Origin of the sequence: Paenibacillus sp. RS8, assembly GCF_041956825.1 — a bacterium.
Classification (GTDB): Bacteria; Bacillota; Bacilli; order Paenibacillales; family Paenibacillaceae; genus Paenibacillus_AQ.
The window spans coordinates 2,758,836-2,874,178 of sequence record NZ_CP168131.1 but is presented as its reverse complement, the minus strand read 5'-3'; the positions used below and the strand labels follow the sequence as shown (position 1 = coordinate 2,874,178).

General features: G+C 43.2%; 106 protein-coding genes and 1 pseudogene (1 of these 107 only partly in view). 35 read left to right on the top strand and 72 right to left on the bottom strand.

What is annotated here, in order from left to right; translation table 11 throughout:
* The first annotated feature begins 408 nt into the window (after positions 1 to 408).
* From ACDZ28_RS14235 to ACDZ28_RS14225, 3 genes are read left to right on the top strand one after another with little or no spacing between them, the layout of a single operon-like run.
* Positions 409 to 900 carry a sigma-70 family RNA polymerase sigma factor gene (locus ACDZ28_RS14235; RefSeq protein ID WP_081389764.1) on the top strand — a complete coding sequence of 164 codons (492 nt, stop codon included), beginning with the start codon at positions 409 to 411 and terminating at the stop codon, positions 898 to 900.
* The gene (locus ACDZ28_RS14230; RefSeq protein WP_076117912.1) at positions 900 to 1,256 is read left to right on the top strand and encodes a hypothetical protein; all 357 of its coding nucleotides are present in this window, start codon (positions 900 to 902) and stop codon (positions 1,254 to 1,256) included. Before ACDZ28_RS14235 ends, ACDZ28_RS14230 begins: the two co-directional genes overlap by 1 nt.
* On the top strand, positions 1,246 to 3,504 hold the full coding sequence (locus ACDZ28_RS14225; RefSeq protein ID WP_375105011.1) for a hypothetical protein: 2,259 nt from the start codon (positions 1,246 to 1,248) through the stop codon (positions 3,502 to 3,504). The genes ACDZ28_RS14230 and ACDZ28_RS14225 overlap by 11 nt, the downstream gene beginning before the upstream one ends.
* Positions 3,505 to 3,580: 76 nt before the next feature.
* On the opposite strand, the gene ACDZ28_RS14220 is transcribed toward ACDZ28_RS14225, so the two are convergent.
* From ACDZ28_RS14220 to ACDZ28_RS14165, 12 genes are all read right to left on the bottom strand, one after another.
* Positions 3,581 to 4,390, bottom strand: coding sequence for an SDR family NAD(P)-dependent oxidoreductase (locus tag ACDZ28_RS14220; RefSeq protein ID WP_339289490.1), 810 nt, complete (start codon positions 4,388 to 4,390; stop codon positions 3,581 to 3,583).
* 46 nt (positions 4,391 to 4,436) lie between these two features.
* Complete coding sequence (locus ACDZ28_RS14215; RefSeq protein WP_339289489.1) at positions 4,437 to 4,871, bottom strand: MarR family transcriptional regulator; 435 nt, start codon at positions 4,869 to 4,871, stop codon at positions 4,437 to 4,439.
* 129 nt (positions 4,872 to 5,000) lie between these two features.
* A complete protein-coding gene (locus tag ACDZ28_RS14210; RefSeq protein ID WP_375105010.1) occupies positions 5,001 to 5,576 on the bottom strand; it encodes an RDD family protein in 576 nt (191 codons plus the stop codon).
* A gap of 60 nt (positions 5,577 to 5,636) precedes the next feature.
* Positions 5,637 to 6,002 carry a hypothetical protein gene (locus tag ACDZ28_RS14205; RefSeq protein ID WP_375105009.1) on the bottom strand — a complete coding sequence of 122 codons (366 nt, stop codon included), beginning with the start codon at positions 6,000 to 6,002 and terminating at the stop codon, positions 5,637 to 5,639.
* A gap of 97 nt (positions 6,003 to 6,099) precedes the next feature.
* Positions 6,100 to 7,950: a ribosomal protection-like ABC-F family protein gene (gene abc-f, locus ACDZ28_RS14200; RefSeq protein WP_375105008.1), complete on the bottom strand. Its 1,851-nt coding sequence runs from the start codon at positions 7,948 to 7,950 to the stop codon at positions 6,100 to 6,102.
* A 380-nt stretch (positions 7,951 to 8,330) separates the two neighbouring features.
* Positions 8,331 to 9,245, bottom strand: coding sequence for a L,D-transpeptidase family protein (locus ACDZ28_RS14195; RefSeq protein ID WP_339289485.1), 915 nt, complete (start codon positions 9,243 to 9,245; stop codon positions 8,331 to 8,333).
* 205 nt (positions 9,246 to 9,450) lie between these two features.
* Positions 9,451 to 9,843, bottom strand: coding sequence for a VOC family protein (locus ACDZ28_RS14190; RefSeq protein ID WP_375105007.1), 393 nt, complete (start codon positions 9,841 to 9,843; stop codon positions 9,451 to 9,453).
* Between the two features lie 149 nt (positions 9,844 to 9,992).
* Positions 9,993 to 10,712 (bottom strand): copper homeostasis protein CutC, encoded by a 720-nt coding sequence (locus ACDZ28_RS14185; protein WP_375105006.1) that lies wholly within the window; start codon positions 10,710 to 10,712, stop codon positions 9,993 to 9,995.
* 141 nt (positions 10,713 to 10,853) lie between these two features.
* Positions 10,854 to 11,822, bottom strand: a complete 969-nt coding sequence (locus ACDZ28_RS14180; RefSeq protein WP_375105005.1) for a sugar phosphate isomerase/epimerase family protein — start codon at positions 11,820 to 11,822, stop codon at positions 10,854 to 10,856.
* Positions 11,823 to 12,554: a ThuA domain-containing protein gene (locus tag ACDZ28_RS14175; RefSeq protein ID WP_042124690.1), complete on the bottom strand. Its 732-nt coding sequence runs from the start codon at positions 12,552 to 12,554 to the stop codon at positions 11,823 to 11,825.
* A 59-nt stretch (positions 12,555 to 12,613) separates the two neighbouring features.
* Positions 12,614 to 13,690 carry a Gfo/Idh/MocA family protein gene (locus tag ACDZ28_RS14170; protein WP_042124688.1) on the bottom strand — a complete coding sequence of 359 codons (1,077 nt, stop codon included), beginning with the start codon at positions 13,688 to 13,690 and terminating at the stop codon, positions 12,614 to 12,616.
* Between the two features lie 7 nt (positions 13,691 to 13,697).
* Positions 13,698 to 14,651 (bottom strand): AraC family transcriptional regulator, encoded by a 954-nt coding sequence (locus ACDZ28_RS14165; RefSeq protein ID WP_339289481.1) that lies wholly within the window; start codon positions 14,649 to 14,651, stop codon positions 13,698 to 13,700.
* Between the two features lie 396 nt (positions 14,652 to 15,047).
* Here ACDZ28_RS14165 and ACDZ28_RS14160 point away from each other — a divergent pair, with 396 nt between their 5' ends.
* From ACDZ28_RS14160 to ACDZ28_RS14140, 5 genes are all read left to right on the top strand, one after another.
* Complete coding sequence (locus tag ACDZ28_RS14160) at positions 15,048 to 16,052, top strand: LacI family DNA-binding transcriptional regulator (RefSeq protein ID WP_042124684.1); 1,005 nt, start codon at positions 15,048 to 15,050, stop codon at positions 16,050 to 16,052.
* A 153-nt stretch (positions 16,053 to 16,205) separates the two neighbouring features.
* The gene (locus ACDZ28_RS14155; protein ID WP_375105004.1) at positions 16,206 to 17,477 is read left to right on the top strand and encodes an ABC transporter substrate-binding protein; all 1,272 of its coding nucleotides are present in this window, start codon (positions 16,206 to 16,208) and stop codon (positions 17,475 to 17,477) included.
* An 82-nt stretch (positions 17,478 to 17,559) separates the two neighbouring features.
* Complete coding sequence (locus ACDZ28_RS14150; RefSeq protein WP_036680400.1) at positions 17,560 to 18,426, top strand: carbohydrate ABC transporter permease; 867 nt, start codon at positions 17,560 to 17,562, stop codon at positions 18,424 to 18,426.
* Positions 18,423 to 19,244, top strand: a complete 822-nt coding sequence (locus tag ACDZ28_RS14145; RefSeq protein ID WP_170880249.1) for a carbohydrate ABC transporter permease — start codon at positions 18,423 to 18,425, stop codon at positions 19,242 to 19,244. Before ACDZ28_RS14150 ends, ACDZ28_RS14145 begins: the two co-directional genes overlap by 4 nt.
* Positions 19,245 to 19,281: 37 nt before the next feature.
* A complete protein-coding gene (locus ACDZ28_RS14140) occupies positions 19,282 to 20,970 on the top strand; it encodes an alpha-glucosidase (RefSeq protein ID WP_375105003.1) in 1,689 nt (562 codons plus the stop codon).
* 118 nt (positions 20,971 to 21,088) lie between these two features.
* Here ACDZ28_RS14140 and ACDZ28_RS14135 read toward each other — a convergent pair whose 3' ends face one another.
* The 4 genes from ACDZ28_RS14135 to ACDZ28_RS14120 all read right to left on the bottom strand — a co-directional run bounded on the left by ACDZ28_RS14135 (position 21,089) and on the right by ACDZ28_RS14120 (position 24,063).
* Positions 21,089 to 21,634, bottom strand: coding sequence for a GNAT family N-acetyltransferase (locus tag ACDZ28_RS14135; RefSeq protein WP_375105002.1), 546 nt, complete (start codon positions 21,632 to 21,634; stop codon positions 21,089 to 21,091).
* Between the two features lie 25 nt (positions 21,635 to 21,659).
* Complete coding sequence (locus ACDZ28_RS14130) at positions 21,660 to 22,010, bottom strand: cupin domain-containing protein (RefSeq protein ID WP_375105001.1); 351 nt, start codon at positions 22,008 to 22,010, stop codon at positions 21,660 to 21,662.
* A 1-nt stretch (position 22,011) separates the two neighbouring features.
* Complete coding sequence (locus ACDZ28_RS14125; RefSeq protein WP_375105000.1) at positions 22,012 to 22,515, bottom strand: NAD(+) diphosphatase; 504 nt, start codon at positions 22,513 to 22,515, stop codon at positions 22,012 to 22,014.
* Between the two features lie 72 nt (positions 22,516 to 22,587).
* Positions 22,588 to 24,063: an amidase family protein gene (locus ACDZ28_RS14120; protein ID WP_375104999.1), complete on the bottom strand. Its 1,476-nt coding sequence runs from the start codon at positions 24,061 to 24,063 to the stop codon at positions 22,588 to 22,590.
* Positions 24,064 to 24,331: 268 nt separating this feature from the next.
* Between ACDZ28_RS14120 and ACDZ28_RS14115 the strand changes: the two genes are divergently transcribed.
* The 7 genes from ACDZ28_RS14115 to ACDZ28_RS14085 all read left to right on the top strand — a co-directional run bounded on the left by ACDZ28_RS14115 (position 24,332) and on the right by ACDZ28_RS14085 (position 31,718).
* A complete protein-coding gene (locus tag ACDZ28_RS14115; protein ID WP_375104998.1) occupies positions 24,332 to 25,177 on the top strand; it encodes an STM4015 family protein in 846 nt (281 codons plus the stop codon).
* A gap of 7 nt (positions 25,178 to 25,184) precedes the next feature.
* Complete coding sequence (locus tag ACDZ28_RS14110; RefSeq protein WP_375104997.1) at positions 25,185 to 26,474, top strand: STM4014 family protein; 1,290 nt, start codon at positions 25,185 to 25,187, stop codon at positions 26,472 to 26,474.
* Positions 26,474 to 27,256, top strand: a complete 783-nt coding sequence (locus ACDZ28_RS14105; RefSeq protein WP_375104996.1) for an STM4013/SEN3800 family hydrolase — start codon at positions 26,474 to 26,476, stop codon at positions 27,254 to 27,256. Before ACDZ28_RS14110 ends, ACDZ28_RS14105 begins: the two co-directional genes overlap by 1 nt.
* A gap of 128 nt (positions 27,257 to 27,384) precedes the next feature.
* A complete protein-coding gene (locus ACDZ28_RS14100) occupies positions 27,385 to 28,734 on the top strand; it encodes an STM4012 family radical SAM protein (protein ID WP_375104995.1) in 1,350 nt (449 codons plus the stop codon).
* On the top strand, positions 28,731 to 29,597 hold the full coding sequence (locus ACDZ28_RS14095; RefSeq protein ID WP_375105350.1) for an STM4011 family radical SAM protein: 867 nt from the start codon (positions 28,731 to 28,733) through the stop codon (positions 29,595 to 29,597). Before ACDZ28_RS14100 ends, ACDZ28_RS14095 begins: the two co-directional genes overlap by 4 nt.
* A 157-nt stretch (positions 29,598 to 29,754) precedes the next feature.
* On the top strand, positions 29,755 to 30,483 hold the full coding sequence (locus tag ACDZ28_RS14090) for a glycerophosphodiester phosphodiesterase (protein ID WP_042124663.1): 729 nt from the start codon (positions 29,755 to 29,757) through the stop codon (positions 30,481 to 30,483).
* A 17-nt stretch (positions 30,484 to 30,500) separates the two neighbouring features.
* Positions 30,501 to 31,718: an SLC45 family MFS transporter gene (locus ACDZ28_RS14085; RefSeq protein WP_375104994.1), complete on the top strand. Its 1,218-nt coding sequence runs from the start codon at positions 30,501 to 30,503 to the stop codon at positions 31,716 to 31,718.
* 98 nt (positions 31,719 to 31,816) lie between these two features.
* Here the strand turns inward: ACDZ28_RS14085 and ACDZ28_RS14080 are convergent, their stop codons facing one another.
* Entirely contained in the window at positions 31,817 to 32,635 is an 819-nt protein-coding gene (locus tag ACDZ28_RS14080; RefSeq protein ID WP_375104993.1) for a diguanylate cyclase domain-containing protein, read from the bottom strand.
* A 76-nt stretch (positions 32,636 to 32,711) separates the two neighbouring features.
* On the bottom strand, positions 32,712 to 33,290 hold the full coding sequence (locus tag ACDZ28_RS14075) for a histidine phosphatase family protein (RefSeq protein WP_375104992.1): 579 nt from the start codon (positions 33,288 to 33,290) through the stop codon (positions 32,712 to 32,714).
* 176 nt (positions 33,291 to 33,466) lie between these two features.
* Between ACDZ28_RS14075 and ACDZ28_RS14070 the strand changes: the two genes are divergently transcribed.
* Entirely contained in the window at positions 33,467 to 34,624 is a 1,158-nt protein-coding gene (locus tag ACDZ28_RS14070) for a phosphodiester glycosidase family protein (RefSeq protein ID WP_375104991.1), read from the top strand.
* Between the two features lie 477 nt (positions 34,625 to 35,101).
* On the opposite strand, the gene ACDZ28_RS14065 is transcribed toward ACDZ28_RS14070, so the two are convergent.
* Positions 35,102 to 36,052, bottom strand: coding sequence for a GNAT family N-acetyltransferase (locus ACDZ28_RS14065; RefSeq protein WP_052414471.1), 951 nt, complete (start codon positions 36,050 to 36,052; stop codon positions 35,102 to 35,104).
* A gap of 435 nt (positions 36,053 to 36,487) precedes the next feature.
* Here ACDZ28_RS14065 and ACDZ28_RS14060 point away from each other — a divergent pair, with 435 nt between their 5' ends.
* The 5 genes from ACDZ28_RS14060 to ACDZ28_RS14040 all read left to right on the top strand — a co-directional run bounded on the left by ACDZ28_RS14060 (position 36,488) and on the right by ACDZ28_RS14040 (position 40,648).
* Positions 36,488 to 37,444: a helix-turn-helix transcriptional regulator gene (locus ACDZ28_RS14060; RefSeq protein WP_375104990.1), complete on the top strand. Its 957-nt coding sequence runs from the start codon at positions 36,488 to 36,490 to the stop codon at positions 37,442 to 37,444.
* A gap of 102 nt (positions 37,445 to 37,546) precedes the next feature.
* A complete protein-coding gene (locus tag ACDZ28_RS14055; protein WP_375104989.1) occupies positions 37,547 to 38,005 on the top strand; it encodes an SRPBCC domain-containing protein in 459 nt (152 codons plus the stop codon).
* A 273-nt stretch (positions 38,006 to 38,278) separates the two neighbouring features.
* Positions 38,279 to 38,533 carry a FeoA family protein gene (locus ACDZ28_RS14050; protein WP_042124651.1) on the top strand — a complete coding sequence of 85 codons (255 nt, stop codon included), beginning with the start codon at positions 38,279 to 38,281 and terminating at the stop codon, positions 38,531 to 38,533.
* A complete protein-coding gene (locus ACDZ28_RS14045; protein ID WP_375104988.1) occupies positions 38,530 to 39,261 on the top strand; it encodes a FeoB small GTPase domain-containing protein in 732 nt (243 codons plus the stop codon). Before ACDZ28_RS14050 ends, ACDZ28_RS14045 begins: the two co-directional genes overlap by 4 nt.
* Entirely contained in the window at positions 39,239 to 40,648 is a 1,410-nt protein-coding gene (locus ACDZ28_RS14040; protein WP_375104987.1) for a nucleoside recognition domain-containing protein, read from the top strand. Before ACDZ28_RS14045 ends, ACDZ28_RS14040 begins: the two co-directional genes overlap by 23 nt.
* 451 nt (positions 40,649 to 41,099) lie before the next feature.
* On the opposite strand, the gene ACDZ28_RS14035 is transcribed toward ACDZ28_RS14040, so the two are convergent.
* Positions 41,100 to 41,780 carry a hypothetical protein gene (locus ACDZ28_RS14035; RefSeq protein ID WP_375104986.1) on the bottom strand — a complete coding sequence of 227 codons (681 nt, stop codon included), beginning with the start codon at positions 41,778 to 41,780 and terminating at the stop codon, positions 41,100 to 41,102.
* A 136-nt stretch (positions 41,781 to 41,916) separates the two neighbouring features.
* On the bottom strand, positions 41,917 to 43,326 hold the full coding sequence (locus ACDZ28_RS14030; RefSeq protein ID WP_375104985.1) for a PLP-dependent aminotransferase family protein: 1,410 nt from the start codon (positions 43,324 to 43,326) through the stop codon (positions 41,917 to 41,919).
* Positions 43,327 to 43,476: 150 nt separating this feature from the next.
* On the opposite strand from ACDZ28_RS14030, the gene ACDZ28_RS14025 reads away from it, so the two are divergent.
* The 4 genes from ACDZ28_RS14025 (at position 43,477) to glpX (ending at position 47,093) form a co-directional block, all read left to right on the top strand.
* Positions 43,477 to 44,436, top strand: a complete 960-nt coding sequence (locus ACDZ28_RS14025) for a DMT family transporter (RefSeq protein ID WP_375104984.1) — start codon at positions 43,477 to 43,479, stop codon at positions 44,434 to 44,436.
* Positions 44,437 to 44,578: 142 nt separating this feature from the next.
* On the top strand, positions 44,579 to 45,235 hold the full coding sequence (locus ACDZ28_RS14020; protein WP_341110825.1) for a CBS domain-containing protein: 657 nt from the start codon (positions 44,579 to 44,581) through the stop codon (positions 45,233 to 45,235).
* 12 nt (positions 45,236 to 45,247) lie between these two features.
* Positions 45,248 to 46,054 (top strand): pyruvate, water dikinase regulatory protein, encoded by an 807-nt coding sequence (locus ACDZ28_RS14015; RefSeq protein WP_076117955.1) that lies wholly within the window; start codon positions 45,248 to 45,250, stop codon positions 46,052 to 46,054.
* Between the two features lie 43 nt (positions 46,055 to 46,097).
* The gene (glpX, locus tag ACDZ28_RS14010) at positions 46,098 to 47,093 is read left to right on the top strand and encodes a class II fructose-bisphosphatase (RefSeq protein ID WP_375104983.1); all 996 of its coding nucleotides are present in this window, start codon (positions 46,098 to 46,100) and stop codon (positions 47,091 to 47,093) included.
* A gap of 86 nt (positions 47,094 to 47,179) precedes the next feature.
* On the opposite strand, the gene ACDZ28_RS14005 is transcribed toward glpX, so the two are convergent.
* A complete protein-coding gene (locus tag ACDZ28_RS14005; protein ID WP_375104982.1) occupies positions 47,180 to 47,848 on the bottom strand; it encodes a general stress protein in 669 nt (222 codons plus the stop codon).
* Between the two features lie 202 nt (positions 47,849 to 48,050).
* Between ACDZ28_RS14005 and ACDZ28_RS14000 the strand changes: the two genes are divergently transcribed.
* Positions 48,051 to 48,899 (top strand): AraC family ligand binding domain-containing protein, encoded by an 849-nt coding sequence (locus ACDZ28_RS14000; RefSeq protein ID WP_341110821.1) that lies wholly within the window; start codon positions 48,051 to 48,053, stop codon positions 48,897 to 48,899.
* A 91-nt stretch (positions 48,900 to 48,990) separates the two neighbouring features.
* Positions 48,991 to 49,983 (top strand): aldo/keto reductase, encoded by a 993-nt coding sequence (locus tag ACDZ28_RS13995; protein ID WP_375104981.1) that lies wholly within the window; start codon positions 48,991 to 48,993, stop codon positions 49,981 to 49,983.
* A gap of 82 nt (positions 49,984 to 50,065) precedes the next feature.
* Here the strand turns inward: ACDZ28_RS13995 and ACDZ28_RS13990 are convergent, their stop codons facing one another.
* The 6 genes from ACDZ28_RS13990 to ACDZ28_RS13965 form a co-directional block, all read right to left on the bottom strand.
* Positions 50,066 to 50,797, bottom strand: a complete 732-nt coding sequence (locus ACDZ28_RS13990; RefSeq protein ID WP_042124635.1) for a ZIP family metal transporter — start codon at positions 50,795 to 50,797, stop codon at positions 50,066 to 50,068.
* A gap of 171 nt (positions 50,798 to 50,968) precedes the next feature.
* A protein-coding gene (locus tag ACDZ28_RS13985) for an IS3 family transposase (protein ID WP_339287325.1) occupies positions 50,969 to 52,113 on the bottom strand; the annotation gives its coding sequence in 2 pieces (ribosomal slippage) (positions 50,969 to 51,825 and positions 51,825 to 52,113; 1,146 coding nt in all).
* Between the two features lie 144 nt (positions 52,114 to 52,257).
* Positions 52,258 to 53,061 carry a phosphonate ABC transporter, permease protein PhnE gene (phnE, locus tag ACDZ28_RS13980; RefSeq protein WP_375104980.1) on the bottom strand — a complete coding sequence of 268 codons (804 nt, stop codon included), beginning with the start codon at positions 53,059 to 53,061 and terminating at the stop codon, positions 52,258 to 52,260.
* Complete coding sequence (gene phnE / locus ACDZ28_RS13975) at positions 53,058 to 53,849, bottom strand: phosphonate ABC transporter, permease protein PhnE (protein ID WP_375104979.1); 792 nt, start codon at positions 53,847 to 53,849, stop codon at positions 53,058 to 53,060. The genes phnE (ACDZ28_RS13980) and phnE (ACDZ28_RS13975) overlap by 4 nt, the downstream gene beginning before the upstream one ends.
* Before the next feature lies 1 nt (position 53,850).
* Positions 53,851 to 54,633 (bottom strand): phosphonate ABC transporter ATP-binding protein, encoded by a 783-nt coding sequence (gene phnC / locus ACDZ28_RS13970; RefSeq protein ID WP_375104978.1) that lies wholly within the window; start codon positions 54,631 to 54,633, stop codon positions 53,851 to 53,853.
* Between the two features lie 137 nt (positions 54,634 to 54,770).
* On the bottom strand, positions 54,771 to 55,748 hold the full coding sequence (locus tag ACDZ28_RS13965; RefSeq protein WP_375104977.1) for a phosphate/phosphite/phosphonate ABC transporter substrate-binding protein: 978 nt from the start codon (positions 55,746 to 55,748) through the stop codon (positions 54,771 to 54,773).
* Positions 55,749 to 55,922: 174 nt separating this feature from the next.
* Here ACDZ28_RS13965 and ACDZ28_RS13960 point away from each other — a divergent pair, with 174 nt between their 5' ends.
* On the top strand, positions 55,923 to 57,503 hold the full coding sequence (locus tag ACDZ28_RS13960; protein WP_375104976.1) for a bifunctional metallophosphatase/5'-nucleotidase: 1,581 nt from the start codon (positions 55,923 to 55,925) through the stop codon (positions 57,501 to 57,503).
* Here the strand turns inward: ACDZ28_RS13960 and ACDZ28_RS13955 are convergent.
* From ACDZ28_RS13955 to ACDZ28_RS13945, 3 genes are all read right to left on the bottom strand, one after another.
* Entirely contained in the window at positions 57,500 to 59,269 is a 1,770-nt protein-coding gene (locus ACDZ28_RS13955; RefSeq protein ID WP_375104975.1) for a M3 family oligoendopeptidase, read from the bottom strand. The two genes, ACDZ28_RS13960 and ACDZ28_RS13955, sit on opposite strands and share 4 nt — an antisense overlap.
* A gap of 384 nt (positions 59,270 to 59,653) precedes the next feature.
* The gene (locus ACDZ28_RS13950) at positions 59,654 to 60,865 is read right to left on the bottom strand and encodes an MFS transporter (RefSeq protein ID WP_076117974.1); all 1,212 of its coding nucleotides are present in this window, start codon (positions 60,863 to 60,865) and stop codon (positions 59,654 to 59,656) included.
* An 11-nt stretch (positions 60,866 to 60,876) separates the two neighbouring features.
* Positions 60,877 to 61,329, bottom strand: coding sequence for a MarR family winged helix-turn-helix transcriptional regulator (locus tag ACDZ28_RS13945; RefSeq protein WP_042124619.1), 453 nt, complete (start codon positions 61,327 to 61,329; stop codon positions 60,877 to 60,879).
* Positions 61,330 to 61,609: 280 nt separating this feature from the next.
* Between ACDZ28_RS13945 and ACDZ28_RS13940 the strand changes: the two genes are divergently transcribed.
* Positions 61,610 to 62,149: an NADPH-dependent FMN reductase gene (locus ACDZ28_RS13940; protein WP_375104974.1), complete on the top strand. Its 540-nt coding sequence runs from the start codon at positions 61,610 to 61,612 to the stop codon at positions 62,147 to 62,149.
* Between the two features lie 157 nt (positions 62,150 to 62,306).
* Here ACDZ28_RS13940 and ACDZ28_RS13935 read toward each other — a convergent pair whose 3' ends face one another.
* The 7 genes and pseudogenes from ACDZ28_RS13935 to ACDZ28_RS13905 all read right to left on the bottom strand — a co-directional run bounded on the left by ACDZ28_RS13935 (position 62,307) and on the right by ACDZ28_RS13905 (position 69,274).
* On the bottom strand, positions 62,307 to 63,275 hold the full coding sequence (locus ACDZ28_RS13935; protein WP_042124615.1) for an alpha/beta hydrolase: 969 nt from the start codon (positions 63,273 to 63,275) through the stop codon (positions 62,307 to 62,309).
* 39 nt (positions 63,276 to 63,314) lie between these two features.
* Positions 63,315 to 64,367 carry an LLM class flavin-dependent oxidoreductase gene (locus ACDZ28_RS13930; protein WP_042124613.1) on the bottom strand — a complete coding sequence of 351 codons (1,053 nt, stop codon included), beginning with the start codon at positions 64,365 to 64,367 and terminating at the stop codon, positions 63,315 to 63,317.
* Positions 64,368 to 64,436: 69 nt separating this feature from the next.
* A pseudogene (locus ACDZ28_RS13925) lies at positions 64,437 to 65,306 on the bottom strand (NAD(P)-dependent oxidoreductase).
* A gap of 69 nt (positions 65,307 to 65,375) precedes the next feature.
* Positions 65,376 to 65,951 (bottom strand): TetR/AcrR family transcriptional regulator, encoded by a 576-nt coding sequence (locus ACDZ28_RS13920; protein WP_339289445.1) that lies wholly within the window; start codon positions 65,949 to 65,951, stop codon positions 65,376 to 65,378.
* A 164-nt stretch (positions 65,952 to 66,115) separates the two neighbouring features.
* Positions 66,116 to 66,721 (bottom strand): flavin reductase family protein, encoded by a 606-nt coding sequence (locus ACDZ28_RS13915; RefSeq protein WP_042124607.1) that lies wholly within the window; start codon positions 66,719 to 66,721, stop codon positions 66,116 to 66,118.
* A 17-nt stretch (positions 66,722 to 66,738) separates the two neighbouring features.
* The gene (locus tag ACDZ28_RS13910; RefSeq protein ID WP_375104973.1) at positions 66,739 to 67,716 is read right to left on the bottom strand and encodes a ring-cleaving dioxygenase; all 978 of its coding nucleotides are present in this window, start codon (positions 67,714 to 67,716) and stop codon (positions 66,739 to 66,741) included.
* A 316-nt stretch (positions 67,717 to 68,032) separates the two neighbouring features.
* On the bottom strand, positions 68,033 to 69,274 hold the full coding sequence (locus ACDZ28_RS13905) for a M20 family metallo-hydrolase (RefSeq protein ID WP_375104972.1): 1,242 nt from the start codon (positions 69,272 to 69,274) through the stop codon (positions 68,033 to 68,035).
* Between the two features lie 121 nt (positions 69,275 to 69,395).
* Between ACDZ28_RS13905 and ACDZ28_RS13900 the strand changes: the two genes are divergently transcribed.
* Positions 69,396 to 70,268: an alpha/beta hydrolase gene (locus ACDZ28_RS13900; protein ID WP_042131873.1), complete on the top strand. Its 873-nt coding sequence runs from the start codon at positions 69,396 to 69,398 to the stop codon at positions 70,266 to 70,268.
* A gap of 65 nt (positions 70,269 to 70,333) precedes the next feature.
* On the opposite strand, the gene ACDZ28_RS13895 is transcribed toward ACDZ28_RS13900, so the two are convergent.
* The 7 genes from ACDZ28_RS13895 to ACDZ28_RS13865 form a co-directional block, all read right to left on the bottom strand.
* Positions 70,334 to 70,786 (bottom strand): nucleoside deaminase, encoded by a 453-nt coding sequence (locus ACDZ28_RS13895; protein ID WP_042124600.1) that lies wholly within the window; start codon positions 70,784 to 70,786, stop codon positions 70,334 to 70,336.
* A 15-nt stretch (positions 70,787 to 70,801) separates the two neighbouring features.
* Positions 70,802 to 72,256 carry a cytosine permease gene (locus tag ACDZ28_RS13890; protein ID WP_375104971.1) on the bottom strand — a complete coding sequence of 485 codons (1,455 nt, stop codon included), beginning with the start codon at positions 72,254 to 72,256 and terminating at the stop codon, positions 70,802 to 70,804.
* Between the two features lie 71 nt (positions 72,257 to 72,327).
* Positions 72,328 to 73,278, bottom strand: coding sequence for a carbamate kinase (gene arcC, locus ACDZ28_RS13885; protein WP_375104970.1), 951 nt, complete (start codon positions 73,276 to 73,278; stop codon positions 72,328 to 72,330).
* 31 nt (positions 73,279 to 73,309) lie between these two features.
* Complete coding sequence (locus tag ACDZ28_RS13880; protein WP_375104969.1) at positions 73,310 to 74,470, bottom strand: ankyrin repeat domain-containing protein; 1,161 nt, start codon at positions 74,468 to 74,470, stop codon at positions 73,310 to 73,312.
* An 84-nt stretch (positions 74,471 to 74,554) separates the two neighbouring features.
* Complete coding sequence (locus ACDZ28_RS13875) at positions 74,555 to 75,982, bottom strand: DUF1116 domain-containing protein (RefSeq protein WP_042124592.1); 1,428 nt, start codon at positions 75,980 to 75,982, stop codon at positions 74,555 to 74,557.
* Between the two features lie 2 nt (positions 75,983 to 75,984).
* Positions 75,985 to 77,532, bottom strand: a complete 1,548-nt coding sequence (gene fdrA, locus ACDZ28_RS13870; protein ID WP_339289435.1) for an acyl-CoA synthetase FdrA — start codon at positions 77,530 to 77,532, stop codon at positions 75,985 to 75,987.
* A 15-nt stretch (positions 77,533 to 77,547) separates the two neighbouring features.
* Positions 77,548 to 78,414 (bottom strand): DUF2877 domain-containing protein, encoded by an 867-nt coding sequence (locus ACDZ28_RS13865; protein ID WP_375104968.1) that lies wholly within the window; start codon positions 78,412 to 78,414, stop codon positions 77,548 to 77,550.
* Between the two features lie 262 nt (positions 78,415 to 78,676).
* Here ACDZ28_RS13865 and ACDZ28_RS13860 point away from each other — a divergent pair, with 262 nt between their 5' ends.
* Positions 78,677 to 80,371 carry a PucR family transcriptional regulator gene (locus ACDZ28_RS13860; RefSeq protein WP_076117993.1) on the top strand — a complete coding sequence of 565 codons (1,695 nt, stop codon included), beginning with the start codon at positions 78,677 to 78,679 and terminating at the stop codon, positions 80,369 to 80,371.
* 64 nt (positions 80,372 to 80,435) lie between these two features.
* On the opposite strand, the gene ACDZ28_RS13855 is transcribed toward ACDZ28_RS13860, so the two are convergent.
* The 6 genes from ACDZ28_RS13855 to ACDZ28_RS13830 all read right to left on the bottom strand — a co-directional run bounded on the left by ACDZ28_RS13855 (position 80,436) and on the right by ACDZ28_RS13830 (position 87,505).
* Positions 80,436 to 81,635, bottom strand: a complete 1,200-nt coding sequence (locus ACDZ28_RS13855) for an MFS transporter (protein WP_341110786.1) — start codon at positions 81,633 to 81,635, stop codon at positions 80,436 to 80,438.
* 244 nt (positions 81,636 to 81,879) lie between these two features.
* On the bottom strand, positions 81,880 to 84,048 hold the full coding sequence (gene gnpA / locus ACDZ28_RS13850) for a 1,3-beta-galactosyl-N-acetylhexosamine phosphorylase (RefSeq protein WP_076117996.1): 2,169 nt from the start codon (positions 84,046 to 84,048) through the stop codon (positions 81,880 to 81,882).
* A gap of 17 nt (positions 84,049 to 84,065) precedes the next feature.
* Positions 84,066 to 84,233: a DUF6903 family protein gene (locus ACDZ28_RS13845; RefSeq protein ID WP_170880250.1), complete on the bottom strand. Its 168-nt coding sequence runs from the start codon at positions 84,231 to 84,233 to the stop codon at positions 84,066 to 84,068.
* 9 nt (positions 84,234 to 84,242) lie between these two features.
* Positions 84,243 to 85,136, bottom strand: a complete 894-nt coding sequence (locus ACDZ28_RS13840) for a carbohydrate ABC transporter permease (protein ID WP_042124581.1) — start codon at positions 85,134 to 85,136, stop codon at positions 84,243 to 84,245.
* 12 nt (positions 85,137 to 85,148) lie between these two features.
* Positions 85,149 to 86,042 carry a carbohydrate ABC transporter permease gene (locus ACDZ28_RS13835; RefSeq protein WP_375104967.1) on the bottom strand — a complete coding sequence of 298 codons (894 nt, stop codon included), beginning with the start codon at positions 86,040 to 86,042 and terminating at the stop codon, positions 85,149 to 85,151.
* 95 nt (positions 86,043 to 86,137) lie between these two features.
* A complete protein-coding gene (locus ACDZ28_RS13830; RefSeq protein WP_076117999.1) occupies positions 86,138 to 87,505 on the bottom strand; it encodes a carbohydrate ABC transporter substrate-binding protein in 1,368 nt (455 codons plus the stop codon).
* Positions 87,506 to 87,742: 237 nt separating this feature from the next.
* Here ACDZ28_RS13830 and ACDZ28_RS13825 point away from each other — a divergent pair, with 237 nt between their 5' ends.
* Positions 87,743 to 88,585 (top strand): AraC family transcriptional regulator, encoded by an 843-nt coding sequence (locus tag ACDZ28_RS13825; protein ID WP_042124575.1) that lies wholly within the window; start codon positions 87,743 to 87,745, stop codon positions 88,583 to 88,585.
* Positions 88,586 to 88,732: 147 nt separating this feature from the next.
* Here ACDZ28_RS13825 and ACDZ28_RS13820 read toward each other — a convergent pair whose 3' ends face one another.
* The 5 genes from ACDZ28_RS13820 to ACDZ28_RS13800 all read right to left on the bottom strand — a co-directional run bounded on the left by ACDZ28_RS13820 (position 88,733) and on the right by ACDZ28_RS13800 (position 95,726).
* Entirely contained in the window at positions 88,733 to 89,935 is a 1,203-nt protein-coding gene (locus ACDZ28_RS13820; RefSeq protein ID WP_375104966.1) for an MFS transporter, read from the bottom strand.
* Positions 89,936 to 90,104: 169 nt separating this feature from the next.
* Positions 90,105 to 91,655, bottom strand: a complete 1,551-nt coding sequence (locus tag ACDZ28_RS13815) for a hydantoinase/oxoprolinase N-terminal domain-containing protein (protein ID WP_042124573.1) — start codon at positions 91,653 to 91,655, stop codon at positions 90,105 to 90,107.
* Positions 91,648 to 92,751: a DUF917 domain-containing protein gene (locus ACDZ28_RS13810; protein WP_042124571.1), complete on the bottom strand. Its 1,104-nt coding sequence runs from the start codon at positions 92,749 to 92,751 to the stop codon at positions 91,648 to 91,650. The genes ACDZ28_RS13815 and ACDZ28_RS13810 overlap by 8 nt, the downstream gene beginning before the upstream one ends.
* Positions 92,748 to 94,016, bottom strand: coding sequence for a cytosine permease (locus tag ACDZ28_RS13805; RefSeq protein WP_375104965.1), 1,269 nt, complete (start codon positions 94,014 to 94,016; stop codon positions 92,748 to 92,750). The genes ACDZ28_RS13810 and ACDZ28_RS13805 overlap by 4 nt, the downstream gene beginning before the upstream one ends.
* A 123-nt stretch (positions 94,017 to 94,139) precedes the next feature.
* Positions 94,140 to 95,726 (bottom strand): PucR family transcriptional regulator, encoded by a 1,587-nt coding sequence (locus ACDZ28_RS13800; protein WP_375104964.1) that lies wholly within the window; start codon positions 95,724 to 95,726, stop codon positions 94,140 to 94,142.
* 231 nt (positions 95,727 to 95,957) lie between these two features.
* Between ACDZ28_RS13800 and ACDZ28_RS13795 the strand changes: the two genes are divergently transcribed.
* Positions 95,958 to 96,935 (top strand): tRNA-dihydrouridine synthase, encoded by a 978-nt coding sequence (locus tag ACDZ28_RS13795; protein ID WP_042124565.1) that lies wholly within the window; start codon positions 95,958 to 95,960, stop codon positions 96,933 to 96,935.
* Between the two features lie 152 nt (positions 96,936 to 97,087).
* On the opposite strand, the gene ACDZ28_RS13790 is transcribed toward ACDZ28_RS13795, so the two are convergent.
* The 5 genes from ACDZ28_RS13790 to ACDZ28_RS13770 all read right to left on the bottom strand — a co-directional run bounded on the left by ACDZ28_RS13790 (position 97,088) and on the right by ACDZ28_RS13770 (position 102,375).
* Positions 97,088 to 97,951: a DMT family transporter gene (locus ACDZ28_RS13790; RefSeq protein WP_375104963.1), complete on the bottom strand. Its 864-nt coding sequence runs from the start codon at positions 97,949 to 97,951 to the stop codon at positions 97,088 to 97,090.
* Between the two features lie 31 nt (positions 97,952 to 97,982).
* On the bottom strand, positions 97,983 to 98,795 hold the full coding sequence (locus tag ACDZ28_RS13785; RefSeq protein ID WP_375104962.1) for an MBL fold metallo-hydrolase: 813 nt from the start codon (positions 98,793 to 98,795) through the stop codon (positions 97,983 to 97,985).
* Positions 98,796 to 98,869: 74 nt separating this feature from the next.
* Complete coding sequence (locus tag ACDZ28_RS13780; RefSeq protein ID WP_375104961.1) at positions 98,870 to 100,468, bottom strand: extracellular solute-binding protein; 1,599 nt, start codon at positions 100,466 to 100,468, stop codon at positions 98,870 to 98,872.
* Positions 100,469 to 100,540: 72 nt separating this feature from the next.
* Positions 100,541 to 101,395: a carbohydrate ABC transporter permease gene (locus ACDZ28_RS13775; protein WP_375105349.1), complete on the bottom strand. Its 855-nt coding sequence runs from the start codon at positions 101,393 to 101,395 to the stop codon at positions 100,541 to 100,543.
* Positions 101,396 to 101,451: 56 nt separating this feature from the next.
* Positions 101,452 to 102,375 (bottom strand): ABC transporter permease, encoded by a 924-nt coding sequence (locus tag ACDZ28_RS13770; RefSeq protein ID WP_375104960.1) that lies wholly within the window; start codon positions 102,373 to 102,375, stop codon positions 101,452 to 101,454.
* Positions 102,376 to 102,623: 248 nt separating this feature from the next.
* Here ACDZ28_RS13770 and ACDZ28_RS13765 point away from each other — a divergent pair, with 248 nt between their 5' ends.
* Complete coding sequence (locus ACDZ28_RS13765) at positions 102,624 to 104,876, top strand: AraC family transcriptional regulator (protein WP_375104959.1); 2,253 nt, start codon at positions 102,624 to 102,626, stop codon at positions 104,874 to 104,876.
* A 70-nt stretch (positions 104,877 to 104,946) separates the two neighbouring features.
* Complete coding sequence (locus ACDZ28_RS13760; RefSeq protein ID WP_375104958.1) at positions 104,947 to 105,930, top strand: tRNA dihydrouridine synthase; 984 nt, start codon at positions 104,947 to 104,949, stop codon at positions 105,928 to 105,930.
* A gap of 70 nt (positions 105,931 to 106,000) precedes the next feature.
* Here the strand turns inward: ACDZ28_RS13760 and ACDZ28_RS13755 are convergent, their stop codons facing one another.
* The 11 genes from ACDZ28_RS13755 to ACDZ28_RS13705 form a co-directional block, all read right to left on the bottom strand.
* Positions 106,001 to 107,386: an alpha-galactosidase gene (locus tag ACDZ28_RS13755; protein WP_375104957.1), complete on the bottom strand. Its 1,386-nt coding sequence runs from the start codon at positions 107,384 to 107,386 to the stop codon at positions 106,001 to 106,003.
* A 5-nt stretch (positions 107,387 to 107,391) separates the two neighbouring features.
* Complete coding sequence (locus ACDZ28_RS13750; RefSeq protein ID WP_375104956.1) at positions 107,392 to 108,303, bottom strand: ROK family protein; 912 nt, start codon at positions 108,301 to 108,303, stop codon at positions 107,392 to 107,394.
* Between the two features lie 14 nt (positions 108,304 to 108,317).
* Positions 108,318 to 109,040: a 6-phosphogluconolactonase gene (locus ACDZ28_RS13745; RefSeq protein ID WP_375104955.1), complete on the bottom strand. Its 723-nt coding sequence runs from the start codon at positions 109,038 to 109,040 to the stop codon at positions 108,318 to 108,320.
* A 20-nt stretch (positions 109,041 to 109,060) separates the two neighbouring features.
* Positions 109,061 to 110,191 carry an ROK family protein gene (locus ACDZ28_RS13740; RefSeq protein ID WP_042124556.1) on the bottom strand — a complete coding sequence of 377 codons (1,131 nt, stop codon included), beginning with the start codon at positions 110,189 to 110,191 and terminating at the stop codon, positions 109,061 to 109,063.
* Positions 110,192 to 111,083: 892 nt separating this feature from the next.
* Positions 111,084 to 111,785 (bottom strand): M15 family metallopeptidase, encoded by a 702-nt coding sequence (locus ACDZ28_RS13735; RefSeq protein WP_375104954.1) that lies wholly within the window; start codon positions 111,783 to 111,785, stop codon positions 111,084 to 111,086.
* Complete coding sequence (locus tag ACDZ28_RS13730) at positions 111,785 to 112,051, bottom strand: phage holin family protein (RefSeq protein ID WP_375104953.1); 267 nt, start codon at positions 112,049 to 112,051, stop codon at positions 111,785 to 111,787. The genes ACDZ28_RS13735 and ACDZ28_RS13730 overlap by 1 nt, the downstream gene beginning before the upstream one ends.
* Before the next feature lie 3 nt (positions 112,052 to 112,054).
* The gene (locus tag ACDZ28_RS13725) at positions 112,055 to 112,339 is read right to left on the bottom strand and encodes a hemolysin XhlA family protein (RefSeq protein ID WP_375104952.1); all 285 of its coding nucleotides are present in this window, start codon (positions 112,337 to 112,339) and stop codon (positions 112,055 to 112,057) included.
* A 77-nt stretch (positions 112,340 to 112,416) separates the two neighbouring features.
* Positions 112,417 to 112,650 (bottom strand): hypothetical protein, encoded by a 234-nt coding sequence (locus ACDZ28_RS13720; RefSeq protein WP_375104951.1) that lies wholly within the window; start codon positions 112,648 to 112,650, stop codon positions 112,417 to 112,419.
* A 68-nt stretch (positions 112,651 to 112,718) separates the two neighbouring features.
* Positions 112,719 to 113,237 (bottom strand): hypothetical protein, encoded by a 519-nt coding sequence (locus ACDZ28_RS13715; protein ID WP_375104950.1) that lies wholly within the window; start codon positions 113,235 to 113,237, stop codon positions 112,719 to 112,721.
* A gap of 62 nt (positions 113,238 to 113,299) precedes the next feature.
* Positions 113,300 to 114,955 carry a hypothetical protein gene (locus ACDZ28_RS13710; protein ID WP_375104949.1) on the bottom strand — a complete coding sequence of 552 codons (1,656 nt, stop codon included), beginning with the start codon at positions 114,953 to 114,955 and terminating at the stop codon, positions 113,300 to 113,302.
* Between the two features lie 90 nt (positions 114,956 to 115,045).
* Positions 115,046 to 115,343 carry the 3' portion of a hypothetical protein gene (locus ACDZ28_RS13705; RefSeq protein WP_375104042.1) on the bottom strand. 89 nt of this gene lie beyond the right edge of the window, so only the last 298 of its 387 coding nucleotides appear in the window; the start codon falls outside the window, past its right edge; it ends in the stop codon at positions 115,046 to 115,048.

The window sequence follows — 115,343 nt, the reverse complement described above, 5'->3', positions numbered from 1 at the left end:
CACTATCAGGGCATTTCATTGCAGAACGTGCAATAGATTGGGGATGTTTGCTTCGAAAAAAGCAATGCATTGCACTTCGTGCAATAGAATTCATAAAAACCCCCTAACTAGGCGTTTCTTAACTATTTTGAATGTACAAAGTACAACAGAATTGATTTCCGCTCACTTCAGGATAGATTCTATTGCACAAACTGCAATGAGGGAACATCTCGGGAAGCTCATAGGACGTCGTCTCGGGAACGTCGTCTCGGATCATCATCTCAGGAAATACTCCCCCTAAGTAAAAATATTCCACACAAACGCAACCTTAATCCTCCAAGCCGCATCTTATTAGTAAAGGGAGGGGAGCTTCATCTGAATATTATAGAGAGAATCAAAGCAAAGGATGAGTCAGCTCTCCGCCTGTTAATGGACGATTACGGCGATATGCTGCTACGAACCGCTTGCTTGCTGCTCAAAGATCGACACAGTGCCGAAGAGGCGGTGCAAGATACTTTTATTCAAGCCTATGCCAAAATGAGTCAGCTGCAGGACCCGGAACGGTTAAAGGCTTGGCTCATTCGCATCGTAGTTAACCGCTGCCGTATGAAGCAACGGACTTGGAGCTGGCGTAATATTTTCCCTTCGGGCGGGTCAGAGCTTCAAGGAAGCGATGATGCAGGCTTCACTGCTGGAGCGGAAGAGCTTTTTATGGTGGAATGGCACAATATCAGACTCGCTGAGTCCATGAGGACTCTCGATTATGTATACCGAGAATGTCTGACATTATATTACTTTCATGAGATGAGCATCCGAGAAATTTCCGAGCAATTAAATACCCCTGAGAATACGATTAAATCCCGGCTCGCTAGAGGACGGACGCTCTTAAAAAAGATTTTGGAGAAGGAGGGACATTTCTAATGAACACGGAGAATACGGAGAATACGGAACGCGAAGCTATCAAGCAATTACTAGACGAAGAACTACAATCCATACACTTTGAAGGACACGAACGCGTCCTCAAAATGACCCACCCTCCAACCTTTGGAGCCCGCCTCTTAGCATTCTGGAATAAGGAAATTGAGATCCCTGTCAAACCTATAGGCGCGATCGGCGCCATTATTCTAGTCGTTACACTGACCCTGCATCAACCAGAGGTTAAACACCATCCACAACAAGGCGTCCAGCAGCAAAAAAACCGGGAACTCATTGAGGCCGGAGGCAATACGTACTGGAAAGATATCTATGAGCAGGCGGTGAAGAAACATGCGAATTAAAATCAAGGTCAAACATCTGGTGTCATTCGTGCTACTCCCGGCCTCCCTGCTCATTCTTCTATTTAACTTTCTGCCCTCCTCAAAGGCGCAAATGGAGGAAAGCCCAGCTATCCAATCTAACCTGGCCCGTACAGAACTTCTGCAAAAGCTAGAGTCTACAACTGGCAGTAAACGTATGGAGCTTATTCAAACCAATATCATCGATAAGGAGCACGGCTACGATCCCTTTAGATATGACGTAAATATTGGTCCCTCTATGAGTCAGTGGAATCAGGATGAACCGAGTATTTCCAATTTGCTGCCGGAGGATAAAATCGCTTTGTTAGAGGAATATATCCTAGATGGACCAGCGAATAATACACGGATATTTGCGGCTAAGCTGCTTGTCTATGAATATGATGCTCTTGGTCGTAGAGACGACGGAGATCAAGCGCTATACACCGCTGCAAAACAGTTAGACAGCAATTCTAGCGTGGCAAAAAAGCTAGCTCTCCTTCGTGCAGAACGTGCCCTGAATCGTGGGGATATAATAACCGCTGAAGCTATTCTTGAACAAACCACATTTCCATCCGAGAATCAGGAAGATTTAAATGCACAAAAAGCATGGCTTACTGGACGCGTGCTCTTCACGAAAGGAGAAGCGCTGGAAGCTCTTGCCGAAGTAGACAATGGCTTAACAAGCTACAAAAAATTCTGGCAGGATATTCATACAGCAGGTCCATCATCAAGTTCAGCGCCAGAGATAGGTACTTCAGAAACCGAAATGCAGCTTGAAGCGCTAAAATCCGCTATTCAGTCAGCTGTAGATATGGGAAGTACCTCTACAGCTGTCGTATCCGGAACACTGACTCGTAGCGATGGTTCGCCGGTCTCACGTGCAGGTATTTTTCTCCGTGCTGAAAGCGAGGTTCATCATAGCATTACTGAGGCTGAACCGTACCGAGTCGTTACCGACGATAAAGGGCGTTTCGAATTCCACGGTGTGATTCCGGGCTTCTATCAATTCCAGCTTGGACTTAGCTATGATCAGATCGACGGCTGGACTTGGCCTGTACAGTATGACGATTGGATTGAAGTTAAACCGGATGATAGGTTGAATGAGAGCATTGTTCTACAACCTCTGCTAGAGCTTCAGTCTCCTATTAATCAAGAGACGATAATAGGTCAGTCTGTAGATTTTCGCTGGAAGGCTGTTAAAGGTGCGGCTTACTATCGCTTAAGCGGAGGGGTATCGACGGTGGGAAGCTCCTTCAGTTCGCAGATTCGGGACTATATTACAGATAATCAAGTCTCCATTCCAGTAGATGAACTCTATTACAACAGTGGTTTCTCCTACGGCAGCGGCGGAGAGGGCTTTGAATCGATTGATCCTCTTTCTTTTCTCGTGTTCATGAATCCGGAAGCACGCTTTTCTTGGAATATCGAGGCATTTGATGGGGATGGACGCCTGATTACCCGCAGTAATGGCTACAGGTTAAACGAAGACACCGTCGGAAATCTTCCTTTCTTCTATCTCAAGGAACGAGAACTGACCACGGCTGATAGACTATTGCTGAATAAGAACCCAGAGCAAGCCCTTGAAATGTACCAACAAAATGTCTTGGATGATCCACAGGATGCTCATGCCCTGCATATGCTTGTAAAGCTGTTGCTCGCCAAATCATCCATCACCAAGGATGACTCATTAGAAGATCGGGCGATTCCTTCACTCCAAAAGCTCATACAGTTACATCCTTATTCTAATTATGCCTTCACATTGACGCAGTATTATTTTGATCATAAGGACTGGAAATCATATAACGAATTTCATTCCCTCTCCAACGAGTTAAACTCCATCGAATTAAACAGTTATGTACGCTCTATTAACGCGACAGCACTCTTGCATCAAGGCAAGCTTAAAGAAGCTCGGGAACAATTTGCTATCGCCTTAGAGCATGATAACAGCCATCGTTTTATTGGCAGCTATTTGGCAGCAGAATTATACGCAGGCGAGTCACTCTCTTCTGTCTTAACACTTGCTGAACGTTACCCAGAACACAGCTTTGGTCTTAATGGGTATCGTTGGCCACAAATGGTTAAACAGCTAATGACCGAACGAACAAAACAGCCTAGTAACTTTGAACAAGAGTTGAAGGAAAAACTCGGATGGTACATGAATGGTCAGACGGATGTTTTGAAGAAATGGATTGAAGGAGCAAAGTCCTCCGCCCTAAAGACCTTTATGAAAGCCGTACTAGAGGTAAGCTAACTCATTTATGCATACAAAAATCCGGTCCCTCTCGATAAATACGAGCATGGACCGGATTTTTTATTTACGCATGATTTTATTTAGATTTAGCTTCCATCATGTAATTCTGGAAGTCTGTGATACTTGGGTTGGACATATAGTGCCCACCCTCAACTTCAATGGTTTGGCCTGTGATGAATTTAGATTCATCCGATGCCAGGAACAAAACAGTGTTCCCGATATCATCTGCTTCGCCGTGATAAGGCAGAGCGTTGAACTTCTGGAAAATATCCAGAACGGCTGGCGGCATATTTCTTGCAGCCGCAGGTGTTAGGATCAGGCCTGGAGCCACTCCGTTACAACGAATCTTATCCTTGCCATATTGTGTGGCGATGTAACGAGTAAGGTTTACCACAGCTGCCTTGGAGGAGCCATAAGCGGTACGCAATGAATCTCCTGCAAATGCTGACATGGAAGCTGTGTTAATGATGGAGCCCCCGCCCGCTTTAATCATATGTGGAATGGCAAACCGGCTGCCTAACAGAACACTTTTGGTGTTCACGTTCATCAGGCGATCCCATTCTTCCAAATCTATGTTGACGACATCTAGGTCTTTTTGCAGATTAGTTAGACCTACGTTGTTGAATAAAACTGTAATTGTGCCATACTGAGCAACTGTGAAATCAACGGCTTCCTTAATCGAATCCGCTTGGGATGCATCCAAGAAAAGACCTTCCGCCACTCCACCCTCACTTTTAATCTTAGCCGCTGCTTCTTTAGCAGCCTCTACATTAAAATCGGCGATGACAACTTTAGCTCCTTCTCTAGCCAATAAAGTAGCGGCTGATAAGCCAATACCCGAAGCGCCTCCAGTTACTAGTGCAACCTTACCTTGAACTCTTCCCATATTCATACCCCTTTATAATGTGATTAAGATTCTTAGATGACTTCATTTATGTTTCAGAGCTATCAAAGCTCGTTAACAACTTCTCATAGATTTTCAAGAATTGATGCAGTTCTTCCTCATCGAGCTTCTGAAACATTTCAACTCGGAGCTCCTGCCCTTTTAGCTGTGCTTCCTTCAGTACATCTTTACCTTTGTCCGTGATAGAGAGCAGTACATTTCGGCGATCATCCTCGTTATATTTGCGCTCGGCCATTTCCTGCTTAATTAAGCGATTGGCAATGTTCGTCATCGCTCCCGGCGTATAACCTAGCTTCTTAGCCAAAGTAGTTTGCTTCTGGGGACCCTTTTTATTCAATTCTCCCAAGACGAGAACGGGTGATATCCCAATATTGTGGTCAAAAGCATTCATCCATCGAACAATAATTTCATTCGTGAATAATTCAACGGCATGTATAAGTCTAAAAATATCTGGGTTTTCCAAGACATCCTCCTTAGATATTCATAATCATTGGCTACTTCTACATGTATTTTAACACTAAAATATTTAATAGTAAATTATTTAACGGTAAAACACTTAATATTTAAAAAAGAATGCTTTTGAAAGCATCCTTTAAATTGCAGATTTATCAACAACATAAGTACCAGCCATCATATCGTGAAGCGCCCGTTTACGGGGAGTAAATGCAACGAATAGATAATCTACAAGCATGATGGGGCCAAGTATTTTACTAAGGTCAGTAGCCAAAGGTGCCCATAAATTAAGCGTGGTGGAAATCACAGTAAGATCGTAGAGGCTTACGCCAACAATCATTGAAAAAATCGTACTAATGATTCGGAAAATATTTCGAATTAAAGCTTCCTTCAACGTGGGAATATTCCCTTGCTGATTGACAATTTTTATCTTTAAAACCAGCTTTCCAGGCGATCCGCCAAATCTAACAATCATAAAAATATCAAACACGACGAAGAAAATATATTCAAGGATGATGGGAATTTCCGAATGCAAGGATACAGCTAATGAATTGAATATCCAGTATACAATAACCGCAGGTATCAGAATGATAAGGAGATCAAGAATAGTAGCGAGAACTCTTTTCCAAAAGCCTATGAAATCCTCCTGTTCCAAACGCTCAACTGCATTGTTATCCATATCAGGGCCCCACTCTCTATGCTTTACTTTATTCATTCAATTATTCTACGTATCGCATCCTGCTCATATCCCCGATTCCATTCAAATTTCTAATCCTCATAGGCTCAGGCTGAGCCCAATCGGCAGGATGATAAGCCCTAGGGAAATAACAGTAATGATTCTCGTGGTGAGGATCGGTAGTTTTACATTTTTTTCTGATTTATACCATCCTTTAAACTGAAAATGATTCCGATACAGCATAAAAAATATCAATAGATTTCCAAGCCCCATACTCCAGTTATACAAGGGCTGACCAAAAATAGATTGATAAACCAATCTTTCTACTCCGCCTAAAATAAATAAGGTCAACACAAGCAATACGCACAATCGAAACAATTCCACAATAAAAGAACCCAGTTTTATCATTACATAACCGTCCTTTCTAGATCTCCTCGTCGCAACAAAAAATCCATATTCATCCAATTATACACCCTGCCTGCAATGACTCCTATCGAAATATTCGAAAAACAAACCAGCCCAAGATACATTCTATCCTGAGCTAGGTTCTGTCGCTTCTTCCCTATGATGATGTAACTTCTCCCTTAATCCCTATTTCCTGGATCTGCGTCCTCAGATTAACAATTTCCACCATTAACGCCTCATTCTCCGCCTCCGTATCCCTACTTCCGCTCTGAATCAATTGATTCAGACGCAGCTCCAGAAGAGCAAGATCATCCTCCTGAGCTTGTTCTTTACGGGTAAGCACACGGCTTCTATCTTTGGAGATGTATTCCTCATAGGAGCCTTGAAAAAACTTCGGTGCCTGAGTCGGTGCTAGGATTACCAAACGATTAGCTACTTTAGCGTGAAGATATCGGTCATGCGAGACCATCACAAGTCCCCCCGGATATCCCCTTAGCGCTTCTTCTACACGCTCTCTAGTGTCAATGTCCAGATAATTAGTGGGTTCATCCAGAACCAATAGATTAGCTTTTCCAAAGTACAATTTAAGGAAGGCTACACGACATTTCTCTCCCAGACTTAAATCACCGATTCGTTTAAAGACATCCTCCCGTGAAAATAAAAAACAACCCAGAATAGTTCTTGCCTCCGTCTGTGTCATACCGGGTAGTTCAAGCAAACTATCCAGGATGGTGGATGACACCGCTAAATTGTCCAGCTCTTGCGCAAAGTAGCCAATCTTCGTACGCGGATGCAGTTGCACTTCGCCTTTGGTAGGTTTATGAATCCCAGCAATCAGCTTCAACAAAGAAGACTTACCAACCCCATTAGGACCCAGAATAGCGAGACGGTCTCCTCGATGCAATGACAAACTACAATCTGTTAATACAGGCGCACTACCTTTATATGCAAAATCGATCTCACGGAGTGACAGCAAAGTGTCAGCCATAAACGCTTCACTTTCCAGCTTCATCTTCAGCTTGCTTGTCTCCCGCGGCAATTCCACACGGTTCTTATTTAAGCGTTCGAGTGCCGCTTCTTTCGCATGAAGACGAGACACATTTTTCTTAGATTTCGCACGCAGGAAATCATGCTGGCCGGCAGCACGGTGTGCCTGCTGGAACCATTCGGCATATCTCCGGATACTCTCAAGCAGCTTCTCCTTTTCCTGTTCTTGCTTCTTATATTGTCCCTCTAGCGTTCGCGCCTCTACCGCCTTCTGCTCCCGATACTGCGTATATCCACCCGAATACCGACGACATCCCTCTGGACTAAGCTCCAACAAGGCCGTCGCCGTTCGATCGATGAACGTACGATCATGCGAAACATAAAGCACGGTTCCGGGGTAAGTGTACACCCAATGTTCCAACCATTCCATCGTTTCTCCATCTAAGTGATTCGTCGGCTCATCCAGAATCAACAGCTTCGGCTGCTGGACTAGTAATGCTGCTAGTTGGACACGTGTCTTTTGCCCTCCGCTTAGCGATGGGTATGGCAAATCCCAAACCGAACGATCAAGCTTGAGCTGCTTCAGACATTTTTCCGCTTTAACCTCCCAGTCATACCCATCAAGCTGCAAGTATTGATCGTATACTTCGGCGTATTCTGCCAATCCCGCTTCGCTCTCGTCGTTCTGCTCCTGTAACCTCTGACTGAGGGATTCAAGCCGGCGCTTCAATTGGGGGAGCTCAGCCGACCCGGAGAGAACATAATCCAATGCGGTTACTTCTTCTGATATCTCTAGCTGCTGATCCAGCACTCCCCATTCCTCGCGTGGCAAGCCATGATAGATACTTCCCTCCTCAAAAGTGAGGCGACCGATCAATCCCTTAAGCAGTGTGGTTTTGCCGATTCCATTACGACCGAACAAGAGCACACGCTCTCCTTCTGCAATCTCAAAGGACACCTTCTCAAATAACAGGTTCCCGTTCCATTCTTTACGTAAGTTCTTCGCTTTTATTAGGGTCATATTCCATTCCTCCGATTGTATTACAAAATAAAAAACCGCAGCCAGCGGTCTGCGGTCTAATAGCGTATGTTGGGGGGAATATGCCATAACATGAATAGACCACGGCCGTGATCACCTGCACATGCAGGTAAACCAAACCATAGATCGTTCTATTCATATAAAAGCAACGTAAGGTTCCCGACCGACACACGTATCCCTGACCGTTATCACCCTGCATGGGTGCTCCGTGACTTGTGCATATGCACTTCACAAGCTTAAGTGGTCTACTTCTAGGAAACGTGTTAGTTATTCATCAGTCGGTGGCCCTCCGTCATTGTCCGAATTTGTTTAATGAGTACAGTATATAACAACACAACTTAGAAATAAAAGTTCAAGAACAGTTATAAATTAATCTTTACCGACTGAGACTCCGAGCTCCACTGCACCTGAATACCAAATAATTCAGGCAAGGTGCTCAGTGGAATCATCAATCGACCATTTTCATTGCGGGATGCTGGCATCGTAAGTGTTTTTCCATTCACAACAGCCTGACCGGATAACGGCTTATGTGACACCGTACGATTGCCTATCGTAATTAGCAATGCACCCGTTCCAGCTTCACTCTGTAAACTTCCACCTAACAGGGCTACAGATTCTCTCAGCGGAACAAATACACGCGAGTTATCCATTAAAAAAGGATCTTTCAGCTTTGTCGTGACTCCATCCATCTCAAAAGCTCCAGCAAACGTCTTACTTCCTACGGAATATCCATTTTTAGTCGCAATGTTCTCCATCGCCAGTGTGCTTGTTGTGATGATAACCCTTGTATTCTTAGCTATTTTTGGGTAAAGCCAGTGGATGTCATCATTATGCATTCGAATACATCCGGCGCTAACATACTTTCCTATGGAGGACTCATTATTGTTGCCGTGAATCGCATACGTGGTACCATACGTTCCGTTCACTTCTAGTCCTAGCCAGCGGTCGCCAAGTGGATTGGCCGGATCACCCCCGGGTATTTTCTCTTTGTAATAGGGTCTGTTCTTTACTTTAACTACCATTTTGAAACTGCCTTCGGGTGTCAGTTCCTTCGACTTCCCTGTCGCGACTGGAAAGATCTTTACCAGCTTACCCTCACTGAAATACGCGAGTTTGTTTGTTTTTTTGTTCACGATAATCAGATCGGATCCAGCAGCAGCTTCCGCCTTTCCCACACCTGTAAAACATGCAGCGAACAGAAGCCCAAACACAAGCATCAGCTTTATGTTCCGCTGTAATGAAGATTGAAACCAGCTACTCGAAACAAAAAATCCCAATTTTCTCCACCTCCATATATAAAGACGAAATCATTTCAAATTAGTTGCATACCAGCCTGTACCTATTCTTTTCAACTCGTCCCCCTGCATTTGACGCAGAGATTGCAATACTGTAACCACGTGAACGCACATTAAAAAAGCCGACCTTTGGATAACCAAAGATCGGCCCTGTATTTTATATGCTCAGTATTTCATGTTTAGACAACTAATGTTTCTTACCTGAACCAAATGCAATCACATATCCATCCGGATCTTTAATCGCAAAATCCTTCCAGCTTCCCCAGTCTGCTTCCTGAAGATCAGGCTCTTGAACAAATTCTGCTCCTTTACCCTTTAGCTCTTCATATAGCTCGTCAAGCTCAGGATGAGTCTCCACATAAGCATAGGTGTCCCACGGAATGATCTGACCCTGTCCTGCTGCATTGGGTTGTACATTTTCAGTACAGGTTGCCTGTATTAGCTTGAATCCCAGTGCAAATTCATCACGTACCGCCCACCAATCCGTCACTTCACAGCCTAGCACTGTAGCGTAAAATTCCTTAGATTTCTCTAGATCAGTTACCAGCCTTACCTGAACCGAAAACTGTACTTTACTCACTGTTGATCATCCTCCGACTGTCATAATTGGCTAGATCAGCATTCACAATTTTAATATTCCGATTTCTTAATACCATCCAATTAACGCAAATTAAACCGAAATCTGCTGTCAAGTCTATCGAGGGATGGAATCAATAATGATCGGTATGGCTAGTCACCTTTTTTTTGATCCAGAAGGTTTCGAACTGCCTGCAAACGAAGAGGATCTATCGGCTTCAGCGCATCACCATCTTCTCTAATTGCTGAACCAAAATGCACCCGATGCACACCTGTTCGTTGTATAAAATTACTTATCCCGTCCGCCGTTAACCCACTCCCCGCCAAAATGGAGATAGATCGCCCCACACTAAACTGCTCCAGCGCAGCAATACGTTCCGCACCTCTAGGCGCTGTAGTCTGAGCACCCGATGTTAGAATGTCAGTAATTTGAGGATAACGCGTCAATATTTCTAGCGCCTCAAATTGATCCCTCACTTCATCAAAGGCACGATGGAACGTCACCTCTAGATCTTTTGCAACATGAAGCAGCCTCTGAAGGGACTCCTCATCAATGGACCCCTCCTGGCCCAGCATGCCCATTACGATAGCTAATCCACCGATAGATGCAATATGCTGAATATCCCGCGCCATGGTTTCTATATCATCCTTATCATAATAGAAAGACCTGGCGTGAGGTCTAACCATTACTCTAACCGGGATCGAAACGCTGTCGCGTACTTTTTCTATTAGCCCCAGACTGGGCGTCAATCCTCCTTCACTGATCCCAGTGATCAATTCAATCCGGTCAGCACCGTATTGCTCGGCCAGCACTGCATCACTTAATGTTGTAGCAATAACCTCTAGTAGCATTGTTGTCTCTCCTTCATTCATCTCAGAACCTTCTCCTTGCTATTCTTTCCTATGGAACGTAGAAAATTACTCTTATCCATATCCACATAAACACGCAAAAAAAAAAGGCCTTGATCCTCTACAGAAACTAGAGAATCAAGACCTTTCGTTCTTAAACTATCCTTACGCCCACCACATACCTTGTGGTTGATCGCGAATAAGAATGGATTGCAAATTGGTTACTGCACGATGGAAGCCTTCGTCTACTGTCATCAGTGGGTCTTCATGCTCGATGCTGACCACATAATCATAGCCATAAGTACGCAGCGCACTCATGATATCTGACCATTCAGATATACTGTGTCCACAGCCAACGGAACGGAAGGTCCATGCGCGGGTCTGCACATCGCCGTAAGGCTGCATATCCGTCAGACCATACATATTAATATTGTCCTGATCCAGGTACGTATCCTTAGCATGGAAATGATGGATCGCGCCAGCTTTACCAAGAATCTTGATCGCGCCGACAGGATCGATGCCTTGCCACCACAGATGGCTCGGGTCTAGATTCGCGCCGATCGCATCACAAGTTGCTTCTCTAAGCTTCAGAATCGTGTAAGGAGTATGGCAGAGGAATCCACCATGAAGCTCGATACCGATCTTAACACCATGCTCCTCTGCCAGCTTACCGATTTCCTTCCAGTAAGGGATCAGTTTATGCTCCCACTGCCAGGTTTTGATGTCGCTGTACACGGTAGGCCAAGGGGTAACTGGCCAGTTCGGTGCTTTTGCCTCGTCGCTGTCTCCCGCGGTTCCCGAGAAAGTGTTCACTACCTTAACGCCCATTAGTGAAGCTAGCTTGATCGACTTACGCAAAATTTCGTCGCCTTCACGAGCTTCTTCTTTATCCGGCGAAATCGGGTTATTATGGCAACTGAAAGCACTGATCATAATGCCACGTTTCGTGAACTTCTCCAGATATTCCTTACGTGCTAATTCGCTGGCAAGCAGCTCATCTGTTGGACAGTGGGCATTTCCGGGATTGCCTCCTGAACCGATCTCTACCGCATTCAAACCAGCAGCAGCGATTTTATCAAGCATCTCATCGAGAGTTAGACTTCCAAATACAGGATCAAATACGCCTAATTTCATTTATAATACCACCTTTTCTTTGATTGGCTCCAAAGCTTCAGAATGTCCGTAAACTGGATAATCACGCTTCGTTGGTGCACACCAGTTCACACCATTGATGATGACTCTTTGTATTTCTTTGTTGTAATAGGTTGGGTAAGATTCATGACCGGGTTGGAAATAAAAGATCTTCCCGTTCCCACGACGATAGGTCGATCCGCTTGGGAACACATTGCCGCCTTCAAACCAGCCGACAAAAATAAGACTCTCTGGTGCTGGCACATCAAAATGTGCTCCGTACATTTCCTCTTGCTCCAAATCGATATATTCGCCAATGCCCTCAGCAATCGGGTGACTAGGGTCCATAACCCAAAGACGCTCTTTCTCCCCTGCTTCACGCCACTTTAGATCGCAGCTGGTGCCCATCAACTTCATGAATATTTTGGACATATGACCCGAATGAAGCACCACTAGCCCCATACCTTGCAGCACTCTTTGGTGAACACGGTTTACGATCTCATCACTAACTTCTTGATGGGCGACATGCCCCCACCAAATCAGTACATCCGTGTTATCCAGCACTTCTTGTGTCAGTCCGTGCTCCGGTTCATCCAGCGTAGCTGTCTGAGCGTCCAATCCGGCTTCCTGAAGGAAGCTTGCCAATTGTCCGTGAATCCCTTGCGGATAGACCTTGAGAATTCTCTCTTCCTGCCGTTCATGGCGGAATTCATTCCATACCGTTACTCTGGTCACTTTGGACACACTCCTAGTTCATAGTTATCTATGTCGTTAATCTTTATTGATTATTCAAATTAGTCAAAAAATACAGGCATGCCAGTCTCAGAGGATTTATAAATAGCCTCTAAGATGCGGGTAACAACGAGCGCCTGCTCTGGCTTCACTACAGGCTCGGTGTCATTGACGATGCTGTCGATCCACTGAGTAGCCTCCGTCACCGCAGGATCATCTCCTGCGCCATCATAAAAGTCAACGCCACCCGCTTCTAGGCTAATATGCTTCTCGAATGTCTTGCCGTATTCTTCTCCGTTAATACGCAGACCGTTCTCCATATCCGCTCCACCTTCAGTACCGCAAAGCACCGTCTTGGCTTCACCAACATCGAGGGTATTCAGCGCCCAGCTTGCTTCGAGAACAATACTAGCGCCATTCTCCATCGTAATGAATCCAATCGCGGAATCCTCAACTGTAAATTTCTCAGGATCCCACGGCCCCCAAGCATTCGCAGCGTTTTTACGACCGGACAGCTTATGATAAGCGTTACCCACAACATATTTAGGTTTGTAGTTATCCATCATCCAAAGGGTCAAATCGAGGGCATGCGTACCGATATCAATCAATGGACCTCCGCCTTGTGCTTCCTCATCTAAAAACACGCCCCATGTTGGAACAGCGCGACGACGGATCGCCTTAGCTTTAGCATAATAAATCTCTCCAAGACCATTATTCTCGCATACCGTATGCAGATAAGCTGAATCTGGTCTGAACCGGTTCTGATAACCGATAGTTAGCTTTTTCCCAGTTCGCTCTGAGGCATCGATCATGGCTTGCGCTTCTGCTGTAGTCTTAGCCATCGGCTTCTCGCACATTACATGCTTACCTGCCTCCATAGCCGCAATGGAAATCTCAGCATGAGAAATATTCGGTGTACATACATGAATCACATCTATACTTGCATCTTTAAGCAGTTCTTTATAATCTGTGTAAACCGCAGAATTCTCATCCCCAAACTCCGCTTTTGCCTTCTCCGCACGCTCAGGAACGATATCGCAAAAAGCAACCATTCGCGCACCTTCTACTTTTTTTAACGCTGGCATATGTTTGCCGTTCGCAATGCCTCCGCAGCCGATAATTCCTACTGTTAATGTCATTTATATTCTAACCTCCACTTGTTCCTGTTTTGATATCTCTATCATACAAAGCCCGGGACCTGCTTTCTTCCTGCATTCTTGCTCTTTTATTCCCGAATATTGTCTTATGGTATTTAAGTGGGGATATCCCCGTTGCTTCTTTAAAAAAATGATGGAAGGTCTTTACGCTTCCAAACCCGGCGGCTTCCGCCACTGCAGACATCGGTAAATCATCATTGATCAATATCCATTTGGCTTTGTTAAGCCGATATTCATTTAAGAAGGCTATAAAGGTCATGCCCGTATTCTTCTTAAATAGCTTGGTAAAATAATAAGGACTAAAGCCCATATAATTAGCTACCTCGTTCAGTGTAATGGCCTCCTGATAATGCTGCTCCACATAAATAAATATCCGCTCTAATCGCTCTAGCGTCTCTCTGGACTGATTCAGTGTATCTTCCGAGAACTTAGGCTGTTTATTGATTGTACTCTTCGGAACCTCCCGCAAAATAACGGTCAGTAGTTCAAACAATCTAGCTTTGATTAAGTAGGCGTACCCCTCTCTCCGCTGTACGTCTTCCTCGTATATACTCTCAATGAGCTCTTTGATCTTCTCGGCGGTTCCCTCAGGCCATTTTGAACTAGAATGCTCCATAAGCGTAAAAACCTCACGAAGCGAATAGTCATTTCCGCTCAAAGCTGCGACTTCCTGAAACAAATTAAGATCAAATTGGATCACAACCCGTTCGCTCTCAGGTGAGGCAAGAAAATAATGCACATCCCCACCATTGATGAACTGAACCTCACCCTGCTCCATGTGAATAGGGGTATCGTTAATTCCCAGATTTAGACTTCCTTTAGTTACATAGATAATTTCAATTTCTTTATGCCAATGCGGATAGCACAGTGTATCCCCTCCACAAAGTAAACTTCTAAAGGGAAAGTGCTTATCCACATCCGGAATTTCGAGATAAATATTCATGTGTGCAGCTCCTTATCCGATCGAACATTTAAACACAAGTTGAACATGCAAATTCGATTTTTACGTAAGCGTTTACTCTCTAAATGGTAGCCCTCTAATATTCTTTTGTCAATTCTAGATGTACACGGTCCTTAATATCATGCTTTTACTGCATTTCAGTTCTCTATCTTCGTTTTAAAAGAAATTACTGGTAATTAAATCGGTTTCATTCTATTAAAAATCAATTCTCTTTCATAGTTCTTAGGGTCCACTATTTTTTTAAGTGGAGTTGACAAGTATACCTGCCAGGATTTATATTCAGGGTAAGCGTTTACGTAATTCACTTTACCTTCTTTCATTTTTCAAAGCGTAAACGTTTAATCTAAGGCTAACCGTAATTTAAGGAGCACGTATGAAATGAACCCAACAATTAAAGATGTTGCACAAAAAGCGAACGTTTCCATTGCGACAGTCTCTCGCGTGCTAAACAACTTAAGTGGGTACTCCGACAAGACGAAACAAAAGGTAAATGAGGCTATCAAAGAACTTGGCTATCAACCTAACGCAATTGCTCGTGGCCTTATCAATAAGCGTACGCAGACCATAGGTGTAATGTTTCCGAGTGTATCTGGAGCTTTCTCCTCCGATCTGCTTAAAGGCATTGAGGAATTGGCCAATGACCGCAATTACAGTGTAATGGTCTGTAATACCGACCAGGATGGTAAACGAACGTTAAAGTACTTACAACTCCTAAGGGAGAAGCAAGTCGATGGCATTATTTACGCTAGTGAGGTCTTGAAGAAAGAGTATTATGATGTGCTAGAAACGATGAAGATCCCAGTAGTGTTGGTTTCTTCCCAAACGGAGTTTGCCAGTGTGCCATACGTGAAAGTAGACGATTTTCAAGCTGCTTATGATGCTACTCTCTACTTAATATCCAAAGGTCATAGCAAAATCGCCATGATCAGCGGAAATCCAAGCGATGCTATCGCTGGTGCACCCAGAGCCGAGGGATATCGTAAAGCGCTTGAAGCGAATGGAATTCCTTTCGACAATCGGTATCTCACCTTTGGAGACTTTCTGTATGAAAGCGGGAGCATTGCAATGGAAACGCTCTTGGAGCAAGCCCCTGATGTCACCGCCGTCTTTGCCGCTAGTGATGAAATGGCGATAGGTGCCCTCTCCACTGTCATCAAATATGGTTTAAGTGTTCCCGAGGATATATCCATTATGGGTTATGACGATCTTGGAATGGCGAAAATGATCATTCCTCCGTTAACTACAGTTCGTCAACCGCTGTACGATATTGGTAAGATCGCCGTAGAGAAACTTATTCATATGATTGAAACAGGTGAGACTGTAGAAAGCAAAATTGTCGATCACTCCATCGTGGAAAGACAAACGGTAAGGTCACTTACCTGAGTCTTTTTACCCCTTTTACGTAAACGTTTACTCTTTATCGGTTCATGCATATCCGCAGCCTTAAAGTAGCAGAATATCAATTAGTTTTCATTTACGTACATGTTTAATCTCTTACATGTTCATAATACCAACAAATTATTAGGAGGATTTATCATGAAAAAAACAATCAAACCCGTAGTGGTTAGCTTAGTGGCCATGTCCGTGCTTAGTGCATGCGGCACGAATAATAGCAACAATGCGACTGGCAACAGTACAAATAGTGGTGGAAATGCCTCCTCCGGTGAAAAGGTGAAAATCGAGTTTTTCCAAAATAAAACCGAAGCCAAAGCCACTTTCGACAAACTGGTTGCGAAATTCAATGAAGCCAATCCAAACATTGTCGTTACACAGGTTAACCCGCCAGATGCTGAAACGGTATTGAAAACTCGTGCAGCTAAGAAAGATATCCCTGACGTGGTAGGGATCGGAGCAACTGACACCTACAAGACGTTATCTGGCAGCGGTCTTTTTGAAGATTTCACAGGTGATCCACTCGCTGAGAATATCCAGCCAGCATATCTCCAAATGCTAAAAGACCTGACGGGTTCGGAGGAACTGAATGGTCTTCCATTCTCTTCAAACGCAAGTGGTGTCATTTACAATAAAGCGATGTTCGCTGAAGCGGGTGTGACTGTTCCAACTACTTGGGATGAGTTCATGGCTGTCGCTCAAAAATTCAAAGATAACGGTCAGAATGCTTTCTACCTGACACTGAAGGATTCATGGACAACACTTACACCGTTCAACTCCCTTGCGACGATCATTAAAGGAAATGATTTCTTCAAGGAGCGTACGGCTGGTACTGTAACCTTCGCAGACAGCTATACCGAGGTTGCTGAAAAGCTGCTGAAGCTGACCGAATTCGGACAAAAAGATATTTTTGGTAAAGGTTACAATGACGGAAACACAGCATTCGCTAAAGGTGAATCCGCAATGTACCTGCAAGGGGTATGGGCGATCCCGGAAATCGTGAAAGCCAATCCATCCATTGAACTTGGCGTATTCCCATTCCCAGCAACAAATGATGCTGCCGCTAACAAGGTCATTTCTGGCGTAGATACGTTGCTGACGATTTCCAAGAACACTAAACATAAAGAAGAAGCAAAGAAATTCGTAGACTTCCTGCTTCAACCTGAGAATGTTAGCCTATACATCAATGAGCAAAAAGCATTCCCAGCTGTACAAGGTGTAACACAAGATGATCCAACGATGGACGGCTTCAAAGAAGCGTTTACCGCAGGTAACTTGGCTGACTTTGCTGACCACTACATCCCAAGTGCAATGAAAGTGGATACCATCAACCAATCCTTCTTACAAAAGAAAGATATTAAAGCTTACCTAGATCAGCTTGATAAGGAATGGGATAAAGTAGCTAACCGGAAATAACTAGATCAGACAAACATGAACCGCGAAAGAGAACGGGGCTTCCCCACTTCTCTTTCGCTTTTACAATGAGGAGGATTACATGATGGCCAAACGCCGAGTCGCCTTTTATCTGATGACTATACCGGCATTACTTCTTTTCTTTGCCTTCCATACCTTTCCTGCAATTCAGGGTATATATTATTCGTTCACAAACTGGGACGGCTTTAGTGATAGCTTTGATTACGTAGGGTTTAAGAACTTCATTAACATTTTTCAAGACGAAAATGTGTTGAATTCATATGTGTTCACTTTTAAATATGCCATTTTAACCACAATTCTCATCAATATCATCAGCTTGTTGATTGCGCTTGGACTTAACGCCAAAATTAAAGCCAAAAACTTTTTCCGTGGCGTATATTTCTTGCCGAATATCCTCAGCGTATTGATTGTCGGCTTTATTTTTAACTACTTATTCGCTAATGTATTCCCTATTTGGGGTGCGAAACTCGGCAGCGAATTCTTATCACAGAACATTCTCGGTAACTCGGATTGGGCTTGGATCGGTATCGTCATTGTAGCCGTTTGGCAAGGGATTGCTTATAACACAATTCTATATTTGGCGGGTCTTCAAACCATTCCTCACGATCTTTACGAAGCTTCCAATCTGGATGGTGCTAGCCGCTGGAGAGAATTCTGGAGCATTACGTTCCCAATGCTTGCTTCCTTCTTCACCATCAATATGGTGCTCGCGATGAAGGGCGGTCTGATGGTATTTGACCAAATCGTCGCTTTGACAGGCGGGGGTCCAGGTCGTTCAACACAATCTATTGCCCACTTAATCTACACAGGCGGCTTCCAAGGCGGAGAATTTGCCTATCAATCGGCGAACGCCGTAATTTATTTTATCGTGATTGTCGTTATCTCCGCCCTTCAGCTTAAATTTCTGCAGAAACGGGAGATGGACTTATGATCAAAAAATCAACCAATTGGCCAGTAACGATTCTTATCGCCCTAGGCTCACTACTGATCCTGTTTCCGCTTTACATGACCATTGCCATCGCACTCAAGAATCCCGAGGAAATGGCTCAATCTATATTCTCGCTGCCAACCGGCCTGCATTTTGAGAACTTCTCCAATGCCATTAAGGCAACGAATTTCTTCAATGCATTAGGAAATAGTACCGTAATTACCATTACAACAGTTGTGTTCATATTGCTTACCAACTCCATGGTAGCCTATGCTATTGCACGTAATATGAAACGAAGATTTTTCAAAGTACTTTACTTCTATTTTATTAGCGCTATGTTTATCCCTTTCCAGATTATTATGCTGCCTGTGGTCAAAGTGACTACGGACCTGCACATGAACAACATTGTAGGGATTATTATTCTATACGTTGTTTATGGTCTGGCCTTTAACGTATTTGTATACACCGGTTATATCCGTTCCATTCCGTACGAACTGGAAGAAGCGGCAACAGTAGACGGTGCATCGACATTCGGAACATTCTGGAAGATTATTTTCCCACTCCTTGCTCCTGTCAGTGCAACGATCGGTATCCTGTCTTGTCTGTCCACTTGGAATGACTTTATGTTACCGCTGGTTCTACTCGGCGATCAGGATTCCTACACACTTCCGCTTGTACAATATGTGTTCCAAGGGCAGTTCAGCACAGATTTCAACTTAGCGTTTGCTTCATATCTGCTCGCATTAACCCCGATGCTCATCGTCTACTTGTTCGCGCAAAAATGGATTATCAGCGGACTAACATCAGGGTCTATTAAATAAAACAGCTAGATCTATACAGAGATAGGAGATTATAACCTTGGAAAAGAAATGGTGGAAAGAAAGCGTAGTGTATCAAATCTACCCCCGCAGCTTCAAAGACAGCAACGGGGATGGCATTGGTGATCTGCAAGGGATTATTTCGAAACTCGATTATTTAAATCATCTTGGCGTCGACGTGGTCTGGCTATGCCCAGTGTACCAGTCGCCAAATGATGATAACGGTTATGATATCAGTAATTATCAAAGTATTATGGATGATTTCGGAACACTCTCCGATTGGGAGGAACTGTTAGCTGGACTTCACAGCCGCGGTATGAAGCTGATTATGGATCTCGTAGTTAACCATTCCTCAGATGAGCATGCCTGGTTCGTGGAATCCCGGAAATCGCAGGATAACCCTTATCGCGATTATTATATCTGGCGTCCTGGTAAAGATGGACAACCGCCTAACGACTGGGGCTCCTTTTTCAGTGGGTCGGCTTGGGAATACGATGAGAAGTCAGAAGAATATTACCTCCATCTCTTCTCACGAAAACAACCGGACCTAAATTGGGAAAATCCAAAGCTGCGCAAGGAAATCTACGATATGATGACTTGGTGGCTGGATAAAGGAATCGACGGATTCCGTATGGACGTAATCAACTTGATTTCCAAAGTACCGGAATTACCTAGCGTTTCTGAAGAAAGTAACGGAGATCAGCCTACGTACCACTTCGGAGGAGACTATTTTGTTAATGGTCCGCGCGTACATGAGTATATGCAGGAAATGAACCGTGAGGTCCTATCCAAGTACGATATCATGACCGTGGGTGAAGCCGTTAATGTCACTCCAGAAGAAGCTTCACTGTATGTTTCCGAGGATCGTAATGAGCTGAACATGGTATTCCACTTTGAGCTTATGGACGTCGATTCTGGACCTGGAGGCAAATGGAATGTACAACCTTGGAAGCTGGCGGACATTAAGTCCATTATTTCCAAGTGGCAAGTCGCACTGGACGGTAAGGGTTGGAACAGCTTGTATATGAACAACCACGATCAGCCGCGTATGTTATCCCGCTTTGGAGATGATAAGCTGTTCCCGAAAGAGTCTGGAAAAATGCTGGCAACGCTGCTTCACACTCTCCAAGGTACACCTTACATCTACCAAGGTGAAGAAATCGGTATGACAAATGTACAATTTGCTTCCATCGACGACTATAAAGATATTGAAATTCTAAATATGTATAAGGAATACTTGGCCGCCGGACACTCGGAAGAAAAAATCATGAATTCCATCTACATCAAAGGTCGGGATAATGGCCGTACGCCGATGCAGTGGAACTCGGAGCCTCAGGCAGGCTTCACTACCGGCACTCCGTGGCTGGCTGTGAACCCTAACTACAAAGATATTAATGTGGAGAAGGCTCTGGCTGATCCTGATTCTATTTTCCACTACTATAAGAAGCTTATTGAACTTCGTAAACAGCATGAGATTATCGTATACGGAAATTATACAATCTTGGCTGAAGAGCATGAGCAGGTATATGCTTATCTGCGAACTCTTGGAGAAGAACAACTGCTTGTTGTATTGAATTTCTTCGGAGAGCCTGCGACTTTCGAGCTTCCTTCTACTGTGAAATACCAAGCGAAGGAACTGCTCATTGCCAACTACGAAGTAAATCCAGAAGAAGAACTAAACACGATTCAGCTTCGTCCTTATGAAGCTCGTGTATATAAGCTTAGCTAATCGAACCCACTGGATCTGTTTATCTAAGTTCAATAGCAGAACTACAAAAAGGAGCCGCTCGGCTCCTTTTTGCTTGTCTATTTACTTGTAGGAACATTAATAATTCACTTTTTGTAGCTTAACCTTCCGTGTTTATAATTCCATAATGAATAAGATCATCATATTTATTTTCTTTGTAGATATGCTGTAATAAAATGCCTTCCTTTACCATTCCACATTTTTGCATCACCCGCCCAGAGGCTGGATTTGAAGCAAAGTGTCTTGCAAATACTTTATGATAATGCTTTTCTGAAAAAGCAAACGCAAGGATCGCTTTTGTTGCTTCAGTTGCATATCCTTTACCCCAATATTCCTCACCGATCCAATAGCCAACTTCACCATTTCGGTGTGCTTGCTTATTTGTCAGTCCTATAGCTCCACAGAGCTCGTTTGAATTTTTATCAGTAATCGCAAACTCATAATGTATATTATTGATAAAATTCTCTTCATGAGCTTCAATCCATGCTATTGCACATTCGACAGGGTATGGATAAGGTAGGGTCAGCGTACTTTTGTAGACATTATAATTATTGCAGAGATCAGAGACACGTTTTGCATCAGCTAATTCAAAGGGTCTCAACATCAATCTTTCGGTCGTAATTGTTCTCTTCTCTTGATTAAACATTGGTTTACCTCCGCTCAACAATCTCTCACACCATCGGCATCGCCAAACTCATATTCTCCGCTTCGATCACTATCGCTGTTAGTCCTGTCTCCGTGCGTGTCTCATGCCATTCGCCTTTGTCCCAAAACACGGCAGAACCCGCGCTAACTGAAATATCTGCTTCTTCCCCTGCTCTGACCCAGCCTTCTCCACTAACGACCAGAAAAAGCTGTGGTATCGGAGCCTGATGCCAGCCCACAAGTCCATTCTCACCCAAGTGCATACAACCTACATGCGGAGAATCTGCCGCTGTCAGTATTCTCGACATCAAAAGCTGTTGACTGCCGAATGCATCTATCGATTTACCAGCTTCTTTGGCAAAGTTATATACACGCATCTTACATTGTTCCTCCTACAGTTACTGGATTCGAATTCACCTGTACCTGTCCCGCATTTAATTTCTCAATAATCGCCAATAAGAAGGTTTCCGCAAGACTGTTCTTTTTAATAGCTCTGGCAGCCTCTTCCAAAGTAAACCATTGTGCATGATCGACCTCAGCACTCACCTGACTTAAGTCCTCCGAATCTGCAACACCTATAAAATTCAGCATCAGCGTATTAGAAGGTGCGAAATACAAGCTGCGCATATATTCATAAGCTACAATATCAATTCCAACCTCTTCTTTTACCTCACGAATAAGTGTTGTTTCCGCATCTTCACCTTTATTCACGTACCCTGCAAGTAATATGTAATCTGGACGGTTATACTGCTGGATTAATAGAATCTTATTCATGTCCCGATTTAATACCGCCGTACTGATAGCTGTGCTGAAAATAGGGAATCTGAACATTTCACATGCATTACAATAAGGCACTTGCCCTTCCCCATCGCTTTCTTTCATTACTAACGCAGTTCCACATTCGAGACAATATTTCAAGCTGATCTCTTCTTTCTATAATAAAGTAATCAATACCTATTCCAGTTGCGGTGGAACACGATGCTGCGTAGCTTGTTCAAACCCATAGGCTATGGCTAGGAGCGTAGGCTCACTATAGGCTTTTCCGGAAAAAACTACACCAAAGGGCCCCCTGGTAGGATCACCGTCAGCATCAATAATGCCTTGAGCTACAAATCCTGCTGGAACGGTAATTAACGGATACCCCAAGCGCGCTGCAATATACATACCATCTACATCACCAGGCAATAATAATGCATCCAAGCTATATTGTTCCAACACGTAATCTATTCCTTGCTCGAGTGCTACTGCTCTGTATTCTTGTTTCTTTTGCTGATATTCTTCTTCGGTTAAAGTTACTTCCTCTGACCTTGTTAATGTGTCTTGCCCATATTGTAATGCGATTTCGGCATGATGTTCATTATACGCTATCAATTCTTGCAAAGAGTGAACCGGAACGGAATCATCTACCCCAGATAAGTACGCATTGAGCCCCTTTTTAAATTCATAGCAGATCACATCATTATTCCAGTTTTGCTGTTCAACGTAAAGTTTAACTGGATCTATAATCGTAGCCCCTTCGTTCTTCAAGGTCTGAATAGCTGCTTCCATAATTGAAAGCCGCTCTGCATCTAAATGGTTATAATAATGCCGTGGGATGCCTATTCTTGCTTGCCGTATAAAGCTTTTATCTAAAAATGGAGTATAGTCTGTTAAAGCATGCTTCTCGCTCGAAAATGTTGCTTCATCCTTGTCATCCACTCCTGTTAATGCTCCCAAAATAATCGCCGCATCCGTAACCGTTTTAGCTATAGGTCCAGGGGTGTCTTGGCTAACTGAAATAGGAATTACTCCAGTACGACTGACTAATCCGACCGTGGGTTTGATCCCGACGAGAGCATGCTGACTGGCTGGACCAACAATTGATCCTGCGGTTTCCGTTCCAATCGATACTGCTGCCAAATTCGCCGCAATAGCTGCCGCAGGGCCAGAACTAGATCCGCTGACAAATACACTCCCAGGTCCATAAGGATTCAGCACTAGCCCTCCCCGTGAGCTATACCCAGCCGGCATTGAACTGGACATAAAGTTAGACCACTCCGACATATTCGCCTTCCCAAGCAAAACAGCCCCTGCCGACCGAAGCTTAGCAGCTACGAAGGAATCTTTTGCCGCAAATGATCCTGCTAAAGCTATTGAGCCAGCACTCGTATGCATTTTATCCGCGGTATCAATATTATCCTTCAATAATATAGGAATACCGTGTAGAATTCCCCGGCTTCCTTGTTCCTTACGTTCAATATCCAGTGCTCTCGCGATGTCCTTAGCGTCTGGATTAATTTCTAAGATTGCGTTTATATCTATATCGTACTTATGAATCCGTTCCAAATATGCAGCGACCAAATCTTCTGAGTTAACTACTCCTGCTTCCATAGCCGCTTGCAGTTTTTCAATATCCGCTTCTATTATCCATTCCTGAAGTTTGATCTTCATTAGAGCAGCTCCTTCAAATATAATCGCCTACGGCATCCTTATAAGGAAGGTAAGCGTTTAGCGAGAAATATAAGGATAAAGTATAGTGTGAAACGTCACTTTCTTGTATTTCAAAATAATGTAATTCTCCCTAGCATAAACCTACCATAAATTCTTAGCACAATGACATGACGAATTTGACTATAATTATTTTCACCTGTGATTTGACTCCCTCGCCTACAGATGATAGGGTATTTCCGAAGTTAAATTTTTCCGGGAGGGAATGCCCATGACGGAAGTAAAGCTTAGCATCGGATACGACGAATTTGAGGAAGGCCAAAGAATCGGCACAGAAATTGAGAAGCTTAGCAGCAGCTCTGAAAGTTCTTCGCTGACCAGCCTAATTATCGGCGATTGGGGCCAAGCTTACGAGAATGGTTCCGAAGAGGTTGTAGAGGCACTCGTTACGCATAGTGCTAGCTTCCCTGCTTTACGCAAGCTTTTCATAGGCGAGATGAGCTCTGAGGAATGTGAGATTTCTTGGATTACCCAAAGCGATCTATCACCGCTGCTCCCCGCTTTTCCAGAGCTGCAATCACTCACGATTCAAGGTGGGAATGAGCTGAGTCTCTCAGAACTAAAACACGACAAGCTAGAAGAACTGATTATTATAAGTGGAGGCTTAAGCACAACTGTTCTTGAACATATTGCAACTAGCCAATTGCCGAATTTGCGCAAGCTGGAGCTATATCTAGGCGTAGAAGATTACGGATTTGACGGCAGTCTCGCAGATCTTCTCCCTCTTATAGAAGTAGGAAAGTTCCCTAAACTTACTTATCTTGGTTTAAAAAACAGCCAGATTCAAGATGAGATCGCAGGTGCATTAGCAGACGCTCCTATTCTGGATCAACTGGATACGCTCGATCTGTCACTTGGTACCCTTAGCGACGAAGGTGCTGAATTACTTCTCGCCAGCGATCGAATCAAAGGACTGAAAGCACTAAACCTTAGCCATCATTATATGTCTGACGAAATGATTAACCGCTGGCAGAAGAGTGGATTACCTGTTGATGTAAGCGACAAGCAGGAAAGCGATGATGAGGAAGACTGGCGTTATCCTTCCATCACAGAGTGAGCCCCTCATGAGGCCGATGATTGTTATCGGTATTCCTGGTGATAAACGGACTAGCGGCATCCAGCAAGCGCGTACCGATCTCGGAATGCCTCCTGCCATCATTTTATCGTACGCTGAGTTTCTGCAAGGTAGATCGTTAAGTGATCTTATGGAGGAGCAGCAGAAGCCGTTATCCAGTCAGCCCTCCGTTTATAACGGAATAGATCTCAATGCAGCTCCTCCCTTACTGAGACTGGAATCACCTGGCAGCAGCTTCGAGATAGAACGAGCCTTAATCGCTTTGGGTGCGCCGGATTCGGATGATATGGACGATTCGCTTCACCCCTACGCCGATAGACCTGATCCGCGGCCACTCCGCGTGAAGGTAGCCCGTCAATTGAAGGACATGCAAGGTGTCCTGCATCATCCATCCCAATGGTTCCGCGGCTACTGCCGAATGCTGGCTAGACTACAGCGCGAAGCCAAAACCGCATGTCCGGGTTCGTTATGGTTAAATGACCCTGCCGAGATAGCGGCTATGACCGATAAACGCCAGACTCAACAGATTCTGAGTAAGGCGGGGATTCCAATCCCTCGCCCATTAGGCGAAGATCAGCAGCCTACGGATTATGACTCTCTCCGGGAGATGATGTTATCCCGGCGCATGCACCGGGTATTCATTAAGCTGGCCTTCGGCTCTGCCGCTTCCGGAGTGGTCGCTTATCAGATCCATCCCGTGACGGGTGCCGAAATTGCCTTAACAACAGTGGGGGTCGAGAATTACATCACTCGACCACCCATTTACTATAATTCCGGTACACTGCGACGGTACACGGATACCGCCACAATCTCGGGAATTATGAACTGGATCTACCAGCACGGTGCTTATGCTGAGCAATGGATCCCTAAAGCGGGGCTTAAGGGAAAAGCATTCGATATTCGCCAGCTAGTCGTTCTCCGCGAGGCCTGCCACGCGGTTGCTCGGGTCAGCCCTACACCAATTACGAATCTGCATTTACGCAACCAGCGGATGTCTCTTTCGGAAGCCGGGCTGTCTGAATCCGTACAGGAGCAGGTGCAGAATACCGCTGTGCAAGCACTGGCTGCTTTTCCCCGTTCCGGGGTAGCCGGAATCGATGTACTGGTATCTGGGGGTTCACAGCAATGTTTTGTCGCGGATGTCAATCCATTTGGCGACTTGCTTTACGATGTGAAATACCGCGGCTGCAGCACCTACGAATGGGAGATGAAGGTATTGTCGGCTAGAGACTATATCACGCCTCCCTCCACACCGCTTATAAAGGAAGGATTATCTTAATGGATATGAACACCATCGTCGGCACTCATGACATTCTTATGATCACACTCGATACGCTTCGTTATGATGCTGCTGTTATGGAAGAAGCGAACTGCCCGAACTTGTGCGGAACCGGATCATGGGAGAAAAGACATACCCCAGGCAGCTTTACCTATGCCGCTCATCATGCCTTCTTCGGCGGCTTCTTGCCTACTCCAGCCACAACGAATAAGAAAGAACATATCCGCATGTTCCATTCCCGAAACACCGGAATGAAGACGCATCCCCATACCTGGCTGTTCGATACACCCGATATCGTATCCGGGCTTGCTGCCGAGGGCTACCGTACGGTTTGTATTGGGGGGGTTATTTTTTTCACCAAAAAAAATCCACTCGCCCGTGTGCTACCAAGCTATTTCCAGCACAGCTACTGGCGGATGACGTTCGGGGTCACCAATCCGCGTTCCACAGAGCATCAGGTGAACCATGCCTTAAAGCTGCTAAAGGATACTCCAAGCAAGCAAAGACTGTTCATGTTCCTCAACGTCTCTGCCATTCACGGACCGAACCATTATTTTATACCCGGTGCTAAAAAGGACTCCGTAGACAGCCAGCGCGCCGCACTCCGATATGTGGATGGTGAACTGGGCCGATTATTCGATGCCTTCCGGGAACGTGGCAATCCTACCTTCTGTCTGGCGTTTTCTGATCATGGAACCGCCTATGGTGAAGATGGCTATCAGGGGCATCGCTTGGCTCACGAGACCGTATGGAACGTCCCTTACCGGGAATTTATTTTATAAAGCATAAACGCCTTCGACGTCCTTATAAGGACGGTAAGCGTTTATGCGAGAAATATAAGACAATAAAGTATAGTGTGAAACTTATACTTTATTATATCTCAAGGAAAAGGAAAGGATGGAGAACTGTTATGACGTTATCGTCCTTCTCTTTAGAAGAGCTTCACCAATGGAAAGAAAACATTACTGCTCACCCTTACCGATCTTATCTGTATTCCTATCCACACAAAACAGCTTACAGGGATCTACAGCCGCCGATTCCACTAGAATCCTTATGGCAAGATGAGCCTGCAGAATCCTTTTTTCTATATATGCATATCCCGTTTTGCGGTGCTCGTTGTGGATTCTGCAACCTGTTCACCTTGCCTGATAAACGCGCGAATGTTCACGCTACATACGTAGACGCGCTAGAACGTCAGGCCAAGCAGTGGGCTGCATTCACCAGACATAAACCGTATGCCCGTTTTGCGATTGGTGGTGGAACACCTACATTACTGGCGGCAGATCAACTGCGCCGTTTATTCCACATTGCCGTAGATACGATGGGACTGGATACGAATACAGCCTCCATCTCAGTGGAAACTTCACCGGAGACCATTACCGAAGAGAAGCTGAATATTCTAAAAGAATATACGGTGGATCGGGTAAGCATGGGCATCCAAAGCTTTGTCGCTGCTGAATCAGCGGCCATTTATCGCCCGCAGAATCCGGATGTGGTATATCGGGCGCTGGAGCTACTGGGGAAATATGATTTTCCCATTCTAAATTTGGATCTGATTTACGGGCTTCCGGGGCAGACCGTCGACTCTTGGCTGTATTCGCTAAATCAGGCGCTTAGCCATGATCCAGAGGAAATCTTTATTTATCCGCTCTACACGCGTGAGCATACGATTGTGAAGCCAGGTGATATCCAGCGTCAGGAGGATATTCGCCTAGACTGCTACAAAGCCGCTGGGCAACTGCTTAATGCCAGAGGTTACCATCAATATTCCATGCGGCGTTTCGCCAAGGAAACCGCAGGAACGGATAAACCCATTCTTGACTATAGCTGTCAGGAAGAAGGAATGGTCGGGCTGGGCTGCGGGGCTAGATCCTATACTCGCAATGTGCATTACGCTTCCCGTTATGGGGTGAGCCGTAAAGCAACCGAGAGCATTATTGCCGATTACGTCAATACAGATCGTTACGATACGGCAGATTACGGAATTGTGCTAAGTCTGGAAGAACAGAAGCGCCGCTTTATTCTGAAGGCGATTTTACATAGCGAAGGTCTGAGGATTGAAGATTACAACCTGCGCTTCGGAAATTCACTCTGGGATGATTATCCTGAACTGTCGCGCCTGCTTCATACCGGCTTAGGGAAGGAAGCAGACGGCGTACTGCACCTTACTACCGAAGGTATGGGCTACTCCGATTCCATCGGTGATTGGTTTATTTCAGGAGAGATTCGAGCGCAGATGGAAAGGTTCATATTGCCATGAATGCGGTCCTCTACTACCGCGGCTCTCTCACCTCCTGCAACTATGACTGCCCGTACTGCCCTTTCGGCAAAACAAGAGACAGCGCAGCTACTCTCGCGAAGGATCGGCAAGGTCTGGAGACCTTTGTCGAGTGGGCCTCTTTGCAAGGTGCAGCGGGTCATCGGCTGTCTATCTTTTTCAATCCTTACGGCGAAGGACTGATTCACCGCTGGTACAAAGAAGCGATGATCACGCTCTCCAATATGGAGCATGTGGAGAAGGTAGCGATTCAAACGAACCTTTCGGCAAATCTTGATTTCGTCCAAAAGCTGAATCGAAGCAAGGTTGCCTTTTGGGCTACTTACCACCCCGGGCAAGTGAGCGAGGATAAGTTTCTAACGCAATGCATGACCTTGTACGAGAAAGAAGTGCCCTTCAGTGTAGGGAGCGTTGGGATTCGCAGCGCCTTTCCAGCGATAGCTTCGCTTCGCGCAGCATTACCGGAGCGTGTATATCTGTGGGTCAATGCTTATAAAGATAAACCGGATTACTATACAGCCGAGGATTTTTCCTTTCTGAGCAAGATTGATCCGCATTTTGCTGTGAATGCTATGGATTACGAAAGTCTTGGTCAAACCTGCAATGCTGGTAATGAAGTCTTTTATGTACAAGGTGCTGGACTGGTGAAACGCTGTTATAAGGACAGAGGTGTTATTGGCAATCTCTACCGCGATGGCTTGGAGGGTCTATCCGCTATAAGAAGCTGCCGAATGAAGGTGTGCGACTGTTATATCGGTTATATTCATATGCCAGAGCTGAAGCTGCAAAACATCTATGGATCAGGTCTGCTGGAACGAATCCCTTATGGCGCTATGAACCATTGAACCGAAAACAACAGTACGGTTAACTGTGTGTTAAATTTCAAGAAAAAGAACCCTGTCAGCATTTCTTAACAGGGTTTCTTTACTCTGTGTGGAATATGAACAGTAGCCCTCGTCTACAGGGCGACAGCAAACACTTAGTTGGAGGGATGAATAGCTGATGAAAAACATTATTAATTTTGCGCATCGCGGCGCATCGGCAGTGTGTCCGGAAAATACTATGGCAGCGTTCCGCAAAGGTCTTGAGTTAGGTGCAACCGGTATTGAAACCGATGTACAAATGACCAAAGATGGCGGACTTGTTCTTATTCATGATGAAACTCTAAACCGTACGACAAGCGGAAGCGGCTATGTGAAGGATAAGACCCTTGCAGAAATTTTGGAAGTGGACGCGGGCTCTTGGTTCAGTCCCGAATTTAAAGCTGAGCGCATTCCGATGCTGGAGGATTTGTTAGATCTGCTGCAAGGACGAGATACAGTACTAAATATCGAGTTTAAAAATGGTACTTTCTTTTACCCGGGTATGGAGGAAAAGGTTATCGCGGCTGTACGGGATTTCAAGATGAGCGATCGCGTGATTTTTTCGAGCTTCAACCATTATTCACTAGCTCACAGTAAAACGATCGCACCTGAGATCAAGACAGGAATTCTATACGGGGAAGGTCTGTATCGTCCTTGGGATTATGCAGCTACGCTTGGCGCAAACGCACTACATGCTTATCATCAAGCGGTACTTCCTGAATTTGTCGAAGAAGCAGCTAAACATGGCATCGCTTATCATCCTTGGACTGTTAATGATCCAGAGCGGATGAAGGCTTTAATCGAAGCTGGAGTATCAGGTATTATTACAGATCATCCAGATGTGCTGGCTGGGCTTCTAGCTAAATAATAAGGGAGTGTGACTGTGTGAAAAAAGTCTGGTTGCTCGGATTCGGCTTTTTCAGCATCAGCATTACGTGGAGTCTGTATAACGCATTTGTACCCTTTTTTCTAGAAAAATACGTACATAGTGTGGCACTTATCAGCTTCTTGATGACGATTGATAATTACTTTGCCTTATTCCTGCAGCCTTGGATCGGCAACCGCAGTGACCGCACTACCTCACGTTTTGGACGCAGAATGCCTTATCTTATGATCGGTATGCCTTTCGCTGCCGTGCTAACCATGCTGATTCCGTTCCATACCGGACTATTTACACTTCTGTTGTTTATGATGCTGATGAATCTGACCATGAGCTTATACCGTTCACCAACCGTCGCCCTTATGCCGGATATTACACCTGAAGAACAGCGTACGAAGGCAAACGGGCTGATTAATTTCATGGGTGGGTTCGGTTCTATACTCGCTTTCGGCGTAGGTTCGATCCTGTATAAATCAAATCCAGCGCTTCCGTTTATCGTTGCTGGACTGATTACCTTGTTATGTCTGTTTATCGTATCACGCTTCATAAAAGAAAATCGGGATGGCGTAAACGTACAAATGAAGCTTCCTTCAGAAGCTGTTACTGCCACCAAGCCCTCACGTATTTCCTTTCGAAGTCAGCTTGACCGTACAACAGTATTTTTGCTAGCGGCGATTTTCTTCTGGTTCGTAGCTTATCAAGGCGTTGAGACACTGTTTACCTTATATGGCAAACATCATCTCGGTCTTAGTGAACAAGCGGCTTCTTTCTCGCTCACCTTCTTCTCTTTAGCTTTTGTGCTGTTCGCCATACCGAGCGGCTGGCTGGGCGGAAGATTCGGAAAGAAAAAGATGATCATCATCGGCGTATGCGGACTAATGACCATCTTTGCTCTTGTCGGTTTTGCAAAGGACCTTTTGCTCCTTCGTGGATTACTGTTGCTGGGTGGAGTCTTCTGGGCTTGCATTAATATCAATTCCTATCCTTATGTTGTGGCAACAGGAACAGAAGAAAGTATTGGCACACGAACAGGGATGTATTATCTGGTCTCTTCTCTGGCTGCCATCAGTTCGCCTCCACTACTGGGACTTATGATTGATATCTTTGATTACTCGATCCTGTTCTACGTGGCGGCGATTAGTATGGCAGTTGCTCTTGTCTGCTTGTTCCTCATGAAGGGCAGCAAACAAGTGACTAATAGTATTCATTCGCCTGGCGCATAATTTCATCCCAAGAGTATAGTTAGTCCAATAAAAATAGCGGCAGTCCAGGACTTATGATGAGGTCCATGGCTGCCGCTTGTATTTTACACAAACACATTCTAATTCTTATAGACGGAGTAACGCCCCGTACCGAGTTGTTTGGCGGCGTACATCGCTGTATCTGCTTCGTTAAGCAGCCTAAAATGATCCACCTTACCATGACTTATGCTGATCCCTATACTCATGGAGACGAACAAGTTATGCTCACCTAGCTGGTAACTCTTAGTCGTCTTCTCCAGAATCCGCACAGCAAGCTGCTCCGCTTCCTTCTGGGAGCAACCTTTAGCGACAATTACAAATTCATCCCCGCCCACGCGGAAGATACGACGTTTTCTTTTGCTGGAGAATTGAATTAACTTTTTACCCACCTCTTGCAGCAGTAAGTCCCCCACATGATGCCCCAAGCTGTCATTGATCGATTTGAAACGATTCAGATCCAGAAACAACACAGCAAGCTGTTCATTTACCTTGCACCGATCCCAAAAATGATCCATTCCATTCTTATTCAGTAACCCTGTCAAAGCATCCTTATATGCCAGCTCTTTCAATTGCTCTCTTTCAGCCCATACTAGATTCATTCGTGTAATCAAAAACATGATTAGGGCTATCGTAAGTCCATAGACCAATAGCGGTATAATAATCCCATCATCGGCCACTTCATTTCCCAGTAAAGTTTTTACGCCTAGCTGGTGCATGCTCCATAGGGAGGCGACGATAATGATAACGGAAAGGCCGGTATGAATCGCTCTTTTTTGAGGCGTTTTAGAAGAAATATCCCGGTAAAGCCTTAGTACTAAATAACCGGCCGCTGCTGCGATGAGAATGGATAATAACGTTTGTAAGTAAATCTGGACCTCTGCCACCTTAGATTCGCACATCCTTCTGACTACAAAAATGATTAGCTTTCTGAGCAATTACTATATTAAAATGCTCTGAACATTTTCTGAACACTAATTACATCGTCAAATGCTGCGCACAATTGTACAGCTCGCAGTTCCAGGTTGCATCGGATTTAGTAATCTGAGTGATAGACGTATTGCTCAGCAAAACGGTTACGTTCAGATCTGGAATAAGTCGTCTAAGCGTACTACGCAAAATCGCACCATGGCTAACCACCAGTATACGACTGCCCGGATGTTTCTCCGCAATTTCTTCGATCGCCTGACTACCTCTGATCTCGCTGGCTTCTGGATTTTCCAGTCCCAAATCTAATGTCTTCCACCCGCTTCCCCAGCGTTCAACACGATCTTGTTCCGTAGTCCCCTCAATTAGCCCTGCGTTCATCTCACGGATACCCGGTGCTAAACCGGCGATCTCAATGCCGAGCCTTGTAGCAATTACCTCTGCTGTTTGTCTTGCTCTTAGTAAATCACTTGAATATAAATAGTCCCAATGTTCTGTGCTTAGCCGTTCGGCAAGAAGAGCCGCCTGCTCCAAGCCTTCAGTATCCAATGGATTATCCGTATGTCCTTGTGCTCTGCCTTCCTTATTCCACGCTGTGCTTCCATGGCGAATTAAGCCTATTGTAGTCATAAAGATCTCCCTTTAGTTGTTGAGTTCTAGTACTATTCTTTTAATGGTATCTATATTCTATCAGAATCCTTCCATGAGTATTTGAAAAATGAGAGTTATCCATGTTTTAGAACTTGAGGTATAATAAACCTTACCGCTTTTTACATCAGCTACAGGATAAGGAGATTTTGGTTAATATGAAAAAGTTATTGTTCCCGTTCTTTCTTGCATTCCTTCTATGTTTCATTCCGGTTTACACATTTTGTTCCTCCACTGTTGGTGCCGCTCCGGTTCCGAAAAACACCGTGTATGTGACCAAAAATAACCATTCGTACATCCCACTGCGCCTCTTAAATAATTTCACGGGCATACATGCTGAAATGAATGCGAGTGACAAACGTATAACCATTACGAACGCAGACACTAAGATTACACTTACTTTAGGACAAGCAGCTGCACTCGTCAATGACAAGTCCGTTACACTAACCGACTCCGCTTTTAGTGATAACGGTACGGTATATATCCCTTTGTCCTTTGTCAGCAAAACGCTGGGCATTCAATTAAATTGGAATCAGGAAGCCTCTTCTGTAACCCTGACTAATAGCGATATTTCATCGACTGTTCCTGTACAGACTGGCGCACTTATCAAAACAGATTCCTCCCCCGTTGTCAGTGCTAGTAAAACTTTCAAGGTGGGCGGCAAATCTTACAAAGCCCAGACGGTTACGGTATCCCTACTGCATCCTAAGGTGAAGCTTGATGTTGTATTAGCAGGAAATACAATTGGAAAGGTAGAGGACCTGAGCAGTCTAGCTAAGCGCAATAATGCTGTAGTTGCAATTAATGGTACCTTCTTTGATGCTTACACCAAGGGGGCTTACAAGGCTCCTTACGGCTACATGGTCAGTGGCGGAAAAATGCTCAAAAATAGCTCCGGGGATCGCCGAACAATCTTCACCTATGACAGTAACCATCTTGCCTCGCTTATTCCAGGGCTGGATTTCACAAGCCGCTTCGCTTCCGGTTCCATGGAAGGAGCACTTCAAGCTGGTCCGCGACTTCTTGTGAACGGCAAGGTATCTCTTAATGTAGCGGCAGAAGGCTTCAAAGATCCTAAAATCTTAACCGGCGGCGGCGCCCGCAGCGCACTTGGTCTCACTCGGGACCACAAGCTGATTCTGCTGACCACTGGTGGAGCTACTATCCCGCAGCTGGCCGAAATGATGAAGCAGGCTGGTGCGTATCAAGCCATGAATCTGGATGGCGGCGCGTCGAGCGGACTGTACTACAATGGCAAATATCTCACGACCCCTGGGCGTCAGATTAGCAATGCGATTGTAGTTAAATATCAATAGAACGATCTAGGCGGCGGATCGTAAGCGCGTTGTGCTACGCTCCGTGCTTTGGTTTCGGTTTCGGTTTCGGCTTCGGCTTCGGCTTCGGCTTCGGCTTCGGCTTCGGCTTCGGCTTCGGCTTCGGCTTCGGCTTCGGCTTCTAAGAATACTTCTTTTGATGCTTCTATTGCAGTTTGTGCAATAGAAGCATTCTTTTTTATAGGAAAATGGGATTCTGTTGTATTTTGTACATTAGAATACGACGCATTTGTAATAGTCAGCCGTTCTCACAACAATTGATTGCAGAATGTGCAATAGAAGCAGATTCCAGCTGCTTTTTGATAGAATCTATTGTACAAAGTGCAATCAACAACAGAAGTTTCAACTCCTATGCGAGCATATCTTAACGTATCATTGTATTGTTCAGCCAAAATAAAAAAACAATAATCCCCTCGATGTCTTACGCATCAAGGGGATTATTTATGACGTGCTGCCAACCTACTTACTACTCACGTTTCCAGTGTTGAGATCATCACGAACAGCTTCATATATGTGACCAGAGTACTCCCATACTTGCAGCCAAACTTCGGTATTAAACCCCAATTTTTCGTAGAACGGCTGCATCGAACCTACATAGACTTTGATAGCACCAAGCTCTCTTAAACGGTTAAATCCTTCATGCAAAACCGCCCGACCAAGTCCCAGTGATCTATATCTAATGGATGTGCCTACAGGCTCCAGTATGCCAATTCCATTAACACTGTCCCAAAAAATATTACAGAAGGAGACGACTTCACCAGCTTCGTTCACGATACTGAGATCTAAATGTGAGTTGTAGCTCGGCGCTTTTCTGATATTTCCATAATGCTGCAGCGTTAGCTCAGCCTCCGGTGTGTCTGCATAGTCGAAGGCCATAATATGTCCGAGTGCTTTTGAAGTCACATCGATCTCATCACCACTACAGATTCTGAAGCCAGAGGGTAGCGCAACAGGAAATTCTTTATCCAACTGCAGAGAGTTTACACTCTCCCGTTTCTTAGTTAGACTATAACCTCTCTTATTAGCAACCGCTGCAGCAGAGGACATGAACTCCGGTATTGGAACATACAGCTGTACGAAACCCTCATTCTCATCCCCAACTCTCTGTTCAGCAAAGGAAAACATGTCATCAAGCAAGCTTTCTGGAGGGTTCTTCTCTGCACATTGAAAGTAAAATCCATCGTCCATGCATACTACGGCAGCCAGCTCTCCATCATCATACTCCCATAAGCCTACGTTTCGTTCCCACTGATCCAGCGTCCCACCTTGCGTCTCTTGAAAATAAATAACGAATTCCCAGCGGTCTATAAGCCAAGTATTTGGACCTTTTAGCTTACTATAACTATGTATAAGAAAATCACGGACCTTAAGCAGATCTTCAGAACGGTAAGGTCTAAAATTAAATTTCATTTTCCACACCCCTTTCCTTTAATTTCATATTACAGGGGATTAAAAATCAATAACATGTCAAATTTAGTTATTATTATTTAATACGCCAAAAAATGAATAGTGCGTTCACAAAATACCAATTTCCGAGTAAAAATCAATACCTCTACCGAACTGTTAAATGTACAAAGTACAACTAAACGGATTCTGGTGGTGATTTAAGCAGAAATAGATGTACAAAGCACCTTAAATTAAGCTTACCCTCTGAAGCAAGTTAGCGTTTCTCCTAAGCGATACTGAGAATAAAGTTGAATGAATCTCTACCTGCCTCTATTAAAAGGGTTAGTCAAGTAAATAGTGGTTTAATGAATCCGGTTCCGGTTCAAGTTGGCGAAACAGTGACTTAACGTTACACTTGCTGTAGTTATTCAATACCACTGGCAAGGAGGCTCCTGATTCATGTCTAAGGCCGATCATATGTTATCTATTCTCTGGATGCTCAAGCAGCGGGGAAGAACCGCCGGAGAACTAGCTGAAGCGTTAGAGATCAGTGTCCGCTCCGTATACCGTTACATCGATGCGCTTTGCATCAGCGGTGTACCCGTTATCGCAGATAGCGGACCTGGCGGCGGTTATAGCTTACCCGAACATTTTATCGAAGCTCCATTATTCTTTGATTCCGAAGAACAACGTGCCCTTCTACAAGCCTCATCCTTTGCTAAGGGAACCGGTTATCCTTATGTAGATGCTCTAGACCGAGCCCTTTCTAAGCTCAAAAGGTATAGCAATGCGCAGCAATTAGAACAGATGGAGCGGCATGAGAATGGTATTGAGACGATCCACTCTCCTTCCCCGCCGCTTAGCCACCTGATCCAAGAATTAGAGCTGGGGACAGCCAACGGGTACACCCTGCAAATGGAGTATCGTAAGGGGAATGGAGAAAACATATCCTCCCGAGCTATTGATCCTTACGGACTTGTATTGTGGAAGGGCCAATGGTACACCGTAGCTTACTGCCACGAGCGGCAAGAAATTCGCAGTTTCCGGGTCGATAGAATGGTTGAACTCCACCGTACAGAAGCTGTGTTTGCTCGTCCTGCTGACTTCTCTGCACGTGATTTTTTGTTAAAAAACTTACTGCCTGCACGCAATACGGATGAGGAACTAGTTACAGTAATTATCGCATCAGACGAAGGAATCTTGAATGATCTATGCAGCCATTGGTTATTCGGGCATACGCTGGTACAGCGCATGGAAGGACAAGCCCGCTTTCTAGTAGACGAAGCTTCTTTACTCACCTATGTGCCCTATTTCTTGTTGCCTTATGGAACCACGTTACGCATCATAGAACCTTCTTCACTGAAAGAAAGACTAGCTGACATTGCCTCCAACTTAGCAGCTCATTATAAAACTTAAATTATTCTTTAGGATCACTGACCGTAGTTGTCAGTGATCCTTTTGTATAGTGTAAAAGAGTAAGAGGAGTAAATGAAAGTAGAAACCAAGGAGGAATAACCAATGAAAGAACTTCACTATGAGTTTTATATTGACGGAACACCTGAGCAGGTATGGGAAACCTTAATCTCTCCGGAAGGTACGAAGCAGATTTATTACGGCAGCGTTATTCGTTCGACCTTCAAAGAAGGAGAATTACTGGAATACATCGGGCCCAGTGCAGATGGAGATGAAACACTGCATGTCTATGGGACTCTGCTCGAGTTCACCCCACAAAAAGCACTACGTTTCACTCATCAGGTCGGCCCCTCCTATCATAAAGGACATGAAAGATATGAATCGCGTATTTCTTGGCTGCTTGAACCGGTGGGTGGAACTACAAAGCTCACGCTTATCCACGATGAATGGCATCCTGAAGATCCTTCGTATGCTGGCAGCACCAGCGCTTGGTGGCAAATTCTAAGTAATACCAAAACCTTAGTAGAGACTGGTCGCACGCTTGATTTTGGAAGCTGGACGTAACATCACGGCTGATACAACTTGGATTAGACTGTTCCAATTAAAGACAAGCCTATGAGTAGACTCAACCTTAGCCCCCTAGGCTGGAGAGCGCAAGCCTTCTTCCGTTAGGGGCTTTTTGCTGCCAAAATTAATTTTGCCTTAGGGAAACATTCTTGTTGCAGGGACAAAGTTGTTCGCATATACTAATATTGTGTCAGACCGCAAGAAAAATTCCAATGCACAAAATAATAACCATAAAAATACAAATAACAATAAATGAAAGAAGGAGATCTTATGTCTGGAACTAGTATTCCATTATCAGAAGCGGCTAAAGGCAGCACGCTACGTATCAGCGGCATTGAAGTTCAGGGCGTACTTAGAAGAAGATTACTGGATCTCGGGTTTGTAGTGGGGAATGCCGTAGAGGTATTGCGACGCAGTCCATTAGGAGATCCTATAGCTTTTCGGGTAAGCAACACGACCATTGCATTGCGTAGAGAAGAAAGTTCTTTAATATTCGGAGAAGTAATCGGAGGTGTTGAGGCATGAGTCAGTTCACAGTCGCTTTTGCAGGCAATCCTAACACTGGCAAAAGCACGCTTTTCAATCTGCTGACCGGCATGCGCCAGCATACTGGAAACTGGGCAGGTAAAACCGTCATTACTGCTGAAGGCGAGTTTAAGCATAAAGACCATACGTACCTAGCAGTAGATCTTCCTGGTACGTATTCCTTGTACTCAAATTCCGCTGATGAAGAAGCGGCTAGAGATTATATTATTTTTGAACAACCCGATGTGACACTAGTCGTACTTGATGCTACTTCGCTAGAACGAAACCTCAACCTTGCCTTGCAAGTGCTAGAGATTACCGGGCGGACTGTCGTCTGCATCAACCTCATTGATGAAGCCCGAAAACTGGGTATCGACATCAATCTGAAGCGCATTTCCAAACGTCTCGGCGTGCCTGTTGTAGCGATATCAGCTCGTAATAAAATCGGCATTGAGGCGTTATTGGACCAGGTGGAGAGAGTCGCTACAGGTGCATTCACCGCACAACCACTGCGAATTACGTACAACGAGGAGATTGAACGAGGAATTGCAGAGCTTACCCCACTGGTAGAACAAACCATCGGCAGCAAATACCCAGCCCGCTGGATTGCACTCCGCCTGCTGGACGGTGATGACAGCCTACTAACTTCTCTTAAAGAGAATATGACGGATAAAGATTTACCTGAAGCAAAGGAGGTCATCGGTCATGGAGTCACCGCATATCACTAAGGGATTAGATCCTTTAGATTCCCTGCTGTCTACAGCGAAGAAGCTCGCTGACGGCGGATCGATTCGAGATGAGATTGTCAGCGGCATTTACGGCGTATCCGCAGGCATTTGCGGGGATGCAGTCACTTATCAAGATAAGAAAAAGCTGAACAGCACTTATAAGCTAGATAATATCGTTACCTCAAAAATATGGGGATTCCCTATTATGCTCGCCATCCTCGGTATCGTGTTCTGGATTACAATTGCCGGCGCCAACTATCCTTCAAGCTGGCTAGCTTCCTTCTTCGGCTTCATTGAAGGTTATCTGACGGCCGGATTCGAGGCGATCCATGCTCCCGCTTGGCTGCACGGTGTGCTTGTTCTCGGATTATATCGAGGAACCTCATGGGTAATCAGCGTCATGCTGCCGCCAATGATGATATTTTTCCCAGTGTTCGCGCTGCTTGAGAATTTCGGGTATCTGCCAAGAGTTGCTTTTAACATGGACCGGTTGTTCAAAAAATCAGGAGGCCACGGCAAGCAAGCGTTGACCATGTCTATGGGTTTCGGCTGTAATGCCGCCGCTATCCTCTCCACACGAATCATCGAATCGCCGCGTGAACGGATGCTCGCGATTTTGACCAACAATTTCGTTCCATGTAACGGCCGCTGGCCGACATTGATTTTACTGTCTTCCTTATTCATGGCAGGTGCCGCTACGACAGGCGCACTCCGTTCGCTCACAACCGCCTCCGTACTTATGGGGATGGTGCTAATCGGCATCGTTGTTACACTGACGGTTTCCTGGGTCATGTCCAAAACTGCGCTGCGCGGTGTTCCAACACATTACACACTGGAACTCCCACCCTATCGCCGGCCGCAAATTTGGAAGACCATACTTATTTCCTCCAAAGATAAGTCCTTAAACGTACTTACTCGGGCAATCGTGGTAGCTGCGCCTGCTGGGATTATCACTTGGATTTTAGGTAATCTGTTTATTGGCGGGGATTCTGTCCTGAATCATATGGCTGCATTCTTTGATCCCTTTGCACACATGCTCGGCATGGATGGCTTTATCATCATGGCCTTTATTCTTGGTCTTCCTGCAAATGAAATCGTCCTGCCTATCCTGCTTATGGGCTATATGTCCTCAGGAGCTATGGTCGATATCGACAGCTTGGGCAGCATCAAAGATGTCTTTTTATCACATGGCTGGACTTGGCTGACCGCACTTAACATGATGCTGTTCTCCCTGCTCCACTATCCTTGCGGTACGACACTCGTGAACATCTATAAGGAAACGAAAAGCATGAAGTGGGCTGTTCTCTCAGCTGTCATTCCACTCGGTATCGCCATTGGAGTAACCTTCGTTGTTGCACAACTCGCTCGGTTGTTCGGGTGGGTGTGACGTAAGCTTGCGGCATAAAATTGCCCCAATTCAACGTACATCACTGTTCATCATCTGCATCACTGCACATCACATGCATCAGCGTAAAGAACTGTACACTACCTGCAGCGGCTGTAACACTTGCAACACCTATAGCACCTCACTTTCAGCTGGCTTCACAGAATCAGCCCTCCTTGAAACTAAGTTTAGGGAAAACCTCCCTATAAATCGAACTTTATAAGCGTATTTTGTACCTTTTGCGGAAAACCTCCCTATAAATGAACGGAATATTTGCCAAATTGGACAATTTCCGCTGAATTTTAGGGAGGTTTTCCCTGATTATCGATAATATCGAGTAAAACACGTTAATTTAGGGGAGGATTTCCGTAATTATTGTTTACAGTAGTTAAGGTCAGCTCAAACAAATAAGCGGTCGCACGAATAACTCCCGGGCGACCGCTTCATCACAGCGTCATTTTTTTCGCGTTCCACCATCTCTACGACGGTAGATCACAGCGCCAACTATCGCTATCAAAACGATAATGACTCCACTGATCCCAACATTCACAAGTGGAAAAGAGTCACTGTCCGCAGCTGGTTTCCCCTCAACATCAGTCGCACCATTATTCCCAGCTCCTGATTTAGGCGAATGATTTGATGTTACCTCCGGAGTAGCAGTAGGAGTCCCTGCCGATATACTAGGTCCAAGCTCCTTCAGATCCTCTGATGCCGAGGCAAGCAGCTTCGTTCGACTGCATAAACTGGCCACTATTTCACCTGAATCTCCTTCCCTATTATCATTTGCATAGACGATATAACTTTCCCCTTCCACGAATTCAAACCCGCAGCTGGCAGACGATAAAGCAGTGGTCAAGGTAACCTTATTCCCCTCGACCCCTTTCCAGCTGGAACCAACCTCAAAGGTTACTTTTACTGGATCCGCGGATGAGATTATAGTTCCCCTTGGCTCCTTTATCTTTACTACCTTCCCCACAAAGACGGCCGAGCTTGACTCCAGAGCCTCAAGCGGCTCCGCGGGTACAACACAGGAACAAGCATAAGTAACGGAGGGACGCACCGTCAGCAAAGCCATAAATATTAATGTAATACATAGAATTATCATCACTGGACTTCGAAAATTGAACTTTCGCACCTTAATGACCTCCTTCTTTATCTTACAGACGGAGCAGATGTGGAAAGTGTTACAGGAATTGTAAAACAAGTTATACAAGTCTAGTCAATTCTGCCCGGATTGTTCTTCATTGGTCTCTCATATCTAATGTACCTACTCATAACCCCCGCGCTATAGCAATCAATCGCTGAAGTCCTTCACGCAATACCCCTTCACTGGCGAAGGAATAGCTAATTCGAATTCTCGACTTCATTTCCCCCAGCGGATCAAACAGCTCTCCTGGCACAAATGCAATGGACTGCGCCATACTTGAAGCAAACAGTCGATCCACCGAAAGATGCTCCGGCAGCTTCACCCATAGATTTAAACCACCTTGCGGAGGTGTCCACTCCCACCCGGTTGCAGCCAGTTCTTCTTCCACGATTTCTTTATGCACCTGAAGCGCAATACGCAGCTTACCGAGATGATTCTGCAAGCGTGCTGAAGTATAGTAATGTAGAAATATCTTTTGATTAAGCAGCGGAGTCCCATTGTCTGCCAGTGATTTAGCGGTGATCAGGCGCTCCATAAATGGATATCGACAAGCCACCGCGCAGATCCGTAAGCCTGGAGCTACATATTTACTGAAGCTGCTGATATAAATCACCCAGCCCTCCGTATCATAAGCAAAAAAAGGCGGCGGGGGCTCCTCTTCAAAATACATATCGCGGAATGGATCATCCTCTACCAGTAGACAGCGATAACGCTCGGCTAGCTCTACTAACAGTTTGCGTTGCTGCACCGGCACCGTATATCCGGTTGGATTGTGATGGGTCGGATTAATATAGAACATACGCGGCTTATGCTTTTTCATCAAAGCCTCAACTCTCTCCAAGTCATACCCCGTCGGGGTGATCTCCACCGGAATCAGCCGCGCCCCCTCCCGGCGAAAAATATCCATGGCCACACTGTAGGTTGGTCGCTCCACAAGCACCGTGTCTAAAGGCCCGAGTACAATTCGTGCGATCAGGTTGATTGCCTGCTGTGCACCCGAAGTAATAAGCAGCTCTTCCGAGGATAGCTGTAGCCGATGTTTCTTCCGAAAATGACGGCTTAGCGTCTCCCGTAGCTCTTCATCCCCCTGAACCGAAGAGTATGTCCCCATTACCTTGGGATATAAATCGAACACTTTTTTAACATAGTCCGATAGAAAAAGGTTTGGCAAAAGTCCCGGATCAATCAGCGCCTGCGAGAACTGATACTTGGTCGGCACTCTTTGTATATCTGAAAGTGGATTAGTGAGCGCATAAGATGATACTGCGGCACCCTCTTCTATAGAAGAAAGCCGGCTTACTGGCGATACATAATAACCCGATTTATCTTTTACATATACCTTTCCATCCTCCGTCAGCATTCTGTACGCTTTGAATACCGTCAGTCGATGTACCTTTAAATCCTCCGCCAGCAGCCGTATAGAAGGAAGCTTATCATTCGCCCCCCACTCCCCTCGTTCCATCCGATTCACTAGAAATTCATATACCTGCCGAAACAAGGGATGATTATGCTCACTGCTTGCTGACTTTTTCACCTCACTGCAACTCCTCTCCGAACAACTTATTCCCATTTACAGTATTGTACACGATTTCCGAAGTCATCTGTTCTACTCAACGTCATCTGTTCTGTATACTCCCCTATATGATTAACAAAATGATTTAACACATTAAAGGGGACTTTCAAAATGATCTTATTCGCTTATGCACTTGTATGTCTGATCTTCGGCACGACCTTTCTAGCTATCAAAATTGGTGTGGATGCTGGTGCGCCGCCCTTCTTTTCAGCTGGCTTACGTTTTTTCGTTGCAGGTGCTGTACTATTTCTATGGATGGTCTGGAAACGAAAGGCTAGCTTCTCCCTGCTCCTGCGTAAAGAAATGCTCTTCACCGGGTCTGCATTAACCTTTGGCACCTTCGCGGGTCTTTACTGGGCTGAACAATATGTATCTTCTGGGCTTGCAGCCGTACTCTCTGCGACCGGACCGATCATGATTCTATTACTCCAAACCTCTATTCTTCGTCAAAAAGCACCCGCCATCTCCCTATATGGCTGCATTATCGGATTAACTGGTGTATTGCTGCTCGTTCTACCTAATCTTGTCGTTGATATTTCACCGCTATGGCTCATCGGCTGCGCAGCTGTCCTCATTGGGGAATGCTGTTACGCAGTAGGTGCGATTTATTCTAAAAAAGTAATCAACAGTATGCCCGAGGTCTCTCCAATCGCACTTAATGCAGCCCAAATGATGTATGGTGGTGTGTTATTATTCATTCTTTCTTTAGCCACCGAAAATGTACATCCTGAGTTTCTGCTCTCTTACGAGACCGCAGGTTCACTGCTCTATCTAATCGTAATCGGCTCGATGGTCGGTCATTCGTTGTTCTACTGGCTCGTCGCTAAGACAACTCCTGTGTTTCCTTCTACCTGGCTCTATATTTCTCCACCGATTGCCGTAGGGGTTGGCTTTTTCTTTTATAATGAGGCCGTGAATTGGGTTACGATCCTCGGTGTATTCACCATTATTGCTGGAACCATCCTGGTCAATGCTGACGCCTTGAAGCAATTAATGCTAAAGCGTAGGGTCCGTACATCTGCGTCAAGCAATAGCGTAAAACTTATAGTTATTAAAAAAAAGAATATATGACGTACTATATATTGCATTTATGACCTCTATTGCGTATTATATAACCAAGTTAAACTAAAAAAATCTATATATGACTCATATATGAAAGGAGGATTCGCTTAACGGCGCTTCTTTTCTAAAGAGGAATGCCTTTTTATCTGAAGTGGAGGGAATTACGATCGAACTGACACCACGTCAACTAGAAATCATTGATATTGTGAACAAAAGAGCTCCGATTACCGGCGAACAGATAGCCGAATGTCTGAATTTAACACGGCCAACGATTCGCTCCGATCTCTCTGTTCTGGTTATGCTCAAATATATCGATGCTAAACCTAAAGTCGGTTACTTCCCGGGACTCAAATCATCTAATCGTCTGGGAAGCAATTATTTGTTGCAGGAGACAATGGTAAAAGAGATTCAGAGTGTACCTATTATTATCCGTGAGACTACTACGATTCAAGATGCCGTAGTTACGCTATTTCTACAGGATGTTGGTACCCTTATTATTTGTGACGAAGAGGGCAAGCTCACCGGAGTTGCTTCACGTAAAGATTTCCTGAAGGTAACTCTTGGCAATCCGGGTGCAGTTTCCATGCCCGTAAGCATGGTCATGACTCGCCAGCCCAAAGTGGTCACAACTTCACCAGATGAGACGGTGCTTGATGCCGCACATAAAATGATTTTTCACGAGGTAGATAGTTTACCGGTAGTTGTTCCCAGCGCCGCAGAAGACAGTGGTACGAAACTGGATGTCATAGGACGCTTAACGAAAACTGCTATCGTAAAACTTCTCCTCGAACTTGAAACCAAAGGATAACAGGAGGAATTCATGAGCATCGAGCAATCTTCCAACCTAATAACGATCTGCTCAGATTCTATAGGAGATACGGCGGAAGCTGTCGTGCAGGCCGTCATTCACCAATTCCAGAATCAGCAAATCACCATCAAAAGATACGGGAACATTAGACATGAAGATGAGCTCCGGAAGCTTATGGAAGAAGCCGCGCAGCATAAAGGTTTTGTCGTCTATACGCTGGTGCAGCCGGAGCTAAGAGAAATGATTAAAGAAGAGGCTGTACGGCTTGACCTTCGGATCGTAGATATCATGGGTCCAATGATGCAAGCTTTCATTGATACGTTTGACGATGCTCCTCAGCAGCGACCAGGTTTATTGCACCAGCTTGATGAGAACTACTTCCGCCGTATGGAGGCTATTGAATTCACAGTGGCCTGTGATGATGGCCGCGATCTCGGCGCCATGCTGAAGGCTGATATCGTTCTGCTAGGAATGTCCCGTACCTCGAAAACGCCACTTAGTATCTTTTTGGCCCATCGGGGAAAAAAAGTCGTTAACTATCCGATTATTCCGGAAATTGCTCCTCCGCAAGAGCTGCTAAGCTTGCCGTCGAACCGATTGATCGGACTTACCATGAAGCCGGAGTATATGCTGAAAATTCGCTCCGAGCGGCTGAAGGTGCTTGGGTTACCGACTGGCTCCCAATATGCAAGTCTGGAGCGGATTACAGAGGAGATGGAATATGCCTCTTCTCTGTTCAATAAGCTAGGCTGTCCTGTAATCGATATTACCGACAAAGCTATAGAAGAAACTGCCGGCATTATTATGGGTTATATCTAACATTCGGAATAAAAATATATGGAATGCACTGGAGGGAATTAGAATGGATCGCGAACTGGCTCTTGAGATTGTACGGGTAACTGAACTAGGTGCATTATCCTCAGCTCGCTGGATCGGGCGGGGAGATAAAAATGCGGCAGATGATGCAGCCACGACTGCCATCCGCTCCATGTTTGATTCCGTCTCCATCGACGGAACGGTCGTCATTGGTGAAGGAGAGATGGATGATGCTCCAATGCTCTATATTGGCGAGAAAGTCGGGAATCAAAAGGGTCCTTCTGTCGATGTAGCCGTCGATCCTCTGGAAGGTACTGAAGTGGTCGCCTGTGGTCTACACAATGCCCAATCCGTGATTGCCATAGCAGATCAAGGCAGCCTACTGCATGCTCCAGACATTTATATGGAGAAACTCGCTTGCGGTCCTGAGCTTGCCGGGAAGCTTAGTCTTGAAGACCCTGTGGAAGTCACTCTCCAGAAAGCATGCCTCTTCAGTCGCAAGTCCCTCTCCGAGCTAACCGTAATGGTTCTTGACCGCAAACGGCATGAACAACTCATTCATAGCCTGCGTGAAGCGGGTGTACGGATTAAGCTGCTCGGTCATGGCGATGTGGCTGGCGCTATTGCGGCAGCCCTGCCGGATAGTGATGTCGATTTGTATATGGGCTCGGGCGGAGCACCTGAAGGCGTCCTTGCTGCCGCCGCACTGAAATGTCTTGGTGGAGAAATGCAAGGTCGTTTGCTTCCCGATGGGCCTCTTGAACAGCAGCGCTGTGTGCGCATGGGGATTGCCAATCCTACACGAGTGCTATACATGGAGGATATGGTAGGTACAGGCGACGTACTCTTTGCCGCCACTGGCGTAACTTCAGGTGAGTTCCTAAACGGTGTTCGTTTTATTGGCAAAGAACGAGCCGAGACGCATTCGGTCATCATGCGGGCGCAGAGCCGAACGATCCGCTACATCCGCAGCATTCATTTCCTTCCCGGCAAAGAAATACCGGATGCATTAACTGTTAGACAGAACGTTGCCTCTCTATAGCATTACACAAAAAAACAGGCTATCTCACCAGCTCACCCTTGGCTAGTGAAATAGTCTGTTTTTATTACTAAATAGCTAATCATCTCTTATTTATTTCTAATGCGCTCACTCGCTAAGGTATCCATGGCATCCATGGTTCCGGTAGCTTGAGCCAAATTTCTCGCCTCTTGTTGATCAGCGGCTCTAAGCGCATCGCTTTCCTTTACACTGCCATCATAATTTCGATTTTCAGCTGTATTTTTATTCGCAATTTCCTCAAAACGGTCTGCGTTCAGACTATTATGCTGTACGAAGATCCGCTTCACTTCTTCTTCCTTCTCCGCACCCTCTACATCCACCATTACAAGGATATGACCTTCACCTACGTAGTTATCGTAACGCTTGGCTTCCTCTTCAGGAATGCCAAGACCAATAAGACCACCAACCAGTCCACCGCTACCAGCACCTATTGCCGCTCCAGCCAGCGTTGCCGCAAGCGGTCCGGCTGCGATAATCGGGCCAATACCAGGAATAGCCAAAGCGCCTATCCCCATCAAGAGCCCTGTCAAACCACCCAGCAGGCCACCAGTAGCTGCACCAGTAGCTATGCCTTCCGGCGCTTGAGTTCCTGACTCATCTCTAAGTGAATCCACGCTATCATTATTTCTCGCGATAATCGAAATGTCCTCCGTCCTGCAGCCTTGACGTTTCAATTCTTCAATAGCCCTCGAAGCTTCGTATTCGGCAGCAAAGACACCCACTATTCTCTTATTCATCTCCATTACCTCCTAGTGATCGAAGTTAGCTCATACGTTCAGCTTCATAGCTTACTTAACCAAACTGGGCAGGGATAAACTTCTATCTCAGAATTCATAAAGTATTCCAAGTAATGTACCTGCTAAAATATACTGTATAATAAAAGAAGACGGGCAAATTTGCCCTTGGTTAACTCTATAAAAGAAAGAGACGGAAGCAATCATGGCGATATTTAATTATAATTCTGAGCGTCCCTTCAGAGGTAATCCCGATCTGCATCTCCATTACTGGGGTCGGGAGCAGTGTCTCCCTGGACATTTTTTCGGACCTGGGGTTCGTGACGTATACAAAATACATTTCATTCATGAGGGAACGGGCAAGGTATCTGTGGGAGAACAAACCCATATCTTGCAAGCGGGTCAAGCTTTTCTTACCTACCCTCATATCGTTACTTCTTATGCAGCGGACCTGACCAATCCTTGGATCTATTCATGGGTAGCCTTTACCGGAGAACAAGTATCCTATATTTTATCCAAAACCTCCTTGACCCCTGAGCAGCCGATCTTCCCGATGGATGAACAGCTTATGCCTAATCTCTACGAACGCCTGACAGAAGCAGCCGATACTTCAGATTGTCTTGACCTGCCGCTAAAAGCAATCATGTATGATTTTTTCTCCCTTTTGCTACAAGCGGTGCCAGCTGTTCCGGATGTACTTCCTTTACCGCGTCAAAAGAGTATTTATGTCGAGCAAAGTCTCCACTTTTTGCATACCCATTATTGTGAGAACATTTCGGTAGAAATGCTGTCTTCTTCTCTCAAGCTGGATCGCAAATATTTATCTTCCTTGTTCAAACGGACCATCGGTATGCCGCCACAGCAGTATTTATTGAATTACCGAGTCGCTAAAGCCTGCGAGCTTCTGACAGAAACCCTCTGTACTATCGGTGAGATTTCGCGTTCCGTCGGCTATCAGGACCCCTTACTCTTTTCGCGGATGTTCAAGAAGGTGAAAGGTTGTTCTCCAAAAGAATACCGTGTCCGTCATCTCGAAAATGACATTGTGCTATAAACTTCTTCCTTGCTGACATACGTTTGTCCGGGATCTTTCGCTACAATAAGGACGTAACGTAATCAGAAATAAGTCTTTTTAGGAGGAAATAATGATGTATAACGCAAGCGCTACCAGATATGACAATATGAAATATAACCGCACTGGAAAAAGCGGTCTACTCCTTCCGGCGATCTCGCTTGGACTATGGCATAACTTTGGCGGCAACGACTTATTTGAGAATGGTCGCGCCATGGCAAGAAGAGCTTTCGATCTTGGAATCACTCATTTTGATCTCGCTAATAACTACGGTCCTCCAGCAGGCTCCGCTGAAGAAAGCTTTGGTCAAATCCTTAAGAAGGATCTTGCTCCTTATCGTGATGAAATGATCATCTCTACTAAGGCTGGATATTATATGTGGGCCGGCCCTTATGGCGAATGGGGCTCCAAGAAATATCTCGTCTCCAGTTTAGATCAAAGCTTGAAACGTATGGGACTCGATTATGTAGATATTTTCTACCACCACCGTCCAGATCCGAATACACCACTGGAAGAAACTATGGCTGCACTGGATCTCATTGTACGCCAAGGTAAAGCGTTGTATGTTGGGATTTCGAATTATAACCCTGAACAGACACGTGAAGCGGCACAAATTCTGCGTCGCCTTGGAACGCCATGCCTGATTCATCAACCAAACTACTCCATGATGTCCCGCTGGATTGAAGACGGCTTGCAAGATGTATTAGCTGAGGAAGGTATCGGTTCGATTGTGTTCTCCCCACTACAAGGAGGCATTTTGACCGACCGTTATCTGAACGGAATCGCTCCTGATTCTCGCGCTGCTGGACCTAGTGTATTCCTGTCCGAGAATGCTATTACTGAAGAGGCGATCGGCAAAGTTCGCAAACTGAACGAGATTGCTGCTGCACGTGGACAAAAAATGTCTCAGCTAGCGTTGTCTTGGGTACTCCGCGGAGGTAAAGTCACTTCTGCTCTGATCGGCGCAAGTAAGGTGAGCCAGATTGAAGATGCTGTCGCTTCCTTGAATGCACCGGAGCTAAGCGCAGAAGAGCTGGAGCAAACCGAGAAGATTTTGCGAGGATAATTATAGATTAAATCATAAAGACGGCCAATGAGGTCAGGCAGCTTAAGCTGCTCTGGCACTTCATTGGCCGTTTTTTTCCTACTCACCCAAATATCTGCGTAATATACACCATAATTAATAATCCAAAGATAAATGAATACGTTGAAGGCCGTTCGTAACCATGACCATGACTCTCTGGAATAAGCTCCTTGTAGACGATGAATAGCATAGCCCCGGCTGCAAAAGCAAGACCATAGCCCACTACATTTTGCAGATAACTGGCTGTAAAATAGCCGATCACCGCAGATACCATTTCCATAAGTCCGGTAAGCGTAACAATTCCCAGAGCTTTTAACTTGCTTGTTCTAGAATTCATCAAAAAGACTGCAAGAATCAATCCTTCGGGCATATTTTGCGCACCAATTGCTATGGCCACGGTCGGACCCAGGCTTGCCTGTTCACTGGCATAACTGAATCCCGTACTAAGACCTTCTGGTATGTTGTGAATGAATAGCGCGATCAAAACGAGCAACGCCTTCGAATCCATATTGGTGTATCCAGGTTTATTCTCCACGTCGATATGCGGAATGTTTTTTTCAATTAAATCGAGAAGCAGTACACCTGTAATCAAGCCTAGAGTTAAAGCGATAATCCCCGATTCTTTAATCGCTTGCGGCATGAGTCCAAATGTAGAAGCCGATACCATAATACCTGCTGTAAAAGCAACGAGAACGTCCTTCCACTTCTCAGATAACCTCTTCACAAACAGGATCGGAAACGCTCCAAGCACCGTAGCCATTGCTGATACAAAGCTGCCAATAAGCGCAGTTTCCAAGTTTTCAACTCCTTTGGTACAAGTTCGGATAGACCAACATATGTTAACACAAAAAGTATTATTACTTCTATATAGCTTTTCCGAATAGTGCGCTAATCATAAAAAGACCCCCATGGGCTCTATTGGGACTGACCCCCGTTTGTGAGACAGGGATCAAAACACCTTACAAGTTTAAGTAGCCAGTCGCCGGAAATCCATCGGTGACTGGTTATTTAGTTTCGCTTGAATTCGAAATGAGTTATAGTAAATGATGTAGTCTCGAATGGTCTCTACAACGATTGCAGTCGTTGTAGATGTGAGATCTTCGAGGTAGAACGTTTCAGACTTTAGGGTGGAATGAAACGATTCAATGGGGGCATTATCAGCGGGCGTTCCTTTACGGGACATGCTCATGGTAATGCCTTTTCCTTTTACAGCTTCCTGGTACGCAAAGGACGTATACACGCTGCCCTGGTCGCTATGCAGCAACATCTTTTCCTGCTTTGGAAGTTGATTTAACGTATCCAACACCAAAGAGGTATCTTGTTTATCTGCTATACTGTAAGCCACAATCTCACCATTGTACAAGTCTAGAATGCTGGAGAAGTACAACATCTTCCCGCCAAATGGCAAATAGGTAATGTCCGTGACGAGTTTTTGCAGAGGTGCTTCTGCATGAAACTGTCGCTTGAGCAGATTTTCAAAGGAGTGTACAGATTGCCCAGTCACCTTTCGTTTTTTCATCCTCACGCGGCACTGAAGCCCCTCACACTGCATGATCCGCTGGACTCGCTTGTGATTTATACTCTGCTCTATCCGAAGGAGCGCCGTGATTTTCCGGTACCCGTAGCGGAATTTATGACGGATGCAAAGCTCCCGGATTTTCTCCACCACTTTGTCTGTATGCTTTGTCCCCACAGCTGCTTTCCAGCGGTAGTAAGTCGTTCTTGCGATTCCGAGCCATCTACAAGCCTCAGACACCGTCACTTCGTTTCGAATGGATTCGATCCAGGCAATAACGGCCTCTGGTTCCACCTCCTCTCCAACTCCTCGTACTTTTTTAGCAGTTCTAATTGTTGTTTTAAGAATCGGTTCTCTGCCTTTACTCTTTCGAGCTCCGAAGAGTCCTCCGGACCTTTTCCATAGCTGTACTGTTTACCCACCGGCTGCTGCAAACGATGCCGTTCACCATTTCGATTCCATCTCATCCATGTCTTTAGCTGTGTCTTATTCCGTATTCCGAGCTGCTCCATAACCTCTTTCACAGGTACGCCTGCTAATCTCATTTCTATAGCTTTCATCTTTATTTCCACGGGATAACTTACTCTGGTTGCCAATGCAAAAACACCTCCAAGATGATCTCCTTATCTTACGACAAGGTTCCATTCTTTTGAAGGTGTTTTGATTTGTCTCACGTTATGGGGTCAGTCCCATTCATACCCTAAGGAGGTCTTTGTCTAACATGTAATTACGCGATTCAGTTACACTAGCTTCTTCCGAATCATGCCGGAAATCAAATCAATAATCGTAATCATCACAATAATGCCTAGTAGTATAATTCCGACACGGTCCCAATTCCGTGAACTGAGGGCGAAGATTAACGGCGTACCAATCCCCCCAGCTCCAATCACACCCAGAATCGTAGCTGAGCGAACGTTAATTTCGAACCTGTATATAGTGTAGGATAGAAAGCCTGGCAATACCTGCGGCACAACAGCAAACCATAACACCTGCATGCGGCTGGCGCCAGAAGAAATTAAGGCTTCAAGTGGACCGTTATCAATATTTTCAATCTCATCCGCGAACAATTTGCCGAGCATGCCCACGGAATGCAGTCCCAGAGCCAGTACACCCGCAAATGAACCCGGCCCAACAGCCTTGATAAACAGCAAAGCCATAATGATCTCCGGGAATGTCCGTATAAAGCTTAACACCAGCTTACCGGAACCCGAAATCACCTTTCCCTTGCTCATGTTGACCGCAGCCCAAAAAGCAAAAGGGATACATATGAAGGTCGAGATAAAAGTTCCTAAAATTGAAATAGCAAGCGTTTCAAGCAATCCACGAAGCAGATCCTCCCCATCTGGTAAATAAACGAAGGCCCAGTCAGGTGAGAATATCCCAGCAAAGATCGCCTTAGTAATGACCCCGGCGGTTTCTTTAAATCCATTAAACGGCACTCCGGAAAAAGCCCAAATGTACACTACCACTAATGCCACATAAATCAGTAGGCGGAAGCGATTTTTACGAGGTTTAGGGACAAGGGTATTCCATGATTTACTCATATTAATTTCTCCCGCAGCTTAGTGCTTACATAATCAATAATCAATACTACTGCTAATGTGAACAAGATAATGGTGCAAGTCTTATCGTATTCTAAAAAGCCTAATGTCACTTCATAGTAATGGCCGATTCCACCCGCGCCTACCAAACCTAAAACTGCTGCAGCACGGACATTGATCTCAAAGGCATACAGCACATAGGACATGAAATGAGCCTGTACCTGTGGAATGACTCCGAATATAATTCGTTGCGTCTTATTCGCTCCGACTGAAGTCATTGCTTCCAAAGGTCCCTTTTCAATCGTCTCCAACGATTCATACGTAAGCTTGGCGATCAGCCCCAGCGAAAATACCGTCAAAGCAAATATTCCCGGAAGCGCACCGAGACCGAAAATGGCGACAAAAATAGAAGCCAGCAATAGATCAGGAATTGTGCGGATCAAATTCAGCAGCATACGCACTGGATAATGAAGCCATCGACTTTGCGTAATATTGCTTGCACACAGTAGTGCAACGGGAACTGCAAGAATGGCACCAAACGTTGTACCGACCAATGCCATCCGGATCGTCTCCAGCATCGCATCTATAATATTGTCAAAATACCCCCAGTTTGGAGGGAACATTTCCTTAAGCAGATCCAGCATATTCGGCAGACCGGAGATCAGCTCACCGATAGATGAATCGGTCAAAACTGCACTTCTCCACAGTAATACTACTAATATGATGACTGTGAAATAATGCTTTATTTTCCTTGGCGGTTTGGGGTGTAGTTTCTCTGCATTCAAATTCATATCACATGCCCCCGATTACAGGCTCACCTAACAACTCATCCTGATGAATCGGTCTTCCGTAAATCTCAGCGAACTTCTCATCGGTTGCCTCCGATACAGGGCCATCGAAGACCACTTCTCCTGCTCGGAGTCCGATAATCCGGGTAGCATATTCTCTAGCAAGATCGATAAAGTGCAAGTTCACGATGGTGGTGATCCCAAGCTCCACATTAATTTTTTTCAAATCATCCATAACCTGCTTGGTCGTGAGCGGATCTAGTGAAGCGACAGGTTCATCTGCAAGGATAATTTGCGCCTCCTGCGCAAGAACACGGGCAATAGCCACGCGCTGCTGCTGACCTCCAGATAGTTGATCTGCACGTGTGTAGGCCTTCTCAGCAATATTGACCCGATCGAGAGACTCGAAGGCTAAATCAATATCCTTCTGTGGGAATTTGCCAATGATCGTCCGTATTGTGGAATGATAGCCGACCCGCCCTGCCAATACATTACGAAGCACCGTCGTACGTTTGACTAAGTTAAAGCTTTGGAAGATCATTCCGATATTTCTACGGATCATTCGGAGCTTGCTTCCCTTTGCCTTCGTGATGGATTGCCCATTGATAAAAATATCGCCTTCTGAAATATCATGAAGCCGGTTAATGGAACGCAGCAAGGTTGACTTCCCCGCTCCAGAAAGACCAACAATAGCTACAAATTCCCCAGCTGGAATAGTCAGATTAATGTTGTTCAAGCCTTTAGTTCCATTTTGATACGTCTTGGATACATTCTGAATCTTTATCATGAAATCATTCCTTTGTGTGTGTTTTCGTATAATCGTATAAAAGAGAAAGAGATAGCCAGATCCGGGGGGGAATCCGGAGCTGGCTATCCTTAATGACTGTTATACACCAACATCGTTGTATCCTTGAACGGCTTGGACTACTCTGTTTTTACTTTATTGTTGTATTCACGAACAATGTCAAAGTTGCTATCTTGTGACTTCACATATCCTTCATGAGAATAAATTTCTTTAACAATCTCATGTCCTTCTTTGTCAGCTGCGATATCAATGAATGCTTGCTGAATCTTCTCCATCCATTCCTTGTTCATATCTGAACGAACCGAAATCGTATCGTTAGGGATTTTATCAGTGAAGGCAAGAACTTGGGTATCTTCAAATACTTTCGGATAATCCTTAAGGACTACATTACGAGCATCTTGGAAAATAGCTGCTGCATCTACGTCACCGTTCAGCACAGCAAGTACGCCTTGATCATGTCCTTTAACCGTGATGGCTTGTACATCTTTCAACGGATCAAGTCCTGCATCCATCAGCGTTGCAGCCGGCCATACAAAACCTGCTGAGGATGTAACGTTTTGATAGGCAATTTTTTTGCCTTTCAAATCGGCAACGGATTTGATCGCAGAATCTTTCTTAACAATAATCATAGATTTGTAGAAATCAGCTAATTCATCTGTCGGAGCACCCGTTTCATCATTTACTCCAAAACGTTGAGCTTGAAGAATAACTTCAGCAGCTCCTTTTTCTTTTGCTAATACGTAAGCTGTTGGAGGAAGGAAGCCCACATCCACTTTTTTGGAAGCCATAGCTTCGATAACTGTGTTGTAATCAGTCGAGACACTTACTTCTACAGGAATACCGAGTTTATCACCCAGTAATTTTTCAAGAGGTTTCGCCTTAGCTTCGAGCGTATCTGCATTTTGGGAAGGGACAAATTGTACTGTAAGCTTCTCTGGAACATAACCCTCTGCTACAGGAGCTGCCGTTTCCTTCGGTGCATTTGTTCCATCTATCGATCCTTGGTTTGCAGTATTAGTAGTGTTATTAGCACCACAACCACTAAGCAGTGTAATAGACATCATTAGCGGCAATACGAATTTACTTATTTTTCTCAAACGAAAGACCTCCACTGTTTTCTTTTTTTTTAGTACTTCTAGACTATAAATATTTTGTATTAAATCTAGGGCATCTAACTATTAAATATATGTAAAATTTATTTTAATCTCTTAAAATTTCCAAATTATCTGATAGAATGGGGGTCTGAACTTATAATTTGCAGGAGGCTTCCCATGAATAAAGACAACACTTTAACCTGTGAAATCCTCATAACAAGTGATCTACATGGGCACTTAGGACCCATTGATTACCGTACAGGTGAGAAACGACAAAAGGGCTTAGCAACCATTTCCAGCCTTATTAAACAAGAAAGATCCCATTGTCCGGAACTGATTCTTCTGGATAACGGTGATCTTATTCAAGGGACACCGCTAGCTTATTATGCAGCCACGCAGTACAGTGACGAATTAAATCCAGGCATAGCTGCACTGAACGAATTAAAATATGACGCTGCAATTATCGGCAACCATGAGTTTAATTTTGGTAAGCCACTGCTCAATAAAGCCATTCAGGATTCCAAATTCCCTTGGTTATCTGCTGGGATTATAGATCGCACGACATGTGAGCCCGCATTTGGTAAACCTTATATCATCAAGTGGGTAGACCAAAAAATCAAGATAGCCATTCTAGGGGTAACCACACATTACATTCCCCACTGGGAGAATCCTGTCCATATAGAAGGACTTCAATTTAAGGATTCGTTAGAGACTGTAAAACTTTGGTGTGCCACGATACGAGAAGAAGAACAGCCCGATTTACTCGTTGTAGCTTATCATGGCGGATTTGAGCGCGACCTCATTAGTGGTGAACCTGTAGAGAGACAAACTGGGGAGAATCAAGCCTACGCAATGTGCACAGAGGTTGAAGGCTTAGATGTGTTAATTACCGGACATCAGCATCGCTTCATAGCTAGTGAGCTAAATGGTGTGACGATCATACAGCCTGGTTGTAATGGGCATTCCCTAGGTAAGATTTCAGTAATCTTTCAAAAAGAAAACGAGCATTGGAAGATGAAGAGTAAACAAGCCGAACTCCTTGCTGTGGACGACAAGACCGCTGTAGATGATACACTTCTAGAGCTTAGCAGTACTCTTGAATCAGAAACAGAAACCTGGCTGGATGAGAGAATAGGTACAGTTATCGGTGATTTATCTATTTCTAGTGCAGATGAATGCCGAATGGCTGACCATCCCTTTATAGAATTCATGAATAAAGTACAAATGGAGGCTACCGGTGTAGAAATCTCAACATCAGCTTTGCTCAGTAACGATTGCAAGGGTTTCAGTAACACCATTACACGGAGAGACATTCTTTCTAACTTCATTTACCCTAACACGCTAACTGTACTAAGACTGACCGGGCGAGATATAAAAGAGGCACTGGAACAAACCGCCAACTATTTCCAAAAGGATATAGAGGGAAATGTAATGGTTAACCCTGCTTATGTAGAACCTAAATCGCAACATTACAATTATGATATGTGGGAAGGCATCCACTACGAGCTTCATATCCATAAACCTGTAGGCAAAAGAGTCCTCCATCTGCTGTATCATGGGCAGCCTGTAGAGGACTCTAAGGAATATGATGTTGTTATGAACAACTATAGAGCAAGCGGCGGTGGAGATTATGAGATGTATAAGGGCAAGCCGATTGTCAAAGAAGTACTGATCGACATGTCTGAAATTGTCACGAATTACATTGAAAAACGCGGTCAAATTGAAGCTACCTGTGATCACAACTGGAGAGTGGTTTAAGTTGTGCTGATGAATGCCTTAATATCGGTTTCTATCAGCTTTAAAGCCCCTCTCCAAAAATCAATGGAATGTACATCAATATCCATAAACTTTGCTACATCTGCAATATTATGCTTGCTGGTAGCACTAAGGAACTGACGATACCGGGCGACGAATCCCTCGCCCTTTTTTAAATATTCTGCGTAGAGTCCTTTAGCGAATAATAGTCCGAAAGAATACGGGAAGTTCATAAATTCATAACCAGCCATAAAATAGCCGGCCTTGTTCATCCACATGTAAGGATGGATCGTGTCAGGATCAATGCTCTCACCGTAAGCTTCCACCATACAAGTAATCATCAATTCGTTCAGCTCTTGAACAGGAAGCGGACCTAAGGCTCTTCTCTCATATAATTTAAGCTCAAATAAATAACGAGCATAAAAGTCTACAAGATAATACCCAGCATCGGAAATACTTCTCTCCAATAGAAGCAGCGCTTCCTTCTTGGTCGAACTAGTGAGTAGTGCCTGATTTACAATTGTTTCGCAAAAGATCGAAGCCGTTTCGGCAATCGGTATCGGGTAATCTGTATTCAGCATCGTTTCATTCCCCAGACAGGAGCTATGATACGCATGGCCGAGCTCATGGGCAAGGATACTAATATCTATAGCATTTCCGGTGAACTGGGTCATGATTCTGCTCTCGCCTATCGGAAAAATATCAATGCAGAGCCCATATCCACCCTTACCCGCTCTAGGTTCTGCATCAATCCATTGCTGATCAAAAGCCTTTTGCGCTAAACTGGCCAATTCCTCGCTAAAGGTTCCGAAGCTAGAGACAATTGTTTTTTGAGCATCTTCGTAAGAGATTTTTACACTTTCTTCGCCAATCGGTGCAAAAATATCGTAAAAAGGCAGCTTGGTGGAATGTCCCAGCAATTCGGCTTTCTTTTGATAATAGGTATGAAAAGCTGGCAGACTCTCCTGAAGAGCGGCGAGCATTGCCGATAAAGTTTCACTGTCCATTCGCGATGCCACTAACACCTTTTCCAGAGAAGATTGATATCCACGCATGCCATAAACCGTTAGCGCCTCACCACTTATTCCATTCATGCAAGCTGCACAAACCCCAGCAATACGGCTGCAAGCTTCAGCCTCGGCTTCATAAGCCGCTTTTCTTAATGTAGCGTTATTCTCATAGGCCATACTCCTTAGTTCCGCAAGCGTTACTTTCTTAGTTTCCCCTTGTACTACCACATCTGCTAGTGTACTCGATACGCTCTCCATGTAGAGCCTTCCCCACGCTTTAGAACCCGTGCTCTGCATTCTGGCAATTGCAACTTCCACTTCCTCATTTAATACATAACGGGATTGCAGAAGAAGCTCCTTTAAATAAAATCGATGCTTCAAAAGATAAGTTGAGCTAACGATAAGCTCATCTATGTGATCACAAGTACTAATCCAACGGTTAAAACCCGCAACTACTCCAGCAATCTCTGAGCTCAAATGTTCAATATCATCCGCAAGATCCATGGCTTCCTCAGAACTGCTGTCTGCGCTAAGCGTTAACTCTGCATAAGCTAATAAACATACATATACGCTTTTATAATCGTTGTAGAGTCTTAGAAAGTTCTCGATCGCTGCGACGGAAACACCTTCAAGTTTTAGTTTGCCCTCAGCCCAGGCTTTTAAATCTATAATAAGTTGACCCAGTAACTCGCGATCCCCTTTCAACTTCTCCGATTCAAACGAGGGGTATATGCTATCCAAATTCCATGTCATATTCATTCGCAAACCTCTTCCCCATCGATTACTTTCTTCTAAGCATAATCCATAACGACAAAAAAGTGCATCGACATAATGTACTTCCTCTCTTCACACAAAAAAAAGGACCCCGCCAACGTCTGGCAGGGTCAAGGTCTATATTATAAGGGGGTTATGTGATTACTATAACCCTCTTAGCTTAAAAGAATATGAATAGTAGATAAAGATTGGCTTAATCTAAAGATCTCTACCCTCTTCATGAACAAAAAAAAGGACCCTGCCAACGTCCGGCAGGGTCAAGGTCTATATTTAAGGGGGTTATGTGATTACTATAACCCTTACTATAACCCTTTTAGCTTAAAACGATATGAATAGTACCTAAAGATTAGCTTAATCTGAAATCATCCCTTATTGACTTAAAGCTGAAGGGTTATTTCTAGCCTTAGTAATCTGAATCCCAATATAAATCACTAGGAATAGCACCATGAATCCAGCAGAATAACGATACATCATCCCATAATTGGATGCTGCCGAGATCGCCCCAAGAATAATGGCCCCACTGGCTACCCCTAAATCTGTAGAGTTATAAAACATACTGTTCGCCATGCCATACTGTGCAGGTGTAGACGTCCGAAGCATCCAAGCCTGTATAGTTGGCTGAATGGCTCCAAAGCCGAGTCCATACAGCAGTGCGGAGACAATGAGCATTGGCATGGATGCCGTATACGAGAGCACCGTTAAGCTCGCGACAACACAAACCGCTGCGGGAATCAGAACAGCAGCGGGTCCTTTTTTATCAAATAGTCTGCCGGAAATAGGTCTAATAATGATGATTGTAATCGCGTTAAATAAGAAGAACAAACCCACTTGCTCTAAATGTACCGCTTCACCGAATAAAGCGATGAAGCTAAGCAATCCCCCATAAGTGATCGCGAGCAAGACATTCAATATTGCGGGCAATACTAACTTTGTATTAAAAGGAACCTTAATTGGTTGGGATGGTGCAATGGATCGCTCAATAGGCTGTTTTTTCGATACAGCAGGAAGCGAACGTGAGAAGAACAGGACTGGAAAGGCAAGAAGCAAAGTAAATGTTCCGATCATCGCCAGTGTTCCAAACCCCGATTGCTTCATTACGTTCAAGCCAATCATAGGACCAATGGACATTGCAAGACTGGTTGATAAGCCAAAATAGCCGATCCCTTCGCCCATTCTTTTGCTAGGGATAATCTGTGAAACAATCGTGGGAATAATCGTGCTGGCAATCCCGAACCCAATCCCATAGCCTACCCGCATCAGCAATAGTGACCCGATGGAGTCTGCTGCCACATAAAGACCGGTTATGGCAGCCGCGATGGCTAAACCAATATATAGTAGTACATTGCGGCTAACCCTCCGCATCAGAAAAGCAGTCATAAAACGTGAAGCAATCGCAGTTAGCGCAAATACACTTGTAACCAAGCTGACCATAATATCTCCGGCTTGAAATTCACTTTTTACATAAGACGGAAATGAAGATAGCAGCATCTGTAAATTCATAAATAAAAATAAAGCACTAATCGTTAATGCAATAAAAGACTTGGTCCAAAGCTTCGTACGTAGTTCTAGTTGTTCTGGCATAACTTACGTTCCTACTCTCCATCATTTATTTGATCGATATGATTGTTTATTCTTAGCAGCAATCCCATGAGCAGCTCATATTCATCACTAGAAATACAGTTCATAATCTCATCTGTGACTTGATCCTCAATAGGAAAGGTCTCCTTAATCAAAGCTCTTCCTTTTTCCGTAATATAAACCTTAAAAGAACGCCGATCATTCTCTCCCGTTCTTTTATAGATCAGTCCTTTTCCCTCCAAGTGATCCAGAATTCGCGTCGTAGTTGGTTTATCCTTACCTGAACGCTTCGCGATGTCCTTCTGAATCAACCCTTCCGTTCTATCGACTTGAAAAAGAACTGACCATTGCTCAGGTGTAATATCATATTCTTTTAGCCCATTTTGGAATAACGCACTTAACTTACGATAGGTCGTTCCCATCATAAACCCTAACGTAAGTTCGGATTGGTTATGCTGTGTTGTCATGATCAGCCCTCTTCTCATTTCAGCTCATTTTAAATAGTTGCTTAAACAATTATATTCTAGACAACTAATTTTGTAAAGGTGAGACAAAAACATATGCTAACTATTATTAAGTTGCTTGACAAAGTAAACTTGATGAAGTATTATTATCTCATGTTAAAGATACTTAACTTAAAGACAACTAGAGCGTAACACGCTTAATATTATTTATTTGAAGGTTGTGTAATTCATGGGATTTCTAGACAAACTATTTGGTAGAACAAAAATCGAGGAGGAACAAACAATGTCTAAATTAAACATCGGAATCATTCTGGGAAGTACTCGTCAAGGTCGTTTAAGCCCACAAGTAGGGGAATGGGTTAAAAAGGTAGCAGATGCACGTGGAGATGCTAATTATGAGATCGTAGATATCGCGGACTTCAAACTTCCACTAATGGGAGAAGTAGATGCCACTGAACAAGCAACTGCTTGGAATACAAAGCTAGCTACATTAGACGGTTTCGTATTTATCGTTCAAGAGTACAACCACAGTATTTCCGCATCACTGAAAAATGCACTCGATTACGCGCGTGAAGCTTGGAACAACAAAGCAGCGGGTATCGTAAGTTATGGTTCCGTAGGCGGCGCTCGTGCAGCTGAGCATTTACGTGGAATTTTGGGAGAACTGTCAGTAGCAGACGTTCGTGTACATCCGGCCTTGTCACTGTTCACTGATTTCGAGAACGGTGCTGTGTTCAAACCAGCGGATCTTCACCTGACCAATGTAAACGGCATGCTTGATCAAGTATTGGCTTGGAGCGGTGCGCTCAAAACATTGCGTTAAGATTAACCTGCTTTAATCTTATGAAATACACCTCTTGGAATAGACATTGGATAAACCTATGGGTTATCCGGTCGATTCTAAGGGTGTATTTTTTGTGTGTGATGAAATGACCACCCTAGAACAAGGAGCAATGATCATATGGTTTGGGCTTGCATTATTAACAGCTCTCGCTTGGGGAGGGCGAGTGTTTGGGGTGAAGTGCCCGGGCCATCGCATCTATATAGCGCTGAACGGCGCGCTGACTCACTTCCGCTTCTGGAACGAATATTTCGAAAAGATGAAAGCATCCGGGATACAAGTGAAATTCGATATCTACACCTGCTTGCGCAAGTCGTGTTACATATTCGATCGTCTCATCTCGGAATAGATCAAGCTGACCTACACATGTATAGGTTGGTGGCAGTCCTGCTAAGTTCTCCGCTCTCGTTGGTACCGCATAGGAAGATATCCTACTGGCATCGTTCTCCTCGCCCAGGTACATGTTCCAAGCCGTTAAATTGTCCGTCCGGTTCCAGATTGCACCTTCTTCCGTAATCTCATGGCTTGATGGCGTAATGTTACGGTTGTCGAGCATCGGATACAACGGCATCTGAAAGATAATGGAGGGTCCACCTTTATCTCGTGCCATCAGTGCAAGTGCTGCTGTCAGCCCGCCGCCACCGCTTGCACCAGCAATTGCAACCCGATTCTCATCAATGCCAAGCGATTCCGCCTCTTCCGTCATCCATACTAAACCAGCATAACAATCTTCGATTGCAGCTGGATAGGGGTGCTCGGGTGCCAGCCTATAATCAACCGACACGACAACACATCTAGCCGTCTGAACAAAGCGTTCACACAACTTGTCGTCCATATCAGGATGTCCTAACACGTATCCGCCCCCGTGAATCCACAGCATAGCTGGAAGCTTGTCAGCATTTCGCCCAGCAGGTTCATAAATTTTTACCAGCATCTCCCCTGCAACACCCGGAATTTTTCGACTGATTGTGTTTACATGCTCTGATTTCTTCACTGGCGGAGCCGACACTAAACTTCTGCTCCACTCTAAATTCTCTTCCAATTGAAACCCTGGAAATTGTGAATATGCCTCTCTTAATTCTGGTAGTATACGTTTATCGATACTCATGAAAATCCTCCAATACAATAATGATTGCTTGTATAATCCCTATTCCTTCTCAGCTTCCCACTTGGCAATTTCCTCTCGTACTCGTGGAGCAACCTCCGTTCCGAGCAGTTCTATAGCCCGCAACACCTGCTCATGTGGCATCGTGCTTAGTGGAACATACATCATAAAGCGTGTAATACCTACATGCTTCCGTAGATGAATGATCTTCTGAGCAACTGTTTCTGGATCTCCAACGTACAATGCGCCATCAAAGCTTCGGGCCGCATCATAGCTGGAACGGTCGTAATACGACCATCCTCGTTCTTTCCCGAGCTTGTTCATGCCATATTGGGTAGATGGAAAAAAGATATCTGCTGCCCGTTCCGTATCTTCTGCGACGAATCCAATCGAATGAGATCCCACCTGAAGCTGCGATACATCATGTCCAGCGCGGGCCGCCGCCTTCTTGTACAGCTCTACAAGCGGAGCAAAATTCATTGGATTCCCGCCAATGATCGCCAACATCAATGGCAGACCCAAAAGTCCTGCACGAACGGCAGAGCTTTGCGTACCTCCGCTGCCAATCCATATAGGTAAAGAGTTTTGGACGGGCCGCGGGTATACGCCCAAATTATGAATTGCTGGCCGATGGCCTCCCTTCCATGTTACTTTCTCGGAATCCCGTATTTTCATAAGCAGTTCGATATTTTCATTGAATAGCTCCTCATAGTCATGTAGGCCATAACCAAACAACGGAAAGGATTCAACGAATGAACCTCTGCCCGCTATAATCTCGGCACGTCCATTGGAGATGCCGTCAAGCATAGCAAAATCCTGAAACACACGTACAGGATCAGCAGATGAAAGGACCGTCACAGCACTAGCCAGGCGAATCCGCTTAGTCAAGGACGCAGCAGCGGACAACACGATTGCTGGTGAAGAAGCTGCATAATCTTCACGATGATGCTCACCTATGCCAAAAACATCAAGTCCCACCCGATCCGCAAGTACGATTTCTTCGACTACTTCTCGTAATCGCTGTGCGTGACTCATTACAATTCCAGTCTCAATATCCGGCTTTGTTTCTACGAACGAAGTAACACCTATTTCCATGGTTTATCACACCTCTTTTAATTTTTCTCCTGGACTACAACCAACAGAGATTGGGGCAAACCTATTTTTTTAAGAAGAATGCTCTAGACAACGGATTAAAGCGGTCCAATCCATCTCACCATAACCACGGGCTATTCCTTCAGATAAATGATGATGGATAAGTTGGCCCAAAGGTAGAGGAGCTTGGACGGACTGCGCTGCCTCTATAGCCAGTGCAACATCCTTCAGCCCTAGCTTCATATTTAACCCAGCTGGTTCAAACCGCTGTTCTGTCATTATCGCCCCATAGTTCTGATATAAGGGAGATTGAAAAAGAGCATTCACCACATCCATAAAACGGGCTGGCTCTATGCCATACTTTTCTACCATCAGCTGCGTTTCTGATAAAGCTTCCAGCATAGAAGCAATTAAAAAGTTTACACCTATTTTCACAACATTTCCTTCTTCGCTATAATCCCCAATCTCGAATATTTCCTGACCTAATTGTTCTAAAACAGGAATTAACTGTTGTCTGGCTTGCTCCGGACCTGCCAAAATGATGCGCAATTTAGCTGCTTTAGCGGCATCCGGACGCCCCAGCACTGTGGCAGACACAAAGTATTGCTTTCTCTCCGCATGCGCCGCGGATAATTTCCGAGCCAGATCTACACTGATCGTACTGGCAGATATGTGAATTCCTTTTTCTGATAATCCATTCAAAATTCCATTCGGACCCTCAACAATCTCCTCCAAAGCGGCATCGTCAGAAAGCATGGTTATGACCATATCGCTCTTTTTTGCTGCCTCCAATGGTGTCTCGGCATAATACGCTCCCTGATCTATTAGGGGTTGCGCTTTTTAACGAGTACGATTAAAAACGATTAATTCATAACCAGCTTTCAACAAATTTTGGGCCATTGGAAAACCCATTTTCCCAAGCCCGATAAATGATATTTTCATAAGTCTCTTCTCCGCATTAAGGATGATTTACAATAACGGAACGATCGTTCCAGAATAACCAAAAAAAAATTATATTTCTGCAATTACAAAGTTTATCATCTCTTTGGCACGTTGCTGATCTTGATCTGCTTTTGCCATAATATTTATGCTTTGATGTAGATTCAGCAATAAATAAGACCACGCTTTGACATCAGTGGTTTTATCAATTTCACCTGATTGTCGGCCTTTTTCCAAAAGCTCGCAAAAAGCCTCTTCTAAATTCAAAAAACTAGTCTTTATCAATTCATTTATTTTTTCATCCCGCGACTCTAGTGTTGTAGCTGCATTCGTTACAAAACACCCGCCGGGTAGGCTCGTATCGTACGCTGAAGTAATATGTTGCTCAAAAAATTGTTGTATCCCTGCTCTAACGCTTGATGCCCGTTCAAGAATGACCTGTTTATTGAAGCTAACCTTTTTGTAATGTTCCAGTGCGGCAATGTACAACGTTTGCTTGTCAGAAAAAGTATCGTAAAGACTAGATCGGCTAATGCCCATAACCTGCAGCAAGTCCGGTATGCTTGTTGCCTCATAACCCTTTTTCCAAAACAACAGCATCGCTTGATGTAGTGCTTGATCCTCGTTAAACTCTCTTGTCCTTGCCATGAGTAACACCTCCTGTAATGGCAATATAACATATCTGGAACGATCAGTCCAGATAAACTTCGAGAGATAACCTTACTGTTTGCTTGGCATAGCTGATGACTATAAATAGCCCACAAAAAGACCTGCTCGGTAGGCTTCATCGCTTACGAACAGGTCTTAGTTTATTATTCCGGTCTTTCAATTTCAAAAATCTCACCAATCGTAGCGTAATTTGATCCCGCCAAACGACTCACTGCATTTAAGGCTCTAGGGTCAATCCGTCCCTCCTGATAAATCGATTCATCGATATGAAACTGAACAATCTCGCCAATGAATAGATCACTTCCAGGTTCTTCTTCCCCTAGAGGTATCGCTTGTACAAGCTTACATTCCATTCGAACCTTTGCTTCCAATACTCCAGGTACAGTTACATTTTCACTTGGGACCGGTGTAAGATTAGCTAGTTCAATTTCACTTTCTCCTCTTGGCAATGAGGCAGCGGTTTGATTGATTTTCCCAACATTCTCACCATCCACAATATGCACAACAAACTCATGATTGTTATAGATATTACGGGCTGTATCTTTTAATCGCCCCGCTGGTCTTTGAATAGACAGTGAAACCATCGGGGGGTTAGAAGAGACGATATTAAAGTAGCTAAACGGTGCACCATTCAAAATACCATCTTCTGATTGTGTGGTGACAAAGGCAATGGGCCTAGGAATTACAGTACCAATTAATAATTTATAATTTTCCCGCTCACTATTTTGCTTCGGATCAATCGAAATCAATCTCCCCAGCTCCTTCTTCACTCTTTCACGAAATCGATCGTGCTTCTTACCGTATCAATTGGACGAACTAACTTCTCAATTTGCTCCCGCTTAGGCTCCAGGAATGGTGGCAGTGAGAGTTTCTCTCCAACCGTTTCGTATTCCTCATCCCCCATAAACCCGGGACCATCTGTTGCAAGCTCGAACAAAATTTGTGGAGCAACACGTGTATACAGCGACTCGAAGAAATGACGATCTACATACCCTGAGGTACGGAACCCAAATTCTTCAAAATGCTTTGTCCACTCATCTAGCATGGTACGATCCTCTACACGGAAGGCAGCATGGTGAACGGTACCAAAGCCTTGACGCGCATTCGGTAAGTCCTCATTATGCTCTACAATAATTTGCGCACCATTTCCGCCTTCGCCGACTTCAAACAAGTGATAAGCCTCTTCCTGGCCAATTTCTTTGAACATCATGACTTTTTCCAACATTTCTTTAAAATAGCTAAAATCAGCTATACGTACAAAAATCGGTCCCAAACCCGTTATCGCAAACTCTAAAGGAATCGGTCCTTTTTGCCATGGTGTACCTGATGCAACCCCTTCATTAAATTCATCCGAGATCAGTTGATATTGTTGGTCATCAAAATCTACGAAGGATAATGTCTTTTTGCCGAATTGCTCTTTAATTCCGGAATGCTTCACATCCAGGCGATCAAAACGCTTTACCCAGTAGTCTAATGCAGCATCTGTTGGTACTCGAAAGGATGTTTTAGCAATCTCATTGGTACCGTGTACCCCTTTAGGAATGTTAGGGAAGTCAAAGAACGTCATATCTGTTCCGGCACTGCCCTTATCATCCGCGAAAAACAAGTGATACGTTTGGATATCATCTTGGTTGACGGTCTTCTTCACTAGACGCATTCCCAATACGTAAGTAAAAAACTCATAATTCTTCTCTGCGCTGCTGGTGATGGCTGTTACGTGGTGAATCCCTTTTAGATTTCTCATTATTATACACTCCTAAAGTTTAGTTTGATTTTGCAATATAATTCCCTAAATTAAGAAAGATTAATTGAATTATCTTAATGTTAAGATATCTATCAAAAAAATTTGTTTTCCAACATTGTTCCTATGTTTCATAAAACAATACTTTTAAACTATCTTTACATTAATTATCTTTAACTTAAGATAAATTTAACACACTCCTTTGTTGTTGTCAACAAAACACTATAAAAGATAACAGCCTTGTTCAGGATGTGAAGAATCACAAGGCTGTTCGGTTTCAAATTACCTCTGCCATTAATAAATTCAGTGAAAGATGAACCTACGCTTGTCTTACAAACGCATAACGAAGAACAGCTTCTTCTAAGATATCAATCCCCATAATGATATCGTCCATATCTGTATATTCATTAGGATGATGACTTAGTCCATCTACAGAAGGAACAAAGATAAGCCCTACTGGGCAAAGTTTGTTCATGTTCATAGCATCATGTCCTGCCCCGCTGATCATCCGTTGACTCAATATCCCCTTCTCTTCACAAATGGATTCTAGAACATGACTGATCTCATCTGATAATAGGACAGGTTCCTCCGAAATGATCTCCGTACTCGCAATTTCAAGTTGTCTGCTTGCTTGTACTGAGGATATCGTTTGATATAAATGGCTTAACACACGTTGTCTGGATGCCACTGAAGTAGATCTGATATCAATTTTAATTTCAACTTCTCCCGGAACCACGTTCATAGCACCATTTAAGATGTCTATCACCCCAAGGGTCGCAACCGTTCCATATTCTTGCTCGAGTTTAGCTGCTTTTTCAAGCTCAAGTGCTATTTCTGACGCACCTAGAAAAGCATCTTTTCTCATATTCATAGGGGTCGTTCCAGAGTGGGATGCTTTCCCTGATATTTGAATATGAAGTCTCACGGGTGCAGCAATTCCAGTCACAATTCCTATTTTTTTATTATTGTTTATTAAGACGGGACCTTGCTCAATATGTAATTCGAAAAACGCTTTTAGTACTTCATCCCCTCTACTCGCCTGATCAATACTGTTATAATCTAATGCGCATAGCGAAAATGCTTTTTCCATGGTAATCCCATCTTTGTCCTTTAAACCTTTGTATTTCTCCTTCTGAAATAACCCTGCCATTACTTTGCTGCCTACTGTTGAAATACCAAACCGCGAGGATTCTTCACAGGCAAATGAAATAACTTCGATCGGATGATCCGTTTCAATCCCTTTTTCGTTTAAACGTTTGATTACTTCCAAGGCAGCCGTTACACCTACCACACCATCGTACTTCCCTCCTTGGTATACCGTATCCAAGTGAGAGCCCATTACAACGGGTGGAAGCCCTTCTATCTTCCCATTTCTTCTAGCAATCACATTTCCGCAATGATCCATCCGAATATCTAAATTCTCAGCCTTACACATCCGCATAAAAGCACTCGTACAGGTCTGCTCTTCATTTGTATAGGCAATTCTAGTGATGCCCTTCTCACCCGAATTGTATTGATTAATATTATCAAATAATGCCTGATATCTGCTCTTTCTATCCATGCCAGTATCTCCAATCCTGGGTATTCATGATTATGGTTTCATCAAAATTCGTGAATGATATACAATAGAGGTAGTGCTAATCTTTAAAAATTACTTACTTGATGAGGTGTATTGGATAGTGATGAAGAAGACCGTTATTTTTAAAGAAAATGATCAATTTACAATTAAAGCTGATTTTTATGAAACAAACCGTTCCCAAGCCCCTGCTATTGTATACATTCACGGAGGCGGCCTACTTTGGGGTGATCGAGAAGATCTATCCGAGGAAATGATACAACTCTACACCAATAATGGCTTTGCGCTGTTTTCGATTGATTATAGATTAGCTCCTAGATCAACCCTATCTGACATCCTTGAAGATGTCCAAGACGGCCTTCTTTGGTTAGTGAATGAAGGACCCAAGGAATTCTCCATTGATCCCTCAAGGATTGCTGTGGTGGGAAGCTCCGCAGGTGGTTTCCTTGCGCTATGCACAGGAATGTTTACCCATAAGCCGCGTGCGATTGTCTCCTTCTATGGATATGGCGATATTAGTGCACAATGGGCACTAGAACCTAGTAAATTCTATTGTGAAAAAGATATCGTCTCTATGGAGATTGCAAAAAGTACGGTGTCCGATCAAATCATTACGAACGCAACCGTTGACGAACGTTTTCTTCTCTATTTATATGCTAGGCAATCCGGTCAGTGGATACAAGAAGTGACGGGCTTGAATCCTTCTCTACATAAGGAAGAACTCCTCAAATTCTGTCCTATTCATCATGTAACTAAGGAATTCCCCCCTACATTGTTATTGCACGGAACAAATGATGTAGATGTACCCTATGAACAATCAGCATTCATGAGAGCTGCGCTAGTGAAAGAAGGGGTACCCGCAAAGCTTATAACCATTCCTAACGGAGAGCATGTATTTGAAAAAGATTTCAATAATCCTGTAGTGCAAAAAGCTCTTCATCAGGTGATTGATTTCCTTCAGCTTCATCTTACTGAGTAGTTCTGTAAAAGAACAGGAAAATCCGGCACTAAAATAGTGCCGGAAAATATAGGATACCGCCTGAATTATTTCTTGTTTAATTCGTGGAAATGCGTCCATAAATGATCGCAATCTTCTCTTGCTTCCACTTTGATCATATTGACAACACTCTCATCATGACCCACAAAATATTCACGAAGGTGGATGTCAGAGAAGCCATGCTCTTTCGCATCGTCTCTTGTGCTGCAATAATGAACTTCTTTAACACCTGACCAAATGATAGCGCCCATACACATTGGACAGGGTTCACAGGTTGCGTATATTACGCAATCCGATAAGTCCATGGTGTCTAGCTTTTTGCAGGCTTCTCGGATGGCTACCATTTCCGCATGTGCAGAAGGATCCGTATCTCTCATCATCGTATTGCTAACCGCTGCAATTACTTCATCGCCTCGAACAATCGTTGCACCAAACGGGCCCCCAAATTTCTTATTCATACCCTCGATCGTTGCATCTACCGCCAATTTCATGTAATCCATTTCAAAATTCCTCCTCTAGTTTAATTGGGATGATTTTAGTGTTTTGCTAAAGATGGTGTATAGAACAAACGAAACAATTAAACCACTAAAGAAAGCAAAATCATTCATCCTAACTAGGAAGGGGATACCCTTAAGAAATGCACCTGACATAGGAAGGATGAAGCTGACTGCTAGAACAGCCATCGCAACAGGATTGTAACCATTCTTATATTCACCGTTGCTGCCTGCTGGGACATAGATATTATCAAGATTTAATACTCTTTTCCGATGAATAAAGAAGCTTGAAAGCATAATACCCGCAATTGGACCAAAGATGGACCCAATAAAGCTATAGAAGTAAAATAAGGTCGTGGTACTTTCTACAAGCTTCCATGGCAAAATCAAAGTTCCAACAATAGCTGTTAAGACACCTGCAGTCTTTACAGTGAATTTTTTCGGGAAAAGGGATGACATTTGCAAGCCCGCTGGTAATAAGTTTGCAAACACTACGAAGGCGATTGCTCCTACGTTTAGGGCAAGAATCAATACAACAACCGCGAAAGTGTTTTCAATTTTATCAATGGCATGAACGATATTGAAGATCGGTTCACCAAACGCAATTTCAGTACCCGCGATTAAAGCCACACAAGTGATGGCAAAAAGAATATAGGACAAGATAAACCCCACAGGCAATCCAATCATAGCCGCTTTTGGTGATTTCGCACGATGCGTGAAGTCTGACATATTCACCACAGGACCCGCCCAGTTAGATACCAATGCACTCACGCAAGCGATAAAGACTAGCGGACTGGAACTTGGATTCGCTGGTACATACTCTAAAATCGGCCCGAACCCTCCAGCAATCTTGATCGCCCAAACAGCAGCACCAATAATAAACACATACACTACTGGAGATGACCAGTTACCGAACTTACCTAATGTTTTCATTCCGCCTAAGAACAACAGAACCGTTGCTGTCCAAAGAATTGCGTAAGAGATCATTGTCGGGAATGCTAACCCGAATAATGTAAAGCCACCGCCTAAATCCATATAATTCGGAATAAACCTAGCAAATATAACATTTAATGATTCTGCACCTACAACAGTAGTGGTTCCAAAGAATACTAATCCGGCAACAAGGCCTCGTATTAATGCAGGGATAATCGCTCCCTTTACCCCAAACGAATCACGAAGCAACATCGCGAATGGCAGCCCGTATTTGGAAGCAGAATACCCATTTAAAGCATAAAATGCGGAGACAATGATGGCTGAAAGCATGACGGCAAAAAGCACTTGTGTTGTATTCAACCCTAAGACGAAGAAACCTGCTACTGTCATATAAGACATAATATTATGAACAGCGCCCATCCAGAGTGTTATATAGTTGGACATTCCCCAGTCTCTTTGGTCAGGCTTTTTAGGCAGTAATTCCTCACCGTAACCGTATGATTTGTACTTATCATAATTTTGTTCCAATTTTGCTTGATCCATGTCTACACTTCCCGCCTCTTAATATAGTTATTAGGTGTACTACGGAAGTCTGGAGGAACTAAAATCTTAAATTACTTTACGATATGAGTGCCTGCCTTTTCATTAATCGCATCTTTCAAGCTTTCCGGATTCGTAATAATAACCCGCGTTCCGCTGTTCTCTAAGAAGCTTAAACTTGCCTCGATTTTAGGCAGCATACTTCCTGCTGGGAAGTGATTTTCCAGTACATATTGTTTAGTCTCATCAACCGTCATTTTGGAAAGCTCTTTTTGATTCGGCTTACCATAGTTGATGCATACTCTTGACACTCCCGTTGTAATAATTAATGTCTCCGCATGGATTTGTTCTGCTAAAAGACTCGTGGCAAAATCCTTATCGATAACTGCATCGATACCTTTGTACGTGTTATCATCAGACTTCACGACTGCGATACCTCCACCGCCTGCAGCAACAACGACAAATCCCCCATTAATTAATGACTTAATTGCGTCTTTCTCCACAATATCTATAGGTCTTGGGGACGGAACCACTCTACGGTATCCTCGGCCAGAGTCTTCTACAAAGCTCCATTCAGGATGTTCTTGTTTCATTTCTTCAGCTTGCTCTTGGGAAAAGAAAGATCCCACCGGCTTCGTCGGATTCTTAAAATTAGGATCTTCTGAGCTTACTTCAACTTGCGTGATAACCGTAGCCACATTCTTATGGATCCCTCTAACTGCAAATTCATTAATTAAAGCTTGTTGAATTAAATAACCGATTCCACCTTGTGTATCAGCTCCACAGTTTACTAGTGGAACAGGAGACATACCGGCAATTTCATGTGCAATCTCAGATCTTCTTAGTCCAAACCCTACTTGTGGTCCGTTACCATGAGTAACGACGACATTGTAGCCTTCTTGCACCATATCAACAATATTGACGACCACTTCTTTTACTGCTTCAGATTGGTCATGAATCGAATCCAGGCCATTTTCCTTGACCAATGAGTTTCCGCCAATAGCAACGATTACAGTCTCTTTCATCTGATGCCTCCTATGTTGCAATTCTTATGCTCTAACCGAGTAACTCAAGAGATTGCTTTTTGTGTGAATGGTATAACGGGTTCGTTGGGTCATTCTTTATTGCGTTTTCGATGGCTTCAATGGCTTCTTTATGCTTCCCAAGCGATCTTAGACTGTTCGCCTTATGGAAGGAGAAGTCATATCTATTCGGCTGAAGAGCTAGCAGCTTATCCATCTCAATAACTGCTTCTTCGTGTCTCCCAAGCTCTCTTAAATAATTTGATTTGTGGTAACGATAGAACGTTTCATTAGGTGCCAGCTCACAGGCTTTATCATATTCCTGAAGAGCCTCCTCAGGTTTTTTCCATAGTCTTAAACAATTCGCTGTATAGAAATAGAATTCTAAATTAGCAGGATCCATAGATAAAACGCTTTCATAGCATTGAAGTGCCTCTTCGTATCTCTTTAATTCCTGCAAGAAATAACCTTTATAATAGATGAAATCCAGGTTGTCAGCATCCACTTCCAGCGCCCTGTCCATGACAGATATAGCTTCTTCATATTGATCGCTGTTAGCGAGAGCCTTTGCCTGCTTCACATATTCGTTATTTTCTTGGAAGCTATGTTCTAGAATCTTCACGACTTTATGCTGACCGTTCTCTTCGGCATGTTGTAGGGATGAGAGCCCATCTCGATCAGGCAAATGCACATCTGCCCCTGCATGAACAAGCGCTTCTATTATGTCAGAATATAGTCGTCCGCCATTCCCCAATATGACTGCTTCAAGCAGGGCTGACCAACCTAAGTCATTGACATGATTCACTGGCACCCCAGCATCAATACACGCTTCTACGGTTTTTAAGTAGCCCTTTTCACTCGATGGTAACAGCGCTGTTCCTCCAAATCGATTCACGCTCTTCAAATCAGCACCACCAGCAATCATGAGACGCAGAATTTCATAGAATCCATTTGCTGCCGAGCAAATAAACGGTGAGAGTTGGGTAATATCTCTGGTGTTTACGTCACTTCCTGCTTCTATTAATCTTTTAGCAATCGCGATTTGATTGTTTTGTGTTGCCGCCATTAGCGCTGTTCGCCCAGCAGCATCTTTATAATCAACACTGGCACCTTCGCCTAATAGTTTCTCAACAGAAGCGAGTTCTCCCTGTTCACTCGCCTCAATAAGTTTTGTATTCAAGGATAGACTATCCAAAATTGTTCACTCCTTCACAACCTAACACGAGATGTCCGTCTAGTTCGAAATAAGAATGGTGGGCTAAACAAGTTAGCCCTTTTCTTATTTAATATTTTCACTTAATGCAAGTAATGCTTGTTCAAATGCTTCGATTGGAGGGTTAACGATACCTGCACCAATCATTCCAATCCCGGCATCTTTATGTGCAATAGCTGTATTAATAATCGGCATAATTCCAGTTTGAATAACTTTTTGAATATCAATACCTGTAGGAATCCCTATAAAGTCAAGCATTGGAATCGTCACGTTCGGATTTTCAGTGGTTGTGATTTCCGCCATTTTTGTGGTGTAGCTGATTGCATCATCAACGGTACCACCCACAAGCGACACAATCGCCGGTGCAGTTGCCATAGCAAATCCGCCAATGCCATAGGTCTCTGTGATCGCACTGTCACCTATATCAAGACCAGAATCTTCTGGTTTGTAACCGGCAAACATAGGACCAATTACTTGTTGTGCAGGACCTGTAAACCACACGTTTCCAGCTATTCCGCTCACACGAATACCAAATTCCACTCCGTTACGAGCCATTGTGGTAACAATGGTACTATTCTCAATGCCGTGCGCAGCATCAAGGGCACATTTACAAAGCGCCATCCATGTTGGACCCGAGAAATAGTCGCTGCTGCTAACGAATTCAAACACTTCTTTTTTCTGTTCAACGGTAAAATCGGTTTGGATAATATAAGGCGTTAGCGCTTGAATGAGCAGGGTTGTTCCAGCTACATTTCGGTTATGACACTCGTCCCCCATATGAAGGGCTTGGGATAGCATTAAACGCAGGTCAATGCCATTTGGATTTAGTTTCATCGCATCTCTTAAAATAGGACCCAAGACATCACGCATCCAAATCAGACGCTGGATAACACTCTCATCATTGGCACCCATACGAAGGATTTTGGACATTTGCTCACTTAAGTTTGTATAAGCAATATTGCCATAAGTTTTATTCTCAACAATATGCATAAACATGGAAGCGGATGTGACACCAGCCATGGAGCCTACACAGTTATGTTCATGACATGGCGAGAAGGTAATCTCTCCAGATGCAGCTAGTTCAGCGGCTTCTTCAATATTTGGGGCAAGGCCTTCAAATACAATGGCTCCTGTTACCGCACCTTTCATCGGACCATTCATACGTTCCCAAGTGATTGGCGGGCCAGCATGTAAAATCGTATTTTTCGTCATGCCCGGAACCACATTGATCGCTTGGTCAAAGCCAATTAGTACCGGCTGGGAATTAATAATTCGCTCGACAGCCTCTTTGTTAGCAGCTTCAATCTTATCTGTAACACTTGGATCTTCAAGCTTATCCAGCGCAGCAATTAATTCTGGGTTCCCTCTCCCTGGTGGCATCCACTCCAAGTGAGTTACATTCGCGTTTTGCTTTAACAAATCATCTCTAAAGTTCTCAATGCCTACATTAATGACATTTAGTTTATTCGTAAAAAGTTCATTGATTTTACTCATGACTATTCTCCTTTCACAACGAATTCTCTTGCTAGTAGACCTGCGTTCTGACTGCTGCTAGCATGTGTAGCACCAGAAGCTAACAATTTATTAATTTGACCTTCAATATTTTGACTATCTAGCTCGGTTCCAAGAATGTATCCAATAATCTCTAGATGTCTTCCTTCATCTTCCGCGGCTTGCTTTGCTTCGATAATTGCTGGAAGCATTGCGCCTACAGGATCTTCGTGTGCTCCGAAGCCTAGTACAAAGTCCATCACAATAACACCGACAGAAGGATCTTTCGCTTCTTGAATAAATCTTTCAATCCGAGTGGATGGATCTATCATTGGATGTGGTTTACCTTGTGTAAATTGGTCGTCTCCGAAGTCTATAAAGGTATGATCTTGGCTTACTCTAACATCTTTTAAGCGATATTCAGGATCTCTCTGAATGTTACTGTAGACATTGTCGAATTTCTCCATAGCAATGTGCATCGCTTCATCACAAAGCGTACCGCCACTAAATAGTCCACGGATATACTTTTGCTCAGGCTTTAACTTTGCACGTACTTCTTCAATAAGCGGAAGATTTAACGCACGTTTGTTAAGCTTCGATTCGTCTGCTCCAGCTAAAAGCACCGCTTTAAGTGCCGCTTCTTTTGACATTTTTGCAAAATGACCGCCAGCTTGGGTGACCTTTTCTTCATTTCCACCCACAAACCAAACCACAACTGGTTTCTTACATTGTTTAATTTGTGCTAGTACTTTCTCTTCTACACTTGGTGCTGGTGGTTTAGATACGAGAACAATAACCTTCGTTGCATCATCCTCTTCTAAAGCTTTAATTCCAGCCAGCATCATAATGCCGCCAACCTCTTCACTTAGATCTCTACCGCCCGTACCGATCAACTGTGTGATTCCACCGCCAAATTCATGAATACGAACCGTTACCTCTTGGCTACCTGTTCCTGATGCGCCGACGATCCCAATATTGCCTTTTCTCACGGCATTTGCAAAACACAAAGCGACATTACCAATAATTGCAGTACCACAGTCTGGCCCCATCATTAGCAAGCCTTTTTCTTGGGCTAAAGTTTTTAATTCAATTTCATCTTCAATACTTACATTGTCGCTAAACAACATGACGTGAAGATTATTTTCAAGCGCTTTTCTTGCTTCTCTAGGAGCGTAACTCCCATTTACCGCAATAATCGCTAAGTTAGCATCAGGAGTACCGTTTACAGCTGAGGTAATTGTTGAGTATTTAACTTCACTCTTTCCTTTAGAGGAATCTTTCTTTTTCGTTAATAATTCATTGATACTTTCGAAAGCACGCTCACATAGCTCTTCAGAGGCAGCCTTCACAATAATCACTAAGTCACTTGTTTTGGCACTTTCTACTTCAGGGGTCATCAAGCCCACATTTCTAATGACCTCTTTATTCATTTCAGTACCCATTGCAATAATGGCTTGTTCTACGATTTCGATCTGATTCGCTTTTGTTGAGAGTGACATCAAAGATACGGAATCGATATAAGTGTTTGGTTTTACTAAAACTTGTACAGTCATATTTGTACCTCCCATTTACATGTTCATTTCCAGCCCTGCAATAATTCCTAGGGCTATATCTGTACCCGACGTGGAGCCTATAGCCAATACCCTACGTAAAGATGAGATTAATTCTTCTTCACTACCTCTAAATAAAGCCTCCATTAAATCAATAATGGACTCTCTTACCTGGCCTGCGGCTGCTTTTGCTAATGCCATATAGCTGATATCATTGGTTAAAGCTTTCGCATGTAAGACGACTTCTTCACAAAACGAATGGTGTGAAAAGTATTGATGATTCTCGATGTTAAAGACGGTAAACAATCCCACCAAGAAATCATCACCGGCTGGCGTTAAGCCTGGTCCAAGGCCTATGAGCGAAGCTGCATGTATGATTGCAGTAGCCATTCGCTTATTTTGCAATTCCGATACAAGTAACTGCGTCCGTTCATGAAGCATTCTAGACATTTCATCGTCAAAAGGATTGCCACTTTTGAAAGCCCTTTCAATTCTGCTGTTATTTCCGTGAAGTTTGATATATTGCTTCATGGTGGATAAATTCATTTCTAAGACATCCGCTACTGAAGGGTACTCGGGCAATATACAAGTCCAATTCTTAATACCTTCTATTGTTATAGACATCTTATTAGTAATCGACAGAACCGAATGATCCGAACTTACAAGGTCATTCACCCTAATATCTGCTTCTTCAAAGTCTTCTAAGTCAATAATAAGTGTATTAGGCGCATTATCGATTCCCTTACACGCAATAGTATACAAATCACCACTATCCAAACATTGAATATTGAGTGTACGATTAAACGTGCTATGAACAAAACCATGAAACTTATGATGATTGATTTGCTGAATAAAATCGTCATCACCGGATTTTGCAAATCTCACTAGCGTCACCTCTGTTTTAATTCCTTATTTTAAAAAAGGTGATTGACCTCCTTTACACGTCTAAAGATTGATAAATGGATTGGATAATATCATTTGGTTACATCGTACAAAGGTAACTTAGAGCGTAACTACCTTACGCACTTAATATATAATATACTGGTAGGGATCGTCATCGTTTAAGCGAACCAAAAAGAGTGCATCCTATTTGTGCATGTTATACAAGGGAATGTGTTAAAAGTGTGTCTGAGGAGCGTGCCAAAAATTGCTAACCGTTAAAGACTTAATGAAGATCAAGGCTATAGAGGGAATCAAAATTGTGGCTGGAGAAACAGGAATTGATAAATCCATATCCATCGTTAACATTATAGAGAATCCTGATGCCTTTGACTGGCTTTCACCTAACGAACTACTCTTATCGACAGGCTATATCTTTAAAAATAATGCAGAATTACAAAACCGAATAATTAAGGAGCTTGCAGAGCTCAACTGTTCAGGATTGGTTGTGAAAATGAAACGGTACTTTGACAAGCTTCCACAGAACATGATTGATGAAGCCAATAAGTACGGCTTACCCCTTCTGGAACTGCCTTTTGAATATACACTCTCTAACATGATCTCGATCATTAATGAGAAGGTGTCCGGAAGATATGATCTGCTCAATAGAAAAACTTTAGATATACATAACTTGTTCTTCAAAATCACCCTTGAAGGCGGCGGTATTGAAAAGATAACCTCCATGTTATCTGAAACGATTAGTAATCCTATTATCATCGTAGACAAGGATTGGCGATTACTACATCACACAGAGCATGCGAAGAACAACAGCCCACTCGAGTATTATCTTGATTTTTCAAATCGACAGCCTGTTTTTAATAAAGAGTTCATCGATACCATTCCCACCAATCTAAATGAAATGAAAAAGTCTATTAAGAGGACCTATCGTTCAGAAGGTGCGGAAATAAAATGTCGGGTCATTCCTGTCGCTGCTTCTAACTATATTTATGGCTATATTGTGATTTGGCAGACGGTACAAGAGTTATCCGAATTTGATTACATTATTTTGCAGCAAGCCTCCACCATCATGGCACTCGAGCTGATCAAAGCAAAGGAAATTAGCGAACTTGAAATAAGAATTAAGCAGGACTCCATTGATGATTTACTTTCGGGGAAAATCTCTTCGCAGGAAGCGCTGCAAACCTTATGCTATCTTCATGGATTAAATCCGAGCTATATGTATTACAGTATGGTGATAAATATTGAAATGAATGAAGCAGACAAGTTTGAAGATATGATTATTGGAAAGTACAAAATGGAGTCCACTGCCAAAAAGTGTGTGGATATCATTTATAACTATTCGCATCAAGCGATTGGAGAAATTAAGTGCTTTTATAGAAATAACAGAGTCATCATTCTAGTAGGACAAAATGAAGAAAGACCTCCTGTTTCGATTAGTGATGCCAAGTTATATGCGAATGAACTACTCGAGGTACTTATTCAAAAAACGAAGGAAACACTCTTAATAGGCATTGGTCAGCAATATAGTACAATCAGCTCGCTGCATAAAAGCTTTTCTGAGGCGAACGAAATGATTAAATTAATGCAACAAAAAAACCTTCAAAACAAGGTCTCACATTTCGAGGATTATTCGGTTTACCACCTGTTGGAAGCCAATATCAAAGTCGTAGCCTTAGAAGAATTTTTCCGAAAGTGTCTAGGTAAGGTGTTTGATCATGATCAATTACATGGTACAAGTTATATGTTAACTTTAGAAAATTACTTTATTAACAATCTGAATGTCACCGAAACTTCAAAGGCTATGTTTTTGCACAGAAACACACTTATCTATCGAATCGAGAAGATTAAAGAAATCCTAAATCTGGACTTAAAGCATTCAGAAGAACTACTGCGGATTCAATTAGCATTAAAGATATATAGCATTTTAAACAAAACGATTTAAAAAAAAGCTCCCCATACAGCAGCAGGGTTCATTATTTCACCTGTCTACTATATGGGGAGTTTTCTTAGACATACTTATCTCGGCCAGACAACATTCCAAACGTCATCACGAGTCCAGAAATAACGATCAGTGTGATCAGTGGAATCGTCCACACTTGGGTCATATCGTATAAATACCCGATCAATATAGGTCCTATGGCTGCAAGCATGTATCCCGTTGATTGAGCCATCCCAGATAATTCTGCAGCTTGATTTCCATTTCGAGCACGAATTCCGATATAACTTAACGCCAGTGGAAAATTCCCTCCCAAAGCAATACCAATTAAGATAATACTTAGGATCATTATTGGGTAAGATGAGCCCATCCATAGTCCACCATAACCAACAATGGAGCACATGCCTAATGCAAATGCAATCCACACTTGAGAGCGTAGTCGTCCAGCCAGAATAGGAACAAGAAAACTAGCAGGTACGCCTACAATTTGTGTGAAGGATAGCAACCAGCCTGCTGTACCTCTACTTATGCCATAGTTATATAAGATTTCAGGTAACCAAGACATTGTTATATAAAATAATGAAGACTGAAACCCCATGAATAGAGCTATTTTCCAAGCGAGTGGTGAACGCCAGATTTGCTTAGCACTGACACTTAAGCTTTTTATTGCCTTACCTTTGGCTGGATTTAATCGAAGCAGAACGATCCATACCAAGATCGCTATGATTGTCGGTATTCCCCATACAATTAAAGCTCCGTCCCACCCAAGCTTTAGATCATGAGCTAGAGGAATACTAATACCTGATGCTAACGATGCAAATAATCCCATTGAAGTGGAATACACACTTGTCATTAGACCGAACCTTTGAGGGAATTTCTCCTTCACAACTACCGGCAAAAGAACATTTCCAATGGCTATTCCTACCCCCACCAATAACGTTCCAAAGAAAATAAAGAGCGTCATTGAAATAGAACGGATACAAATACCGACCAAAAGAACAACCAAACCTAACAATAGTGTCTTCTCGTTGGATAAACGAGTAGCGATTTTGGGAACGAGAGACGACATAACAGCAAAGGATATCAAAGGTATACTCATTAATAAACCTGCACTCCAATGTGCAAGCCCTACATCCTCTTGAATAATTCCCACTAGTGGACCAACCGATGTAATAGCGGGCCGTAAATTAAAGGCTACCAGAACAATCCCCGTAATAAGTAAAATAATATATAACGAATTCTTGTTGTCTTGTGTCTGTGGTGATTGCAAAAACTAAATCTCCCCTCAAGTAATCAAAGCTACGCAAATGATCTTCAGAATGTAGCATTAGTTATAACATATAAGAAACGAGTTTAAAAGTATAAAGTAGCAAGAGGCGTACCCGTTTCGCATACAAAGAGATAAAAGCGAAGCGTTCACCTAAGCGAACACGTTAATCCTAATTAAAAGACAAAGCTGTACCAAGTAGCCATTTTCATGACTTTGGTACAGCTTCTTTGTGCTGATATTATGTTTAGATTTCGTACCACTTGATCTCATTTGCTTCCAGCTTGAGTGAGAAGCTAGAGCCATCACCACGATAAACGACAGTTTCCTGTGGCTCATAAGTGTTGTTCACGACGCAGTATTTACCATTTTTAACATAGGCATGAACCTCAACGTTATAGTTTTCACTGAACCAGCGATTTAGCTCGTGGTCGCTGTGAGTGCTCCAGAGGATTGCACGGTAAAGTAAGCGACTGTTCTCAAAACTATAAGGCAATCCACTGATGTAGACAGATCGTCCACTACCGAATTCATTCACTGCAAGTTGAACTTCTTTATCAACCTGACGAAGGACAGTGGTGCCTTCGAGAGCGAATATATTCTTCTTTCCTTCACCGAAATCGATAATCTTCTTTCCTTTATCATCTACTCCGAAGTCTTCAGTAATAAAATGATCCTGCTCTTCCCAGTTATATTTATCATAACCGAGAGTGAATCCTTTTTCTTGCTCAACACCGAGGATGCTTGCAAGCTGGAAGTACCTTCCGTTCGCTTGATGAGCTGCGGGTTCGCCCACTCCGATGAATCCTCCGCCCTCATGAACAAATTGCTTCACTGCCGTTACAATATCTGTATCCAGCCACCAATCCCCACCTGTGTAGGCCGTATCGCCATCCCCTACATTCAAAATGACATCGATTCCTTTAAGGATAGAGGGGTCATTCTTAATATCATCAAAGCTAATGAATTTGACATCAAAGGGTGCACCAGATAACGTTTCTATGATCCCTGCATAGCTATAATTTTGTTTTTGATAAAGGGCATGATGAACCATATGATTACCCCATGCACGCATTTTACCCCAGCAGTTGAGTACTGCAACGGTTTTGACACTGTATGGTGTTGTTCCGTGTACATTATCATACAAAGTACGGAATTCATCACACACACTCTCGATGTAGCTCATGAAATCCGGAAAATCCAGTGCCAGCTTCAAATATCCACCATAACCAATTCGGTCAATCGGCTTACGAAGAATCGCTCGTCTTGCTGTGACCCAGTTTACTTTGGCTTCACGTACAGGATCTCCACCCTCATAGAATGTATCAGGGAAGAAATACGGTAGGAAACGTCCCTCTGTATAATTCACGCCAGGTATATCGCTGATCAGCCGAAGGGTGGAACCATTGCCTACACTACCGACGACAGCATCTACCCCAATCGATGAGAATTCTTCCATAAATGGCTCGGTACCAATCCAGTGATCACCAAGAAACATCATGGCTGTCTTTCCATATTCGTGAGTAATATCGACTAATTCCTTAGCAAGCACGGCGACCTCACGCCGCTGAAATGCCTGAAAGTCTTGGAACTCCTTGGTCGGAATGCGATAGTTATTATTATAGTAGCCCTGATCAATGATATATTCGGCTCTAAACGGATAGCCCATCTCTTGTTCAAATTGTTCAAGAATATAAGGACTAACCGATGCTGAATAACCATACCAATCCACATATTTCTCACGTGCAAGCTCATCGAAGACGAGTGTGAATTGGTGGAAGAAAGTCGTAAATCGAATGACATTGACATAGGGATGTTCATCAATAAATTGACGTAGTCGTTGCATTGTGAACTCACGCGACTTCGGTTGGCGAACATCAAAGGTGATCTGAGGCTCAACATTTTCCCAACCATTCGTGACCGCATTGTACATATGAACGGGATCCCACATAATATAGGCTAGAAAACTAACCGTGTAATCGTGGAAGGGACTTGCTTGAATAATAACACTTCCCGTTTCTTCGTTATAGCTCCATTGCTCAGTCGATAGCACATCTCCTGTGGTACGATCGATAACTTCCCACCAGCGCTTGATATCGTCACGAGTATTCACTTTCAGCATATCTGGATAAAGTCCCTTCATTAAAGGGATAATTAGACTAGAGCCTTCAGCTGTATAAAAAGGCGTCATAAGATACATCTGCTGGATTTCATCCGAATTTGCTTTTGCCCATCCATTTTCTTTACGAGTGGTATAGTAAGTGGAATACACCTTAGCATCGATATCCCGTAATTCTGCGGGAAAGTCAGTACCATCGCAATCACGTACTGCATCCGCGCCCCAGCGCTTCATAACTTCTATCGTTTCAGGAATAACATCCAGATCTGTGGGTATCGTGACCCGTCCTTTGTTCATCTTTCATAACTCTCCCTTTACTTAAATTTCCGATTATAGAACCAGAGTAGACCTATTAGAAGTGCCAGCCCCAGTAGCATAATTCCGAGCCCGGGTGCACCAATATTTTTTTGCCCAATAATAACGAGTACTAGCGCGAAGATGAAGACAATCAGCATCAACAAATTGCGTAACGGATTACTCATGGTATCACCTTAACCTTTCAACCCGCCCATGGTCATGCCTTGGGTAAGCTTCTTTTGTACTAACATATAAAGAATAAGGGTTGGCAGCATGACTATTACTAGACCTGCATACATTTGTCCATATTCGACAGCTGATTTCTGAGCAGCCATCAGATTCATTAAACCAACTGGTAATGTTCGAAGTCCTGGCTTCGTCAGTAAAGTCATCGAAATGATATATTCGTTCCAGAAGGAGAGGAAATTAAACAAGATAACCGTTACAATGCTAGGTTTAGCCATTGGCATAATAACCTGCACCATCGTTCGGAAATAGCTTGCACCATCTACAGAAGCAGCTTCTTCAAATTCCCTAGGCAATGATTTAAAGTAGCCCCCCAATAGATAAATCGTGAACGGAAGCGCCATTGCAGCATAGACAAGTGCCAGAATGAATAAATTATTCAGGAGTATCGGCTGTCCAAATAAATTGCGAGCGACCTTGTCACCGTTATTGAGCATAAGGAAGATCGGAACAACAATATAATTCACATTGATAAATAATCCTGCCATAAACATCAAATTCAAGATGACGCTTCCCTTGAATTTATAACGTGCAAGCACATATGCAGCAGGTAAGGCAATGACCAGCAGAAGCGCGATCGCAATCACAGTTACGATTACGGAGTTGAACATGTAACTGCCCATCTTAGCTTTCTGCCAAGCATCCGCAAAGTTCTGTAGATAAATTCCTTTTGGAAGAGCCCAAGGATTAGCATAAAATTCTACATTCTGTTTGATGGAGGCCATAAACGCCCAAGCTACAGGGACGATGATGATAATTGCTAGTAGGATCAGCACAACATAGATGAGGACCTTATACAACTTATCGCCGGCTCCATGATGTGTGAGTTTATTATTATTCAAGTTGTCCCCTCCTTAATATTCCAAATGTTCACGTCTAGTGACTGCGTTTAGGATAGCAGCTAGTGCGAATGAGAACAGGAACACAATTACACCGATTGCCATACCGTAACCATACGAAGAGTTGGTATACGCCTCTTTGTACATATAGCTCAAGAATACCTCAGTAGAACCGTCAGGCCCGCCTCCGGTCATCGCCACAACAAATAGGAAGCTCATATTGATTGTGCTGATGACGAAAAAGGTAAGGGTTGTACGGATATTTGTCCAGATTAAAGGGATCGTAATAGTGAAGAATTGATGTATCCTACTTGCACCTTCAAGGTCAGCGGATTCATATAAGCTTTCAGGGATATTTGCCATACTTGCCATATACATAACCATGTAATAACCGATAGCCTGCCAGATCATAGCACCTGCGAGTGGGAAAATAACGATTTTCTGATCACCCAACCAAAGTGTTGGGTCTGAGGTTGCTTCGCGGAATAAATTTAAGAATGCATTTAGCAGTCCACTATTTGGATCATAAATTGCAGAGAATATTGCACTGATAACAACAACAGATAGAATGTTCGGGATGTAGAAGATAACTCGTAATACATTTTGTCCTTTTAGATTTTCTCGTGAAAGCATGGACGCGAACACTAGCGCAAAAGCAAACGTAATGATCGTAACTAAAATGATCAGTAGAAGACTGTTCTGAAACGCTTGATAAAATTTATCACTTTGAAAAAGCTTCTCGAAATTTTGCAGCCCTACAAAGGTTTTGTCATCTGTGTATCCACCCCATTTGTACGTGGACATACGGAATACATTGATTGTAGGTATAATTAGAAAAACAACGAATAGGATTATGGCGGGAGCAATACAGAAGAAAATAAAACGCCCTTGTCCTTTCTTGATTTCCATTGGTCCATCTCCTTCTTAAGGTAAAAATAATGGTGGCAGCTTCGCGCATGCCACCATTGTTCACAGATTGAATTGGTATCCAGCATTGCCTTTAATTATTTCAACGCTCCACGTAACTGATCGCTTGCTTTCGTAATTGCTTCAACCCACTGTGCTTGTGTCTTAGCCTTAGTCACAAGGGAATCCACGGTACCAAATACGGTATCCGAAATACTTACCCCTTCAACCGGATCTGGTGTAGCAAATGCCCCCATAGCTGCCTTTGCACCACCATCATAGATGCTATAGAAGAGTTTATTGTCACCTTCCAATTTGCCTGCCATACCGTTAATAGGTTGGACTGCACCTACTTTAGCAAAAATGCCTGCTGCTTCACCTGAATAAAGATAAGCAATAAATTGTTTTGCAAGATCTGCATTTTTAGCTTTCGCAGGAACCCAGATTTGTTCAAAGAAGGTGTAGGAGTATCTATCACCACCAGCTTTTACAGCTGGTAGAGCAGTGAATCCCCATTTAAATCCTTCAGCACGAGGGGCTTGACCCATTTCACCAACAACCCATGTACCGTTTGGCATGAAGATAGCTTTGTTATCAAGAATAAGCTGTTGATTCTTAGTGAAGTTGTCTTTATTTCCATTCGCCGGAACTGTTTTTTCAGTATAGGAAGCTAACTTATTAATGATATCAAATGCTTGTGTTGCTTCTGGTGTTTGCCATATTCCTTCTGTGTAATGCGTCGCTTTGGTGAAGAAATCAGGACCCCCAACTTCGTTAAGCAAAGCATAGAAGAATGAATCGAAATAACCGGTCGTTGGATAGGAGAACAATGCAATTCCATCAGCCTTAGCTTTGTCTCCTAATGCCCACATTTCATCCCAAGTCGTAGGGACCGCCCAGCCTTTCTTCTCAAGTAAGTCAGCATTGTAGAACAGACCTGTTGGGCTATAGAACATCGGCATCAGGAAGGTTTTTCCATCACCGTAAGGGTTCGTAATGGTTGTATCCGTAAACCCAGGAATGAGCTTGTCTTTAACAGTAACGCTTTCACCTGGGACTGTCATTGAAAGCACGTCTGTGAGATCAGTGAGGTTATTGTCTTTAATGAAGGTTTCTGTCAAACCCTTAGGCTGACCTACGGCAAGATGGATGACGTCAGGAAAATCTCCTGATTTCATACCCGGTCCGATAACATCTTCAAGACTTTTGTCGATGGTTGATTCAACCTTTACTCCAGGGTTAGCTTTTTCAAATCCAGATATAATCTCTTTCCATACATCAGATCCGTAAGCGGTTTCTAAAGCGGCTAGCTTAAGAGTACGAGTTTCGGCAGTCGAATTAGAATTCTTCGATGTGTTGGTGGCATCTGGAGATGTGGAACTAGAATTACTTTCAGTATTACCACCACAGGCCGCAAGACTTAGAGACAGTGCAGCTGTAAGTGCAAGGCTAAGAACTTTTCTCATAATAACCCTCCATATTTATCTTTTTATTGGTGCTGTAATCCGCGTACGTAGGAGCTTTCTTACTCCTTTATCTTATCTGATCGTTCGAGTTTCTTTCAACAAACATGTTGCCGTTCATTTTATATATCTTGCTTTATTAGAATTTATTTATAAATTATTGACTATTTCAATTTATTGTTATGCAGTCTAGTAATTGTGGTAAAGTAAGCTTATATCAACGCAAAGGACTGACCTTATTTGGGAAATGTACGTTATTCGCTACCTGGTAAAGGACGTGGAGAAATTCCCGCCAAGTTAATCTATGTCAGTTCCTCTATTTATGAAGGTGATTGGTACAGCATGCGTCATTCTCATAATTTTTCCGAGCTTTTTTATGTCCGAAGCGGCCGGGGAAACTTCATTGTAGAGGATGAAATCTATCCAGTGAAGCAAGACGATCTAGTTATTGTGAACCCGAATGTCGAGCATACCGAGCTATCGGTTAGTAGTGATCCACTTGAATATGTCGTGCTTGCGGTTGAGGGGATGAGCTTTGACTTTGGCGATCGAAGTGCTAGCCGTAATCATGAGATCATCAATTATCGTAATCAGAGGGATGAGCTATCCTTCTATTTCAACGCTATGCTTCGGGAAACGGAAAATAAAGATGCAAACTATGAGGCCATTTGTCAAAACTTACTAGAGGTTGTAGTCACTATATTAATGAGAAACTCTGGCCATCCATTTTCCGTCGTGGCTACTCAAAAGGCTAACAAGGTATGTAGCAGGATCAAACGTTATATTGACTCTAACTATTCAGAGGAAATTTCACTTGACTATCTGGCAGAAAAAGCACATTTCAGCAAGTATTATCTGGTGCATACCTTTGCAAAATATTATGGAATGTCACCCATCAATTATTTAATTGAGGTCAGGCTTCGTGCCAGTAAGGAGTTACTAGAAACCACGGATCTCTCCATCTCTCAAATTGCGGAATCTACTGGTTTTTCTTCCCAAAGCTATTTCTCACAAAGCTTCCGCCGAAGCTGTAATCTAACTCCACGCGATTACCGGCTTCAGACCAAGCGACGAGTTCAATGACGGGCGCAGCATCATTTGATAATTCCGTTAGACAATCCTGTAGATAACGTATAGCGTTAAAAAATGACTACCTCCTGTTTAGGAAGTAGTCTTGTCTTTAAATAAGAGTATTTAATGTGACCAGTTCTTACGATGAGCTGAAATAGCCTAGGCTACCTCACGATGAATAACCGTTGCCTGGCTTTGCTGATCCAACTTATAGCATATCAAAGCAATCACACATGCCGATATCGCCAGGATGGAAGCCGCTATAGGAAGGGAAATTAACCCTCCATGCCCGGCAACCACTCCACCAATCGCAGATCCGCCTGCGATTCCCAGGTTAGACGCTACTGGATTCAACGATGCAGCAAGATCCTTCGAGCGTGGCGAGTACTGCTTGGCTAAATCTATCAAATAGAGCTGGGCCGGTGCGCTCACAATACTCGACATTACGGCTAGCATCATTAGCACGATCATTCCTAGAATCGTGATTGATGCGGTCATACTAAAGACGATATAGACCACAGCTTGGATAAGAAATACGAATCTAAGCTTACTTACCGCATTTCCAGTCGCAACCTTGCCCCCGATCCAGTTGCTGACAATCGTGGCAATTCCGTAAACAAACAGTACGCCACTAACCGAGCTCTTAGGAATATTCATCACTTGCTCCAGCAATGGTGTAATGTAAGTGTACATCACAAATACCGCTCCTACTGCCGTAACCGGAATGAGAAAGGCGAGAATAATACGCCCATTCGTGAGCAGTTCGATCTGATCCTTGAGTGAGCTGGGCACAGGCTTCGGTAGTTTGCGTGGAATATAAGCATAATTTAGCGCTATAGCAATTCCGGCTAATACCCCATTCAGAACAAATGCTGCTGGCCAGTTGAAGAACTGCCCTACAAAAGTGCCGATCGGTACACCAAATACATTCGCCACAGCGAAGCCGCTCAAAATGGTAGCAATCGCTTTGCCTCTCTTCTCCGGATCAACCGCCTCATTCGCTACTGTAATGGCTACAGAAAGAACAAAACCACATAGCACGGCAGTAACTATTCTAGTCACCAGCAGCATACTGTAGGTTCCTGTTATAGCACTCCATAAATTCAGCAGCAGAATTAATACAAGTGACACAAGAATCGTAGTTCGTTTCGGAACACGGCTGAACAAGGACATCATAATCGGTGTGCCAATGGCATAAGCGATCGCGAAACCAGATACCAAGCCCCCGGCTGTCGCTAGCGTTACTCCGAGGCTCGAGGATATTTCCGAGAGTAAACCAACAATAATATACTCCGTTGTACCCAGAATAAAAGCCATAAAAGTAAACGAGAAAATCAATGCGCTCTGTCGTGATGTTGTCATGGTGCTCTCCATCCTATTTATCTCTATTTTTATATGAACATACTTACTCATAATACTCATTTGGACTATATTGATCAATCCTATTTCTCATAAAAAGAAGCATCACACAAGTTCAAAGAACTCATGAGAAGCTTCTAGTTTTACATCATGGAGTTGTTTTAAATGCTTTCTAGCTCATTTCACCTACAACTTTAACTCTTAACCGGGTTGCATTTTCGGGATGATAAGCAAGTGGTGTCTCTTCAACCTCAACCAATTTAATCGTCGTTGGATCGGCTCCTGCCATTACCGCTTGTTTCACCGCTTTTTCCTCAGCATCTCTTAATGACTGCTCTCGCGGCTCTCGTGAATAAATATATATTTGTTCATACTGTCCGCTAATTTGAGAAATTGATGCACCGATGGCATTGGCAACTCCACCGTTCTCTACTTTAATAATGCTGGCTACGCCGGGAATCTCATCTGGAATAATAACACCGCCCCCGCCTACGAGTACAATCTGTACATCCTCGGAAGAAGTTTTCATCTTATCAATCGCCTTCGCTATGATCGAAGAAATGACGGACAGGACTTGTTTGGCAAATTCTTCATCAATGTGGCTTACTAAGCTTTTGTCTCCCACGTCAGCTAACCCGAGGCGAACCGCAATATCCGTCGTAGTCAGGGTGCTCCCACCAAATACGAGCGCTTCTTCTGCGATCTTATAGCCCACGCTATCCGGCCCTACTGTAATCTGACCATTGTCTACGCGAACAATGCTTCCGCCGCCAAGTCCTACAGAGATGATATCCGGCATTCTAAAGTTTGTGCGAATATCTCCTACTTCCACCGCTACAGAGGACTCTCTTGGAAATCCATCCTGCAAGACACCGATATCCGATGTGGTGCCGCCAACATCGAGTACCATTGTATCTTTAATGTTCGCTAAATAAGAAGCTCCCCGGATGCTATTCGTTGGTCCACAGGCAATTGTAAGAATTGGGAATTGCTTAGCATATTCAATGGACATAAGCGTACCGTCATTTTGGCATAAGTACACTTCAGCGCCTTGAATCCCTTCTGCTTCTAACGCATTTTCAAAACCTGTGCTAGTGGTCTCGATGACTTTGCATAAAGCCGCATTCAGTATGGTTGCATTCTCACGTTCAATCAGGCCAACAGATCCGATCAAGGAGGAGCAAGAAACCGGATAAGTTTCCCCGTATTCTTTCCAGATTAAGTCTCGAACCTTGAGCTCCTGATCATTTTTAATGGATGAGAAAACACCAATGATGGCAATAGATTCTACTTTATCTCTCCATTCGACTAGAAGCTCTTTAATCTCCTGCTCATCGAGCTCACTGAGTAATTTACCATCATATTCATATCCACCATGAACTAATGCAAAGTTTCCTGATAGTTTTTCTACCATGTCCTTAGGCCAAGCCGTATATGGCAGAACAGAAGCGGTAGCAGGGAATCCTAACCGAATCACACCGACCTTGGCTAATTTCTTCCGTTCTACGATAGCATTAGTACACTGCGTTGTCCCGAGCATCGCATGTGTAATTTTCGTTTTATCAATGCTCGCTTCCTTCAATACATTACGCAGTGACGTCTCAATCCCCGTTTTTATATCCAGTGTCGTTGGAGATTTAACACTATGAATTAATCGGCTTTGCTCGTCCAAAATAATAGCATCGGTATTCGTGCCACCTACATCTATTCCAATTCTAAACATGTTTAGCCACCGCCTTACTCACCAATTCTTCAATAGGAGCATAATCGTAATCATACCCAAAGTATCTCGGTCCTACCGTTTCGATTCCTTTTTCCGTTCTCCATTTAGGATGTGCCGGTAAGCCAATGACGCGTACGCGTTTTCCATATTTCAAGCTCTCTGTTGTAACAGGCAATAAAGTTTCATAATCGACTAAGCATATTAAATCCGGGGTCATGGCTACAACCTGGCCATTTTTCTTGGCAAGCAGATTCTCATTTTGAAAATATACCTTCATCTGCTCCTCTTTATTTCCTTCAATGCCCTCTAGGTTCATTTCCCCAAAATTGAAGCCGCCTTTGGTTTCCCGGATGACATCTGTTATTTTCCCTTGAAACAGCTCGTAACCGGATGTCAGGTTTAGAAGCTCTTCAAGTTTGTCTTTTGCATCTCTGTTGTTGGAAGAAATGATCTCTCCGATCTGCTCAGATAGCGTCACGATGTTATGGACACCGCTGTTCTTGATTTGAGCCCCAGTCGTTGGATACAGACTTACCAAAGCACTAGCTCCCATCTCCACTGTAGCTGTACGGGCTAACCGTTCGGTCCATTTATTATCGATCGTCTCAAAAATACCAATGTTTCCTTTTTCATCCGAAATTGCGAGCGGCGCAGCCGAAATGCCATCCAGGTTAAACGTCACCATCTGCAATTCAGGAAATGCCCTACCCATCCCGTCGCAATCAATAAGCGGTAAATTCAGCTGTGCTGCAACGACGATCGGAATCATCGAATTGACTCCGCCTGCTTCCATCGGAAACGTGCCTGTAATTTTATCTCTGCCCAAATATTTGGCCAGCATCTGAAATACCTTAACAAACTCATCGCCTTTCGGAAATTTCTCCACTAATACAGAAGGCGCACCCATCATGGCGGAAGGAATGAAAAAGTCTTCATCCTCGATTTCATCCACAGAATAAAGTCTTACAGGTCCGTACTTTTCAATAGCCGAAAGAGCCATGAGTTTACCGATGTAAGGATCTCCTCCTCCACCTGTGCCTAAAAATGCAGCGCCTACGGCAATATGTTCAATTGATTGTTCATCTAAATATCTCATTTATTTCCCTCCATTATGACAGTTTTTGAGGCAGTAAATCGGTAGCAGACAATATATAAGACAAATGAAATGACGATACCGAGTAATGGCTGATTTGATAATTGAGGTAAGCTTGGGAAAAAGGACAGCACAACGGGCATACAAGCAATAATGGATCCGACCAGCCAAGAAAATACCCCTAGACGATTAACGCCCTCTGTTTCCTTCCAACGGTTCTTATCGCCTTTATTCATGATCCAATAGGATGCAATCATTACCCCTGCTACCGGCGGAACCATAGCTGACAAGATCGACATCACTGGCGTGAAATAATTCAAGATACCAATCACAGCGAGTACAGTCCCGATGAGTCCAGCAATCCCTACTGCCCATTTTTCTTTTTCTTTGGAAATATGCAATACATTGGTAAGCGCAAATCCACCCGAGATTGCGTTGACCATATTCGTTTTCCAAGCAGCCAGAATCAAAACAGTACCCCCAATAAAAGGCGTTGTAATATTTATAAAGACGGCCGCAATATCGCTAGTCTGGTAAGCAATCGATAAAATAGCACCCACACTAATCATCAGTACGCCAGAAGGAACGATTCCGATTAATGCTGCCTTTAATACGTCAGAACGTTTTCTTGAGAACTGAGAGTAGTCGCCTGCAATGACAGCCCCTAAGGCAAATGAGCCTATTGTTACAGCTAAGCCATCCATGAAATTCATATGCTTCTCAGGCTGGTAGCTCCAAATGTTCTGCACGGAATCCATAGTGAACACTTGAACTAAACCATATATGCAAATCACGATTAATAAAGGTACTGCAATATAACTAAGTACTCTCAGCACTTTCATTCCGTACATTGCTGAGACCACCATAACCAAACCGCTAATTAAAGAAGCAAGGGGAACTGGGACTATCACTCCATACTCCGCCAGCAGGTTCGCCAGTGCCGCCCCGCATACATTAGCCTGAATCCCGAACCAACCGAGGCAAGCAATAGCGAGAATAATGGATAAAATCGTTCGCGAGCCTTTTTTGCCAAAGACTTGGGCTGCGACTTGAACGGTTGTTTTCCCAAGATCCGTACTCTGAATCCCCTGAAGTATCATAAGGACAACGATAATGGCGTACCCTAAAAATGCGATCAATAATGTCATAGGTAAGCTCATACCAGATATCAACGTATTCCCAACCAGGAGGCCAGGTATACTGATCACCGCTCCGGCCCATACCATCCCCAGAGTGAACCAAGACTGAGGTGCTCCGTCCTTTCTCATGTTAGTTCTCCTCCTCGAAAAGTAATTTTTCTTATTATAGAAGGAACCATGGGATTACGTCTTTTTCTAAAATAAAAAAAAATCCGTGATTTTTGTCTTATTCGACAAAAACTACGGATTATACTAGCTATGTGTGAGTCGATAAATCATGCAAGCGATATACACATCGTAAGATTCAGAGTTGACGGTTACATCATAACCTATTAATTCACTGATCTTTCTAATACGATATTTTACAGTATTTTTATGAACAAACAGCATTTTCCCACAGTTATCAAAATTCCCCTTTGCATCTAACAAGAAGGTTATGAGTGTTTTTATCGACTCTGGATCACCTAGAATGGGATCAATCACAGACATCCATTCTTCAAGGATTTCTTCTCCCTGTTCACTTAACTCAATAGCTTGTTTCATAGAACGCATCTCGGCTGCTGTGTACAATTTACGATGCTCATACATCAGATGAACTTTCCGTCCCACACTGTTCACCAGCCGATACATGCGTCGTACGTCTTGTGTATTTCTCATTCGGGGAGCATAGACCATTTCGGATATAAGCGGAGCTGAATTCGTCGTGTCAATAAACTCCGCTGCAATTTCATACTCATTGTACTTGTAAGAGCAATTTCCCATGAGGGCTATTATACAATGATCGATAGTTTGAATGACCGCCGTTTTATAATATTTGAACAAATGCTCTTCCAGCTCTTCACGAATTTGTTTCTCTTGCGATAAATCGTGAATATATACTAACCACATCATCTGAATGGAAGAGACATCAATGTGGAGAAAATGAGCCAGTCTTCGCATTTTTTCGCTTTCATCATTAATAATTGCTTTTACCAAGGCATATTCGCTAACCTCGTTATGCTTATCCCCCCACAAATTGATCGCTACTTGTACAACCTCGCTGATTTTATCGATGGTCTTCGCAGGTAATTTTGAGTTCTCTTTAATCAAAAATAAATGCAGCGCTTCTCCGTTTTTTTGATGAATACTCTTGTATTCCACATAGCAATTTGAAACAGGCTCTGCTTGTCCTTTCGTCATATTCATCAAATAGGGGGCGTAGGTCTCAATAATATACCCCACGTTTAACGATGAATTACGGGGCCACATTACTTGATTTACGATATCTAACTGGGTGTTAGTCAGGATGACGTTCGCTTTCAGCCGATCAGACAATATTTTCAGCGTAATTTCGACGCTCCGTGAGTGTTCTGGCAAAAGGGATACTTTCTCTAACGCTTCATTTACAAAATTATCATTGATCGTCTGATTGTTCAGAACAATCGCTTCCATCACTTCATAAATCACTTCGTTGTAACGAAGTGAAAAATCATTTTCCGGCATACAAATGATGATGAAATTTTTGGACTCTGCTAATTGCAGTACCTCGTCAGCTACTTCAGGAATGATAATTCCTACATAGTATAAGATCAACCCTACTTCTCCAAGCTCGTGCAAGTACTCAATCGTTTCACACTGTTTCTCTACACTGTCCTTAATGGAGTAAAAAGAGCTGATCACTATCTCTTCCGCATACCACTCTTCTTGAATGGAATGGACAATTCGAGAAGAATAATCCGCATTTGAAACCTCTAGTACGGATAAAGAAGAAATTGTGCGGTGTAGATTATTATTTCCAGTTAGCACCTTTGCTCCTCGAAAGGAAGGAAGTTGCAGCATATCTTTTACAGTTATCCCCATATCTTCACCACTTCTACTGTATTGTTATCTCATGTTGCCATTAATAAAGCTTTATACATCTTATTTTAGCACTTCAAGCTATAAGCTATGTATATTGATTTCGCTATATGTATTCTCCTTTCTTCTGTGCAATAAACGAAAAAAAATGATACTATGAATACTATGTATGTTGGGTAAAAGGTCTTTGCTATAACTTATATGTTTTTATATATCGCAACAAGAGGAGAGAATATGAGTAACGAACAAAACTTTTGGCTTGATTTACCGAAGCCGTTTTTTATATTAGCACCAATGGAAGATGTCACAGATGTTGTATTTCGTCACGTGATTAGTGAAGCTGCCAAACCCGACGTGTTTTTCACAGAATTCACTAATACAGAAAGCTATTGTCACCCTGTAGGAAAAGACAGTGTACGTGGTCGATTAACGTTCACAGAAGATGAGCAACCAATTGTCGCTCATATTTGGGGTGATAAACCTGTATTTTTTGAACAGATGAGTATTGATATGAAAAAACTTGGTTTTCGCGGTATCGATTTAAACATGGGATGCCCCGCACAAAACGTCGCATCCAATGGAAAAGGTGCTGGATTAATACTACATCCTGAGGTTGCAGCAGAAATTATTCAAGCAGCAAAAGCCGGTGGATTGCCGGTTAGTGTTAAAACAAGATTGGGTTACTCTGAGATTGATGAGTGGCGGGATTGGTTAACACATATATTGAAGCAAGATATTGCGAATCTTTCCATTCACCTTCGTACAAAAGAAGAAATGAGCAAAGTAGATGCACACTGGGAGCTAATCCCTGAGATCAAAAAATTACGCGATGAAATTGCTCCGAATACGTTATTAACTATAAATGGAGATATCCCGGACCGCGCAACAGGATTAAAGCTAGTTGAACAATACGGCGTTGATGGTGTCATGATTGGCCGCGGCATCTTCACCAATCCATTTGCTTTTGAAAAAGAACCTAAAGAACATAGTCCAAAGGATTTTCTCAATTTACTTCTATTACAGTTGGATCTTCACGATAAATATTCAAATGAACTCGAGCCACGTTCATTTAAACCACTTCTTCGCTTTTTCAAAATCTATGTTCGTGGATTTAGAGGCGCAAGCGAATTAAGAAACCAATTAATGGATACAAGATCAACAGATGAAGTACGTCGTTTAGTAAAAACTGTTTTAGAACAAGAATTAGAATGAGGCATATTAAACTGTGAATTGCCCCGTCAATTAGACAGTACAAAACTATCTAATGCTTAACAGAATGAAAGGCCTCTCGTATCCCTACGAGAGGCCTTTCATTTTTTACCCTATACGGTCAGAAAGTAGTCCTCAATTCTAGTAAAATCAACTTACCCCCATATGGCAATGGAGATGATCCCACAGGTAATCACAGCCGACATGATAATCCTGCGCACTCCTTGCTTCTCTTTTAGTACAAGTATGCCAAGAATCGTACCTACAACTGTTCCAATTTCTCGTATTGGTGCAATTGAAGCTAATGGAGCAAGCCTCATCGCCATCAGAAACATAAAATAAGAAGCTGGCGAGCAAATGCAACCAATCAAGATCATTTTCCAGTTTATTCGCCATTCCCGTATGATTTGTGCACGGCCCGCTCTTACAACCATGAAAAAAGCGACGATTACATAATTAATATTGGATAATTCAAGCGTTGATAGTGGAGATAATTGCTGGACAATTAGTTTGTCCATTAATGTATAGCCCGCAACACAAATCCCTACTACAATTGCATAAAGAATGGATATAGAATGAGTCGTTTTCCCTTGATTTGCATGACGATTAACGATTCCACTAATAATAAAGAGCCCTACTATGATACAACAAAAGCCTATCCAGCCTACTAGAGTTAAGGAATCCCCGAATAACACAACACTTAACAAGGTCACTAGCATGACACCAGTACCTCGCATGATTGGATAGGTCTGCGATAAATCACCATAGGAATACGATTTAGAAAGGAAAATGAAGTACGACCCTTGAAATAAAGCAGATATCGCCATATAGCCAAGTGTCTCCGCATGAAGCTCAACTTGGAGCAGCTCAATAATAAAATAAGGTAATAGAGCAAGTGTACCAACAATATGAATCGACCAGAGAAATACGTATTTATTCAGACTTCTCTTTGTAAATAGGTTCCATACCGCATGTGTAATACCTGAAAATAAAACTAAAAAGACTGCCATTGAAATCATAGAAGTATCCTCATTTCACTTATGCGCTAACTCATATGTCCAGTTGCATCCCATCAAACGCTACTGTAATCCCATTCGGCTCAAAAATATGAACCCAATCTTCATGCAACAGATGAGCATTATGAGAGAAATGAGTGACTACAATTCGCCCTTCTGCTTTCATAACAAGATTCTTGATTAACCATTCCCGTGTTTTTAGAGTATCCTCAACATTCATGTGAACTTCACAATTTGGGGCATTCCCAGTCGTACATTCTAGAATAGCAAGATCCAGTTTTTTTCCTCTCAACCAGTTCCAAGTCTGTTCGGGAAACCAACCGCTGTCGTGACCATAGAAAATGAATTTTCCATCCTTTTCTATGTAATACAATAAACAAGTTTCTTTAGAATCATGATTAGCAAGCAATGGCGTAATCGTAGCTGTTTGTGTTTGTACGGTTTCAAAGGGCTTCAAGTTGTGAAATTGGAAGCGATGTCTTTCCGTGGCAAGCAATTGACAACAGTGCTTAATAGGCAAATCATGACCATACAGATGTAGTTCTTCCTCTTCATTAAACTGGGCATACCCTAACGCACGAATCAGTAAATCTTCAGGATACAAATGATCGGAATGTGAATGTGTAAATAGCAAATCACGAACCTTATCCATATCTACAGAATCACGAATGGAATGATGTAAGGTGTCCGCCGGAAAATCAACTTTAAGTACTTCGTCAATCAAAACCGAAGTGCGTGTACGAATATTTTTCCCACCAAGTACTTTGGCTTTCTTACAAGTCTCGCACTGACAGAATAGCGAGGGAATGCCTTCAAATGCAGCCGTTCCATGAAATTGAACCTTCATAAATATTCCACCCTTATAGTAGAGAACAACAGAATTATCGTCCTGTTGTTCTCTCTGAGTAACTCTAGCCTATGTTACTGAATGTTCGAATCATCCAAATACTTTATCCACTGCTTCTTGTATTCCGCTTGAATTTTATCGAGACCCGCTTTCTTAGCCTTTTCCATAAACAACTTCAAGCCAGCTTCAACATCCTTAACCATACCGTCATTCAAAGGATATAAGTATTGCTTCTCAACTTGTAGAAGAGCCGCCTTCTCTGCTTGATAAGAAGTCCAATCCTCTCCGAAGCCTTGGAAAATATTAGGTTTCGCTATCTTATCCATTTCATCGAACATGTCCAGTACTGCTTGATAGCTCTTATCAAATAACATGAACTCCGGATTTCTCCATGCCCATCCATTCATACCTTCTCTCGTGAAGCCGTTTGATTGGGCATCACCAATCATTTTGTAATATTTCCCATCCTCAATCTCAAAATTTTTGCCTTCAATACCGTATTGCGTCAACACATTGTAGCGTTTATCCGTGACCAATTTTTCATAGAAAGCAAGAGCTCTCTCTGGATTTTTGCTGCTGCGTGGAATTGCAAAGCCATTATGAATCGGATGAACGGGTGAAGAGAATCCTTTCATATTTGGATATGGGGAATAGCCTAGCTCCCAATCTGGGTGCAGTGATTTCACTTTAACAACAGCATCACCAAAGCGGTTTGGATTCTCACCTCCCAATATTGCTGCGGCTTTACCGGCGGCAAATATATCAGTACCACTATCTTTAATGTTCAGCATATTCTTCATAAAGAACCCTTTTTCTTGCCAACTTCTGAACATTTTCAAATCTTCCAAATGCTGCGGAGAGCCCCAATAGCTGGTCACCTCTCTTGGAGTGTCATACATGATGTTAAGTCCATATGGAACCTTATCGTTAGTATTCACAGTTTTAGTTGTCATTTGTCGGACGGAATCTGTATGACTGACCTCAGTATCCGCCAGAGGCAGCATATCCGGTTCATTCTTGCGTATGCCCTCCAAATACTGCTCTAAAGTTTCGAGTGATTCCGGCTTTGGCAAATTATACTTTTTACGCAAATCTTCACGATAGGCTATACCATCATTTACATATTCTTTCCAGATCGCTGGAACGGTGTAAATTTTCTTGTTAACCTTGACTGCTTCCCAGAAATCCTGTGGTACATATGCTTGTAGCTTAGGTGCAGCCTTCGGTAGGAGATCATCTAGCGGAGGGAAAGCCCCTTTCATCGCATATGACTGGTAATTTGTCCATTCTGCTGTAAAGATCAGATCAATCGGCTGCCCTGAAGACAATAGAAGCTTATACTTCTGGTCCCAGTCTGTCCAAGTTGTGAAGTTAAATTTGACGGTTGCATTCAACTCTTCTAATGCCATTTTGTTAACTTCATCTTCAATGATCTTTAAATCCTTTGGAGCATCACCCAGCATATAGAACTGAAGCTCCACTTTCTTGGATGTGTCGATTCCAGTCACTTCTGATGTTTCTGGTGCTGAGGTACTGGTATTTGAATTCGAATTCTTTGTTGGTTCTGACGATGCCTCCTTAGTATTCGTGCTGTTACTACTACAGCCAGCAAACAAACTTGCAGTTAATAATAAAGAAGTGCCGATTGTTAACAATTCATTTCCTTTTCTCATACTAACCCTCCCCTTAATTAAATGATCTATGTTAGCCGATCGCATCCGAGCTTCTTTCGTTTGCTTTCGGTACTAACCCTTCACCGCACCAATCGTTAATCCCTTCACAAAATATCGCTGCACGAACGGATATAGGAAAATAATTGGTCCTGTAACGACGATTGCCATTGCCATTTTGGTCGACTCTGTTGGAATGTCACGTCCTAGGGATACCCCAGTTCCAGTGGCCATTTGAGAAACGAACATCATCGTATTTATCGTGTTATACAAGTAGTATTGAAGCTGATACATGCTAACGTCATTAATGAACAAGGAAGACATGAACCAGTCATTCCAGTACGTCAGAGGAAGGAACAGACCGACAGTCGCTATGCCAGGCATCGCTAGCTTCAGCACAACACTATAGTAAATCCTGAAGTCGTTCGCTCCATCGATTTTGGCTGATTCGAATAATTCTTCCGGAACTGCAGCTTTGATAAAGTTTTTCATTAATATAATGAGAAAAGGTGTCATAAGACCAGGTAATATCAGTACGGCATAGGTATCTGCCAGCCCAAAGTACGTAGTCAGCATGATATACCAGGGTACAAGTCCCCCTCCAAACAGCGTTGTGAAATAAATGAAGAAGGACAATGGATTGCGGTACTTGAAATCTTTCCTCTGCAGAACATAACCTGCCATCGTAATGAGGAATAATCCCAACAGCGTTCCAACCACGGTTACAAAAATCGTAACACCATAAGCCTTGATTAGCTGAGTTGGGAAGATAAACACCATCTCATAGCCTTCCAGCGAGAACACTTTAGGAATCAAGTGAAAACCATCTCGAATAATGGATTCATTGGCTGTCAATGAGCCAGATATAATCAGAAGAAACGGAAATAGACAGAGCAAAGAAAAAAACGTAATGATCAGGTAAGCCACCATGCGGAAAACCCTAGAACTTAGAATGTTGTCATCCAATTTAATTCCTCCTCCCTATGTTAGAACAATGCATAATCATCATTTATTTTCTTGATGATATAATTCACTGTCATAATCATTACAAATCCGAAGATAGACTGATACAAGCCAGCTGCAGTTGCCATACCAATATCAAAATTAACTTTCAAAGACCGATAAACATAAGTATCGACAATGTCCGTAACGTCGAAGAGCACTCCATTGTTCCCGACAAGCTGATAGAACAAATCGAATTGACCTTTCATAATACTTCCGAGAGCAAATAAGAGCAGAATAATAAATGTTGACTTCAGCACTGGTATGGTAATAAACCAGATTCGCTGAACAATATTTGCGCCATCAATTTTGGCGGCTTCGTAATACTCATCGCTAATTCCCATGATGGATGCAAGATAAATGACCATAGAATAACCCAAATTTTTCCATATATAAAATGCTGTAATCAGAAATGGCCAGAGCCATGGTGTGTTGTATATGTCTACTGGATCGAGTCCTAACGATATTAATAACTGATTAACAAAACCGGAATCAGCATTAAACATGTTGAACGCTAAAACACTGACCAGAACAAACGAAACAAAATAGGGTAGAAACATAATGGATTGTGATAGTTTTTTAAATAACTTACCTCGTACTTCACTTAATAGGATGGCTGCCCCTATAGATATCACGTTACCTAAAATGATAAACACCACGTTGTATCCAAGCGTATTTATTGTCAATTTCAACAGAATTCCAGATTGCGTTAAAAATTTAAAATTATCTAATCCTACAAACGGGCTTCCAAATAAACCACCTGCAAAATCATAACTTGTGAATGCATAATAGATGCCGACCATTGGAGCATAAGAATTAATTAAGAAAAAAAGCAGTGTCGGTGCTATCATCAAAAACATGATCTTATTCTTATTTAATTCATATAAAAATCCTTTCTTCTTAAACATGACTGACCTCCTTCTGAAATGGAATTCCTCGTGAATCTTTCCTCCAAATCATAGAAGAAGCCGATTCGATAAAATACTGAACAATGACACAGATCGCTGTAATCTCAGTACTTGTGGAGTATGAAATTTCTGTACTTTTGTGAATATTCACTACATTTAGCCTAATTTAGGCTGCTGATTTATAAATTTGATTGAAAGCTCCAGACTGATGAATTATACTCAGACCACAATGAAAGGGGTTTCAAGAAATGGTAAACCAGTGGTCTAAAGAGCATAAAAAAGTTTACAGCCGCATACTGCTCGGCTCTATTGGATGTGTTGTTATTACCCTTTTGATAACTACAACTATTCTTTATATGGACTTCACAACCATCGCACTTAAACAAGTGTATCGTTCCGATTCTAATAGTCTGAATCAGATTAAAACAGAATTATCTGTTATGACAGAGACTGTTACCTCACTGTCCTCCCAGATTTACTATGATTCCGCGGTATCTAAATTGTTGTATTATCCGGACTTAAATATTTATGATGTCATTTTTGCACAGCAACAGCTTGATAACTATCGCGCATCTTTACCATTCATTGAATCCATTTATGTATATAATGCGAAATCCAATCAGTTCTATATTAGTTCCAATAATTCACGAAGCGGAATTCAACCGAAGAACGAACTTGATGATGATGGAATTCTAGACCTTTTTAAGAATTTCAAAGAACATCGTCCCTTTCAACCGATTCCTAGAACCTATAACATCGGTTTGACTGAGTCCACTCCAGTATCAAGCTACACTTACTTATGTTATAGCGTCATTGATGATAATAACGATTTAAACACAGCTGTTGTTGTTAATATCTCTGCATCATGGTTAGGCCTGCGAATGGATCAATCGGGGGAAGAGATATCGGAGAATAACACGTTTATCATTAATCAGGATGGAATATTATTTTCCAATAATGACAAGCAGGCGATGCTAACTGATCTATCCGATAAAACCTATATACAGAAAATTATTCAGGACACTTCAGAATCGACTTATTTTCTAGACACTGTAGATGGAGTTAAATCTTTAATAACATTTACTTCACCGGATTCATTAGGTTGGAAATATGTTCGAATTACCCCTTATAGCAATATCACTCAAGAAATAAATGAAATGAGATATCGAATACTCTTTATCTGTATTGGCATTCTTCTCTTAGGATTATTGGTATCGTTAACGCTATCCCATAGTGTGTATCGCCCGATTGACAAAGTCATACGCAAGTTCAAAACCCTGGAAACAGAAAGACGTAATCATCAGCATATTCTCAAGCAGGATTTCCTTAGAAATACAGTTTTAGGCAGAGAAACGAATAATGCTGAGATGTTGCAGCAAAAATTACATTACTTCAATTCAGAGCTTATGGTTAATAATAAATCACTAATTATTTTGGTAAGGATCGATCAGTTCCCCACAGTCCTCGAGAAATACAAAGAAGATATAAAATTGCTCAAATATGCCATAATGAACATTTGTACGGAAATTGCCTCACCGAACTTTCAAGTCGAAGCCATTGATATGGGGGATGATAGTCTTGTACTGCTGCTAAACTTCCATAATCTTCTTTATTCAATGGAACGAGACTCGCTGATTGAAATGGCGGAGCTTATGCAGCTATCAATCACCAAACATTTAAAATTATCCATTACAATTACCTTTAGTCCTGTGAAGGAATCCATCGAGCAATGCATTTTAGTCTACAAGCAAGTACTTGAAGCTTCTTATCATCGATTATTCAAAGGATACGGCAGCATCCTCTTTTCGGTTGACATTATGAATTTAAAATCTAAAGAATATTTGTTTCCCGTTCACAAAGAAAAACAGTTCATTGAATCCTTAATGTCAGGAAATGTGGAGAAAGCACGTAGCATCTATATCGATATCGTAGGAGAAATATCAGAATATTCATTTACTGTTGTTCAACTTGTCATATCGCATTTAGCACTTACAGTTAATAACGTCTTGCGAACATTAAAAAAGAACAACGCAATTTTAACATTACCCGAATTCGATACAACTTTTTTACTACCCAATCATGTTGAAACCATGGAAGAAATCAATGCTCCATATTTCAAGATATTTGAAGAAATAAGTCAAAAGCTCGAGGAGAAACGAAATACAAAGCAAGAGGAACTCGTTAAAAATGTACATCATATTATTGAGCGGGATTATAGTAATTCCAACCTATGCATAAATTCAATTGCAGACGAGCTCTCGATGTCTCCAATTTATTTGAGCCGGCTATATAAACAGTTAACAACGAACGCTTTATCAGATAAAATTAACGAACTGCGGTTGGATAAAGCTAAAGAGCTGCTGAAGACCTCTGAATACACCATTGTTGATATCGCCGAAAAAACTGGATTTACTAGTAGTTCATATTTTTATCGTTTATTTAAGAATAGTACTGGTATAACCCCGAGCGATTATAGAAAAAAGATAAAGGTCCTCCTATAATTCTGTGCATTAAACGAAAAGAAATGATACTATGTATGATGGGCAAAATGTTGCAAAAGAAGGAGAGCTTATGAGTAACGAACAAAATTTTTGGCTTGATTTACCAAAGCCGTTTTTTATATTAGCACCTATGGAAGATGTCACAGATGTTGTATTTCGTCACGTGGTTAGTGCAGCTGCAAAACCCGATGTATTCTTCACGGAATTCGCAAATACAGAATACTACTGTCACCCTAAATTAAAGGTAAAGGAAAGTGTGCTTACTCGATTAAGGTTCACAGAAGATGAACAACCGATGGTCGCTCATATTTGGGGCAATAACCCGGAGTATTTTGAACGAATGAGCATGGATATGAAAAAACTTGGTTTTCGTGGTATCGATATAAACATGGGATGCCCAGTAAAAAACGTCGCAACCAATGGAAAAGGTGCTGGATTAATTCGACATCCTGAAGTGGCAGCAGAAATTATTAAAGCGACTAAAGCTGGTGGATTGCCGGTTAGTGTTAAAACAAGATTAGGATATAGCGAAATTGATGAGTGGCGCGATTGGTTAACACATATATTCAAACAAGATATTGCAAATCTGTCCATACACCTCCGTACAAAAAAAGAGATGAGCAAAGTAGATGCACACTGGGAGCTCATCCCCGAAATCAAAAAATTACGCGATGAGATCGCCCCAAATACGTTGCTAACCATTAATGGGGATATTCCTGACCGTGCAACAGGTTTAAAATTAGTAGAGCAATACGGGGTTGATGGAGTCATGATTGGCCGCGGTATTTTCAAAAATCCATATGCTTTCGAACTAGAACCTAAAGAGCATAGTGTGGAGGAGCTTCTTAACCTTCTACTTTTTCATCTAGATCTTCACGATAAATATTCAAAAGAGGTTGAACCACGTCTATTTAATCCACTTCGAAGCTTCTTCAAAATCTATATTCGTGGATTTGATGGTGCCGACGAACTAAGAAATCAATTGATGGAGACGAATGCAACCGATGAGGTACGTCGTTTAGTACAACCTTTTCTGGATGCAGATTCGGAATAATATGTAATGCAAAATAAATGGCCTCAGTTCTGAATTTCATCAGACTGAGGCCGTTTTTATTAAAGATGTCTTACTTCCACTCCAGCTTTGGCAGTATTTCTTTTTGCAGCTCACACATTTCATCGATCATCGCACAGGCTTGATAGTAGGTTGGTGCTTGCGGATCAAGCAGGATCGCTTGCAACAATTTTGTTCTCGACTCTTCAAGAAACGCCTCCAGTAACAGCTTATGGATTGTACCTTGAATATGGATCATTCCGATAATGGCAGTTGGCAGTTCAACCGTCATTGGCTTAAATACGATACCCTTTTTATTAACGATCGCTTGTGTTTCAACAACCATATCCTCTGGAAGTCCTTTAATAGCGCCGTGGTTTGGCATATTAACAGCATTCAACTCGATTTCATCGTCGAAGAAAATCGCTTCAATAATTGGTATTGCGTATTCATTACTAATTTGAACCTTATCTTTATCAAATAGATAAGCCTGCTCAGACCACTGCTCTTGATTCAGCGTATTCTCGAATAAGCCTTTATCCAAAGTACTGCCACTTGCACAGTATACAAATTCAGGTGTTCTGGAGTCCTTCTTCCACAGCTGCTCGCTCATTGGATTGTAACGGAACTGCAAAGGTAGTCCAGCATAGAAATCCTCTGCCCAAGAAATATACTCTCCACAATGGTTAGTCCCGGGGTAAGGGTAGTAGCCATACGTATGGTACAAGGTTCTGGACAATCCAATATGATCGAAATGTGCCAAACGGTTAGCTTGCTTTTCTTTGCCATGGAATAGAGGGTATAAATCCTCTCCCGTACTCTTGTTCCAGATCTTCGTAAAGAAGCCGAAGTGGTTCAATCCGCCGCCTTCAACTGCAATATCTTTACTATCCATCTCCAGGAATTCAGCTAGCTGATGAATCCCCATGTCTAAACCATGGCACAAGCCCACCACTTTGATTGAAGTTAATTTGGAGATGGCTTCCACTAGCTTCGCTTCCGGATTCGTATAGTTAATTAGCCAGGCATCTGGACATACCTTCTCCATTGTCTTTGCAATTTCCAGCATCGGACCTAAATTTCTCAAGGTGTGGAACATTGATCCTGGTCCGCCGTTTTCTCCATATAGCTGCTTGCTACCGTAACGGCGCGGAATGTGGAAGTCTTGTGACCAGTAATGATATCTTTCTACCTCAATCGCAACGATGGAGAAGTCAGCCTCTCTTAAGGCATCTTCCAAATTCGTCGTTTGCCAAATCTTCGCAGGATGAGAAAATGCAGTAAACATTTCGGTTGCATACTTGTACGTTCTATTCACATTCTCTTCTACAATATCCATAAGTGCGATTTCGAGTTCTACTTGATTTCTCAAACGTTCTGATAACACGAGATCTTGAAGTGCTCCTAGTCCAAAGGAAATACTTCCTGCTCCGATTAACGCAACCTTCAACTTTTTCATGGTCTTCAAGCTCCTTTTGTTTTTTTATAAATGCTATAGCTGGCACCAATCATTCCGGCATCAGGTCCAAATTCAGTCAACACGATTTTAATGTTCTCTTTTAAGTGTGGAAGAACTTTCTTTTTAGCGCTTTCAATAACGCTATCAATCAGCCACTGGTTGTGATGAATGACCGCTCCTCCGACAACAATAATGTTCGGATCAATGATTTGCATCAAATTAACTATTGCGTTGGAAAAGTACTCCACCCATCTATCAATCACTTCAATCGCTTGCTGGTCCCCCCTATGATAGCGTTCAAACAGCAAACCCGAGGTGGCATCGCTACCATATAAAAGCTTACTTTCCGCTTCAAGAGCTGTGCCGCTGCATAGAGATTCCAATGTACCGTTATACAACGTTGAATGGTTTCTTTTGCTGTCGGAAATAATCATGCTTCCGATCTCACCCGCATATCCATGAGCGCCTTGAATAATTTTTTTATCAAGTATAATGCCGCATCCAATTCCTGAACTAACCGTTATATAAATGGATTGTTTATAAGGCTTGGCAGCTCCATGATCTGATTCAAGCACGGTGATCACGTTTACATCATTCTCAAAAGACACTTCATAATTTGGAAAGAACGCCCTGAAAGTTTCGATACTCACATTCTCTAGGCAAGGAATATTGGTTATATCTCGAATAATCTGTGTTTGATCATTCCAAGGAATCGGCAATACAATGCCTATCTTACTTGCTTGCTGTTCGTGGTCGACTTTAGCGATCATTTCCTTGACGGTTTTGAAAATTTGGTCAGCGTCTTGGAAATCTCTTGTTAATGCCGACGCCTTCCGAACTAGTTCAAGGTGCTCATTCACTAATCCAACCCTTATATTTGTACCTCCAATATCAACACCAATAACGAAGTTATCCATATTACGCTCCTCAACTATGATGACTGATCAATATATTTAGCTGCTGCAGCATCCAAATAGAAATCTATATGCTCATAACCAAGCAATCGCTGGGCAGGCAGTTGTGCGTCAGGATTTGTGAGAATCTCCTTTACGATAGCGGCTTTGCGCTCTCCAGTTATGACGACAACAACTCTTTTACTACTTGCAATCTGTTCCAAACCTAATGTAATGCCTTGCTTTAATTCAGTCTGCTTAAGAAAATATTTTTGGGCGACTATCTTAGTCGTTTCCGACAATTCCACAACACTACTACGATTCAATACTGGGCCGCCAGGTTCATTTAATCCAATATGTCCATTCATACCTACGCCCATCAAGCTGAAGGTAATCGGGTGCTGCTCGATAAAGCGATCAATTCGTAAACATTCCTGCTCTATATCCGGCGATGTTCCGTTAAAAAATTCAATCTGGCTACCATCCAGTGAAATCTGCGAAAATAGATCTTGATTCAACATCTGATAGCAGCTTCCTTCAGAGCTTTTGTCTATACCAACCCACTCATCCAAGCTAACGATGTGAAGCCTTTTGATTTTCGATTGGAGGTCCGCATCATTGGAAAATTTCTGATAGCTTTTTTGTGGAGTACTCCCTGAAGCCAGGCAGAACACGGGATGCTGATCGTTAATTAAACGATCTTTCATCTCTCTGGCAATTTCATTTGCTACTTCTTCTTCGTTATCAAAGATTCTGATCATATTGTTCACTTCCTTGTTGTTTAATCCGAAATGACGTTCATCATCTCTTGCTGGAGAATAAGTATCGCTGCTCCCATTGCTGTTGATTGATGTAAGTCACTCACAGAAATTTGTGGAGTCCACTCCGTATATTGCTCGACATAGCTTTTCGTACGATCCAATATACGTTCCGGGAAAAGTGCTACCGTTTTACCGCTAATAATGACCTGATCGATATCCAGAATGCTGATTATATTTGTAATCGTTAAAGCCAGATTCTTCGAAACATAATCAATGCAAGCTTCTACGTCATTAGCTGAATTCAAATCATATGCGCTTAGCAAGTACTTAATGGCTAATCTGCTTTCCAGCCAACCAACTGATGATGGAGTCCGCTTGTATTCTGAATCAAAGCACATATACTCCAGCTCGCCTGCTCTTGCATTAACGCCGCGGTGCAGCTCTTTGTTGATAATCAAACCGCCCCCGACCCCATCACCTGCAGCTACATGAACGAGACTCGTCGGTGCTTGATCTGAGTTTTCAAGATTCCGAAATTCCGCCACAGTCGCTGCGTTCACATCATTCTCCAGAAGAATAGGCAAATTCACTTCACGCTTGAGATTTTCAATAATAGACTCATACTCAAAATCGTTTTCTTTATTGTGATGAGTTCTCATCCGAATCGTTTTCTTTCTTATATTGATCGCGCCATCAACGCCAATACCAATCCCTAAAACAACACTATTTGTTTCCTTCGCTTTACTCTTCAAATTTTCCACAAGCTTTATAAATACCGAAGTGAACTGCTGACTATGGAACGGAATATCTGTTTCAATCGAATACGAATCTATGATCTTGCCGTGTAGATTAATAAGTAACGCCGTAATCGTATTGCCAATAATCTGTATTCCGATTGTCGTATAGCTGTTTTCATTAAATCTGTAAACCGTACGTTTTCTTCCCAAGCCGCCAGAGCCTTCTCGACTTTCACCAGTGGCAGTCAATAAACCAATCTGTTCAAAAAAAGTGACAATCTTGCTTACAGTAACAAAGCTCATTGCTGTTTTTTCTGAAATCTCGACTTTCGCCAGTTCAGGATGTTGAAGCAAAATATCGAAGACTATTTTCCTGTTCTCATCTTTAATATCATTGGGCAGAAATGATTTCATAGGTCCTCCATACTTTTATTTAATTTAATTAATAAAGTAAGTTAAATAATTATGCAAAAAAATACAGGTCTGAAACGACCTCTTACATTTATTATATATTCACTAGAGTGAAAGCTCAAGTGCATTTATTTAACTTTCTTAAATTAATCTATTCTCTATCTTAAAATTAAATCAAACTGCTTTATGATGCAGCCATTTACAAGTGTTTTTTCTAGGCACACCACAAAAAAAGAAGCTTCCCACAAGTTCAATGAACTCATGAGAAGCCTCTAATCCATCCCTATTTCAAGGCTTAATCAGCCTTATTACATCATGCCGCCCGTTCTTTAACTTGGTTAATGCAGTGAAATCAGATGTAATAGCCGCTTTGTTTTATTGATATGGAGCCGTTTTGTAACATATATGCGAAACGCTATTTAACACGATAAAAGATAATCTGTGATTTTATTGTGATTTTTTGGGCTTTCAGTGATTTGTCCAGTAGCCAATGTTTCCGCCATCTGTACCCCATGAGACTAATTCAGACACTATTCTCCGTTCGCTCCCAACCCTCAATGATTATGGCGTTCTCCGGTGGGTTCCCTTTCTGCCATAAGATGTATGAATCTTAAGCCAACTCCTGCAGTCCATCCTGGATCTTATCTGGCGTTCGTCCGCTCTTTTTCTAAAGCTATTGCAATGTCGACATATGCCTATGATGTACCGAAGAATTCCTCATAATCATTAGCAGTTTATGAGCCGTATCGCTCAACATACAAATCGCCTCCTGCTGTCATTATATGCAAACAAACGTTACTAATTGAAGACAAATAAAAAAGCCCCTGCATCTGCAAAGGCTCACCGGTGCTTCCGGATTTAATGAGATTATCATATCAACTATAATTAGTCTTGTCTACTCTTTGGTCGTAATCGTGGCCGTCTTAGATTCATTGTCCCAATTCACTGCCGCCCCGATAGCTGCTCCAATGGCTGCTAATGGCACGTACGTACGGCCTTCAATTAAAAGGCTGTTATCCTTCAACTTCACACCATTAACCACCAGGAACGCCTTAGTTGCTTGCACCTCGTTTGCCTCCTTCATGTATCGATCAATTTTCGCCAGCGTGATAGCGGTCTGTGTCTCTGTCGGTTTCGCTCCTGACCTCAGTGCGGACAAGACAAACCCGAAAGTAAGCTGAAAATGAGGGTAATCCTTAAATGTATTCCAATCACCACCCCATTCAAATCCTAGCGCCTTCGCTTCCCGGACGACTTCCAGCCAATCCGCAGTGCAGTCATTGTCCCCATCTCGGTTCATATCCCAGGATACACTTGAGCCATTCGGTAGCAGCAGAGCGAAATCGATAGCCAGCCCATAATTATGGTAGCTGTAACCACCGCGCGCATTAGTGACAATCGCTCCTGGTTTGGTTCGCCCTTGGGCGTAGAGTGCGTCCTGCTCGGCAATCGTCCGAAGTCCCTGAGTAATCAGGATCGGCACACCAACCACATAACAGCGCTCGATCAGAGCAGTTGCAGCAGCCAATACAACCGGGTGCAGCCCATTCAATCGCAACGCCGATTTTGCTTTCACTTGATTTAATGTCAGCGTCATTATTCACCTGCTCCTTTCTTCGTCTGCTTGACCAATTGATTGCCGTAGACGGCAACCGCTCCGCATAGGATGCCTTGCAGTACGCTATCCGGGCTCAATCCCAGCATGAGGCAAACAACCACAATTGCAACCAGCGTTACGATATAGATAATGATCCAGTCAGGCACTCGTGGTGTCTGCTTCAGGACATACCCAATCACCCAGCAGACAGTAAGCACTAGCAATAATTCCGGTTTAATAAAACTTGATATAGCGTTCCATTCCATGATTTAACCCCCAGTAAGTTTAATAGCTGCTATGATCGCAGCAATGACAACAGTTATAATTGATCCCCCAATAGTTCGCCACAGCCACCGCTGACCATCCTCGATACGATCTAAACGGTGATGCGCCGATTTCGTAGATTGCATGGCTTCCCTCGCCAAATCGCGTGTTGTTTCAATGGTAATGGTCAGCGTAGGGACAGCCTCCAATGTCTTTTCCATTCGCGCAAGTTGAATTTGAATCTCTACAAGCTTATCCTCAGCAGCCACTGCTCCTCCTCCTCCCGACATCCTCTTACCCCCCTCTCAATTAGTCTCCCTGAAACAAAAATCACGCCTGCATGGGCGTGTCGTCTATCCAAATCCAATTATTTTCTGCGCCCCCTCCTTTCCCTGAATCCCTTTTTACTATGAGTCGTGTTCGTTGGTGAAGTTTGAAGTTCAGCAATTCGATTGTTCAGAGAATCTCTAATCCCCTGTAGGAATCGGAGTTCATTTCCGCTTGGACGATGATAAGCAGCTGCAGCTGATATTAAGGTGCAGATATCCGGCACTATTGGCTCAATCTCCACGGCCATCTTATTTCTGATCACTACTGACATTTTTATCAATCCCTTCGCCAACAAAAAGAGGCCCGCCATTGTTAGCGAGACCCCGATTTGTTGATTGATTATTTTTGTAGCTCAGCCAGTTTTGTTTGAGCTTGTGTGAGAAGAGTATTTAGTATCTCTAATCTGCTTTCGAGCATTTGAATGCTGAAGGAAGTATTTTCTTTTTCACTATCAGTTTGAGCATTCCCTAGTTTTACTTTCTCAGCTGCCAGATCAGACCGAACTTTAGTAATTTCACTTTGTGATGCTTCTATGCTCTTTGTTATTTCCAAGATCCGAGTAACTTTTATTTGATCGGATACACTTGTGTTCCTCACAGTGGGCTGTACCTCCTTCTCTTGTATAATTATCCGCTTTCCTTCTACGGTTAGCTCAGTTCCCGTTGCATCAGAAACCGCCCTTACAGGTGCATAAGCCGTGCCATTGATCACAATTGCATCAGCTACCTTTGTTCCTGCCTTTTCCACACTGAATAGCCCTTGAACCTTCTGCCCGATTAAGCTTGAACCATCTGCAAATGCAAAAACACCTACAAATAAAAAGCCACCGACTATAACACCTGCTATGAACTTTTTCAAAGTAACCTCTCCTTTGGAAGATTGTTACTCCTATTATCAGTGGAAGATAGATTATTTTGCAATCAATAAACTATAAATGTTCCTCCACCTGAATTTAAGTTGTCAGGGTTACCATGATTGTGGTTTGGTATGCTGACGCTATGGGTGTGGGAGTTATCCGCTTTAGAATCAAGCAAAGTATAGATACGCTCAAGTTCTTCACTTAAAGTCCTAGCATCTACTGCGCTGTACAAATTACTCCAACCAGCCACTTGAACTTTTGGGGCGGTTAAAGATAGAATCGTTGCTGCCCACACATCAAGATGACCTAAATACGATGTAATCGCACCTAATGCCAAATCATTGGCAGTAAATCTTACACCTGGAGCTCCTGAAAAATCCGCTTCAATTTTAACAAAATTACTTGCGTCCCTATAGGCGGCAAACAAATGATCAGTTGAACTCATTTCAGCTCTCATGCCGGAAGCAGCTGTTCGTATCCTTGCGCCAGTAATCACCCCGCCCTCGATCTCAGCAGCTGTAATCCTGCCGCTAAACTCGCCATCCACTGACTTCATATGACCGCCTGGAGTAACGGAGAACGGAGCGTCCGCAAAAGTTTCATCACCCAGCCATATGCCATCCAAGCTGGCCCGGAACGCATCATCCCCCTCACCGATCATGATTGTGCCACCCTCGAAGGATGAGGCGATGATTTTTCCCGTGAATTCATATTCACCCTCTAGTGGGTTGAAAAATATAGCATCTGTCCATGATCCGCTACCGTTACCTTTCTGCATACGGAATTCATCGGCGTTAAAGACTGAACGGGCAAGCTTATCATAACGGACACTCTCAAATCCGATTTCCGGGCCAAATCTATTGCCATAATAAGCTTTATCCTTAACGATGGTGGTCTTCCGCAGGCCGACAACCGCATCCTTAATGCCAGTTATGGCGTTAGAAATGGTCACCTTACTGTTGATCCGCCGCCGCGGGCTATACGAATATCCGACAATGCGCTGCTGCTCGTCAATGCCAAGCTCAGGATCACCGATACCCACCGTGTCGCCCAGCTCAAAATACTCCAGTCCGTAAAATTCTGGCAGGCTGTTCAGCTCCAACACATCAATATCGTAGGCAGTGATACGCTCCCCTGATCGGACATCCACATCCTTGACGATTCCCTTCAGGTTCTTCCCTAGTTGGAACCGGACAGGCCTTATCAACCCACGGCGGGCCAGCAGCGATATACTGTACCGATCAAACCGCAGTTCTCCGCCCGATTGTGCCGCGATCTCCAGCAGGATTGCGCGGGTGGTGATATTTTCCTCGGCCAGATCCACGGATATGTAACCGGACAGCTCCACACTGCCAATAGTGAATCCGGTATCCTCCAGCGCCATAGCAAGCAGTTGCAATGGTGTTCCGGCATGAACAAATCCGTCTGCCCATGCAAATTCAGGCAGCAGAAGATCATAACTGACCTGTTCGCACTCCACGGCGACCATTGTCGATCCATCCCCTGCCCTGGTGCGACGGTGATGGACGATATTGAAGAGCTGATCCTCTACTTCGGCCAAATTTCCGTCAGTCAGGTATTCGCTTTTCCCGTCAGGGTCGATCAGGGCAGTAAAGTTCAATTTATACTCACCGTTGATGGTTTCATCTACACTGTCATTGTCATACCGCTCAATGACAGCTAGTGGCTGGAACGATGGGTTCCTAATCGTGATCAAAGCAGCACCTCCTTAGAAATGAAAAAGAGCCGCAGGAGTAATCCGGCAGCTCGCTTGTAATTATTCAGTTGTTGCGCAGTATGGTCCAACTTAGCTGCGGGCTTCCATAATAATAGTATAAGGAACAACAACTAAATCCCCAAGAATCATATCTGAGCCAACTATAAGAGAGTCACTTACATATGTTGCTTTAGTTATGTTTTTTACTATCGAATCATCTGTGTGGATTATTGTCACCCTAGATATATGCTTCAGGTATTCAAAAGAGAGATTTCCGTAAAGATAATCTAGGATAATATCTATTCCTTCGTCTTGTTCATAATCATTTAGCCATTTTGCACTAATTACATAATCAAACGCGTCAGTGTACGACTCCGTACCATTTCCC

Coding starts and splice junctions, on each gene's coding strand:
- ACDZ28_RS14235 (WP_081389764.1), top strand. CDS start 409: ATGGACGATTACGGCGATATGCTGCTACGAACCGCTTGCTTGCTGCTC.
- ACDZ28_RS14230 (WP_076117912.1), top strand. CDS start 900: ATGAACACGGAGAATACGGAGAATACGGAACGCGAAGCTATCAAGCAA.
- ACDZ28_RS14225 (WP_375105011.1), top strand. CDS start 1,246: ATGCGAATTAAAATCAAGGTCAAACATCTGGTGTCATTCGTGCTACTC.
- ACDZ28_RS14220 (WP_339289490.1), bottom strand. CDS start 4,390: ATGGGAAGAGTTCAAGGTAAGGTTGCACTAGTAACTGGAGGCGCTTCG.
- ACDZ28_RS14210 (WP_375105010.1), bottom strand. CDS start 5,576: ATGAATAAAGTAAAGCATAGAGAGTGGGGCCCTGATATGGATAACAAT.
- abc-f (WP_375105008.1), bottom strand. CDS start 7,950: ATGACCCTAATAAAAGCGAAGAACTTACGTAAAGAATGGAACGGGAAC.
- ACDZ28_RS14185 (WP_375105006.1), bottom strand. CDS start 10,712: ATGAATGAAGGAGAGACAACAATGCTACTAGAGGTTATTGCTACAACA.
- ACDZ28_RS14180 (WP_375105005.1), bottom strand. CDS start 11,822: ATGAAATTAGGCGTATTTGATCCTGTATTTGGAAGTCTAACTCTCGAT.
- ACDZ28_RS14170 (WP_042124688.1), bottom strand. CDS start 13,690: ATGACATTAACAGTAGGAATTATCGGCTGCGGAGGCATTGCGAACGGC.
- ACDZ28_RS14165 (WP_339289481.1), bottom strand. CDS start 14,651: ATGAATATTTATCTCGAAATTCCGGATGTGGATAAGCACTTTCCCTTT.
- ACDZ28_RS14160 (WP_042124684.1), top strand. CDS start 15,048: ATGAACCCAACAATTAAAGATGTTGCACAAAAAGCGAACGTTTCCATT.
- ACDZ28_RS14155 (WP_375105004.1), top strand. CDS start 16,206: ATGAAAAAAACAATCAAACCCGTAGTGGTTAGCTTAGTGGCCATGTCC.
- ACDZ28_RS14150 (WP_036680400.1), top strand. CDS start 17,560: ATGGCCAAACGCCGAGTCGCCTTTTATCTGATGACTATACCGGCATTA.
- ACDZ28_RS14145 (WP_170880249.1), top strand. CDS start 18,423: ATGATCAAAAAATCAACCAATTGGCCAGTAACGATTCTTATCGCCCTA.
- ACDZ28_RS14135 (WP_375105002.1), bottom strand. CDS start 21,634: ATGTTTAATCAAGAGAAGAGAACAATTACGACCGAAAGATTGATGTTG.
- ACDZ28_RS14130 (WP_375105001.1), bottom strand. CDS start 22,010: ATGCGTGTATATAACTTTGCCAAAGAAGCTGGTAAATCGATAGATGCA.
- ACDZ28_RS14125 (WP_375105000.1), bottom strand. CDS start 22,515: ATGAAAGAAAGCGATGGGGAAGGGCAAGTGCCTTATTGTAATGCATGT.
- ACDZ28_RS14120 (WP_375104999.1), bottom strand. CDS start 24,063: ATGAAGATCAAACTTCAGGAATGGATAATAGAAGCGGATATTGAAAAA.
- ACDZ28_RS14115 (WP_375104998.1), top strand. CDS start 24,332: ATGACGGAAGTAAAGCTTAGCATCGGATACGACGAATTTGAGGAAGGC.
- ACDZ28_RS14110 (WP_375104997.1), top strand. CDS start 25,185: ATGAGGCCGATGATTGTTATCGGTATTCCTGGTGATAAACGGACTAGC.
- ACDZ28_RS14105 (WP_375104996.1), top strand. CDS start 26,474: ATGGATATGAACACCATCGTCGGCACTCATGACATTCTTATGATCACA.
- ACDZ28_RS14100 (WP_375104995.1), top strand. CDS start 27,385: ATGACGTTATCGTCCTTCTCTTTAGAAGAGCTTCACCAATGGAAAGAA.
- ACDZ28_RS14095 (WP_375105350.1), top strand. CDS start 28,731: ATGAATGCGGTCCTCTACTACCGCGGCTCTCTCACCTCCTGCAACTAT.
- ACDZ28_RS14090 (WP_042124663.1), top strand. CDS start 29,755: ATGAAAAACATTATTAATTTTGCGCATCGCGGCGCATCGGCAGTGTGT.
- ACDZ28_RS14080 (WP_375104993.1), bottom strand. CDS start 32,635: ATGTGCGAATCTAAGGTGGCAGAGGTCCAGATTTACTTACAAACGTTA.
- ACDZ28_RS14075 (WP_375104992.1), bottom strand. CDS start 33,290: ATGACTACAATAGGCTTAATTCGCCATGGAAGCACAGCGTGGAATAAG.
- ACDZ28_RS14070 (WP_375104991.1), top strand. CDS start 33,467: ATGAAAAAGTTATTGTTCCCGTTCTTTCTTGCATTCCTTCTATGTTTC.
- ACDZ28_RS14065 (WP_052414471.1), bottom strand. CDS start 36,052: ATGAAATTTAATTTTAGACCTTACCGTTCTGAAGATCTGCTTAAGGTC.
- ACDZ28_RS14060 (WP_375104990.1), top strand. CDS start 36,488: ATGTCTAAGGCCGATCATATGTTATCTATTCTCTGGATGCTCAAGCAG.
- ACDZ28_RS14055 (WP_375104989.1), top strand. CDS start 37,547: ATGAAAGAACTTCACTATGAGTTTTATATTGACGGAACACCTGAGCAG.
- ACDZ28_RS14050 (WP_042124651.1), top strand. CDS start 38,279: ATGTCTGGAACTAGTATTCCATTATCAGAAGCGGCTAAAGGCAGCACG.
- ACDZ28_RS14045 (WP_375104988.1), top strand. CDS start 38,530: ATGAGTCAGTTCACAGTCGCTTTTGCAGGCAATCCTAACACTGGCAAA.
- ACDZ28_RS14040 (WP_375104987.1), top strand. CDS start 39,239: ATGGAGTCACCGCATATCACTAAGGGATTAGATCCTTTAGATTCCCTG.
- ACDZ28_RS14025 (WP_375104984.1), top strand. CDS start 43,477: ATGATCTTATTCGCTTATGCACTTGTATGTCTGATCTTCGGCACGACC.
- ACDZ28_RS14015 (WP_076117955.1), top strand. CDS start 45,248: ATGAGCATCGAGCAATCTTCCAACCTAATAACGATCTGCTCAGATTCT.
- glpX (WP_375104983.1), top strand. CDS start 46,098: ATGGATCGCGAACTGGCTCTTGAGATTGTACGGGTAACTGAACTAGGT.
- ACDZ28_RS14005 (WP_375104982.1), bottom strand. CDS start 47,848: ATGAATAAGAGAATAGTGGGTGTCTTTGCTGCCGAATACGAAGCTTCG.
- ACDZ28_RS14000 (WP_341110821.1), top strand. CDS start 48,051: ATGGCGATATTTAATTATAATTCTGAGCGTCCCTTCAGAGGTAATCCC.
- ACDZ28_RS13995 (WP_375104981.1), top strand. CDS start 48,991: ATGATGTATAACGCAAGCGCTACCAGATATGACAATATGAAATATAAC.
- phnE (WP_375104980.1), bottom strand. CDS start 53,061: ATGAGTAAATCATGGAATACCCTTGTCCCTAAACCTCGTAAAAATCGC.
- phnE (WP_375104979.1), bottom strand. CDS start 53,849: ATGAATTTGAATGCAGAGAAACTACACCCCAAACCGCCAAGGAAAATA.
- phnC (WP_375104978.1), bottom strand. CDS start 54,633: ATGATAAAGATTCAGAATGTATCCAAGACGTATCAAAATGGAACTAAA.
- ACDZ28_RS13960 (WP_375104976.1), top strand. CDS start 55,923: ATGAATAAAGACAACACTTTAACCTGTGAAATCCTCATAACAAGTGAT.
- ACDZ28_RS13955 (WP_375104975.1), bottom strand. CDS start 59,269: ATGAATATGACATGGAATTTGGATAGCATATACCCCTCGTTTGAATCG.
- ACDZ28_RS13950 (WP_076117974.1), bottom strand. CDS start 60,865: ATGCCAGAACAACTAGAACTACGTACGAAGCTTTGGACCAAGTCTTTT.
- ACDZ28_RS13945 (WP_042124619.1), bottom strand. CDS start 61,329: ATGACAACACAGCATAACCAATCCGAACTTACGTTAGGGTTTATGATG.
- ACDZ28_RS13940 (WP_375104974.1), top strand. CDS start 61,610: ATGTCTAAATTAAACATCGGAATCATTCTGGGAAGTACTCGTCAAGGT.
- ACDZ28_RS13935 (WP_042124615.1), bottom strand. CDS start 63,275: ATGAGTATCGATAAACGTATACTACCAGAATTAAGAGAGGCATATTCA.
- ACDZ28_RS13930 (WP_042124613.1), bottom strand. CDS start 64,367: ATGGAAATAGGTGTTACTTCGTTCGTAGAAACAAAGCCGGATATTGAG.
- ACDZ28_RS13920 (WP_339289445.1), bottom strand. CDS start 65,951: ATGGCAAGGACAAGAGAGTTTAACGAGGATCAAGCACTACATCAAGCG.
- ACDZ28_RS13910 (WP_375104973.1), bottom strand. CDS start 67,716: ATGAGAAATCTAAAAGGGATTCACCACGTAACAGCCATCACCAGCAGC.
- ACDZ28_RS13905 (WP_375104972.1), bottom strand. CDS start 69,274: ATGGATAGAAAGAGCAGATATCAGGCATTATTTGATAATATTAATCAA.
- ACDZ28_RS13900 (WP_042131873.1), top strand. CDS start 69,396: ATGAAGAAGACCGTTATTTTTAAAGAAAATGATCAATTTACAATTAAA.
- ACDZ28_RS13895 (WP_042124600.1), bottom strand. CDS start 70,786: ATGGATTACATGAAATTGGCGGTAGATGCAACGATCGAGGGTATGAAT.
- ACDZ28_RS13890 (WP_375104971.1), bottom strand. CDS start 72,256: ATGGATCAAGCAAAATTGGAACAAAATTATGATAAGTACAAATCATAC.
- arcC (WP_375104970.1), bottom strand. CDS start 73,278: ATGAAAGAGACTGTAATCGTTGCTATTGGCGGAAACTCATTGGTCAAG.
- ACDZ28_RS13875 (WP_042124592.1), bottom strand. CDS start 75,982: ATGAGTAAAATCAATGAACTTTTTACGAATAAACTAAATGTCATTAAT.
- fdrA (WP_339289435.1), bottom strand. CDS start 77,532: ATGACTGTACAAGTTTTAGTAAAACCAAACACTTATATCGATTCCGTA.
- gnpA (WP_076117996.1), bottom strand. CDS start 84,048: ATGAACAAAGGACGGGTCACGATACCCACAGATCTGGATGTTATTCCT.
- ACDZ28_RS13845 (WP_170880250.1), bottom strand. CDS start 84,233: ATGAGTAATCCGTTACGCAATTTGTTGATGCTGATTGTCTTCATCTTC.
- ACDZ28_RS13835 (WP_375104967.1), bottom strand. CDS start 86,042: ATGGAAATCAAGAAAGGACAAGGGCGTTTTATTTTCTTCTGTATTGCT.
- ACDZ28_RS13830 (WP_076117999.1), bottom strand. CDS start 87,505: ATGAGAAAAGTTCTTAGCCTTGCACTTACAGCTGCACTGTCTCTAAGT.
- ACDZ28_RS13820 (WP_375104966.1), bottom strand. CDS start 89,935: ATGACAACATCACGACAGAGCGCATTGATTTTCTCGTTTACTTTTATG.
- ACDZ28_RS13815 (WP_042124573.1), bottom strand. CDS start 91,655: ATGTTTAGAATTGGAATAGATGTAGGTGGCACGAATACCGATGCTATT.
- ACDZ28_RS13810 (WP_042124571.1), bottom strand. CDS start 92,751: ATGAGATATTTAGATGAACAATCAATTGAACATATTGCCGTAGGCGCT.
- ACDZ28_RS13805 (WP_375104965.1), bottom strand. CDS start 94,016: ATGAGAAAGGACGGAGCACCTCAGTCTTGGTTCACTCTGGGGATGGTA.
- ACDZ28_RS13800 (WP_375104964.1), bottom strand. CDS start 95,726: ATGGGGATAACTGTAAAAGATATGCTGCAACTTCCTTCCTTTCGAGGA.
- ACDZ28_RS13795 (WP_042124565.1), top strand. CDS start 95,958: ATGAGTAACGAACAAAACTTTTGGCTTGATTTACCGAAGCCGTTTTTT.
- ACDZ28_RS13790 (WP_375104963.1), bottom strand. CDS start 97,951: ATGATTTCAATGGCAGTCTTTTTAGTTTTATTTTCAGGTATTACACAT.
- ACDZ28_RS13785 (WP_375104962.1), bottom strand. CDS start 98,795: ATGAAGGTTCAATTTCATGGAACGGCTGCATTTGAAGGCATTCCCTCG.
- ACDZ28_RS13780 (WP_375104961.1), bottom strand. CDS start 100,468: ATGAGAAAAGGAAATGAATTGTTAACAATCGGCACTTCTTTATTATTA.
- ACDZ28_RS13775 (WP_375105349.1), bottom strand. CDS start 101,395: ATGGTGGCTTACCTGATCATTACGTTTTTTTCTTTGCTCTGTCTATTT.
- ACDZ28_RS13770 (WP_375104960.1), bottom strand. CDS start 102,375: ATGTTTAAGAAGAAAGGATTTTTATATGAATTAAATAAGAATAAGATC.
- ACDZ28_RS13765 (WP_375104959.1), top strand. CDS start 102,624: ATGGTAAACCAGTGGTCTAAAGAGCATAAAAAAGTTTACAGCCGCATA.
- ACDZ28_RS13760 (WP_375104958.1), top strand. CDS start 104,947: ATGAGTAACGAACAAAATTTTTGGCTTGATTTACCAAAGCCGTTTTTT.
- ACDZ28_RS13755 (WP_375104957.1), bottom strand. CDS start 107,386: ATGAAAAAGTTGAAGGTTGCGTTAATCGGAGCAGGAAGTATTTCCTTT.
- ACDZ28_RS13750 (WP_375104956.1), bottom strand. CDS start 108,303: ATGGATAACTTCGTTATTGGTGTTGATATTGGAGGTACAAATATAAGG.
- ACDZ28_RS13745 (WP_375104955.1), bottom strand. CDS start 109,040: ATGATCAGAATCTTTGATAACGAAGAAGAAGTAGCAAATGAAATTGCC.
- ACDZ28_RS13740 (WP_042124556.1), bottom strand. CDS start 110,191: ATGAAATCATTTCTGCCCAATGATATTAAAGATGAGAACAGGAAAATA.
- ACDZ28_RS13735 (WP_375104954.1), bottom strand. CDS start 111,785: ATGACGCTGACATTAAATCAAGTGAAAGCAAAATCGGCGTTGCGATTG.
- ACDZ28_RS13730 (WP_375104953.1), bottom strand. CDS start 112,051: ATGGAATGGAACGCTATATCAAGTTTTATTAAACCGGAATTATTGCTA.
- ACDZ28_RS13725 (WP_375104952.1), bottom strand. CDS start 112,339: ATGTCGGGAGGAGGAGGAGCAGTGGCTGCTGAGGATAAGCTTGTAGAG.
- ACDZ28_RS13720 (WP_375104951.1), bottom strand. CDS start 112,650: ATGTCAGTAGTGATCAGAAATAAGATGGCCGTGGAGATTGAGCCAATA.